The organism is Paraburkholderia lebeckiae (assembly GCF_050436225.1).
GTDB lineage: Bacteria > Pseudomonadota > Gammaproteobacteria > Burkholderiales > Burkholderiaceae > Paraburkholderia > Paraburkholderia tuberum.
Map to the genome: position 1 here is coordinate 233,186 of NZ_JBNDLU010000001.1, position 115,343 is coordinate 348,528.

The 115,343-nt window shown below is 62.6% G+C and carries 106 protein-coding genes and 7 pseudogenes (1 of these 113 cut by a window edge); 75 read left to right on the forward strand and 38 right to left on the reverse strand.

All coding sequences use genetic code 11. From position 1 onward, the window contains the following. The 5 genes from hflK to OKW45_RS01055 all read right to left on the reverse strand — a co-directional run. A protein-coding gene (gene hflK, locus OKW45_RS01035; RefSeq protein ID WP_429465326.1) for a protease modulator HflK crosses the window boundary here: on the reverse strand, positions 1-320 show its start. It extends 1,594 nt beyond the left edge of the window; 320 of the gene's 1,914 nt are visible here — the first part of the coding sequence; the start codon lies at positions 318-320; the stop codon falls past the left edge of the window. Positions 321-714: 394 nt separating this feature from the next. Beyond that, positions 715-1,329 (reverse strand): metal ABC transporter permease, encoded by a 615-nt coding sequence (locus tag OKW45_RS01040; RefSeq protein WP_429465328.1) that lies wholly within the window; start codon positions 1,327-1,329, stop codon positions 715-717. 2 nt (positions 1,330-1,331) lie between these two features. Further along, positions 1,332-2,243 (reverse strand): metal ABC transporter permease, encoded by a 912-nt coding sequence (locus tag OKW45_RS01045; protein WP_429465330.1) that lies wholly within the window; start codon positions 2,241-2,243, stop codon positions 1,332-1,334. A gap of 6 nt (positions 2,244-2,249) precedes the next feature. Continuing rightward, on the reverse strand, positions 2,250-3,071 hold the full coding sequence (locus OKW45_RS01050) for a metal ABC transporter ATP-binding protein (protein WP_429465332.1): 822 nt from the start codon (positions 3,069-3,071) through the stop codon (positions 2,250-2,252). A 5-nt stretch (positions 3,072-3,076) separates the two neighbouring features. Further along, entirely contained in the window at positions 3,077-4,093 is a 1,017-nt protein-coding gene (locus OKW45_RS01055) for a metal ABC transporter solute-binding protein, Zn/Mn family (protein WP_429465334.1), read from the reverse strand. 229 nt (positions 4,094-4,322) lie between these two features. Between OKW45_RS01055 and OKW45_RS01060 the strand changes: the two genes are divergently transcribed. The 5 genes and pseudogenes from OKW45_RS01060 to OKW45_RS01080 all read left to right on the forward strand — a co-directional run. Beyond that, complete coding sequence (locus OKW45_RS01060; RefSeq protein ID WP_429465338.1) at positions 4,323-5,330, forward strand: CobW family GTP-binding protein; 1,008 nt, start codon at positions 4,323-4,325, stop codon at positions 5,328-5,330. Positions 5,331-5,435: 105 nt separating this feature from the next. Continuing rightward, complete coding sequence (gene zigA, locus OKW45_RS01065; RefSeq protein ID WP_429465340.1) at positions 5,436-6,626, forward strand: zinc metallochaperone GTPase ZigA; 1,191 nt, start codon at positions 5,436-5,438, stop codon at positions 6,624-6,626. 113 nt (positions 6,627-6,739) lie between these two features. Then, the gene (locus tag OKW45_RS01070) at positions 6,740-7,078 is read left to right on the forward strand and encodes a hypothetical protein (protein WP_018424459.1); all 339 of its coding nucleotides are present in this window, start codon (positions 6,740-6,742) and stop codon (positions 7,076-7,078) included. Between the two features lie 940 nt (positions 7,079-8,018). After that, positions 8,019-10,166, forward strand: coding sequence for a molybdopterin-containing oxidoreductase family protein (locus OKW45_RS01075; protein ID WP_429465342.1), 2,148 nt, complete (start codon positions 8,019-8,021; stop codon positions 10,164-10,166). 140 nt (positions 10,167-10,306) lie between these two features. Then, a pseudogene (locus OKW45_RS01080) lies at positions 10,307-10,552 on the forward strand (LysR family transcriptional regulator); the annotation flags it as partial. A gap of 206 nt (positions 10,553-10,758) precedes the next feature. On the opposite strand, the gene OKW45_RS01085 reads toward OKW45_RS01080, so the two are convergent. Next, positions 10,759-11,451: a TetR/AcrR family transcriptional regulator gene (locus tag OKW45_RS01085; protein WP_429465344.1), complete on the reverse strand. Its 693-nt coding sequence runs from the start codon at positions 11,449-11,451 to the stop codon at positions 10,759-10,761. 409 nt (positions 11,452-11,860) lie between these two features. On the opposite strand from OKW45_RS01085, the gene OKW45_RS01090 reads away from it, so the two are divergent. From OKW45_RS01090 to hydA, 5 genes are all read left to right on the forward strand, one after another. After that, positions 11,861-13,138: a Zn-dependent hydrolase gene (locus tag OKW45_RS01090; protein ID WP_429465345.1), complete on the forward strand. Its 1,278-nt coding sequence runs from the start codon at positions 11,861-11,863 to the stop codon at positions 13,136-13,138. A gap of 115 nt (positions 13,139-13,253) precedes the next feature. Next, positions 13,254-14,603 (forward strand): NAD(P)-dependent oxidoreductase, encoded by a 1,350-nt coding sequence (locus tag OKW45_RS01095; RefSeq protein ID WP_429465347.1) that lies wholly within the window; start codon positions 13,254-13,256, stop codon positions 14,601-14,603. A gap of 70 nt (positions 14,604-14,673) precedes the next feature. Continuing rightward, the gene (preA, locus tag OKW45_RS01100; RefSeq protein ID WP_429465349.1) at positions 14,674-15,984 is read left to right on the forward strand and encodes an NAD-dependent dihydropyrimidine dehydrogenase subunit PreA; all 1,311 of its coding nucleotides are present in this window, start codon (positions 14,674-14,676) and stop codon (positions 15,982-15,984) included. Between the two features lie 48 nt (positions 15,985-16,032). Further along, positions 16,033-17,544 carry an NCS1 family nucleobase:cation symporter-1 gene (locus OKW45_RS01105; RefSeq protein WP_429465351.1) on the forward strand — a complete coding sequence of 504 codons (1,512 nt, stop codon included), beginning with the start codon at positions 16,033-16,035 and terminating at the stop codon, positions 17,542-17,544. Positions 17,545-17,573: 29 nt separating this feature from the next. Next, positions 17,574-19,025, forward strand: a complete 1,452-nt coding sequence (gene hydA, locus OKW45_RS01110; protein WP_018424468.1) for a dihydropyrimidinase — start codon at positions 17,574-17,576, stop codon at positions 19,023-19,025. Between the two features lie 115 nt (positions 19,026-19,140). On the opposite strand, the gene OKW45_RS01115 is transcribed toward hydA, so the two are convergent. Beyond that, positions 19,141-19,800: a TetR/AcrR family transcriptional regulator gene (locus OKW45_RS01115; protein ID WP_018424469.1), complete on the reverse strand. Its 660-nt coding sequence runs from the start codon at positions 19,798-19,800 to the stop codon at positions 19,141-19,143. 537 nt (positions 19,801-20,337) lie between these two features. Here OKW45_RS01115 and OKW45_RS01120 point away from each other — a divergent pair. Further along, a complete protein-coding gene (locus OKW45_RS01120; protein ID WP_084754480.1) occupies positions 20,338-20,577 on the forward strand; it encodes a hypothetical protein in 240 nt (79 codons plus the stop codon). 444 nt (positions 20,578-21,021) lie between these two features. Here the strand turns inward: OKW45_RS01120 and OKW45_RS01125 are convergent, their stop codons facing one another. Continuing rightward, the gene (locus tag OKW45_RS01125; protein ID WP_429465353.1) at positions 21,022-21,198 is read right to left on the reverse strand and encodes a hypothetical protein; all 177 of its coding nucleotides are present in this window, start codon (positions 21,196-21,198) and stop codon (positions 21,022-21,024) included. 229 nt (positions 21,199-21,427) lie between these two features. Here OKW45_RS01125 and OKW45_RS01130 point away from each other — a divergent pair, with 229 nt between their 5' ends. Beyond that, the gene (locus OKW45_RS01130; RefSeq protein WP_429465355.1) at positions 21,428-21,877 is read left to right on the forward strand and encodes a hypothetical protein; all 450 of its coding nucleotides are present in this window, start codon (positions 21,428-21,430) and stop codon (positions 21,875-21,877) included. Positions 21,878-22,249: 372 nt separating this feature from the next. Here the strand turns inward: OKW45_RS01130 and OKW45_RS01135 are convergent. Further along, a pseudogene (locus tag OKW45_RS01135) lies at positions 22,250-22,330 on the reverse strand (IS6 family transposase); the annotation flags it as partial. A gap of 653 nt (positions 22,331-22,983) precedes the next feature. Here OKW45_RS01135 and OKW45_RS01140 point away from each other — a divergent pair. From OKW45_RS01140 to OKW45_RS01150, 3 genes are all read left to right on the forward strand, one after another. After that, entirely contained in the window at positions 22,984-23,724 is a 741-nt protein-coding gene (locus OKW45_RS01140; protein ID WP_429465357.1) for an ATP-binding cassette domain-containing protein, read from the forward strand. 56 nt (positions 23,725-23,780) lie between these two features. Continuing rightward, complete coding sequence (locus OKW45_RS01145) at positions 23,781-24,776, forward strand: ABC transporter permease (RefSeq protein ID WP_018424474.1); 996 nt, start codon at positions 23,781-23,783, stop codon at positions 24,774-24,776. A 213-nt stretch (positions 24,777-24,989) separates the two neighbouring features. Next, positions 24,990-25,982, forward strand: a complete 993-nt coding sequence (locus OKW45_RS01150; protein WP_026226533.1) for a sugar-binding protein — start codon at positions 24,990-24,992, stop codon at positions 25,980-25,982. A 203-nt stretch (positions 25,983-26,185) separates the two neighbouring features. On the opposite strand, the gene OKW45_RS01155 is transcribed toward OKW45_RS01150, so the two are convergent. Next, positions 26,186-26,926, reverse strand: coding sequence for a FadR/GntR family transcriptional regulator (locus OKW45_RS01155; RefSeq protein WP_018424476.1), 741 nt, complete (start codon positions 26,924-26,926; stop codon positions 26,186-26,188). Between the two features lie 233 nt (positions 26,927-27,159). Between OKW45_RS01155 and OKW45_RS01160 the strand changes: the two genes are divergently transcribed. The 8 genes from OKW45_RS01160 (at position 27,160) to OKW45_RS01195 (ending at position 35,349) form a co-directional block, all read left to right on the forward strand. After that, the gene (locus OKW45_RS01160) at positions 27,160-28,716 is read left to right on the forward strand and encodes a sugar ABC transporter ATP-binding protein (RefSeq protein ID WP_429465359.1); all 1,557 of its coding nucleotides are present in this window, start codon (positions 27,160-27,162) and stop codon (positions 28,714-28,716) included. Beyond that, positions 28,709-29,737, forward strand: a complete 1,029-nt coding sequence (locus OKW45_RS01165) for an ABC transporter permease (RefSeq protein ID WP_429465361.1) — start codon at positions 28,709-28,711, stop codon at positions 29,735-29,737. Before OKW45_RS01160 ends, OKW45_RS01165 begins: the two co-directional genes overlap by 8 nt. A 67-nt stretch (positions 29,738-29,804) precedes the next feature. Then, the gene (locus OKW45_RS01170; RefSeq protein WP_429465363.1) at positions 29,805-30,749 is read left to right on the forward strand and encodes an ABC transporter substrate-binding protein; all 945 of its coding nucleotides are present in this window, start codon (positions 29,805-29,807) and stop codon (positions 30,747-30,749) included. A gap of 114 nt (positions 30,750-30,863) precedes the next feature. Beyond that, entirely contained in the window at positions 30,864-31,880 is a 1,017-nt protein-coding gene (locus OKW45_RS01175) for an aldo/keto reductase (RefSeq protein WP_429465365.1), read from the forward strand. Further along, positions 31,877-32,725: an amidohydrolase family protein gene (locus OKW45_RS01180; RefSeq protein ID WP_429465367.1), complete on the forward strand. Its 849-nt coding sequence runs from the start codon at positions 31,877-31,879 to the stop codon at positions 32,723-32,725. Before OKW45_RS01175 ends, OKW45_RS01180 begins: the two co-directional genes overlap by 4 nt. A gap of 25 nt (positions 32,726-32,750) precedes the next feature. Further along, positions 32,751-33,065 (forward strand): L-rhamnose mutarotase, encoded by a 315-nt coding sequence (locus OKW45_RS01185; RefSeq protein WP_018424482.1) that lies wholly within the window; start codon positions 32,751-32,753, stop codon positions 33,063-33,065. Between the two features lie 114 nt (positions 33,066-33,179). Continuing rightward, positions 33,180-34,190, forward strand: a complete 1,011-nt coding sequence (locus OKW45_RS01190) for a zinc-binding alcohol dehydrogenase family protein (RefSeq protein ID WP_429465369.1) — start codon at positions 33,180-33,182, stop codon at positions 34,188-34,190. A gap of 25 nt (positions 34,191-34,215) precedes the next feature. Continuing rightward, complete coding sequence (locus tag OKW45_RS01195) at positions 34,216-35,349, forward strand: mannitol dehydrogenase family protein (RefSeq protein ID WP_429465371.1); 1,134 nt, start codon at positions 34,216-34,218, stop codon at positions 35,347-35,349. An 88-nt stretch (positions 35,350-35,437) separates the two neighbouring features. Here OKW45_RS01195 and OKW45_RS01200 read toward each other — a convergent pair. Beyond that, positions 35,438-35,683: pseudogene (locus tag OKW45_RS01200) on the reverse strand (DDE-type integrase/transposase/recombinase); the annotation flags it as partial. A gap of 319 nt (positions 35,684-36,002) precedes the next feature. Between OKW45_RS01200 and OKW45_RS01205 the strand changes: the two are divergent. The 7 genes and pseudogenes from OKW45_RS01205 to OKW45_RS01235 all read left to right on the forward strand — a co-directional run bounded on the left by OKW45_RS01205 (position 36,003) and on the right by OKW45_RS01235 (position 39,792). After that, a complete protein-coding gene (locus OKW45_RS01205) occupies positions 36,003-36,206 on the forward strand; it encodes a cold-shock protein (protein WP_018424486.1) in 204 nt (67 codons plus the stop codon). Positions 36,207-36,482: 276 nt separating this feature from the next. Continuing rightward, the gene (locus OKW45_RS01210) at positions 36,483-36,707 is read left to right on the forward strand and encodes a hypothetical protein (protein WP_018424487.1); all 225 of its coding nucleotides are present in this window, start codon (positions 36,483-36,485) and stop codon (positions 36,705-36,707) included. Positions 36,708-36,905: 198 nt separating this feature from the next. Then, a pseudogene (infA, locus tag OKW45_RS01215) lies at positions 36,906-37,173 on the forward strand (translation initiation factor IF-1). Positions 37,174-37,281: 108 nt separating this feature from the next. Beyond that, positions 37,282-37,494: a 30S ribosomal protein S21 gene (rpsU, locus tag OKW45_RS01220; RefSeq protein ID WP_429469186.1), complete on the forward strand. Its 213-nt coding sequence runs from the start codon at positions 37,282-37,284 to the stop codon at positions 37,492-37,494. A gap of 426 nt (positions 37,495-37,920) precedes the next feature. Beyond that, positions 37,921-38,775, forward strand: coding sequence for a PA4780 family RIO1-like protein kinase (locus OKW45_RS01225; protein ID WP_018424490.1), 855 nt, complete (start codon positions 37,921-37,923; stop codon positions 38,773-38,775). Between the two features lie 311 nt (positions 38,776-39,086). After that, positions 39,087-39,290 carry a cold-shock protein gene (locus tag OKW45_RS01230; protein WP_012428559.1) on the forward strand — a complete coding sequence of 68 codons (204 nt, stop codon included), beginning with the start codon at positions 39,087-39,089 and terminating at the stop codon, positions 39,288-39,290. A gap of 277 nt (positions 39,291-39,567) precedes the next feature. Further along, complete coding sequence (locus tag OKW45_RS01235) at positions 39,568-39,792, forward strand: hypothetical protein (protein ID WP_018424491.1); 225 nt, start codon at positions 39,568-39,570, stop codon at positions 39,790-39,792. A 488-nt stretch (positions 39,793-40,280) separates the two neighbouring features. Here the strand turns inward: OKW45_RS01235 and OKW45_RS01240 are convergent, their stop codons facing one another. Next, complete coding sequence (locus OKW45_RS01240; RefSeq protein ID WP_018424492.1) at positions 40,281-40,565, reverse strand: hypothetical protein; 285 nt, start codon at positions 40,563-40,565, stop codon at positions 40,281-40,283. Positions 40,566-41,095: 530 nt separating this feature from the next. Between OKW45_RS01240 and OKW45_RS01245 the strand changes: the two genes are divergently transcribed. The 3 genes from OKW45_RS01245 to OKW45_RS01255 all read left to right on the forward strand — a co-directional run bounded on the left by OKW45_RS01245 (position 41,096) and on the right by OKW45_RS01255 (position 43,037). Beyond that, positions 41,096-41,383, forward strand: a complete 288-nt coding sequence (locus OKW45_RS01245; RefSeq protein WP_084754409.1) for a hypothetical protein — start codon at positions 41,096-41,098, stop codon at positions 41,381-41,383. A gap of 956 nt (positions 41,384-42,339) precedes the next feature. Then, positions 42,340-42,759: a hypothetical protein gene (locus OKW45_RS01250; RefSeq protein ID WP_429465372.1), complete on the forward strand. Its 420-nt coding sequence runs from the start codon at positions 42,340-42,342 to the stop codon at positions 42,757-42,759. 62 nt (positions 42,760-42,821) lie between these two features. Beyond that, positions 42,822-43,037, forward strand: coding sequence for a hypothetical protein (locus OKW45_RS01255; protein ID WP_429465374.1), 216 nt, complete (start codon positions 42,822-42,824; stop codon positions 43,035-43,037). A gap of 64 nt (positions 43,038-43,101) precedes the next feature. Here OKW45_RS01255 and OKW45_RS01260 read toward each other — a convergent pair. After that, a pseudogene (locus OKW45_RS01260) lies at positions 43,102-43,317 on the reverse strand (sensor histidine kinase); the annotation flags it as partial. A gap of 400 nt (positions 43,318-43,717) precedes the next feature. Between OKW45_RS01260 and OKW45_RS01265 the strand changes: the two are divergent. From OKW45_RS01265 to OKW45_RS01280, 4 genes are all read left to right on the forward strand, one after another. Next, on the forward strand, positions 43,718-44,068 hold the full coding sequence (locus OKW45_RS01265; protein ID WP_429465376.1) for a hypothetical protein: 351 nt from the start codon (positions 43,718-43,720) through the stop codon (positions 44,066-44,068). Between the two features lie 277 nt (positions 44,069-44,345). Then, positions 44,346-44,831 carry an autotransporter outer membrane beta-barrel domain-containing protein gene (locus tag OKW45_RS01270; RefSeq protein ID WP_429465378.1) on the forward strand — a complete coding sequence of 162 codons (486 nt, stop codon included), beginning with the start codon at positions 44,346-44,348 and terminating at the stop codon, positions 44,829-44,831. 301 nt (positions 44,832-45,132) lie between these two features. Further along, positions 45,133-46,635: a Na+/H+ antiporter NhaC family protein gene (locus OKW45_RS01275; RefSeq protein WP_429465380.1), complete on the forward strand. Its 1,503-nt coding sequence runs from the start codon at positions 45,133-45,135 to the stop codon at positions 46,633-46,635. 131 nt (positions 46,636-46,766) lie between these two features. Next, positions 46,767-47,240 carry a carboxypeptidase regulatory-like domain-containing protein gene (locus OKW45_RS01280; protein WP_429465382.1) on the forward strand — a complete coding sequence of 158 codons (474 nt, stop codon included), beginning with the start codon at positions 46,767-46,769 and terminating at the stop codon, positions 47,238-47,240. A 124-nt stretch (positions 47,241-47,364) separates the two neighbouring features. Here the strand turns inward: OKW45_RS01280 and OKW45_RS01285 are convergent, their stop codons facing one another. The 6 genes from OKW45_RS01285 to ptsP all read right to left on the reverse strand — a co-directional run bounded on the left by OKW45_RS01285 (position 47,365) and on the right by ptsP (position 57,672). Next, positions 47,365-49,665, reverse strand: coding sequence for a xanthine dehydrogenase family protein molybdopterin-binding subunit (locus tag OKW45_RS01285; protein ID WP_429465384.1), 2,301 nt, complete (start codon positions 49,663-49,665; stop codon positions 47,365-47,367). Then, positions 49,662-50,144, reverse strand: coding sequence for a (2Fe-2S)-binding protein (locus OKW45_RS01290; protein ID WP_429465386.1), 483 nt, complete (start codon positions 50,142-50,144; stop codon positions 49,662-49,664). The genes OKW45_RS01285 and OKW45_RS01290 overlap by 4 nt, the downstream gene beginning before the upstream one ends. After that, positions 50,141-51,448, reverse strand: coding sequence for a c-type cytochrome (locus OKW45_RS01295; RefSeq protein ID WP_429465388.1), 1,308 nt, complete (start codon positions 51,446-51,448; stop codon positions 50,141-50,143). Before OKW45_RS01295 ends, OKW45_RS01290 begins: the two co-directional genes overlap by 4 nt. Positions 51,449-51,633: 185 nt before the next feature. Further along, a complete protein-coding gene (locus tag OKW45_RS01300; protein WP_018424502.1) occupies positions 51,634-53,223 on the reverse strand; it encodes an aspartate:alanine exchanger family transporter in 1,590 nt (529 codons plus the stop codon). Between the two features lie 98 nt (positions 53,224-53,321). After that, a complete protein-coding gene (gene ptsG / locus OKW45_RS01305) occupies positions 53,322-55,103 on the reverse strand; it encodes a PTS glucose transporter subunit IIBC (RefSeq protein ID WP_429465390.1) in 1,782 nt (593 codons plus the stop codon). A gap of 22 nt (positions 55,104-55,125) precedes the next feature. Beyond that, on the reverse strand, positions 55,126-57,672 hold the full coding sequence (gene ptsP, locus OKW45_RS01310; RefSeq protein ID WP_429465392.1) for a phosphoenolpyruvate--protein phosphotransferase: 2,547 nt from the start codon (positions 57,670-57,672) through the stop codon (positions 55,126-55,128). An 820-nt stretch (positions 57,673-58,492) separates the two neighbouring features. Here ptsP and OKW45_RS01315 point away from each other — a divergent pair. After that, positions 58,493-59,731, forward strand: a complete 1,239-nt coding sequence (locus OKW45_RS01315) for an MFS transporter (RefSeq protein WP_429465394.1) — start codon at positions 58,493-58,495, stop codon at positions 59,729-59,731. A 79-nt stretch (positions 59,732-59,810) separates the two neighbouring features. Here OKW45_RS01315 and OKW45_RS01320 read toward each other — a convergent pair whose 3' ends face one another. The 4 genes from OKW45_RS01320 to OKW45_RS01335 all read right to left on the reverse strand — a co-directional run bounded on the left by OKW45_RS01320 (position 59,811) and on the right by OKW45_RS01335 (position 61,700). Continuing rightward, the gene (locus OKW45_RS01320; protein ID WP_018424506.1) at positions 59,811-60,149 is read right to left on the reverse strand and encodes a ribbon-helix-helix domain-containing protein; all 339 of its coding nucleotides are present in this window, start codon (positions 60,147-60,149) and stop codon (positions 59,811-59,813) included. A gap of 131 nt (positions 60,150-60,280) precedes the next feature. Then, positions 60,281-60,859, reverse strand: a complete 579-nt coding sequence (locus tag OKW45_RS01325) for a DJ-1/PfpI family protein (RefSeq protein WP_429445560.1) — start codon at positions 60,857-60,859, stop codon at positions 60,281-60,283. Positions 60,860-60,998: 139 nt separating this feature from the next. After that, positions 60,999-61,214: a hypothetical protein gene (locus OKW45_RS01330; protein ID WP_162634098.1), complete on the reverse strand. Its 216-nt coding sequence runs from the start codon at positions 61,212-61,214 to the stop codon at positions 60,999-61,001. Then, a complete protein-coding gene (locus tag OKW45_RS01335) occupies positions 61,215-61,700 on the reverse strand; it encodes a MarR family winged helix-turn-helix transcriptional regulator (RefSeq protein WP_184006860.1) in 486 nt (161 codons plus the stop codon). 222 nt (positions 61,701-61,922) lie between these two features. Here OKW45_RS01335 and mhpT point away from each other — a divergent pair, with 222 nt between their 5' ends. Beyond that, a complete protein-coding gene (gene mhpT, locus OKW45_RS01340) occupies positions 61,923-63,152 on the forward strand; it encodes a 3-(3-hydroxy-phenyl)propionate transporter MhpT (protein ID WP_429465397.1) in 1,230 nt (409 codons plus the stop codon). A gap of 51 nt (positions 63,153-63,203) precedes the next feature. Here mhpT and OKW45_RS01345 read toward each other — a convergent pair whose 3' ends face one another. Beyond that, positions 63,204-64,109 (reverse strand): amidohydrolase family protein, encoded by a 906-nt coding sequence (locus tag OKW45_RS01345; RefSeq protein WP_429465399.1) that lies wholly within the window; start codon positions 64,107-64,109, stop codon positions 63,204-63,206. Between the two features lie 33 nt (positions 64,110-64,142). Continuing rightward, a complete protein-coding gene (locus OKW45_RS01350; protein ID WP_239499253.1) occupies positions 64,143-64,556 on the reverse strand; it encodes a MarR family winged helix-turn-helix transcriptional regulator in 414 nt (137 codons plus the stop codon). Positions 64,557-64,761: 205 nt separating this feature from the next. On the opposite strand from OKW45_RS01350, the gene OKW45_RS01355 reads away from it, so the two are divergent. The 4 genes from OKW45_RS01355 to OKW45_RS01370 all read left to right on the forward strand — a co-directional run bounded on the left by OKW45_RS01355 (position 64,762) and on the right by OKW45_RS01370 (position 70,834). After that, positions 64,762-65,589, forward strand: coding sequence for a p-hydroxycinnamoyl CoA hydratase/lyase (locus OKW45_RS01355; protein ID WP_090810398.1), 828 nt, complete (start codon positions 64,762-64,764; stop codon positions 65,587-65,589). Positions 65,590-65,627: 38 nt separating this feature from the next. After that, complete coding sequence (locus OKW45_RS01360) at positions 65,628-67,079, forward strand: aldehyde dehydrogenase (protein ID WP_429465401.1); 1,452 nt, start codon at positions 65,628-65,630, stop codon at positions 67,077-67,079. Between the two features lie 72 nt (positions 67,080-67,151). After that, positions 67,152-69,032, forward strand: coding sequence for a feruloyl-CoA synthase (locus OKW45_RS01365; RefSeq protein ID WP_429465403.1), 1,881 nt, complete (start codon positions 67,152-67,154; stop codon positions 69,030-69,032). 17 nt (positions 69,033-69,049) lie between these two features. Then, a complete protein-coding gene (locus tag OKW45_RS01370; protein ID WP_429465405.1) occupies positions 69,050-70,834 on the forward strand; it encodes an acyl-CoA dehydrogenase family protein in 1,785 nt (594 codons plus the stop codon). 27 nt (positions 70,835-70,861) lie between these two features. Here OKW45_RS01370 and ppk2 read toward each other — a convergent pair whose 3' ends face one another. Then, positions 70,862-71,677 (reverse strand): polyphosphate kinase 2, encoded by an 816-nt coding sequence (gene ppk2, locus OKW45_RS01375; RefSeq protein ID WP_429465407.1) that lies wholly within the window; start codon positions 71,675-71,677, stop codon positions 70,862-70,864. 230 nt (positions 71,678-71,907) lie between these two features. On the opposite strand from ppk2, the gene OKW45_RS01380 reads away from it, so the two are divergent. From OKW45_RS01380 to OKW45_RS01390, 3 genes and pseudogenes are all read left to right on the forward strand, one after another. Further along, positions 71,908-72,588 (forward strand): hypothetical protein, encoded by a 681-nt coding sequence (locus tag OKW45_RS01380; protein WP_429465409.1) that lies wholly within the window; start codon positions 71,908-71,910, stop codon positions 72,586-72,588. A gap of 283 nt (positions 72,589-72,871) precedes the next feature. Then, positions 72,872-73,459 carry a BPSL1445 family SYLF domain-containing lipoprotein gene (locus tag OKW45_RS01385; RefSeq protein ID WP_035471809.1) on the forward strand — a complete coding sequence of 196 codons (588 nt, stop codon included), beginning with the start codon at positions 72,872-72,874 and terminating at the stop codon, positions 73,457-73,459. A 257-nt stretch (positions 73,460-73,716) separates the two neighbouring features. Then, positions 73,717-73,965, forward strand: a pseudogene (locus OKW45_RS01390) (transposase); the annotation flags it as partial. Here OKW45_RS01390 and OKW45_RS01395 read toward each other — a convergent pair. Next, positions 73,938-74,600 carry a hypothetical protein gene (locus tag OKW45_RS01395; RefSeq protein WP_429465411.1) on the reverse strand — a complete coding sequence of 221 codons (663 nt, stop codon included), beginning with the start codon at positions 74,598-74,600 and terminating at the stop codon, positions 73,938-73,940. The pseudogene OKW45_RS01390 and the gene OKW45_RS01395 overlap by 28 nt on opposite strands. Positions 74,601-74,907: 307 nt before the next feature. On the opposite strand from OKW45_RS01395, the pseudogene OKW45_RS01400 reads away from it, so the two are divergent. The 3 genes and pseudogenes from OKW45_RS01400 to OKW45_RS01410 form a co-directional block, all read left to right on the forward strand. After that, positions 74,908-75,996: pseudogene (locus OKW45_RS01400) on the forward strand (type VI secretion system Vgr family protein); the annotation flags it as partial. A gap of 23 nt (positions 75,997-76,019) precedes the next feature. Then, complete coding sequence (locus OKW45_RS01405; protein WP_429465413.1) at positions 76,020-76,142, forward strand: N-acetylmuramidase domain-containing protein; 123 nt, start codon at positions 76,020-76,022, stop codon at positions 76,140-76,142. Next, positions 76,108-76,743 (forward strand): hypothetical protein, encoded by a 636-nt coding sequence (locus tag OKW45_RS01410; protein ID WP_429465415.1) that lies wholly within the window; start codon positions 76,108-76,110, stop codon positions 76,741-76,743. Before OKW45_RS01405 ends, OKW45_RS01410 begins: the two co-directional genes overlap by 35 nt. Before the next feature lie 57 nt (positions 76,744-76,800). Here the strand turns inward: OKW45_RS01410 and OKW45_RS01415 are convergent, their stop codons facing one another. After that, positions 76,801-77,028, reverse strand: coding sequence for a DNA methyltransferase (locus OKW45_RS01415; protein ID WP_429465417.1), 228 nt, complete (start codon positions 77,026-77,028; stop codon positions 76,801-76,803). Between the two features lie 150 nt (positions 77,029-77,178). Here OKW45_RS01415 and OKW45_RS01420 point away from each other — a divergent pair, with 150 nt between their 5' ends. Further along, positions 77,179-78,507, forward strand: a complete 1,329-nt coding sequence (locus OKW45_RS01420) for a LysM peptidoglycan-binding domain-containing protein (protein ID WP_429465418.1) — start codon at positions 77,179-77,181, stop codon at positions 78,505-78,507. Continuing rightward, positions 78,473-79,132, forward strand: a complete 660-nt coding sequence (locus OKW45_RS01425; RefSeq protein ID WP_429465420.1) for a hypothetical protein — start codon at positions 78,473-78,475, stop codon at positions 79,130-79,132. The genes OKW45_RS01420 and OKW45_RS01425 overlap by 35 nt, the downstream gene beginning before the upstream one ends. Before the next feature lie 57 nt (positions 79,133-79,189). Here the strand turns inward: OKW45_RS01425 and OKW45_RS01430 are convergent, their stop codons facing one another. The 3 genes from OKW45_RS01430 to OKW45_RS01440 all read right to left on the reverse strand — a co-directional run bounded on the left by OKW45_RS01430 (position 79,190) and on the right by OKW45_RS01440 (position 80,607). Further along, entirely contained in the window at positions 79,190-79,978 is a 789-nt protein-coding gene (locus tag OKW45_RS01430; RefSeq protein WP_429465422.1) for a DNA-methyltransferase, read from the reverse strand. Beyond that, on the reverse strand, positions 79,975-80,175 hold the full coding sequence (locus tag OKW45_RS01435) for a hypothetical protein (protein ID WP_429465424.1): 201 nt from the start codon (positions 80,173-80,175) through the stop codon (positions 79,975-79,977). The genes OKW45_RS01430 and OKW45_RS01435 overlap by 4 nt, the downstream gene beginning before the upstream one ends. A gap of 240 nt (positions 80,176-80,415) precedes the next feature. Next, on the reverse strand, positions 80,416-80,607 hold the full coding sequence (locus tag OKW45_RS01440) for a hypothetical protein (protein WP_429465426.1): 192 nt from the start codon (positions 80,605-80,607) through the stop codon (positions 80,416-80,418). A gap of 795 nt (positions 80,608-81,402) precedes the next feature. Between OKW45_RS01440 and OKW45_RS01445 the strand changes: the two genes are divergently transcribed. From OKW45_RS01445 to OKW45_RS01520, 16 genes are all read left to right on the forward strand, one after another. Next, positions 81,403-82,863 carry a PAS domain-containing sensor histidine kinase gene (locus OKW45_RS01445; RefSeq protein WP_429465428.1) on the forward strand — a complete coding sequence of 487 codons (1,461 nt, stop codon included), beginning with the start codon at positions 81,403-81,405 and terminating at the stop codon, positions 82,861-82,863. After that, positions 82,860-83,483, forward strand: a complete 624-nt coding sequence (locus OKW45_RS01450) for a response regulator transcription factor (RefSeq protein ID WP_429465430.1) — start codon at positions 82,860-82,862, stop codon at positions 83,481-83,483. Before OKW45_RS01445 ends, OKW45_RS01450 begins: the two co-directional genes overlap by 4 nt. Before the next feature lie 162 nt (positions 83,484-83,645). Next, positions 83,646-84,032 (forward strand): response regulator transcription factor, encoded by a 387-nt coding sequence (locus OKW45_RS01455; RefSeq protein WP_018424533.1) that lies wholly within the window; start codon positions 83,646-83,648, stop codon positions 84,030-84,032. Positions 84,033-84,248: 216 nt separating this feature from the next. Beyond that, the gene (locus tag OKW45_RS01460) at positions 84,249-84,641 is read left to right on the forward strand and encodes a hypothetical protein (RefSeq protein ID WP_429465432.1); all 393 of its coding nucleotides are present in this window, start codon (positions 84,249-84,251) and stop codon (positions 84,639-84,641) included. 16 nt (positions 84,642-84,657) lie between these two features. Further along, entirely contained in the window at positions 84,658-85,905 is a 1,248-nt protein-coding gene (locus OKW45_RS01465; RefSeq protein WP_429465434.1) for an efflux RND transporter periplasmic adaptor subunit, read from the forward strand. A 13-nt stretch (positions 85,906-85,918) separates the two neighbouring features. Then, positions 85,919-89,152 (forward strand): efflux RND transporter permease subunit, encoded by a 3,234-nt coding sequence (locus OKW45_RS01470; protein ID WP_429465436.1) that lies wholly within the window; start codon positions 85,919-85,921, stop codon positions 89,150-89,152. A gap of 1 nt (position 89,153) precedes the next feature. Continuing rightward, positions 89,154-90,668: an efflux transporter outer membrane subunit gene (locus tag OKW45_RS01475; RefSeq protein WP_429465438.1), complete on the forward strand. Its 1,515-nt coding sequence runs from the start codon at positions 89,154-89,156 to the stop codon at positions 90,666-90,668. After that, positions 90,665-91,945 (forward strand): paraquat-inducible protein A, encoded by a 1,281-nt coding sequence (locus OKW45_RS01480; protein ID WP_429465440.1) that lies wholly within the window; start codon positions 90,665-90,667, stop codon positions 91,943-91,945. The genes OKW45_RS01475 and OKW45_RS01480 overlap by 4 nt, the downstream gene beginning before the upstream one ends. Then, positions 91,929-93,542 carry a PqiB family protein gene (locus tag OKW45_RS01485; RefSeq protein WP_429465442.1) on the forward strand — a complete coding sequence of 538 codons (1,614 nt, stop codon included), beginning with the start codon at positions 91,929-91,931 and terminating at the stop codon, positions 93,540-93,542. Before OKW45_RS01480 ends, OKW45_RS01485 begins: the two co-directional genes overlap by 17 nt. Beyond that, positions 93,539-94,138, forward strand: a complete 600-nt coding sequence (locus OKW45_RS01490) for a PqiC family protein (RefSeq protein WP_429465444.1) — start codon at positions 93,539-93,541, stop codon at positions 94,136-94,138. Before OKW45_RS01485 ends, OKW45_RS01490 begins: the two co-directional genes overlap by 4 nt. Before the next feature lie 178 nt (positions 94,139-94,316). Beyond that, entirely contained in the window at positions 94,317-96,653 is a 2,337-nt protein-coding gene (locus tag OKW45_RS01495) for a DUF3141 domain-containing protein (protein ID WP_429465446.1), read from the forward strand. A 79-nt stretch (positions 96,654-96,732) separates the two neighbouring features. Then, on the forward strand, positions 96,733-97,722 hold the full coding sequence (locus OKW45_RS01500; RefSeq protein ID WP_429465448.1) for a phosphate acetyltransferase: 990 nt from the start codon (positions 96,733-96,735) through the stop codon (positions 97,720-97,722). A 4-nt stretch (positions 97,723-97,726) separates the two neighbouring features. Continuing rightward, positions 97,727-98,902: an acetate/propionate family kinase gene (locus OKW45_RS01505; protein ID WP_429465450.1), complete on the forward strand. Its 1,176-nt coding sequence runs from the start codon at positions 97,727-97,729 to the stop codon at positions 98,900-98,902. A 12-nt stretch (positions 98,903-98,914) separates the two neighbouring features. Next, positions 98,915-99,703, forward strand: coding sequence for an enoyl-ACP reductase FabI (fabI, locus tag OKW45_RS01510; protein WP_018424544.1), 789 nt, complete (start codon positions 98,915-98,917; stop codon positions 99,701-99,703). A gap of 20 nt (positions 99,704-99,723) precedes the next feature. After that, positions 99,724-99,981, forward strand: a complete 258-nt coding sequence (locus OKW45_RS01515; protein WP_184006824.1) for an RNA-binding protein — start codon at positions 99,724-99,726, stop codon at positions 99,979-99,981. 19 nt (positions 99,982-100,000) lie between these two features. Further along, positions 100,001-101,020 carry a hypothetical protein gene (locus OKW45_RS01520; RefSeq protein ID WP_429465452.1) on the forward strand — a complete coding sequence of 340 codons (1,020 nt, stop codon included), beginning with the start codon at positions 100,001-100,003 and terminating at the stop codon, positions 101,018-101,020. 15 nt (positions 101,021-101,035) lie between these two features. Here OKW45_RS01520 and OKW45_RS01525 read toward each other — a convergent pair whose 3' ends face one another. Together OKW45_RS01525 and OKW45_RS01530 are read right to left on the reverse strand one after the other, a co-directional pair. Continuing rightward, positions 101,036-101,623 carry a hypothetical protein gene (locus tag OKW45_RS01525; RefSeq protein WP_429465454.1) on the reverse strand — a complete coding sequence of 196 codons (588 nt, stop codon included), beginning with the start codon at positions 101,621-101,623 and terminating at the stop codon, positions 101,036-101,038. An 18-nt stretch (positions 101,624-101,641) separates the two neighbouring features. Then, complete coding sequence (locus tag OKW45_RS01530) at positions 101,642-102,115, reverse strand: glycine zipper family protein (protein ID WP_018424548.1); 474 nt, start codon at positions 102,113-102,115, stop codon at positions 101,642-101,644. Between the two features lie 330 nt (positions 102,116-102,445). Here OKW45_RS01530 and OKW45_RS01535 point away from each other — a divergent pair, with 330 nt between their 5' ends. The 8 genes from OKW45_RS01535 (at position 102,446) to OKW45_RS01570 (ending at position 111,540) form a co-directional block, all read left to right on the forward strand. Then, positions 102,446-103,966, forward strand: coding sequence for a DUF3300 domain-containing protein (locus OKW45_RS01535; protein ID WP_429465456.1), 1,521 nt, complete (start codon positions 102,446-102,448; stop codon positions 103,964-103,966). A gap of 9 nt (positions 103,967-103,975) precedes the next feature. After that, positions 103,976-104,935 (forward strand): DUF2950 domain-containing protein, encoded by a 960-nt coding sequence (locus tag OKW45_RS01540; RefSeq protein ID WP_429465458.1) that lies wholly within the window; start codon positions 103,976-103,978, stop codon positions 104,933-104,935. A gap of 82 nt (positions 104,936-105,017) precedes the next feature. Then, entirely contained in the window at positions 105,018-106,769 is a 1,752-nt protein-coding gene (locus OKW45_RS01545; protein WP_429465460.1) for a SulP family inorganic anion transporter, read from the forward strand. A 16-nt stretch (positions 106,770-106,785) separates the two neighbouring features. Next, positions 106,786-107,214, forward strand: coding sequence for an RT0821/Lpp0805 family surface protein (locus OKW45_RS01550; protein WP_429465462.1), 429 nt, complete (start codon positions 106,786-106,788; stop codon positions 107,212-107,214). Between the two features lie 135 nt (positions 107,215-107,349). Beyond that, entirely contained in the window at positions 107,350-108,222 is an 873-nt protein-coding gene (locus tag OKW45_RS01555) for a VOC family protein (protein WP_429465464.1), read from the forward strand. 289 nt (positions 108,223-108,511) lie between these two features. After that, the gene (locus OKW45_RS01560; protein WP_429465466.1) at positions 108,512-110,245 is read left to right on the forward strand and encodes a pyrroloquinoline quinone-dependent dehydrogenase; all 1,734 of its coding nucleotides are present in this window, start codon (positions 108,512-108,514) and stop codon (positions 110,243-110,245) included. Then, positions 110,242-110,862, forward strand: coding sequence for a c-type cytochrome (locus tag OKW45_RS01565; protein ID WP_429465468.1), 621 nt, complete (start codon positions 110,242-110,244; stop codon positions 110,860-110,862). Before OKW45_RS01560 ends, OKW45_RS01565 begins: the two co-directional genes overlap by 4 nt. Before the next feature lie 15 nt (positions 110,863-110,877). Further along, positions 110,878-111,540, forward strand: a complete 663-nt coding sequence (locus tag OKW45_RS01570) for an ankyrin repeat domain-containing protein (RefSeq protein WP_429465470.1) — start codon at positions 110,878-110,880, stop codon at positions 111,538-111,540. Positions 111,541-111,549: 9 nt separating this feature from the next. On the opposite strand, the gene gph is transcribed toward OKW45_RS01570, so the two are convergent. From gph to OKW45_RS01595, 5 genes are all read right to left on the reverse strand, one after another. Continuing rightward, complete coding sequence (gph, locus tag OKW45_RS01575; RefSeq protein ID WP_429465472.1) at positions 111,550-112,242, reverse strand: phosphoglycolate phosphatase; 693 nt, start codon at positions 112,240-112,242, stop codon at positions 111,550-111,552. Continuing rightward, positions 112,233-113,054, reverse strand: coding sequence for an HAD family hydrolase (locus OKW45_RS01580; RefSeq protein WP_018424564.1), 822 nt, complete (start codon positions 113,052-113,054; stop codon positions 112,233-112,235). The genes gph and OKW45_RS01580 overlap by 10 nt, the downstream gene beginning before the upstream one ends. A 146-nt stretch (positions 113,055-113,200) precedes the next feature. Continuing rightward, positions 113,201-113,623, reverse strand: coding sequence for an ExbD/TolR family protein (locus OKW45_RS01585; RefSeq protein ID WP_429465474.1), 423 nt, complete (start codon positions 113,621-113,623; stop codon positions 113,201-113,203). Then, positions 113,614-114,381 carry a MotA/TolQ/ExbB proton channel family protein gene (locus OKW45_RS01590; protein WP_429465476.1) on the reverse strand — a complete coding sequence of 256 codons (768 nt, stop codon included), beginning with the start codon at positions 114,379-114,381 and terminating at the stop codon, positions 113,614-113,616. Before OKW45_RS01590 ends, OKW45_RS01585 begins: the two co-directional genes overlap by 10 nt. Positions 114,382-114,439: 58 nt before the next feature. Continuing rightward, positions 114,440-115,192: an energy transducer TonB gene (locus OKW45_RS01595; protein WP_429465478.1), complete on the reverse strand. Its 753-nt coding sequence runs from the start codon at positions 115,190-115,192 to the stop codon at positions 114,440-114,442. Positions 115,193-115,343: the final 151 nt, after the last annotated feature.

Consider the following 115,343-nt stretch of genomic DNA (forward strand, 5'->3'; position numbering starts at 1 on the left):
TTGCCGAGGTCCGGCTTTCCGGCGTCGCGCGAGACGACTTGCTTCACGAAACTTACGCCGCGCTTCCAGATCGATTCCTTCTCCGGACATGCCGGTGCGCGCGCTGCCGACGAACGCCAGAGCGCAACGATAAGCACGTTCAGGCATGCGCTCGCCATCACCGCGCTCCAGCGCAAATCGATGGGCACGCTCTTCGACAGGCTCAAAACGCCCAGCACCCCTGCCAATGCCGCAGCCACCCATCCGGGCAGCAAGGCATCGTTACGTCCGGCCGACCGCTCACGCGCGTCACTTTCTTCCCGCCTCTCCCGCGTCGACATCAGCGATCCTTACCAATCAATTACAAACTGTGTGAGGAACAACGTCCCCGAAGGCAGTTGCCATGATCTGCGAGGCGCAATTTAACGCGACAGGTGGGGAAACTCAAGGTTGTCCGTCGACAGGAATCAACGGCCATAAAGGGAGCAGACTCTGGAGGTTGTCGCGACGCCATCAGGCGCGCTCATTCTGCATGAACCTAGGTTCGCGAAACACCTGCCAGCGACCAGGCTCGTGCCCGGGTCCATACCTGCCCCACTCCGTAACAGGCGGCCCCAAGGATGCCAACGAAGAAACCGACTGGCCAGTTGGAGACATAGGAGAGGGCGATCGATGTCCACACCGTGACGAGCGAAATTCCAACCGACACGCATATCGCAAGGATCGGCCGGTCAGTCAGCGAGCGGGCCGCAGCCCGGGCCCAATCATCAGGCTGAACACCAGCAGCGCGCCTACTACGGGGAGCGCCATTGCCGTCGCAAGCGCCAGGATGCTCATGAACGCAAGTTCCATCGCGCGGCTCGATACGCCTCTCGCCTTCGCCAGAGCGGGCGATACCGAACTGAGCAGGAGTGGCCGGAAGAGCACAACCGTAACCGCAATCGAGAACCCGCTGATCGCGGCAACCGGCGCGAGATCGGTGTTGCTCACGCCCAATACTTCGCCGAAGAGAAGGGCATAGACCGCTTGTGAATACTCGCTCGTCATGCTCAGGAACAGCGCCCCGAGGCCTAGCAGCGTGACGAGGCACAGGGCGGTTGCGACTTGGTGACTTCCGCGCCGGCCCAGCCAACTGATTCCGATCACGCCGAGACCAGCGAAGACGATCAGGCCGAAGAGCGGATTGATACCGAGCAGGCTTGCCGCTGCAGCACCCGGAAAGGTGCCGAGCGGCAAGGCGTGCGCGGCGAACGAGGCGCCTCGAATCACCACGAAGAATCCGATGAATCCGGCGACCGCTGCTACGATGCTCGCCACGATCCATGTGTTGGTCATGAAGCTGGAGAACATGGTCAGGCCTCACCCGGTTCACGGGTGTTCAGGGCGATCCGCGCGCCCGTTGGGGGCTTTCGTACCGGTCCGGCGCGACCTGTGATGACATACAGGGCGAAGATGAGCGTCACCACGAAGAAGCTCACTGGCCAGCCGTGCCCGCGTGTCCAGTAGTAGCTGTCGTACGCGAGCAGGATGCCACCCCAGGTCGTGCCCAGGCCGATTAACGCGGACAGACCCGTGGCCCAGCCTGGCCGCTTTGCCAACCTCAAGGCGATCGCCGCCGGACCTATCAGGAGTGCGGTCGACAGGATGGCGCCGACGGTAATAGCTGATAGGGAAACGGCCAGCGCCAATACCAGCAGGTGCAGGAGTCCGACCGTCCGTACCCGCACGCCCATGACCGCGGCCAGCTCTGGGTCGACGGAGCTGAGCAGCAAGGGACGATAAAGCACGCCCGCGGCAATCAACGCCCCCGTACCCACCGCCAGCGCGAGCGGAATGATCGATGCCGGAATGGCGAACATTGATCCGAACATGACGGTGATAGCCGCTCCAGTCGTGCTTTTCGATGTCACGTCGAGGTAAAGAAACAGCGCGGCAAGACCAAGCCCCGCGCCCAGCACGACGCCGGTCACGAGATCGCGCTCACGGGCGCGGCGCACCCGCACCAGTTCCATGCCGCCCGCTGCCATGACCGCCATGATGAGAAATCCCAGCAACGGGTTGATGCCGAGCAGGAACGACGCAGCACCGCCCGCGCTGCTCACATCGGCCAGCGCGTGGCCGGCGAAGGACTGGCCCTTCATGACGGTGAATACGCCAATTACGCCGGACACGACTGCGGCGCCGCCGCCGACTACCATCGCGGTATGCACCGGTTCGCTGCTAAAGAAGCCCGGTTCAAAGATCAGGGTGAGCAGGGAATCCATCTTGAATCAGGGAACCTGCGCAATGTGGGCGGGGTCTCGCCGAACGGCGGCAAGCATTTCGGCCTCGGTGCCGGCGGCAATCACCAGCACGCGGCCGTGCACGCGGACGACATCGATGTGATAGCCGTACAGTCTGCTCAGGACCTCGGTACGCACCACTTCGTCCGTCGCCCCGCTCGCTGCGTGGCCATTGGCGAGGTAGACGATCCGGTCCATCACCGGCAACAAGGGATTCATGTCATGCGCCGAAAGCAGGACCGCAAGCCCGTGCTCGACGCTCAGGCGGCGCAACAGCGCGACAATTTCGGCGACGCTGCGCATGTCGAGGTTGGCCAGAGGTTCGTCCAGCAACAGCAGCCGGGGACGGCGAACCAGAGCGTGTGCGATCAGTACCCGCTGCTGCTGGCCTCCGGATAGTTCCCCGATGCGCTGGTCGGCGAAAGGCTCTGCATCCACGGCTTTGAGCATCCCGTCGACCGCCTCGCGGCGCTTGTTCGACGGTAACGGCAAGCCGAGCCTGTGGCCCTCGAGGCCGAGCGACACCAGATCCCGCGCACGCATCGGGAGGTAGGGGTCGAGCGCGATCTTCTGTGGGACGTAACCCACCGAGGTCAGGCTGCGCGCACCATTGATCCTGATGCTACCTGCACTCGCTACCTGGAAGCCGAGGATCGTACGCAGCAGCGTGGTCTTGCCCGAACCGTTCGAACCGATAAGGCCGCAGAACTCTCCCGCTTCCAGACTGAAACTCACCTCATGTAGCACGCTGTGCCCCGGGAAAGAGACGCTCACCCGGTCGACCGCAAGGACCTCGTTGCCATGGCACATGCGGCTCACTGCGCAGCCTGCAAGGTTTCGGTGGACACCTTGGAAGTCACAGCCTTTTCCAGGGCATTGACTTCCGCCAGCATCCACGACTGGTAAGTAAAGCCGGGGGTTGGCATGGTCTCGTAGACGCCGACCACCGGAATACCATTTTTCCTGGCCAGATTGAGGAACGACTGGGTGAGCGCATCCGTGACCTGCTGGTTGTAGACGAACACCTTGACCTTGCGGTCCGTGTACAGGCTGTTCTGTTTCGTCACGTCCTGCGGAGAGGGATCGGTGCCGTTCATGATCGCCGCCTGCAGGCTGAAGGGTGTGGCGATATCGGTGCCGACCGCTTCGAGCATGTAGTTGGCGACCGGCTCCGTCACCGCGACAGGCGTTTTCGCATAGTGCGCCTTGAACGATGCAATCGCAGCCAGCCAGGGCTTGAGTGATGCGTCGAACTTCTTCACGTTGGCTTGAAAGTAGGCTGCCTGCGCGGGGTTCAATGCGGAAAGGTCCGCCGCCACTGCCTTCGCAACCGACGGCATGGTTTTCGGGTCGTACCAGAGGTGCGGGTTCGGCGTGCTGTCGGGCAGGCCGAGCAGGTGTTGGGCGTCGATGACCTTGCGTTTGCTGTTGGGCGCTGCTGCGATGATCTTGTCGGCCCAGGCGTCGTATCCCACGCCGTTCTTGACGATCAGATCGGCGGAAGCAATCTGTGCTGCCACCTTCGGGTTGACCTCGAAGGCGTGTGGATCCGTATTGGGATCCGTTTCGATCGCGCTCACCTGAACGTACTTGCCGCCGATCTGGGCGATGACGTCGGCGTACTCGTTTTCCACACCGATGGCGTTGATTACGCCAGCCGCCGCTGATGCCGCCATGGCGCTTCCCTGATGCGCGGCAAGCAGTACCAATGCAGCCAAAAGGCTACCGATGGACTTTCGTGCGGCGCGCCAAACAAACCGGTTTGGCTGTCCTGAACTCCAGGATAAGCGGTGCTGAACGGAGTTGTGAAGCGTGGCGGCGATTTTTTTCATTGGCGTTTCTGGTCACGAAAAATAGAATTCCGATAGGATTAGATACGTTATAACATAACAAATGTGGTGTCCAACGTTTCCACCGGACAGACGGGCCGTCCCGGACCGTGGCATCAGCGAGGCGGGCTGTCACCGCATTGGGGGCACCTCGACCGTAACCATTTGCTCAGCGCCCAGGCACCTCGGTGGGCGAACATGATTGAGCGCGTGCCGCTCACAGGAGAATGCAATGCAAGATGCAACCGGCTTCCAGCGTATCCCGACAACCATCCTGACCGGCTTCCTCGGTGCCGGAAAAACGACCCTGCTGAACCGCATCCTGACCGAGCATCACGGCGGACGCGTTGCGGTCATCGAAAACGAGTTCGGCGAAGCGGGCATCGACAACGAATTGCTGGTGCAGGACGGTAACGAGCAGATTGTCGAAATGAACAATGGCTGTATCTGTTGCACGGTGCGTGGCGACCTGGTGCGTATTCTTTCGACGCTCGCCGCGCGACGGGAGTCAGGAGAACTCGCGTTCGAGCGGGTCATCATCGAGACAACGGGACTTGCCGATCCGGCGCCCGTCGCGCAAACGTTCTTTGTTGACGATGTCGTGCAGGAGAAATACCTGCTCGACGCCATCGTGACGGTGGTCGACGCGCGGCATGGCGGCGAGCAGCTCGACGAACATCACGAAGCGCAGGAGCAGGTCGGATTCGCGGACCGTATCCTCGTATCCAAGGTGGACCTCGTTGGCGAAGAGCAGGCGCAGCAACTGATGCGCCGGTTGCGGCAGATGAACCCGCGCGCGACGATCAGGCCAGCACATTTTGGCGAGACGGACCTGAAGCAACTGCTCGACATCCGCAGCTTCAGTCTGGATGCCATCGTCGACATCGAGCCGGATTTCCTTGAAGACGTTTCGCACGAGCATGACGACGATGTGACGTCCTTCGTCTACCGCACTACTGCGCCTCTGGATCGGGACAAGCTCGAGGCGTTCTTCAGCGCCACGGTTGCGATCCATGGTGCCGCGATGCTGCGCTACAAGGGCGTGCTGAACCTGGCCGGTGTCGACCGCCGCGCAGTGTTCCAGGGCGTACACATGATTTTTGGCGCGGATATCGGTAAGTCCTGGGGCGCGAATGAAACGCGCGAAACCCGGATTGTTTTCATCGGTAAACAGTTGCCACATGATCTTTTCAAGGCGGGCCTCGACAACTGTATGGTTGGCGAAGTCCTGCAGAACTGACACGAAGGATCGCAAGCCTGCTTGCCGCGCACACGCCTCGGCCAGCAGGCTGGCCATGTCGATTCGTGCGATCTTCTTCACCACGTTTGAGGCTCCACTTTTTCCATGCACAAGCTCCCCGTCACCGTACTGTCCGGCTTTCTCGGCGCGGGCAAGACTACGCTCCTGAACCACGTCCTGAATAACCGCGAAGGCAAGCGGGTGGCCGTAATCGTGAACGATATGTCGGAAGTCAACATCGACGCTCAGCTGATTCGCGACGGCGGCAGCCAGCTCTCGCATATCGACGAAAAGCTCGTCGAAATGAGCAACGGTTGCATTTGCTGCACATTGCGCGAGGACCTGCTGATCGAGATCCAGCGGCTCGCGCGGGAGAAGCGCTTCGACTATCTGCTGATCGAATCCACGGGCATATCCGAGCCCTTGCCGGTGGCGGAAACCTTCACGTTCCGCGACGAACAAGGTCACAGCCTCTCGGATATCTCTCGCCTGGACACGATGGTGACGGTCGTCGACGCCTATAACTTTGTGCGCGACTACGGTTCCCACGACTTCCTGGCGGATCGCGGCGAAACGATGGGCGGGGAAGACCGCCGCACCGTGGTCGATCTGCTGACCGAGCAAATCGAGTTCTGCGACGTGATCGTGCTGAACAAGACGGACCTTGTGAGCGCAAGCGATTTGGAGTTGGTCAAAGGCGTGCTGCGGGTGCTGAACGCCCGCGCGAAGATCGTCGAAAGCCGCTTTGGCCAGGTGCCGATCGGGCAGGTTCTCGATACCGGCCTGTTCGACTTCGAAGCCGCTGCGCAAGCGCCTGGGTGGCTCAAGGAGATGCGCGGCGAACACATTCCCGAAAGCGAACAATATGGCATCACCAGCTTCGTCTACCGCGCGCGCCGTCCGTTTCATCCGCAGCGTTTCTTCGACTGGATTCAGTGCGAATGGCCGGGCGTCGTGCGCTCGAAGGGGTACTTCTGGCTAGCCTCGCGCAACCATGCGGTCGGCGAATGGTCGCAAGCCGGCGCGATCTCGCGTCACGGACGCGCCGGGACCTGGTGGGCGGCCGTGCCCAGGCACGCCTGGCCGCAGGAGCCCGAAGCACAGGCGATGATCCGAAGCCGCTGGCATGAGCGTTTCGGGGATCGTCAACAGGAACTGGTCCTGATCGGCACCGGAATGGACGAGGCAGCCCTGCGTGCGTCCTTTGATGCCTGCCTGCTAAGCGAGGACGAACTGGCCCGTGATGAAGTCGCGTGGCACAAATTTGCCGACCCGTTCCCTGAGTGGACGCAGTAAGGTGTGTCCACCCAGGCAGTAACCTGGCACCAGGCATACTCAATCGCATTGAGGTCCTTCGCCTGCCTGGTGCGGGGCACTCAGGCGAGTTCAACCGGGCCGTGGTCGTCGCAATGATCGCCGTGCGGATGGTGCAGGTGGCCGTTGACCAGGTAGTCGACGTGATCGCCATGCGGTACCGCATCGTGGCCGCATCCCGGCCCGTGGACATGTCCCGGCTCATGACCGCCGCAGTTGGAAGTACATTGATCCGGATTTTTTGCGCTCACCTCCACCCGGTGTTCGTCCACGTGATCGCCATGGGGATGGTGCAGGTGACCATCATGCAGATAGTCAATGTGATCGCCATGCCTTATCGCAGTGTGTCCGCAGTTCGGACCGTGCTGATGGTCATGATGGGCATGATGCGGTTCGTTGCAGGTGCTCATAGCGATGCTCCTCGACTCACGTGATAGTGAACGCATGACGTGGGCTTCGCGGCGTGCCAGCAACCGGCAACGGTTAATCCGGCCAGATGTTAAGCGATCCTCCTCACGCACGGTGAAGCCAACGCCCCTTAGTTTCCCTCTAAATGATGCCATACCCCCAATAAAGTAAACGCGTCCGTGCTTTAATTAACTGGCGCGGCGGGTTCGATAGTCGGAAAACATCGGGCTTGCCTTGCAGGTCAGCGGCAAAACGCGTCATTCCTCCTTCGGTGGCTCATCAAATTCAAGACGGCGGATGCTCCACACACGTGTTCAGCCATGTCGCTGATGACACGCTTTACGTGCTCGTCAGCTGCTACATAGAAAATCTGTTTCCGCCGATCGGCGCGCAGCAGCCGGGTTGCTCGCAAAAACCGCAGGTGATGAAAGAGTCACGTCGCCAATAGATGACGCACCGCCGCATGCACGGAAATACTGCGGTTGCCCGCCTCCTGCTAGGGCTAGGGATATCGACTTCGACCGATGGTTCTCGACACATTAACGGTGGCCGGCACCGATGTCACGAATCGCTTTGCCACAAAGCTTTGCCCAGTTCGACCGACGTCGAATGGCTGGGTCCCAGGCTCGAACGTGTACGAAGGGTCGAATTGAGCGATTAGCTATCCGCAACCGAGCGATTGCGGCTGCACCTTCAAGGTGGGGCCGTCGCGAGGCCTGATGTCCGTGCCGGGGCGCGGCGTGCCGGACTTGTGGCCAGCCGCGCTCGCAACAGGTCGTCGGGCTATTTGCCAAAATGTGAACGTCGTTTATGATAGCGAATGGACGGCCGCAGTCTGGCGCCGATCTAACGCTAGTCGTATGCGGGTGCTCTGTCATCTCGCAGATATCCGGCTCGGCTTTGACCTTTACGCCGAAAGTTGTTGGTAGTTATGAGGCGTGGGCCACACTACAGGAGGAGCTCGCCGTGCCACGCGAAGCCGTCACCGCCTGCCGCATCTGCGCCGGCAACTGTTCACTGCGCTTGACCCTGGACGACGCCGGACGCGTCGTTGCTGCGCGCGGCGACCGCGACAATCCGCTCACGCGCGGCTACGCCTGCATCAAGGGCGCGTATCTGCATGAGGCGCATAACAGCGCCGAGCGGCTCCTGCACCCGCTCAAACGGCAGCCCGATGGCAGTTTCGTGCAGATGCCGCTTGATGTAATGCTGGCCGAGATCGCGGCGCAACTCCAGGCATTGATCGAGCGCCACGGCGCCGATGCGGTCGCAGCCTTTCGCGGCACCATGAACTACTCTAACCTCGCCGCCAATCATATGTTGCCCGCCTTCCTCGCGGCGCTGGGTTCGAATTCGTTTTTCTCTACAATGACCATCGACCAGTCGGCCAAATGGGTGGCATTTGAGCGACTGGGCGGCTGGGCTGCCGGCAAAGATCCGTACGCGCTCGCCGACGCGCTATTGTTTGTCGGCACCAATCCGCTGGTGTCGCTATCCACGTTCAACTTTGCATTGCAGAATCCGGTCAAGCAACTCCACGAAGCGAAGGAGCGCGGCCTGAAGCTGGTGGTGATCGATCCACGAGAGACAGAGACCGCCCGCCATGCCGATGTCTTCCTGCAGGTGCTGCCGGGCGAGGACCCGACCGTCCTGGCTGGCCTGCTGCGCATCATTCTGTGTCGCGGCTGGCACGATGCTGAATTCTGCGCGCGCTACGTCAAGGACCTGCGACGACTGGCGCGCGCGGTCGAGCCGTTCACGCCCGAATACGTCGCCCAGCGCGCCGGCGTAAGCATTGAAGGGCTCGAAGCCGCCGCTGCGGCCTTCGCGGAACCCGTCCGGGAGGCCGGCGGCCTGCGCCGCAAGCGCGGCTCGGCCGCGTCGGGAACCGGGCCCAACATGGCGCCGCACTCCAATCTGGCCGAGCATCTGGTCGAATGCCTCAACGTTGTTTGTGGCCGCTTCGCTCGCCCCGGCGACCCTGTACCGAATCCCGGCGTGGTCGCCCCACGCTACCAGCGCCGCGCCGGGGTGATTCCTCCACGCCGTTCCTGGGAATCCGGCTGGAAGAGCCGTGTCGGCGGCTATGGCATGCTGTTCGGCCAGAAGATGAGCGGTACGCTGGCCCAGGAAATCACTACGCCTGGCGCCGGCCAGATCCGCGCGCTGTTGGTCGACGGCGGCAATCCAGTCGATGCCGTGCCCGACCAGCGCCGCATCGCCGATGCGCTGCGCCAACTGCAACTGCTGGTATGCATCGAGCCATTCATGACTAACACTGCGCGGCTCGCGCACTATGTGATTCCACCGAAGCTGATGTTTGAGCGCGCCGACCTGCATTCGCGCGACTACGAGTCCTACATCATGTTCCAGCCTTACGCACAATACTCGGCCGCCGTGGCGACGCCGCCGGAGGGATCCGAAGTCGTGGACGACTGGTTCGTATTCTGGGATCTGGCGCGGCGCCTGGGCAAGACCATCATATTCGACGACGTTCCGCTCGATATGCGCGCAGCTCCGACCACCGACGAGCTGCTTGCGATCCTGGTTCGCCACGGTTCTATCTCATTCGACGAACTGAAGCTGTACCCACAAGGGAAAATCTACGAGATCGAACCGATGATCGTGCATCCCGGCGAGCCAGCGAATACCGCGCGCTTCGACGTGATGCCCGACGATGTCGAATGCGAACTGGCGGGCGTACTGAACCAAGCGGGGGCGCCGGCGGGGTTCACGCATCGCCTGGCGGTGCGGCGCGTGCGCGACGTGCAGAACACCATGTACCACCACCTGCCCGCGGTCCGCCGACGCATGCCGTTCAATCCGGCCTTCGTGCATCCCGATGACCTGGCTGCTCAAGGACTGACCGAAGGCCAGTGCGTGGCCATTGTTTCGCCGCACGGCCGCATTCGAGCTATCGTCAAAGCGGACCCGGCACTGCGCCGAGGCGTCGTATCCATTCCGCACGGCTGGGGACCGATGCCCGACGAGGAGCCCGAAACCTACGTCGGCGCCAATCCAAACCAGTTGCTCAGCACTACGGTTGGCCTTGATCCGATCAACGCCATGCCGGTAATGAGCGCGGTGCCTGTACGCATCGAAGCTGTAGACTGAATCGCAAGAGAGAACCCCCGGTTCGAATCGAACGGTTTGTTTTCGAGCACGACGATGCAGTTACCCGGCCGTCCTGCCTTGCCCGAAATCTGGCGAGCGAACGAAAGACACGACGCCACCACAACGTCCAGCAGCTCTGCGTGACGCTCGCGCATCCGATCGTCGCGCGCGACTACGCGGGGCCGGATATCGCGATTCGTCCGTTCGTGCCGGCCACGCGCTTTCAGACTTATTTGCCGTTCCCGCCGCATAGGCCGCGCGAGCGGCTTGCGTCGGCGTTCGTCGACGTCTTGCGCGGCTTACACGACGAACTGCTCGCCCAGGTACTGCCGCCGGCGCGCAATGCGGCTCCTCGCGGGCGGTTGAAGCAGCGGCCAAGGGCTTGAGACGATTACCCCAATATCGCGCGTATTAGATCAGCTCGACCACGCGGGCTTCGGCCACCGTTGCGCAGAGGTTTCCCGAGATGCAGTTGACCGAATATCAGCAGTCGAAAAGGCCGGTAGCCCGGCAGGCGACGGAACCTGATTGTCGAGCGCCGGTGGACGATTCGGATGAGCGGGCGGGGGCGTACAGCAGGCCCAACGGCTTGCTAGTTCTTCGAAGATGCAGACCGCGCTCCGCACGCGCGAATCACGAGTTGCACGACGTGTTCGGTGGCTGCATGGAAGGCCTTTTGCGATAGTGCCCGCTTGCCGCTGAGCGCGCGTATCTGCGCATCGAAATCCGCGTAGTGCTGCGTCGTGGCCCAGATCATGTACATCAGCGTTTGCGCATCCACGTTCGCGAGCAGGCCGCGCGCAACCCAGTCGTCGATGACGGTCACGCGCGTGTCGAGCCACGGCTTCACGCGTTGCGTGAGGATGTCCTGCATGTGTTCGGCGCCGTGAATGATTTCGTTTGCCCATACCTTCGATCCAAGCGGCCGCCGTCGGGACAACTCCATTTTCGCGCGCACATAGCCGCCGATCGCTTCGACAGGGTCGTCGCTCCCTTCGAACGTGTTTGCCGCGCGATGCCAGTCTTCGAACAGGTCTTCGAGCACGCGACGATAGAGCGCGAGCTTCGTCGGGAAGTAGTAATGGACGTTGGCTTTCGGTAAGCCCGCGCGTTCGGCGATCATCGCCGTGCTCGCGCCATCGAAGCCGCGCTCCGCAAACACGGCCTCCGCGCACGCCAGAAGGTGCGCTTCGTTGCTCTCGCGAATCTGGGCCTTGCGTCGCCGCAAAGGTGGTTCTGAATCGTCGTTATCCGTTTCGCTCAACATTGTGTCGTCGTGTTTCATCGTGGGCCTCGGTGCCGCGTCGCGCTTTATTCTAGCCGCTTGCGTCAGCGTCGACATAGCTGTTCGTGCCGCCTTGTCATGCGAGCAAAAAGACATGCTGCATCACAATGGCATGCTTCTCGCTCTCATCGGGAACTGTGTCGGCTCGCACAAAAGACGTTGATTTGATGATTTTAATCGGCTACAACCTGTCCAACCGGACAGGATTCGCAGCAGGCTTCATGGTCAGGGTTTACCAAGACTGTGATCCGACGTTGCAGGCATTTGCGCAACGCACGCCGCGGGTGCATCGATGCCCCAAAGCGAATCCCGATCGTGTAGCCGATGCACCAGTTTCACTTCGTCGCGAGGCAATGCAAGGCGTCTCGCGGTTGAACTGCAAGCGTGTTGATCGAGAGGAGCAAGACGAATGAATGCGGTATCCGAAGGGTTGAAACAGGGACTCGATACGTCGATCGCGGTCAACGGCAAACGGCTGTGGGATAGCCTCATGACGATGGCAAAGATCGGCGCGACGAAGAAGGGCGGCGTCTGCCGTCTCGCGCTCACCGATCTCGACAAGGAAGGGCGTGACCTCATCGTCAGTTGGGCGAAGGAGGCGCGCTGCACGGTGAGCGTCGATCAGATGGGCAATGTGTTCATGCGGCGCGCGGGCTCGAACCCGAATGCGCTGCCTGTGCTGACGGGCTCGCATGCGGACTCGCAACCGACGGGCGGCCGCTTCGACGGCATCTACGGCGTGCTCGGCGGGCTCGAAGTGATTCGCAGCCTCAACGACCGCAACATCGAAACCGAGCATCCGATCGAAGTCGTGATCTGGACCAACGAAGAAGGTTCGCGCTTTGCGCCCGCGATGGTGGCATCGGGCGTGTTCGCCGGTGTCTTTACGCTCGACTATGGGCTCTCGCGCAAGGACGTCGACGGCAAGACGATCGGCGAAGAGCTGGAGCGTATCGGCTATGCGGGCGACGTGCCGTGCGGCGGCCATCCACTGCACGCGGCGTTCGAATTGCATATCGAGCAGGGTCCGATACTCGAAGCCGAGCACAAGACGATTGGGGTCGTCACCGATGCGCAAGGTCAGCGCTGGTACGAAATCACGCTGACGGGCCAGGAAGCGCATGCGGGCCCGACGCCGATGCCGCGCCGCAAGGACGCATTGCTGGGCGCGGCGCGTGTCGTCGATCTCGTGAACCGTATTGGCCTGGAGCACGCGCCGCTTGCATGCGCGACGGTCGGCATGATGCAGGTCCACCCGAACTCGCGCAACGTGATTCCGGGCCGCGTGTTCTTCACGGTCGATTTCCGTCATCCGGACGATGCCGTGCTCGCGAAGATGGATGCCGCGTTGCGCGAGGGGGTCTCGAAGATTGCGGGCGGCATCGGCCTCGAAACACAGTTCGATCAGATCTTCTACTACGAGCCCGTCAAGTTCGACGCGGCATGTGTGAAGTCCGTGCGCGTCGCTGCCGAACGCTTCGGTTATTCACATCGCGACATGGTGTCGGGCGCGGGCCACGACGCCTGCTATCTCGCGCAAGTCGCGCCGACATCGATGGTGTTCGTGCCCTGTGTCGATGGGATCAGTCACAACGAAGTCGAAGACGCGACGCCCGAATGGATCGAAGCGGGCGCGAACGTATTGCTGCACGCGATGCTGGAGCGCGCTTGCGAGAGCGACTCTTAGGCGCGCGATGATGCTGTAGCGTTGCAACGCTTCACCCTTGAAACACGCCGTCCCGGCTTCGTTCGCACAAAGCCGGCGGGTACCGCTACGTCCTCATTTTGATGAAGGAACGTGTATGGCCATCAAGCAAACCGGCGACATCGCGGCGCACCGTCTGTCGTCCGAACAGCTTTCTTGCGAATTCGACGATATTGCGCCGCTGCTCGACCCGACGGCCGCCGCGGCGGCTGCGAGCCGCTGTCACTACTGCTACGACGCGCCATGTGTGCAGGCCTGTCCGACGCAGATCGACATTCCAGGCTTTATCCGCAAGATCGGCAATGGAAACCTGAAGGGCGCCGCCACCGATATTCTTTCCGCGAATCCATTGGGCGGCATGTGCTCGCGTGTGTGCCCGACGGAGATCCTTTGCGAAGGCGCCTGCGTGCGCAATCATCAGGACGCGCAGCCCGTGGCGATCGGCGCGTTGCAACGGCATGCGACGGACTGGGCGATGGGGCGCGAGGCTGTGCAGTTCGAACGCTCAACGGATAGCGGGCGTCACGTGGCCGTCGTCGGCGCGGGGCCGGCGGGGCTTGCGTGCGCGCATCGTCTGGCGGTGGCGGGTCATCGCGTGACGATCTACGACGCCCGCGATAAAGGCGGCGGCCTCAACGAATACGGAATCGCGGCATACAAGACCGTCGACGACTTCGCGCAACGGGAAGTGCAATGGCTGTTGTCAGTAGGCGGAATCGAGTTGAACACTGGCGTCGCACTCGGCCGCGATATCACGCTCGATACGTTGAGGCAGCAACACGATGCAGTGTTTCTTGCGGTCGGACTTGCTGGTGCGCGCGTCCTGGAACTCGAAGGCGAGTCGCTGGACGGCGTCATGAACGCCATCGATTTCATCGCGCAGGTGCGTCAGGCGAGAGACGTGTCGACCGTGCCCGTGGGACGCCGCGTGATTGTGATCGGCGGCGGCAATACGGCTGTCGATGCAGCCGTGCAAAGCCGCAAGCTCGGCGCCACGAGCGTGACCATGGTGTACCGGCGCGGCGTCGAATCGATGAGCGCGACATGGGCTGAGCGCGAGTTCGCGCAGAAGCAAGGCGTGACGCTCGTCACGCATGCAAAGCCGGTGCGATTGATCGGCAGCGATGGATCCGTGACAGGCGTCGAATTCGAACGCGCTGCAAATGGCCGCGGCACGGAGCGCTTCACAGTGGAGGCCGACATGGTGCTCAAAGCAATCGGTCAGACGCTGGTATCGATCGGACTCGATCACGAACTGTTGACGTTCGATCAAAGCCGCATTGCAGTCGATGCGGACATGCGTACGTCGTTGGACAAAGTTTGGGCAGGCGGCGATTGCGCGGCATCGGGCGGCCTTGATCTGACGGTGCAGGCCGTTCAGGACGGCAAGCTCGCGGCGGCATCGATCGATGCGGTTTTCGCGCTCGCCTCCGTGAAGGCGGCCTGAAAGCGCGAGATCGAAAGCAAACGCCAACGCACGCAACGCCACACGAAAACCGAACTCCACGGAGCCGAACATGGCCGATCTACGCTGCACGATTGCCGGCATCACATCGCCGAACCCCTTCTGGCTCGCTTCCGCGCCCCCGACCGACAAAGCCTATAACGTGAACCGTGCATTCGAAGCGGGCTGGGGCGGTGTCGTGTGGAAGACGCTCGGGCTCGATCCCCATGTGGTGAACGTCAGTTCGCGTTACGGCGCGGTGCAATGGAACGGCCAGCGCATCGCGGGTCTTAACAACATCGAACTGATCACCGACCGTCCGCTCGATGTCAATCTGCGCGAAATCAGGCAGGTCAAGCGCGACTGGCCCGAGCGCGCGTTGATCGTCTCGCTGATGGTGCCTTGCAATGAGCGCGACTGGAAATGGATTCTGCCGCTCGTCGAGGATACCGGCGCCGACGCTGTCGAACTGAACTTCGGTTGTCCTCATGGAATGAGCGAGCGCGGCATGGGTTCGGCTGTCGGCCAGGTTCCCGAGTATGTCGAGATGGTCACCCGCTGGGTGAAGGAAGGCACGAAGCTGCCGTGTCTGGTGAAGCTCACGCCGAACATCAGCGACATCCGCATCGGCTCGCGTGCCGCCTACAAGGGCGGCGCGGACGGTGTGTCGCTGATCAATACGATCAACTCGATCGTCGCGGTCGACCTCGACCAGATGGCGCCGATGCCGACCGTCGACGGAAAGGGCACGCACGGCGGCTATTGCGGCCCCGCCGTCAAGCCGATTGCGCTGAACATGGTCGCTGAAATCGCACGCGATCCGCAAACGCCGAATCTCCCGATATCGGGCATAGGCGGCATTTCGTCGTGGCGCGATGCGGCCGAGTTCATGGTGCTGGGCGCCGGTAGTGTGCAGGTGTGCACGGCAGCGATGCACTACGGCTTTCGCATCGTGTCCGATCTCGCGGACGGTCTGTCGAACTGGATGGACGAAAAAGGCTACGCGACGCTCGACGATATTCGCGGCCGCGCAGTGCCGAACGTCACCGAGTGGAAGTATCTGAACCTCAAGTACGACAGCAAGGCGCGCATCGATCAGGACAAGTGCATCCAGTGCGGCCTCTGTCATATCGCCTGCGAGGACACGTCGCACCAGGCGATCACGCGCGAGAAAGAGGGCAAGCGCCATTTCGAAGTGATCGATGCGGACTGCGTCGGGTGCAATCTTTGCATGCATGTGTGTCCGGTCGAGCAATGCATCACGATGGAGCGTGTCGATAGCGGCGAGTACGCGAACTGGACCACGCATCCGAACAATCCGGTGCATGTCGTCGCAGACGCACCAAAAACGGCTGATGCACAGCAAGCGGCCACGGCAGCCTGAAAAGCGGCAGCACCCACAGTCAACGAACGACCAAGTGGAGATCCATCGATGAATCAGACAGCGCAATCCACCGGCGCGTCCGATGCGACCGGCGCGCACGGCGGCAGTCTTTATAACGACGACCTCGCGCCCACGGGCCCGGCGCAACGCACATGGAGGTGGTATCACTTCGCCGCGCTGTGGGTTGGCATGGTGATGAACATCGCGTCGTACATGCTCGCGGCGGGCTTGACGGAGGCGGGCATGTCGCCGTGGCAGGCGGTGTTGACCGTGTTGCTCGGCAATTTGATCGTGCTGGCGCCGATGCTTCTGATCGGACACGCGGGCGCCAGGCACGGCATTCCGTACGCGGTGCTCGTGCGCTCGTCGTTCGGCACGCAGGGCGCGAAGCTGCCCGCGATGCTGCGCGCGATCGTCGCGTGCGGCTGGTATGGCATCCAGACGTGGCTCGGCGGCAGCGCGATCTATACGCTGCTCAATATCCTCACGGGTAATGCGCTGCATGGCGCGGCGCTGCCGTTCCTCGATATCTCGGTCGGACAGCTCGCGTGCTTCCTCGCGTTCTGGGCGTTGCAGATCTACTTCATCGTGCATGGCACCGATTCGATTCGCCGGCTCGAAAGCTGGTCCGCGCCGATCAAGGTCGTGATGTGCATTGCGCTGGTCTGGTGGGCGACGTCGAAAGCGGGCGGCTTCGGCTCGATGCTGTCAGCGCCCTCGCAGTTTGTACCGGGCGGCAAGAAGGAAGGGCTTTTCTGGGTGACGTTCTGGCCAAGCCTGACCGCGATGGTCGGCTTCTGGGCGACGCTCGCGCTGAATATCCCTGATTTCACGCGCTTTGCGAAGACGCAGCGCGATCAGATGGTCGGCCAGACGATCGGATTGCCCGTACCGATGGCGCTGCTTTCGGTGATCTCGGTCGTCGTTACGTCGGCCACCGTCGTGATCTATGGCAAGGCGATCTGGGACCCGATCGATCTGGCGAGCCGTATGACGGGTATCGGCGTCGGCGTCGCGCTCATCATCCTCACGCTCGACACGATGTGCTGCAATCTCGCCGCGAATCTCGTCGGCCCTGCATACGACTTTTCGAGTCTGTGGCCGAAGGGCATTTCGTATCGCACGGGCGGCTTCATGACGGCGAGCATTGCGATCGTGATGATGCCGTGGAAGATTCTCGCGACCACTCAGGGCTACATCTTCACCTGGCTCGTCGGCTATTCGGCGCTGCTTGGTCCTGTCGCCGGCATCCTGATGGTCGACTACTTCTTCATTCGCGGCACGCGGCTCGACCCGCGCGAACTGTTCGACGAGAACGGCGAATACAGCTATTCGGGCGGCTGGAACATGGCTGCCGTCGTCGCGCTAGTGATCGGCGTGCTGCCTAATTTGCCGGGCTTTTTGCACACGGCGTTCCCCGCATCGTTTCCGAACGTGCCAGGGTTTCTCAATACGCTCTACACGTATGCATGGTTCGTGGGACTGGCGCTTGCATCGATCGTCTACGGCACATGGATGAAGCTGCGCCGCAGTCAGGGCGCGAGCATGGCGAACGCGTGAACTTCGTGATCTGAAGGAGGAGGCAACAGATGACAACCCTGATTCGCGGCGGCACGGTGATCGATTCCGACCGCACGCACAGAGCCGATGTGTTGATCGCGGACCCGCAGGACGGCGGCACGATCCTGCAGATCGATCGCACGATCGAGCCGCCCGAGGGCGCGCAGGTCGTCGATGCGCACGACCAGTACGTCATGCCAGGCGGCATCGATCCGCACACGCACATGGAGCTGCCGTTCATGGGCACAACGGCTAGCGACGACTTCTATTCGGGCACGGCCGCGGGCCTGTCGGGTGGCACGACGAGCATTATCGACTTTGTGATCCCGAGCCCGAAGCAGCCGCTGATGGATGCGTTCAGGCAATGGCGTGGCTGGGCGGAAAAGGCATCGTCGGATTACGGCTTTCATGTGGCCGTGACGTGGTGGGACGACTCGGTCTATCGCGACATGGGCACGCTCGTGCACGAACATGGCGTGTCGAGCTTCAAGCACTTCATGGCCTACAAGAACGCGATCATGGCCGATGACGAAGTACTCGTGAACAGCTTCTCGCGATCGCTCGAACTCGGGGCGCTGCCAACGGTGCATGCGGAGAATGGCGAGCTCGTGTTCCAGTTGCAAAAGCAGCTATTGGCGAAGGGTTTCAAGGGGCCGGAAGCGCATCCGCTGTCGCGTCCGCCCGAAGTGGAAGGCGAGGCGGCCAATCGCGCGATTCGCATTGCGCAGGTGCTCGGCGTGCCCGTGTACATCGTGCACGTTTCGGCAAAAGAAGCCGTCGAAGCGATTTCGCGCGCGCGCAATGAAGGGCAGCGCGTGTTCGGCGAGGTGCTGCCGGGGCATCTGGTGATCGATGAATCTGTGTATCGCGACCCTGACTGGACGCGCGCTGCCGCGCATGTGATGAGCCCGCCGTTTCGCACGAGCGAGCATCGCGAGGCGCTGTGGCGCGGCCTGCAATCAGGTCAGTTGCATACGACAGCCACCGACCACTGCGTGTTCTGCGCATCGCAAAAGGCGATGGGACGCGAGGACTTCACGAAGATCCCGAACGGCTGCGGCGGCGTCGAAGACCGGATGTCGGTGCTATGGCACGAGGGGGTGAATCGCGGACGCATCACGCCGAATGAGTTTGTGCGCATCACGTCGACGAATGCCGCGCAGATCTTCAATCTGTATCCGCGCAAAGGGGCCGTGCAGGTGGGCGCGGACGCGGATCTCGTCGTTTGGGATCCGGCTGCGACGAAGACGATCTCGGTGAAAACGCATCATCAGAAGGTCGACTTCAACGTCTTCGAAGGGATGAAGGTGCAGGGCGTCGCGATGCACACGTTCACGCGCGGCGCGCATGCGTGGGCGGACGGTGATCTGCGCGCGCAGCGTGGCGCAGGGCAATACCTGAAGCGGCCGCCGAACGCTGCCTACTACGACGCGGTGCGTGTCGCGAACAAGCTGAAGGAGCCGCATCCCGTCGAACGCTGAGGTACTGCGGCTTTTGTTCGCGACGCTGCGCTTTCGTTGGTTTCTTGCCTGACCGGCGACGTTCGCCGGTCCGACGACTTGAGCAGGTGTTTCGAACAGTCGAAGTTGAGCGCGCTTATTGAGGCGCTTTACTCAGCGCTTTCCAAACGACTTTTGCGGCGGTCCGAAATGCGTCCAGATCAGGCGCGTTATCTCCGGCTCGACGGATAAAAACGACCAGGCCTTGCAAGTGCGAGACGAGCAAAGCACCTCGGAGCGCGCATTCCCCAGACGTCAGCGCCGGGTTTATTTTCGCAACAAGACCCGCAAAGATTTCCTGGAATTCTCCCGTGATTTCCGCCGTCAAATCGCGCGCAAAATCCTCATGCTCGGCCAAACTCCACGATTCGAGGGCGAAGGCGCTCGTGCTGGTGCCAGGCCGCGTTAGTGCAGCAAACGCCTCGTCGATGATCGCATCGAGGCGGGCTTCCGGCGATCGAAGCTTATCCCTGGCGAGCGTTCGATAAAGCTCGAGGTAGCGGTTGGCCATCGCTCTCAACGTGGCTCGCAACAGGTCTTCCCGGGTACCGAAATAGTGCTGCAAGGTGCTCAGGCGAATACCCGCATCGCTCGCCACACGGCGTTGGGTGAACCCTGCGTTACCTTCGGTAGCGAAAACGCTGATCGCGACCTGGAGGATCTCCGGCACGCGCGTTGTTCTGTTGCCTCGCCGCTTGGGCTCGGCTGGCGCGCTCGAGCCTAGCATTTCCGCCGATGTGATCGTCATTTCTTTCATCTGCGCCCAACTCCTCAGTGACGGGTTATCTCCGCAGGACAGTTCGTTCCGGCCGCCGAAATGGCGCGCCAGACTCGGCTCGCGCCTGGCTCAAGAGGTGATTCCTCAGTCAGTGTCTCCGTGCCGCCGGGCGGCCGAAGCAGCCATCCCTTTTTGTCATCCGACCTATGTATGGTAGGTCAAGAAACCAATTAAACACAGTTAACATACTCCCAATCACGGGCTTAACGATCAATTGCTTGGGTCTCACCCATCGAGCGGTCGCTAAATCCTCGTACTTATTGGTATTTCTCCCCGCCTTACCGGTCTTGATTATTGGTCTATCGACCACTAGTATTTGGTCATAAGACCTATTTCAGCGGGTCTGTTGCTGAATGCGTCGAGGCAAGTTCGCGACCTGATCTATCAGCACGAAGCGCGCGCCGGCGACGAATCCGCGGCCGACTTGCACACCGAGTTCCCCGAGGACGGGGCGGCGTGACGGCGCACGGCAAGGGGCGCGGCCGATCAACGGCCATGGGGTTGAAGGAGCAGCAGATGAACACCGATCAGAAGTCCTTGCGATGGTTGATTGACAAATGGCTGGCGCCCACGCCGGCTATGCCGGTCCGCCTGACGCGATACGGTCGTGCAAACTCGAGCCAGAGACGCTGCGTGCGCGTGGAGTCGTTGCGAACGAGCGGCTCGCTGGCCATTTTCTTCTTCCGGCACGATGACGGATCGTGGCGCGTGTTCCCGCCCGCGTCCAGACGGCCAGTGATGCATGCCTACCCATGAACAGGATAGACAGACCTGGCACGTCAGCACGGGAAATCTGGCCCGCCTGGCCGGCCGTGTGATAACACGGCCGGGCTCGCATTTTTAGTACAAGCCGCGGTTTCGCGTTACCGATGTCTGGAATCGCCCGGCCTTAAATGCTGCCTGGTGCTCGCCATACTGTGCGGATGGCGAGCGCCAAGGAGATCCTGCCTCGGAGGGGACTGCGATGAAACGGCGTGCGGGAGGTGTTGAAGTAGTGGGCGCGCGGTGGGCGTTGTGAGGGTCCTGGCTGTCGCATGGCGAGCTTGGGACCTGTCCAATGAGCAGGTATTCAAAGCGCACTGCGCTTATCACGCATGGAACTGCATGTTTATCGTCCCGTTCCGGGCTGGGCACTTCCCTATGTTCCCAGGAGCTCATCGAGACGGTCTTGCTGGATGCCGGGAGGTCCGCGATGCGCGCTTACCGGCTTGCGGCGTGAGCGACGGGTCGATAGTCGGGCGATCTGAGGAGAACGCAATGAACATCCTGGAACTGGCGGGGAATGCCGGAATGCTGGTCGTACTTGATGGCAGGATCGGTTGCACCGACTACCGAAGCGTCCATGGAACCCTGGATGCGTTTCAGCGTTTTGTTCATGCGTTGGAGTCGGCATTGGCGAATGGTGAGGAACCCGATTGGTCTCGGTGTCCGCGAGGAGGCCCGTGCGCCGAGTCTTCGTCATCTTGAAGACATGGTGCCGGAGTGCCACCAGGGAGGCCCTCACGCTGACCTGGAATGCGCTTATGAGCGCTGGCCATGAAACCGGAGCGGGTGCAGGACATGCCGGTCCCGGACCGTGAGCAAGCTCGATTGAGTGGAGTGACTGATGAAGGTTTCCGCAATCTACATCTGGGTAACGGTGCTTCCTGCAATCGCCGCGGGGTTCCCTTCGGGCTCGTCCTACGCCCACGCGCTCGATTCGCAACTCGACTGTAGTTCGAACGCACACGCGTTCATCGCCCCGCTGCTAAAGAGCCGGTATATCGATCCGAATCCGATGCGCGTCGAAGCAAACTCGGTCAACGCCTTTCGACCGGCGCACGGCAGCAAGTTGACGGCATTTGGCTTTCCCGTCTACGCCGTCCTCGGGTATGAACACGACGATGCACTGTTCAAACGCGGAGATGGCCGGCCCGTCACGGACTCAGCCTATGGCGTGGTAGTAATCGGCCCCACCGAGTCAGTAGAAGCGCACGCGCGCCAGACCGGCAGCGGCGCTGTCATTCATCAAGTTGTCCCCCTCTTGCTAACGGCCATTTTCTGCAGCGGACCGTGACGCGCTCAGCGGTGCCGTCATGCATGCAGTGGTTGGCGTTGTTACATGAGTGTTTGCGTCGCAGTCGCGCGATCAACGGGTCTTTCGGCGTTGTCAACTTGACGTGGACCGTGTGAGTTCTGCCGGTAACCTATGGCATCCTCATTAACGTTCACGGTTGGCGGCTTCGACAATTGTCCGCCGCTGCCAGGCGGTGAGTCGCGCCTCAAGTTCGTTGCGATGGCACGATGCTTCTGACGGATCGGTCCGAACGCAACGCCTGCGTGCGCTGCGGGATGCGGAATCCTTTCATGCGTGTGAAACAGGGATTTTGCTTTGTTCATCCAGACATTTTTCCCGAGCGCCTTCTCAACCTGACAGCGACGTCTCGGCAGCACCACTCTTGTCGATGGTTACGGCTTCGGGCGCGCCATTCTGATCGATGGCCTTCTCGAAGTACCGTCGGGCGGCGACTGGCTTCTGGGGAGCGCATGCATGTTCGCTCGGGTTGATCCCGCGGGACAACTGCGAAGAAGTTGTGGACGCGAGGGACCTTGATCCAGACGGGGTTTGCCTGGACCGCGTGCAACTGCATCGGGCCGGTTACGCATGCATAGCATTCCATTCGACCGGACCGCCTATCGCGTCCGGTCAACTGCACGTTGGATCCCGCGAATACGGAGCGCATGAACCAAGGTGGGAACATCTGTTTTGCACTCCGGCAAGATCATTGAGTGTTACGTCGCGCGCAGAATGAGCGGTAATGGAAGAGGTCGTGGCGTAACCAGCCTGGACGAGGTTTTTTCGACTACCGCGCGCAGCGCGAGACATCAGGGTTAGCAGGATCGCCGGGGACGCTCTGATATCGTGCGATGTTTCTCGGGCGTCGTACAAACACAAGGAACCGAGCCGCCATGAATCGCATTGTATTTGTCTTTTTCTGCCTCGAACAACATCGTCGCGCGATTGAGTCGTCTTTCCAACGGGCAGACGGCGCAATGCACCCCGTCATAAAGAGGCTTGCTAAAAACCGCATCGTGCACTAAAAAACATCTACTTGCTTCGCATGTCTACTGGCCGCCCGGCCAATGTAATGGGCGCCTCCACCCCAGCGAGCGCGACAGTCCATGAGTCTTCTTGAGCTCAGAGGCGTTTCCAGACATTTCGGCGCCATTCAGGCCCTGATCGACGTAACGCTCAGTCTGGAGCCAGGTCAGGTGGTCGGGCTCATGGGCGATAACGGGGCTGGGAAATCGACGTTGGTGAAGGTCGTCGCCGGCAACTTTCCGCCTTCGCACGGCGAAATCCTCATCGATGGAAGGCCCGCGCATTTCAACAAGCCGGTCGACGCGCGCGCTCGCGGCATCGAGGTCGTCTATCAGGATCTCGCGCTTTGCGACAACCTGACAGCGGCCGCCAATGTCTTTCTTGGCCGCGAACTGCGGGTCGGGTTCGGGCCCATCCGCGTGCTCGATCACGCGACCATGTATCGGCGCGCCGGTGAACTGTTCAAGGCACTGAAGTCCGAGACGCGCCCGCGCGACCTCGTCCGGCAAATGTCCGGGGGGCAGCGGCAAGCCGTGGCCATCGCCCGCACGCGCCTCTCGGAAGCGCGGCTCGTCCTCATGGACGAGCCGACCGCCTCGATCAGTGTCCGCCAGGTCGCCGAGGTGCTCGATCTCATCAAACGCCTGTCCGAACACGGTATTGCGGTCATCCTCATCAGCCACCGCATGCCTGACGTATTCGCCGTCGCCCACCGCGTGGTCGTCATGCGGCGCGGGCGCAAGGTCGCGGACAAGAAGACCGAAGAGTCCTCCCCGGAAGAAGTGACCGGTCTCATCACTGGAGCCATCGCCGCCGCCTGAACCTGCCTCGCACGGGAGACCCAATGTTGAAGGACGCACCGCGAAGGCCCCCTCCAATGCCAACATTGCTCGATGATCCGCAGTCCGCGAGGACGCATACCCGCTGGTCGGGACTGCTTGCAAGCCAGGTGTTCTGGGTCGTGCTGGCAACGACCGTCGCCTGCCTCGTCCTTTCTTTTGCGACCTCGACCTTCGCGACCTCCGAGAACCTTTTCAATGTCACGCGAAACTTTGCGTTCGTCGCCATCGTCGCGCTCGGCATGATGGCGGTAATCGTCACGGGCGGCATCGATATTTCGGTCGGCTCGACGATTGGCATCAGCGGCATCGTGCTCTCGGTCGTCATGAACGCGGGCTACCCGATCTGGGCCGGCATCGGCATGGGGCTCCTGACCGCGGGGCTCGTCGGTCTCGTCAACGGCGTGCTCATCGCGTATCTCGGCATGCAGCCTTTCGTCGTGACGCTCGCCATGCTGAGCGTCGGCCGCAGCCTCGCGCTCGTGATTTCCCGCAGCCGGACCATTTTCGATTTCGGTCCCGATGGCAGCAAGCTCCTTGCGCTCGGCGGCGGCGCGACGCTCGGTGTCGCCAACCCGGTGTGGTTCCTGATCCTGCTTGCGCTGCTGTTCTGGTTCGCGTTCGGCTGGACGCGCTGGGGCCGCTACGTCTTCGCGATCGGCGGCAACCGCCATGCGGCGAATCTGACCGGAGTGCCGGTGCGCCGCATCGTCTGCTCCGTCTATATGCTTTGCGGCCTCATGGCGGGCGTCGCGGCGATTCTCGAAGTCGGCTGGCTAGGCGCGGTGACGACAGGCCTCGGCACCGGCGATGAACTGCGCGTGATCGCTGCCACCGTGGTCGGCGGAACCAATCTGGCCGGCGGGGTAGGCAGTGCCTTCGGAACTGTCGTCGGCGCGGCGCTCATCGAAGTCATCCGCAACAGCCTGATCCTGCTCGGCGTCGACGCGTTCTGGCAGGGCACGGTGGTCGGCACCTTTATCATTGTCGCGGTGCTCTTTAACCGGCTCGGCGGCGAGCGGCAAGGAGATTGAAATGTCTTCGGATGCACCGGCCGCATCGCGGCAGGTGCCGCAGGAGGCGGGCGCGGCCGGATCAGACGCGGAACTGGCGGACGCACGGATTCACAAGACCGCAAGATTCCGCTCAAAGGCCGAAGCCCGATTCCGGGCCTGCCGTGGGAAACGTTGTGAAACTGGGTGGGCAGACATGGGCACCGTAGAGCCGGCGCCGAACAGGAGGAAACCATGAAGAATCTATGGATGTGTCTTGCTGTGGCTGGAGGACTCGCAATGCTGGCGTCTCCAGGCTTCGCGGCGGACAAAACCCTCGCGCTGGTGGTCAAGGGTCTCGACAACCCGTACTTCGACCTCATGCATCAGGGATGCGAACGGGCGAACAAGGAACTCAACAAGCAAGGCTACAACTGTTACTACACCGGCCCCGCGACCGCTGCGGACGAGAGCGCGCAGGTGCAGATCATCGACGATCTGCTGACCAAGGGCGTCGCGAGCATGGCAATCTCGCCTGCGAACGCGCCGGCCGTGGGGGAGGTGTTGCGCCGCCGCGGCGGATCGATCCCCGTCATCACAGCGGATGCCGATCTGTTGCCGAAGGATGCCTCGCTGCGCAAGGCCTACGTCGGCACCGACAACTACGAGCTGGGCGCCAAGCTCGGCGAGCAGTTGAAGATGCTGATGCCGAAGGGCGGCAATGTCTGCCTCGTGATGGGCAATCCGGCGGCGGAGAACATCAACCAGCGGGCCCAGGGCGCGCGCGACGTGCTCTCCGGGAAGAAGGGCATCTCGAAGCTCGCTGGCGAGAACGGCTGGCATGAGATCAGTGGCTGCCCGCTCTACGTGAACGACGACGCCGCCAAGGCGAACCAGATGATGCAGGACACGCTGACCGCCAACCCCACGGGTCTCGACGCCTTTCTGCTGGCGGGCGGCTGGCCGCTCTTTGCGCCGCAGGCCTTTTCGCAGGTCGTCGCGCCGATCATGGACAAGATCAAGAACGGCAAGTTCGTGATTGTCTCGGCGGATACGCTCGGGCCCGAATTGCAGGCGCTCAAGGAACGTAAGGTGAATGTGCTCGTCGGCCAGCGGCCCGAAGAAATGGGCTACCGCGCCGCGATGGTCATGCGTGACCTCGCGCAAGGCAAGTCGGTGCCTCCGGTCATCCACACAGGACTCGACGTCTGCACATGGAAGAACGCCGACACTTGCCTGAAGCATTGAAGGTCCGGCGTCCCACGTGATCACGATGACGCGCCACCGCGAAACTCGCTAAGAGCGTCGTGTGCGTCCGGGCGTTACGCCGCTCCCCGCCGGGTGCGCCGGGGACTGCCCGGCGGCATGGGCGCCACCCGTCATCGGCGCAATTGACGATGCGTGGCGACGCTTCTCGCGACATGCCCGCTCAAAGTGGTTCGATTCGCAACTCAACCTAGTCGCGCGCGGGTAACTTTACCGTCCGCATCGGTGGGCGCGACCTTCCTGATGTCACTCCCGACCCAGCGCACTTCAGAAGATTTCAGATGCGATCGCATCGCCGCTTCTGCAGCAATAGGGTCACCTGCTTCCAGCGCATGCAGGACTTTTTCGTGCTCCTCGACCGCAGCCATCCATGTGGCCGTATTTTCCGCGAGTTCGCTAATCCTCGCCCCGATCGGATCACGCCTCGCGTCAAACAGATCGGCCACATATCGGCTCAACACCGTATTGCCGGCCGCTTCCGCGATGATCAGGTGGAACTGCCGGTCCGGTTCCAGAGGAGATTTGCCGGCGGAGGCGAGGCGATGCATCGCCTCCACGCTGCGCCGCAACCGGTCCAGAAAGCCGGCTGTGAGCCGCGTGCTGGCGAGCACGACGAGGCTGCCTTCGATCACGGCCCGCGCCTGCATGATTTCCGTCGGACTTTCGCCTAGCACAGCCAGTGACCCTTCACTTTCGTTTGCGGTTTCGCGCACATAGACGCCCGAACCCATACGGGTCTCGACGCTGCCGCCGATTTCCAGGGCGATCAACGCCTCGCGCAGAGATGGGCGCGAAACACCCAGTTGCTGCGACAACTCGCGCTCGGCCGGCAGTCTCGAACCCGGAGGGAAATCGCCTCCGTGGATGAGGCCGCGAATCTGGTCGGCGACTAATTGGTAAAGCCGCTTTGGCTCAGTCTGTTTCATTTTGCTGCCGGAAGGAAAAAATGGCCCGGTCATCCCTCGACCGGCGATCAAGTCTACCATGCAAGCCCGGCAAGGCTTTGCGCACATTCGGTAGGAACGATACGGGTTTGTACCTGGTAAGGCCAATATCGACAGAATACAAATTGGCTTGACCAAGCGCGCGATTTATTTTCTAATCTGCGTCAGATTGGCCTGACCAACAATAGCGCCGTAGATCAAAGAAGGAGACACGCGTGACAGATCTGAGCGCCGAACTTGCCCCGAGCGCCGTGAAGGGCTTCGCTCCGAAGGAACCCCCGGAGCTACTGAAACTGAGCGGGCTGGGCAAGCGGTTTCCGGGTGTCGTTGCACTGGAGGACGTGCACTTCGAATTGCGCCGCGGCGAAGTGCACGCGATTTGCGGCGAAAACGGCGCCGGCAAGTCGACCCTGATGAAAATCGTCAGCGGCCAATACCAGCCCGATGCCGGCACGATCGTTTTTCGCGGTATGGAAAGGCGGTTCGCATCCTCACTCGAGGCACAGGAAGCAGGCATTGCGATCATTCACCAGGAACTGAATCTGGTGCCCCACCTCTCGATTGCGGAAAACATCTACCTGGCACGCGAGCCCAAACGCGGACCGTTCATCGATCGCGCACGACTGAATGGGAACGCCCAGCGCGCGCTCGCCCGCATTGGATTGTCGTTGCCGCCCACCAGGCTGGTGGGGACGCTGTCGATCGCCCAGCAACAGATGGTCGAAATCGCCAAGGCTCTCTCGCTCGACGCCCAGGTGCTGATCATGGACGAACCCACTTCGTCGCTCACCCAATCCGAAACCATGCACCTGTTCCGGATCATCAAGGAGTTGCGCGAGAACGGGGTCGGCATTGTCTACATCTCTCATCGTCTCGACGAAATGAAGCAGATCGTCGACCGCGTGACGGTGCTGCGCGACGGACACCACATTTCAACGGACGATTTCGCGGCGACCAGCATGGATGAGATCGTTGCGCGGATGGTCGGCCGGGCGCTGAATGACGCGTACCCGCCGCGCCGCTCGGTCGTGACGCAGGAGGTGCTGCTGCGTGTCGACAATCTGTCGCGCGCACCGGCATTTGGGCCGGTTTCGTTCGAACTGAGGCGAGGCGAGATTCTGGGCTTCGCCGGTTTGATGGGCGCAGGGCGGACCGAAGTGGCACGGGCGATTTTCGGCGCTGACCAGCCGGACGGAGGCGAGATTCATATCGGGAGCGAACGCGTCTCGATCCGCTCGCCTATCGACGCGATTCGCCACGGCATCGCGTATCTGTCGGAAGACCGCAAGAGCGACGGCCTCGCGCTGAAGATGCCGGTCGCGACCAACATCACGCTGGCCAATATCGAGGCGGTGTCGGGTCGCGCCGGCTTCATCCGCTTCGCCGAAGAAGCGAGCATCGCCCAGCGTTACGTTGAAACGCTCGGAATCCGCACGCCGACGGTCCATCAACTCACGCGCAACCTGTCCGGCGGCAATCAGCAGAAGGTTGTCATCGGCAAATGGCTGTTTCGCGAATCGAAGATTCTGTTTTTCGACGAGCCCACGCGCGGCATCGATGTCGGCGCGAAATACGCGATCTACACGCTGATGGATCAGCTCGCGGCGCAGGGCATCGGCGTCGTGCTGATCAGCTCGGAATTGCCCGAGATCCTCGGTATGTCCGATCGCATCGCGGTATTCCACGAAGGCCGGATCGCCACGATCCTGGAGACGCGCCACACCAATCAGGAAGAAATCATGCACTTCGCATCGGGACGAAATCATGCTTGAAATAACATCCGAACAGACCACTACTGTCGACACCAGCGCGAAGCTCCGGCGTCGCGACCTGATTCAGAAATTCGCCGCGCTCGGCAGTCTGATCATGCTGGTGGTCGTCTTTTCATCGACCAGTTCCGCGTTCTTCTCGCTCGAAAACGGCATGACGGTCGCCTTGCAGGTGACGTCGATTGCCTATCTCGGCGTGGCGGCAACCTGCGTGATCATTACGGGTGGAATCGACCTGTCCGTGGGTTCCGTCCTTGCGCTGTCAGGTGTGGTTGCCGCGTTGCTCGTCAAGGCCGGCGTGCCGATTCCTCTCGGCATGTTCGGCGGCGTCGTGGTGGGCGGCCTGTGCGGGCTCGTCAATGGCCTGTGCGTCACGCGTTTGGGTCTGCCGCCCTTTATCGCCACCCTCGGCATGATGCTGGTCGCGCGCGGTCTCGCGCTTCAGATCACGGGTGCGCGCCCGGTTTCCGGACTCGGCGACGCTTTCGGCGAACTCGGAAATGGCGCGTTGTTCCGCATCTCGCATGTCGGAGCGGACGGATTCCCCGATACGGTATTTCCGGGGATTCCTTATCCCGTGATCATCATGGTCGTGCTGGCGGTGGCTGTATCGATCATGCTGACGCGCACCTCGCTCGGCCGGCACATCTACGCGGTCGGATCGAATGCCGAAGCCGCGCGGCTCTCCGGCGTCAATGTCCGACGCGTCACCTTATTTACCTATGTGCTGTCCGGCGTACTCGCCGGTCTGACGGGGTGCGTGCTGATGTCGCGCCTCGTCACGGCGCAACCAAACGAAGGCGTCATGTACGAGCTCGATGCGATCGCGAGCGCCGTGATTGGCGGGACGTCGCTGATGGGCGGCGTCGGCACGATTTCGGGCACGGCCATCGGTGCGTTCGTCATCGGCGTACTGCGCAATGGCCTGAACATGAACGGCGTATCGAGCTTCGTCCAGCAAATCATCATCGGACTGGTCATTCTCGGCACGGTCTGGATCGACCAGGTCAGAAACCGTCGATAAAGCACATCGAATGATGCCATTCGAGAAGTCCAACAAAGCAGTGCAATCACCAACCAAGGAGTGAGACATGAGAAAGATGTATCTGGCATTGGCCGCCGCACTTTTGACCGCAGTGACGGCCCACGCGAATGCGGCGAGCGGAGAAATCGCCGTGATCGTCAAGACGGCCAACTCGAATTACTGGCAGAACGTGCAAAAGGGTGCAACGGAGGGCATGAAAGGGCTGAACGGCTACACGATGACGTTCCAGGGACCGGCGACCGAGTCAGCCGTGGCGGACGAAGTCAATATGGTCGAGAACGCGGTGAACCGGCATGTCGCGGCGATCGTGCTCGCGCCGTCCGATCCCGATGCGCTGGTCCCGGCAATGAAGAAGGCCTGGGAGGCAAAGATTCCGGTCGTCCTGATCGATTCGCTCGTGTCCGATTCCGGCAAGCAGTATTACCAGTCGTTTCTCTCGACCGATAACGACAAGGCCGGTGAATTGTGCGCGAAAGCAATGATTGACCGCGTCGGACAGACAGGAAAAATCGCTGTGATGTCGTACGTGGCCGGCGCAGGTTCTGAGATCGGCCGCGTGGGCGGTTTCCGGAAGTATCTCGCGCAGCACTCGAAGCTCCAGATCGTCGGACCGTTCTACTCGCAGTCGCAGATGGCAACCGCGCTCAATCAGACGACCGACGTGCTGTCGGCCAATCCGGATCTGAAGGGCATCTTCGGTGCGAACGAACCGACCGCCGTGGGTATGGGGCGTGCGTTGGCGCAGTCCGGCAAAGCCGGCAAGGTGGTCGCGATCGGTTTTGACGGCAACCAGGACCTCCAGGGCTTCGTCAAGGACGGCACCATCCAGGCCATCGCTGTTCAGGGCTCGTATCAGATGGGCTACAAAGGTGTCAAAACAGCGGTGGAGGTCATCGAACGCAAGCCGGTTACGAAGCAGCTGGATACCGGTGTCGTGATGGTCGACAAGAACAATATCGATCAACCGGCCGCGAAGAACGTGTTGTATTGAAGCGCGGCGCGGACGACGCCTGACGGCGTTGTCCGCCCTTGAGGACTGCGCCGTTCAAGACACGCTGTAAGGCGTTGGACATCCGGCAACGACTCCCTGGAAACGGAATTCCTGATGAAAGCAAGTGATCTGCGTGATCTGTCGCGTGGGGCCGTGCAACTGAGCGCACTCGGTATGGGCTGTTCGCAACTTGGCGGCTTGTATCGCACGATGCCGCCGGAACAGGCGCGCGCGCTGATGGACGAAGCATGGTCGCTCGGTCTGCGCTATTTCGACACTGCGCCATTCTACGGGTACACGCTTTCGGAGCGCCGCGTGGGCGACGCACTGTCAGCACGGCCACGCAACGAGTTCGTGCTGAGTACGAAAGTCGGCAGGCTTCTTCGGCCGGATCCGACTGTTCAATGCGGCGATGACGGCTGGGCTGAGCCGCTTCCTTTCCGGCCGCACTACGACTACAGCTTCGACGGCATCATGCGGTCTTTCGAAGACAGCCAGCAGCGTCTCGGTATTCCGCAGATCGATCTGCTGTATGTGCATGACATCGGTCGAATGACACATGGGGATGCAAACGTCGAGTTCTGGAAACAGCTGACCGAGGGAGGGGGCTTCCGCGCACTCGACACGCTGCGTAGTGCAGGGCAGGTCAAAGCCATCGGTCTTGGAGTGAATGAATGGCAAGTTGTGCATGAAGCCATGCAGGAGATACAGCTCGATGTGACGTTACTCGCGGGCCGTTATACGCTCCTCGAGCAGGATTGTCTGTCGCCATTTCTCGACGATTGTGTAAGGCATGGCAATTCGATCGTGGCCGGCGGTGTGTTCAATTCCGGCGTGCTGGCAGGTAATGGCAAGTTCAATTACGGGGACGCCCCCGCCGGTGTCGTGTCGCGCGTCCACCGGCTGGCTGAGGTTTGCCGCGAATTCGAGGTTCCGTTACCCGCTGCGGCACTGCAGTTTCCCCTTGCGCATCCCGCGGTTGTGTCGTGCGTGGTCGGCGCGCGCAGTGTCGAACAACTCCGGCAGAACGTCGCGTGGTTTGAGCAGGCGCTGCCAGCCGGATTGTGGCAGGAGCTGAAGTCGGACGGTCTGATTGCGGAAACCGCACCTGTGCCCGAGGTGGTCCAGTGAGCCTGCGTATCGACGCACATCACCATTTCTGGCACCTCGCGGCGCGTGTGGGGCATTGGCCACCTGCTCGCCTCGAAGCGATCTATCGAGACTTTGGGCCGGCCGATTTTGAACCGCTGCTTGAACAATGCGGTATCGACGGAACCGTCCTGGTCCAGTCCTTACCGGACAGCAAAGACACCGGGTTCCTGCTCGAATTGGCGACCGGTCACTCTTTTATCCGTGGTGCGGTGGGATGGGCCGATCTGAAAGCACCGGACGCGCCGCAAACGATCGATGCTTTGGCCTGCCACCCGAAGCTGAAAGCGCTGCGGCCGATGCTGCAGGATCTTGCCGACGACAACTGGATCGACGACCCGGCATTGCGACCGGCGATCACGGCGATGCTCGCGAATGACCTTGCATTTGATGCACTGGTCGTCCCGCGTCAACTCCCCGGACTGGTCGCATTCGCGAGGCGATATCCCGGTCTGCGGATTGTTATAGATCATGCAGCCAAACCACTGATCGCTATCAGGCAACTGGAGCCGTGGCGAAGCGCCATGGACGATCTGGCCAAACTCGAAAACGTACATTGCAAGCTGTCTGGCTTATGGACGGAAGCGCCGCCGCACACGGACGCTGCTGCTTTCGATCCCTACGTGGAAACGCTATTCCGATTGTTCGGTACCCGCCGTCTGCTGTGGGGGAGTGACTGGCCTGTCCTGCGGCTCGCATCAGGCTTCGGCGACTACGCCGGGTGGCTTGCCGCCTGTGAAACGTACTGTGAGCGGTTTGCCCGTGGTGAGGATAAAGACGCCGTGTTCGGCGGCAACGCTTATCGCTTCTACCGGCTCGAAGAATAGGGAGAGTGTGATGCAACGAATGGGAATGGTCATCGGCATCGATCCGCAGCGCGTCGACGAATACAAACGCCTGCACGCGCAGGTATGGCCGACGGTGCTCGATCGCCTGAAGCGCTCGAATATCACCCGCTATTCGATTTTCCTGCGGGAACCCGAGAACCTGTTGTTCGGTTACTGGGAATACGTCGGAACTGACTATGAAAGCGATATGGCGGAGATTGCGAGCGACCCCGAAACACAACGTTGGTGGAGCCTGTGCGGTCCGTGCCAGAAACCGCTGCCGAGTCGTGCGCCGTCGGAACACTGGGCCCGGATGGAAGAGGTCTTTTACCTCGAATAAGTGTCGTCGCAACATCGCACTCGTTTGATCTCGCCGTAAAGAGACAAATTAGCCGAGCCCGCATCGAAACCGGATCATGGCTTCGCGGGTCCTGTACTTGAAAGAGGAAACCTCATGCTCACCGTTATTTGTGAAACTCCCGGCGTACTGCGCTCCGAGACGCGCTCAATGCCATCGCGAGACAGCGGCGAGGTGTTGCTACGAGTGCGACGCGTCGGCGTATGCGGCACTGACCTGCACATCTTTACCGGCAATCAGCCATTTCTAGCGTACCCCCGCGTGATGGGACATGAACTGTCGGGGACGGTCGAAGAGGCCGATGCGGATTCCGGCCTGGCCGTCGGCGACCCGGTCTACGTGATGCCCTACCTGTCATGCGGTCGGTGCATTGCTTGCAGGAACGGCAAAACGAACTGCTGCGTGAACATTCAGGTATTGGGCGTCCACCGTGATGGCGCATTGACGGAGTATCTAAGTCTGCCGCGTCAGTTCGTTCACAAGGCTGAAGGGATCACGCTCGATCAGGCGGCAATGATCGAGTTTCTCGCCATTGGCGCGCACGCGGTTCGTCGCGCAGACGTTCAGGCGGGACAGCGCGTGCTGGTAGTCGGTGCAGGTCCGATCGGTATGGCCGCGATGATCTTTTCACGTCTGCGCGGGGCCACGGTGACGGCGCTTGATACACGGCTCGATCGTCTCAACTTCTGCGCGGAGAAAATTGAAGTGGCGGCTACCGTGCAGTTCGGCGATACCGACATCGACGAACTGACGAAACTCACCGAAGGCGAATTCTTCGACGTGGTCTTCGATGCGACGGGTAATCCGGCTGCCATGGAGCGCGGCTTCGAGTTTATTGCGCACGGCGGAAAATATGTGCTGATTTCCGTGGTGAGAGACCAGATCACTTTCTCCGATCCGGAGTTCCACAAGCGCGAAGCCACGCTGATCGGAAGCCGCAATGCGACAGCGGAAGATTTCGAAACTGTGCTCAGAGCCATGAGTGCTGGCCAGGTGCCCGATGCGGCACTCAATACACACCGGATGAAACTTGCCGAAGTTCCCGCGGAATTTCCGAAACTGCTCGAGCCGTCCGCAGGCGTAGTGAAAGCCATCATCGAATGCTGACGATCACGCATATCGGATATCAGCCATGAGCCAGCCAATTCTTCAGTTCGGGACCAGCCGCTTTCTTCAGGCGCATGTCGACCTGTTTGTTTCGCAAGCCATGGTGCGCGGTGCCGCGCTCGGCGGCATAACGGTCGTGCAGACCACCAGCAGCGAGGCAAGTCAGAAGCGCATTTCCGCGCTGGCAGGCGGCGGACGATATCCGGTACGGATTCGAGGTATGCGTCACGGAGCACAGGTGGACGAGATGCTGAGTGGCGACGCGGTACGCGCAGCCTGGCACGCCGAGACTCATTGGAAACAGGTGCGAGATGCCGTATCGGAACATGCCCAGGTGATTGTTTCGAATACGGGAGACAGGGGGTTCTGGCTTGATGACCGGGATACCGCAGCGCTTCTGAATCATCCGGAGCGCGTGCCACATAGCTTTCCGGCCAAGCTGTTGGTGTTGCTTCATGCTCGTTGGGAAAGACATCCTGATGCGCCGCTTTCTCTTTTTCCGTGCGAACTCGTGGTCAACAATGGCGATACGTTGCGCGAACTCGTCGTGACGCTGGCGACGACATGGCGCCTGCCGGAGTCCTTCACTACCTATCTTCGAACGCGTTGCATATGGGCCAATTCCCTCGTCGACCGCATCGTTTCGCAGGCAATTGAACCGGTAGGCGCCGTTGCCGAGCCGTATGCGCTCTGGGCAATTGAGCAGCAGCCGGGACTGGTTCTGCCCTGCACTCACGAAAACATCGTGTTGACTGACAATCTGCAGCACTTCGAGCGTCTGAAGCTGTTCATGCTCAATCTCGGTCACAGCTATCTGGCGCAGCGCTGGCTAGAGGACCGCAGGCCGGTTGACGAGACCGTATGTCAGGCAATGAACGACCCGATCCTGCGCGCCAGCCTGGAAACTGTCTGGGCGGAAGACGTGCTCCCGACGTTTGCGGCCCTGGGGCAGCGCGAGCGGGCTCTCGCGTATCTCGTCGAATTACGCGATCGTCTACTCAATCCGTTTCTCGAGCACCGGATAGCGGACATCGCGCAGAATCACACCGAGAAATTGCAGCGGCGTTTTTTGCCGCTCGTGCAACTTGCCGACAAGCTCGGTGTGAATCCTGGACCACTGCGAATACGAGCGATGCTTGAGCGCGTCGCATCGGCTTAGGAACTGCCTCGGGAGGGCTGTGCGTCTCATTGAAGAGGGCGCTCCTATTCTGAAGTACGGTCGGGTCATCGGTATTGCCACGCACGATGAACGGACTCTTGCGAATGCGATGCATCGATTCGATGCCTGAAATCGTGGTCACGGCATACCTGAATCGCTTGAAGCCGAGCATCGCGCTCGTTCTGGACTTGATGTTTCGATGGTCCTGCTCGATCAGATTGTTCAGGTACTTCGAGGACTGGATCTTCGTGTCCTCCGGCAGCTGGCCATCGGCCTTCATCTCACGCACCGCCCGGTGTTAGGCGGCATACCAACCGAGCGTGATCGTCTCCGGCGAGATCTCGATTCGTTCGCGCTTCAAGTTGAACTGGTTCGTCTGGAAATATGGCGTATCGTGTGAAGCAGGACAAGGGGGCGCAGCCAGGCAGGGCCGCATCGCTCCCTCTGCAGAACGGGCCGCCGAGTGAAACGGTTACAAGATAAGTATTGACGCAGGTCCGCCCGGCGGGTAATGTGCCGTTCGAAGTTCAAGAAGTTCGATTGCTGTTCATCAATTGCTCGCTCCTCAGCGGTATTCGTTGTCCTCTCCCTCCTTGAAGCTTCACACACTCTTTACTAGAGCAAATCTTCGTATTTTTCCTCAAGGATTCTTCATGGATACCGGCACCGTTAAGTGGTTCAACGACAGCAAAGGCTTCGGCTTCATCAGCCCGGATAAGGGCGGCGACGACCTGTTCGCTCACTTCTCCGAAATCAGGGGCGACGGCTTCAAGACACTGGCTGAAAATCAGAAGGTGAGCTTCGAAACGAAGCAAGGCCCGAAGGGACTGCAAGCGGCTAACATCAAGCCGATGTAATGTTGAAGGGCCCCGGCCTCCCGCGACGGACGCCGGGTTGCAGCGACATCCTTGCGGAGCGTTGTTTTCTAAAGTGGCGCGTTCGCTCCTGGCTGCATCGGTTTCGCCAGCACCTTGCCAAGCGCCATACGTCTCGTTGCGCTCACTTTCCCCTCTGGCATTCCCGCCACGTCTTCGCTTTCCGACTGCTTCAGATTCGGCCTGAGATGCCTTTGAATCGGCGTACCTGTGCACATTTCGCAAGGCACGCGCGCACTCGACATTATTAAAACTAAAATGCAGAACAGACAAGTTCAGCAATACAGCGGCTATGCCGTCCAATCGTCGGCGCATCGTTTGCCCGACGGTAGCTTCTCATCTAACCTGCTGCTCGAATGCATTGATAGTGCGCGAGCCGAAGGCCGCTACTCGTTCTATTCCCTCGATTATTTCAAGAGTGAAGAGCAGGCGTTGCAGCACTCGACCCAGTGGGCACGCAACTGGGTCGACACGCGCGGTTAAAGACGACGCCACGGTTCGAAACACCCAACGCATCTGAGGCGCCAGGGCGGGTACAACAAAACGCCCCCACATCACGCGGGATCCCGATTGCACATCGTCGGCACGCATGGCGGACACCCCCCTTCCTTCTGGCCCCGTCGATAGTGGCGGGGCAGATGGCGGCCTTTGGGTACAATGCAGGACTAGTTCGCTTCGCAAATGCCCAAAGAAGAACTGCTGGAACTCGACGGTATCGTTGAGGAAGTGCTGCCAGACAGCCGTTACCGCGTCACGCTCGACAATGGCGTGCTGGGAGGTGCGTATGCGTCCGGTCGTATTCGCGAGAATCACATTCGCATCCTTGCGGGCGATCGGATAACGCTGGAACTCTCGATGTACGACCTGACGAAAGGACGAATCAATTTTCGACATAAAGATGAACGGAGCGGTGGCGCAACGCAAAGAGCCCGCATTTCACCGTCGTTGATGGCGCGATACGCGACCGTCGGCTGTGACCCTTACCTGTGCCGCGACGCCGCGTGCACATCCACATCACCATTCGCCATTGCTGCCGGATCTCAACCAAGGAAAAAAATTGACTACCGTAATTCTGAAAGCCGACGAGCCCATGGAAGTTGCAATACGCCGTTTCCGTCGCGCGATCGAGCGCACCGGCTTGATTCCCGAGCTTCGTGCCCGGACAGCCTATGAAAAAGCTACCACAGAACGCAAGCGCAAAAAGGCTGCTGCAGTGGCGCGCCTGCGCAAGCAGATCAAACGGTCGTTGCCGCCGAAAAAGCGGTACTGATCCGGAACTGCAGAGCAGCCATGCAGAAGCGGCCGTCCAGTGCACAGCCGGATGTCTCGCGTAACCTTCGCATGGGGAACCGCTTCTGATCTTGGCCGAGTGACACCGGTTGAATCCGCTTTCGCATACCGGTCACTCGATTTTCTGCGATCGATAGACCGCTTCAGGTCGGGCGCCGCCCTTCGCGGCGGGTAGCCAGCGGCCAGGAGCGGCGGCAATACATCTACGCAGTCGCCAGGAGATTAGAGTCGCCTGCCCCTCGCCCCCTTTATAATCCGGCATGACTCCCTCCACTCCCCATGCAGCAATCCGACGACCGGAACCGCCCACGCGATTCATCGGTTTGCCGATTCCGCACACTTCAGCGGCCCATTCGCCTTCCACGCATTTCGAACGCTCGCGCCACGAGCCGCACGGGTCGGTCGTATGAAGATACCTAAACGGCTTGCACCGCTTCTCGACGAAGGACTCATCGACGAAGTGATCGGCCAGTTGATGAGCGGCAAGGAAGCAACAGTCTACCTCGTGCGCAGCGGCCACTCGATGCGCTGCGCAAAGGTCTACAAGGACGCGAAGCAGCGCAGTTTCCGGCAAGCCGCGTCGTATCGGGACGGTCGCAAGGTCAAGAATAGCCGGCAAGCGCGTGCGATGGAAAAAGGTACTCGCTATGGCCGCCAGATGCAGGAAGAGTTGTGGCAAAACGCCGAAGTCAACGCATTGTTCCGACTTGCCGACGCGGGCGTGCGCGTGCCGCAACCCTATATTTGTACCGATGGCGTGTTACTGATGGAACTGGTGGTCGACGCAGCGGGTGACGTCGCGCCACGCCTCAACGACGTCCATCTGACCGAAGCGCGCGCCCTTGAACTGCACGCCCTCCTGCTCAACGAGGTTGTCCGCATGCTCTGCGCGGGTGTGATTCACGGGGACCTATCCGAATACAACATCCTGCTGGCAGCTGATGGGCCGGTGATCATCGATCTGCCTCAGGCCGTCGACGCAGCTGCCAACAACGAAGCCGCTTCGATGCTCAAGCGTGACGTCGACAACCTGGCTGCGTACTTCGGACGGTTCGCACCGCAAATTCTCAGCGCGGATTACGGAACGGAGATCTGGGCGCTGTTCGAAGCAGGCGGGCTGCAAGTCGATGTCAAATTGACCGGACGCATCGAGCTCGACACGCGACCAGTTGACCTCGATAGCGTGCTGCAGGAACTCGAAGAGACACGTCTTTACGAAGACGCGCGAGTGCGGCGCCAGCAGGAACTGAGCGCAGACTGATAACCGTGCTCGATGTACCCCGGACGATTGCCCCGCGATAAGGTCTTCGTCGAATGTCGCACCAGCAACCGGTTGCGCACCGTCAGACAATTCGAGTTCGGCCAGAAAGGGCCCCGCCCGTGGAACAGTTACAAGATAAGTATTGACGCTGGTGCCACTCGGCGGTTAGGGTGTCGCATGAAGTTCAAGAAGTTCGATTGCTGTTCATCAATTGCTCGCTCCTCAGCGGTATTCGTTGTCCTTTCCCTCCTTGACGCTTCATACGCTCTTCAACGGAGCACATTTTCCCGTTTTTTTCTCAAGGATTCTTCATGGATACCGGTACCGTTAAGTGGTTCAACGATAGCAAAGGTTTTGGCTTCATCACCCCGGACAAGGGCGGTGACGATCTGTTCGCTCACTTCTCCGAAATCAGCGGCGACGGCTTCAAGACGTTGGCTGAAAATCAGAAGGTGAGCTTCGAAACGAAGCAAGGCCCGAAGGGTCTGCAGGCAGCTAACATCAAGCCGCTGTAAAGTTTGAAGGGCCCGGCGTCCCGCGACGGACGCCGGGTTGCAGCGACATCCTTGCGGAGCGTTGTTTTCTAAAGTGGCGCGTTCGCTCCCGGCTGCATCGGTTTCGCCAGCACCTTGCCAAGCGCCATACGTCTCGTTGCGCTCACTTTCCCCTCTGGCATTCCCGCCACGTCTTCGCTTTCCGACTGCTTCGGATTCGGCCTGAGATGCCTTTGAATCGGGCGTACCTGTGCACATTTCGCAAGGCACGCGCGCACTCGACATTATTAAAACTAAAATGCAGAACAGACAAATTCAACAATACAACGGCTATGCCGTCCAGCCCTCGGCGCATCGTTTGCCCGACGGCAGTTTTTCCTCCAACCTGCTGCTCGAACGCGCCGATAGCGAGCGCGCGGACGGCCGCTACCAGTTCTATTCGCTCGATTACTTCACGAGTGAGGAGCAGGCATTGCAGCACTCGACACGCTGGGCACGCAACTGGGTCGACACGCGCGGCTAACGGCGACGCCCCAGTTCTGCGCGCTCAACGCATCTTAGGCATCAGGACGCGTGCAATAAGGCGCGCGATCGATCGGTTACTTTCCGTTTTGAGCCGGGCGCTCAGTGCGAACTTCCGGATTTTCTCTATCGACGTCTTCGGCATTTTATACACGGCATCGAAGTCAACGACGCTCTTGAGCTTTCAGACCAGGTCGAAGTGTGAACGCAGGCGCGGGCGGACGGCAATCACTCATCGGTCACTATGTGGCCGAGATGGAATGGACAAGGCTTCCCTTCGGGCATGACGGTATCTATTTCGTGGTCGACGCCTGAGGAGGCGATGACCGGAACTGGCAGCAATGCGGTCGCATTGGCATAGCCTGCCGAGCATGTGGCGACTGACGATCAGAAGGTCAACTTCTTTATCATGCACATTGTTGATGGCGTGCCCCTGGCGCGCGCGAACACGGGTACCTTCTGCATAGACTCGGGTTCTGGCTTTAACACTCAGGGGGATTCCAGGATGGTGCGATCAAAGCCGTCAGTATCAATCAGCATTTCGGCGTAGGCCACCGACGCGCGCCTTGCGTCGCCGGCATTCACGAAGGGCCTTTTGCCGGGCACACGGAATAAGCGACTTCGCGGGTTGTCTGTCATGGAATCCGGGTCGCTGATGCGAATCGACGCATCGAATCCTTCCTCGTAGTTGTGACCATATCCCGGTTGAGTCGTGCGATGCGGATACACGAGTAGGGAAATATCGAGACCTCGATAATGGCGGACGGTTGTCATCAGGTCACTCCTTTTGGCCGCAGCAAGCAGCACGTTTTTGATCGTTGTGCAGGTTTGGCCGAGGGAGATACGCCCCCGAGCCACACCGACGAGGCGACCGGAACGAAGTTTCCTGGCTAGCTGTCCGGTACGCGGATACCCGAGCTTCGTGCTTAACATCCGCAAGCGTTCCCTAAACCGGCATTCCGCTCACGTTTGTCCGATCGGGCATCGCACTGTCCCGAACTCACGAAGTGGGTCGCTCCCGTATCCTTGGCCAGCCTCATCGCGCGTGGCAAGCAGACGCTGTTGATCTTGGTGTTCTTGGAGAGTTTCAACGTAAGCGTGGAGGTGGAACCAGGCAGACAGCCGTCGCCCCGGCCATCTAAGCAAACGCTATGGCAATCCGGGCACTGCCCCCTTTGCCGACCTTAACTTTCAAGGTACGCGCGACAGTACCATCGGTCAATACAATTCTGGTAACAGTCGCTGCGCCGCCCGATGTAACCCGTTCCAGCGTATAGTGAGTCATACCCTGCGGAGTGACCAACATGTCGACACACCCGTTTTTTCTCTACAAGGGGTACGAACTTCATCCCCTTGTCTTTCCCCGCACATTCAGTCGCTTTGACGGACATTCCCGTTACGCGGAAGGTTATGAAATTGCAGTACGGATATGTCGTCCGGCGGCGACAGCAATTCCCTCCGCAAGCCGGGTCTTCAGGCTGAACCAAACGCATACATTCTCTGACTTCGGTACGGCAAGGCGAGCCGCCCGGCAGCAGGGAAAGGACATCGTCGACGGAAAGGTGAGCGGCGCTTCGGTCATCGACATATGAAAACGCCGCTGACGGGCAGCATCTGTCGATGTGCTCGATCGTGCGACGAATTGCTGTCTACCTGATGGCCGATCTGATCGTCGCTCCCACATAAAAGGCGGCCAGCACCTCCAGCTTTTTGGCGACCGGTATGGCAGCATTCCGCTGCGCAACGGACCCTTTACCCGGCGGTGAGCGTACCTCATTGCCGGAATAGCGGGACAGGCTGCAATCGACGTACTGCTCAGGACGCTCGCCGGCGATCACCTTCCCGAACGATTCGCGATTTGGTCATCCCCGAAGATTCGATGTGACCGGTTGCAAAAACGTACCGCAGACCTGCAAGTCGAGCAGCAATTGGCGTCGCTGGCTCACGCCGTCTCGTCGCCCAATCGGGCCACGCGGTCCCAGCTGTTCCGCGTCGAACACGTACCCCCGAAATGAAGTCGGTCCGGATAGCCGTTGCATGTCGCGCTCGGCAATCGCGTGGTCGCGGATGCGTCCGCGTCGAGCCAGAGGCGCAAACATCGCGTCGGTCTCCTCGCGGGCGGTCGGGTAACGCTGGAACTCCTTATGACCTGACGAAAGGGTGAATCGATTTCTGCCAAAACGGGCGAACGGGGCTGCAATGCAGTTTCGCGCGCTTCGTTCCGCCGTCGTTGAATTGTTGACGTCGAGACTGCTTGCCGCGCATGTCGGAGGTGCACTCTGCGTCGCCACATGTTGAGCCTGAGAAGAGAGACAGTCCGATGTGGATCTTCGGATCGCCCGCCGCCTACCGGCGCTGCGGTATGTAAGTGCCGGGTTGACTTGCATGTTCCCTGTGCTTCTCTGACGGCGCCTGAAGCACGAGTTTTTCTGTACAAATCCATCAATGGGCGTAGCATGAAATCGTCACTCTACCTGCGACCGTTCCTCGCGTCCTTAAGCTGCGTGCCCGACGGAATCGTAGATACGCTTTCACCCAAAACCGAAACGTGGCCGACCTCCTGAAGGGCAGCGGACGCAGTGGCACACGTCGCTATGCTCCGTCTTTTCCGCTACACCATGAGACGGCCTCAAAGGCACCGATCACGACCGGTTCCCGTCTCTACCGCAGGCTCGAACTTCATCCGCTGATGGTTGACTCAGAGCCGTTGCAAACATTGGAGTTTGGTATGGAAAGAAATGACCTGCTGAAATGGATTCGGTGCAATGGTGATGACATCGTCGATCAGTTTCTGCCGCCCGGCGCGCGGGGCGAACTTGATAGCCTCATCCATGACCGCCGTCACGAGATCGATGCGGGCGCGTTTCTGATGTTCATGTCGATTCGTACGCTTCTATGCGAACGCGGCATGGCAAGCTGCGAATCGGATCGCGAGGCCGGACAAATCATGGCCATGCTGAGCACCTAGGTCGCGCTTTTCGACGCTCCTCTGAGACAGTCGCAATCGAGCGATAACCCCAAAGGAATACCATGCGCTTCAATTCCACCCTGATCGTTATCGACCCGACCCCCCGGCGGGCCGACGGCGAGTACATGGCCCACGCACGCATCAGCGGCAGCCGTGCCGACGGCACCGGGTACGAGATTCATTCGAGTGGCGATCTGGCAGGCTTCGACGCACGCGAGGACGCGATAGCCTACGCGAAGAACTGGGCGCAGGACTGGCTGCAAGCGCGTTTCGGGTGACAGACGTCTCACCTGGGGACGCGACGAGAGAGGGATTGGTGTGCAGGCCGGCCATTCGCCATCAGAGGAAGATGCAGCGGGATGCACGGTATTCTGCGGCCAGCTGGTTGATGTTGAAACGGCCTCGAGCGCGCAGAACCGCATGGGTTTGCGCGGCTGTCTCCGGCGCATCCGTCAGCCGGGGTGCTCGCCCCAAGGATTTTTCGTGCTGCGCTTCCCTGGTCTGCGAAGTCTGCAAATCCCTGGCTACTGCTTCCAGAATCTGCTGCGCGTCGTCTCTGCTCGTGGTTTTACACCTGCCGGGACGCGCCTATTCCATCGCCGGTCTTCACAGACCGACCACGACTGCATGAAGCAAATCCGCAGCATCGTCGCAACAGGAAGGGTGTGCGCCTCGATTATCCATTCGGCTCGTGCTGCTCCATCCGCGCGATCAGCCTCGACCATTAGAATCCGGTCAGATCTCTTCCAGAAAACGCGCTCGTGCACGCTTCGCCGTCGTATCAGACCAGGATGGAGTTGCACTATCGCGTCTCTCCCGAGTGTCTCTGCGCTCGGATGGCCCCTCGCACGTCATTGTGGGATTTGCGCGGGTCTTTCCAAACTGACGATTTAGTCCGCGGTTCGGGACGTCGCACTATCCACACTCGGCCGTAAAAGCTGAAGCGGGAAGAACCAAGGTGTCAGTCGCCGCCATGGGGCTCTCGCGTCGCCATTATTGTTTCATCGCGCCAGTTGCGTTCGAGTTTGACGCGCCTTTAGGCGACATCGCGTTCTCACGCTTCTGCATCAATGTGCCACTGGCGGGCTTGCTGGTGCCGGCGTCCGCAGCACGGCCCATGCTCTGGCCAGCGGCACCCGGCTGCGCGTTTTCAGTATCACGGTTTGCTGGCGCAGCTTTGCCAGTATTGGTCTGCGCAAATGCGCAAGCGCTAGCGATGATGGAAATTGCGCTGATTCCTGCCATTATCAACTTCATGATCGTCTCCGGTTCGGGAACTGCTTTTCTATGTCTGATTAGTGCAGCATGACGCATGCCCGGAGGAAGTGGCAAACAATAAGCGTGCGCTGTTGCCGCCTGCGAGAAGGTCGGAATGCGAAGCCACAGGAAGTTAATCGATTTGATAATTACTTGCCCGATTTACGTTCTGGTACGTGTTTTGTTGACGGCTTGGGTCATGTCAGCGATCACGGGAGTTCCTCGCCGCGAACGCGGATGCGCCGCCGTTCAAATTCGCGGGACGGCCGACTAACTCAATCAGGCCGATTTATGCCAAATGAATCGCGCCATCAAAACCGGCCACCCGGTTGCCCGTCTCCGGTTCGGGGTTCGCCACTTCGCTGAAAGCTGGCTATCCGTTCCCCTTGCCGCTTGGACCGGGCTTCGTGCTCGAACCTCAGATGCAGGTTATTTGGCAGCACGTCGGGTTGAACGAAGCCAATGACGGGCTGGGTCCGGTCGATCCCGGCTCCACGTCAGGCGTGACCGGGCGGCTCGGGCTGCGTGGTCAGTGGACCATCGAACGCGCCGGCGGAGACGTATGGCAGCCGTACGTGCGCACCAATCTCTGGCGGGACTGGGGGGCTCAGGCAGCGACGACATACTCCGGCGCCGAGCAGGTGCCACTCGGACAGCAGTTCACGCGTATGGACTTCGCCGCAGGCGTGACGGTGAAACTCAACACACGTATGAGCCTGTATGGACAGTTCGGCTATCAGTTCTCGATCAACGATTCGGTCAGTGCCAGCCAAAAGGGCGTCTGGGGCGACGTCGGTTTTCGCTACGCCTGGTGAGCAGCCGTTCACTGCAGGTCTCGCGCTGAGCGAGAGTAGATACGGCAGCCTGTAACCGCAGGCGGAATGTTCGGCACGAATCCTGCGATTCTTCACGCAGCAACGATTCTTTCCTATGCTTAAAGCAACGGGCGAGCCCGCCGGAGCTGCCATCGCCGCGTCGCAGGAGCGGGGGGCCGCGCGCCTGCGCGCGTGACATCGAATCAAAGCAGCCGTTCGCGCATGTTTCGATGATTCACCGGCTACCGGGCGGTCTGGATGGCAACGTTTGGACTACCCAGCAAACGAACGGAGCGTGGCGATGAAGCGGAGCGAGTCACCCCAGCCGGTCACGATGCTCGAAGCACTGATACCGATCGCTGGCCTCGTCTTGCTCGTCAGTCTGTCCTTCTACCTGTTCGGCGATGGTGGTGCGAATGGGCCGAACCAGGTGGCACTCGTCGTGGCGACCATGCTGGCCGTATTTGTCGGTTGGCGTCGCGGTCATTCGCTCGCTTCGCTGGGCGAGGCCGCGAATGCAAGTGTCAGTTCCGGTATTGGCGCGATTCTCATCCTGTTTGCAGTCGGCGCGCTGATCGGCACGTGGGCGCTCTGCGGCACGATCGTCGCCATGGTCTATTACGGGCTGAGATTGCTGAGCCCGGACTACTTTTACGTCACGGCGGCTGGAGTCTGCGCGGTGATCTCGTTTGCCATTGGGACCTCGTGGACTGTCGCGGGTACGATCGGAATCGGTCTGATGGGCATTGCGCACAGCATGGGCCTGAGCCCCGCCATAACGGCAGGTGCAGTGATTTCCGGCGCTTATTTCGGCGACAAGTCTTCACCGCTCTCGGACACCGCGAATCTTGCGGCCGCTGCCGCGGGTGTCGATCTGTATCAACACGTGCGCGAGACGCTGCTGACATCACTCGTCGCGATTGTCATCACGCTGGCCGTGTTTTATCTGCTTGGCCGCCCGGGCGCCTTCGATGCGAGCGCGGAGGTTGCTGCAATGCAGAGCGCATTCTACATATCGCCAGTGCTGTTCCTGCCGCTCGTTCTTGTCGTCGTGCTGACGCTGTTCCGGCTTCCGCCCTTTACCACCATCTTTCTTGGCGCATTGGCGGGTGGCGTGGTTGCCGTTTTCGTCGAGCCAGCGCGAGTGCTCGCATTTGCCGCCGCGCGAGAGGGCGTGCCGATCCCGATTGCGATGCTCAAAGGCGTATGGCTTGCGCTTGGGAGCGGCTACAAGTCCACGACTGGAAATCCAGTGCTTGATACGCTCCTCACTCGCGGCGGTATGGACAGCATGTTGAATACTATCTGGCTGATCATCACGGCACTGACATTCGGAGGGGTGGTCGAGAAGTGCGGTGCGATAGAACGCCTCATTGCCCCGGTAGTCGATTGGGCCAGGAGCGGTGGGGCGCTGGTCGGTTCCCTGGTCCTGGCGACCATCGCGACGAACATCGTTACGGCAGACCAGTTCATCGCAGCCGTGCTGCCGGCCCGGATGTTCAAGAGTGCATTCGCGGCACGCGGCTACGCGCCCATCGTGTTGTCGCGTTCCGTGGGTGATTCGGCCACGACCACAGGCGCACTGATCCCCTGGAACAGTTGCGGCGCGTTTATGGCAGTGACCCTTGGCGTGCCGACACTCAGCTATGCACCCTATGCCGTATTTTGCGTGGTAAGTCCGTTGCTGACGGTGGCGATCGCCTACGCGGGTATCCGCATGCCACGCGTCCCCGCTGCCCCAGCCGAGACCTCAACGGCAGGCGGCCGCGCAACTCCGGTCCATGAAGACACCAAACAGAATTGACGGGTATGCTTATTCGAGTCGTGAGGCACCCTCGCTCGTGGCCGATACCCGGCGCGCATTGCGTTTTCCAACCTATTGCAAGCGTTCTTCCGTCCGACGAACCGTCGGCAATACTGTAAGGAGCAGTCAAGATGAAAATGCAACGAAACGCTCCCCGGATCGCGTCCATGATGCTCGCCGCGGCGTTCACACTGGCTCAGGCAGGCGTCGCAGTGTCGCAGACGGCTGCTCCGCAGAGCGCCAGCGAGATCCATAGGACCGGCATGCCAGAGACGCAGCAGCAGGGCGACATATCGTTCGTGACTGGCGGAGTCGGTCGCGACGAGTCGACTGCGCTGCGGCAGGCACGAAGGCAGTGGCCGTTGTCTCTGCAGTTCACCGGTCCCGGGGCGAGCTATGTGGCCGACGTCCAGGTGAAGATTGCCAAGGCTGGCGGCGCGACCGTGCTCGAGGCCACGTCGAAGGGGCCGTACATGCTCGTGCGGCTGCCTCAAGGGCGCTATACGGTCAACGCCACTTACGGCAGCGTGACCAGAAGGGAGACCGTGAACGTCCGCGGCAATGGCAGCGCGCGTGCGACGTTCGCGTTTCCGTCCACCCACTGAGCGCGGTCCCGACGCCGCGCCGAAGGTCGCGCGCGTCGCGTTCGTTTGACGACGGGCCAGGACCCAGCCATAGGCTTATTTGGCTTTTACACGCCAGTATCTGGACTTTTGCGGAACGAAAGCCTCATGCCTTGAGCAGGTTCTTCCCCTTCGTCCCGAGCAACGGCAAGTCGCGGATCCGCACACCGGTCGCGTCGTCGATCGCATTCGCTAGCGCCGCGGCGGCCGGGCCTTGCGCCGCTTCTCCGACCCCGAGGAATGGCAGGCCCGGCCGGTCGATCAATAGCACGTCCACGCGTTTAGGTACGGACGAGAAGCGCATGATCGGATAAGTGCTCCAGTCATAGCTCGTGATGCGTTGCGGGTCGAAATGCGTTTCTTCATAAAGCGTCCAGCTCGTGGTTTGCAAAATGCCGCCTTCGATCTGATTGCGCACGCCGTCCGGATTCACGATCTGTCCGCAATCGACGGCTGCTACGACACGCTCGATGCTGAGCTCGCCGGTATCGCGCATGACCGTCACGTCCATTGCGACGGCAAGGTAGGCCATCAGGTTCTTGTATTGGGCAAACGCAAAGCCGGTACCTTGCGAGCGCGGGCTCGAGTCGCCCGTTCGCGCCCTGCGGGCTCGCCAGCCGAATTGATCGACTACGGCGCTAATGACGCCATGCGCGCGCGGATCATCGAGATGTTTGAGGCGAAACGCAACGGGGTCGGCGTGCGCGGCTCTGGCGAGCTCGTCGATGAAGCTCTCGATCGCGAACACGTTCATGTGCGCGCCGAGCGAGCGCATGGCAGAGACGCGTATCGGCATCGTGGGCACGAAGTGATGCTGCACGTGCAGGCCGGGCACGCGGTAAAGCGGAATGCTGTTGCGGTCGCCTCCGCCTTCCGGCATCGGAATCGGCTTCGGCGGCGCGGGGGTGAACGGTTGCGCAAGGAGCTGCGCGGGCAACAGGCGCCCCGCATTCTCGATGCGATTGTTATGCGTGTTGCTCCATAGCTCGTAACGCCAGTCGGCAATCGTGCCTGCCGAATCGAGCGTTGCATTCGCCTCGACTGTCATGGCCGGGCCGAACGGCTCCCACATGTGTTCCTGTTCGCGCATCAATTGCACGCGCACCGGGCGGCCAGGCAGCTCGCGTGCAACGAGGGCGGCGTCGGCCGCGACATCGTCCGCGCCGTTGTGTCCGTAGCAGCCCGAGCCTTCCACATGCACGCAGCGCACCTTGTCAGGTGGCATCGCGAGCATTTCGGCGATGCCCGCACGCAGCGGATAGACGCCTTGCGTGTGCGTCCACACGGTCATCACATCGTTGTCGAGCTGCGCGACAGCGCACGATGGCCCAATCGAGCCATGCGTCAGATACGGCCTCGAATAGCGCGCCCGCAGTGTCGCCACAGGCGCGGCCGCGCCCGTCGCTGCGCCCTGATCGGCCACCGCGATTTCCTGTGAAGGCAGACTCATCAGCAGCGCGTGAACGTTCGCGGGATCGGGCAGCGGCGGCCCGGCGTGCCATTGCGCGGCAAGCGCAAGCTCACGCATCGCGAGGATCGCGCGCCATTCGTCGTCGGCGACGACCGCGAGGTAGCTGCCGTTGCGCACGACCTTGATGACGCCGGGCAGCGCTTCGACGCGCCCGCTATCGACCGCGACGAGGCTCGCGCCATAAGACGGCGGCCGCACGACGCGGGCATGCAGCATGCCGTGCGGCCGCAGGTCCTGGACGTAGCTCGCGCCGCCCGTCACCTTGCCCGGTATATCCACGCGCGGCAGCATATGGCCAATCAGCGCGTAGGCCGATGGCGGCTTTTTCGGCGCGTCGGGCTGCGCGTTCTGATGGAGGTCCGCGTATTGCACGGCTTCGCCATAGCTCACGCGTCTTCCGTCGGCGGCAATGACGGCGCCGTCGCGCGTCGTCAGGGCCGCTGCGTCGACGCCCAGTCGCGACGCCGCGCTCGCGACCAGCAGCGCGCGCACCAGAGCGGCGGCGTTGAGGATCGCGGTGCCGCTGTCCGCCATCGTGTGACTGCCTGCGGTGTAGCCTTCGTTCGGCGTTGCGGCGGTGTCGGCGGTGATCAGCTCGATCGCATGAGGTGCGAGATCCAGCTCTTCCGCGGCGACCTGCAGCAGCGCGGTGCGAATGCCCGTGCCAAGCTCCGCCTTGCCCGTGAATACGCTCACCTGGCCGTCACGGCCGACCTTGATCCACGCATCGAGCAACGGCGTGCTCTTGAGACTGCCCGGCAGCTTCGGGGCGCTCGCGTTGAAGGTGCCCGCTTCGGTGGTGGTTTGCGCAAGCGCGGCCATGCCTGGCACGATCGCGAAGCTCACCATCAGCGAGCCGCCAACGAGGAAGCGGCGCCGCGCGGGGTCATCGGGGCCGATGCCGTGAGCGACGGAGGACGGGCGGCCGTCGCTCACGACTGCGCTCCCTCGTCCGTTCGCGGCGAAGCCGTCGCGACTTGCCGGATCGCCGCGAGAATGCGCATGTGCGTGCCGCAGCGGCACAGGTTCGGCTGCATGTAGCGGCGGATCTGTTCGTCGCCTGGGTGCGGGATTCGCTCCAGCAGCGTGTGCGCGCGCATGATCATGCCGGCGATGCAATAGCCGCATTGCGCGGCTTGCTCGTCAATGAAGGCTTGCTGAAGTGGTCCCGGATGTTCCGCGCTGCCAAGTCCTTCGACGGTTCGCACTGGCCGGTCGCCAACGGCCACGACCGGCATGAGGCACGAGAACACCGGTTCGCCGCCGACGCTGACCGTGCATGCGCCGCATTGACCGAGACCGCAGCCGAACTTCGCGCCATCGAGCTGCAACTGGTTGCGCAGCACGTAGAGCAGCGGCGTTGACGGGTCGACATCGACCGTATGACTGACACCGTTGACGTTGAGTGTGATCATCGTGGCAGGCCGTCCTTGCGAAAATGCGCGACCGCGCCGGCGTCGAGCGAGGGCCATGCGTCGCGTGCGGTGAAGCGCTCGCGCGTGTAGTTGGCGAGCTCCGCTATCTGCGCATCCGTGAATGTGTTGGCGAATGATGGCATGAAGGGCGCGCTATCGCTTTCGTGCCAGTCGATTCCATCGAGGATGATACGGATCATGTTGCGCGGGCTGTCGGCGTTGACGGCCGTGGAAAGGGACAGCGACGGTCGAGCGTCCCCGCTCGACATCGGCGCGCCTTCGGCATGGCACGATGCGCAGGCCGCGGAGAATAGATTCGCGCCGCCGCCGGGCGCGGTGGACACGGGCGCGGCGGAAGCGGAGGGCGAGGCGACCGGATGCTCCGGCACGCCTGGGCCCCCGGATGGCAACGCCAGCAGATACGCGGCAATCGCCTCTACGTCGGAGGCGGACGCGTCGGCGAGCATGCGCGTGACCGGGCGCATCGGACCCGCCGCCGCCCCATGGGCGCTCGCGAGGCCCGTGCGCAGATAGCTGACGAGCTGTGCCTGCGTCCAGGGCGTGGGGCGTGAAGCGAGGTCCGTCAGCGCGGGCGCATCCCATCCTTCGATCGTCCCGCCTTGCAGCGCGTGGTCGCGGCGCTCGGCACCGAGGCGGTTGAGCGGCGTGTGGCACGCACCGCAATGACCGAGGCTTTCGACCAGGTATCGTCCGCGTGCGACGTCCGGCGCTTCGGGCGGGGCCGGCGCTGGTTCGGTACCGGTATGCAGGTAAAAAAGATTCCACACGGCGATGAGGGGCCTGAAGCCGAGCGGGAAGATCAGCTCGTTGTGCGGTGCAGGCGCCTTGACGGGAGCGCGGCTCATCAGCCACGCATACAGCGAGCCCATATCGGCATCGCTGATGAGCGTGAAGTGCGGATAGGGGAACGCGGGATAGAGCAGGTGGCCGTCGCTGGATACGCCGCGCCGCATTGCGCGTGCGAACGCGTCGAGCGACCAGCCCCCGATACCCGTCTCGTTGTCCGGGGTGATGTTGGTCGAGTAAATGATGCCAAACGGTGTTTGCAGTGGCAGTCCGCCCGCGAGGGGCAGGCCGCCCGTCGCGGTGTGGCACGCGACACAATTGCCAACGGCCGCGAGCTTCGCGCCGCGCGCCGCGGCCGCCGTATCACTGCCGGTCGCGATGGGCGCGGTGACGGCATTCGGCGCGGGCTCCCGTGCATGCACGGTGGGTCCGCCGTATGCGGCCATGAGGGCAACCACGACAACGGCCACGCCTGCACTCGCCACCCGTCCTTTCATCTAGCCTCCATCGCCGAGCCGTCCGCATCATGGTTCCAGACTACGTCGCGCGGCTCTAGGTGGCGCAAGCGGCGTTCCTGATATTCAAGGAAGTCTGCGGCTGTCCGCCGCTCCGCGGTTCGCCGCTGTCTACGAGGACGGAAGCTCCAGGGGCGAACAGCGGCAGGTCGCGATAACGGTCTCGCCTAGCCGGCTGCGATCGCGATGGCGATCTGCACGAAAAGCACCTTGACGATGGTCATCGACGGAAAAATCATCGCGTACATGACGTCGGGCTGATCCGTCGGCGCGATGCGGTTGGCGAAGGCGAGAATCGCGGGATTGCCGGTCGCCCCGCAGATCACGCCGACCGATGTATCGAAAGACAGTCTGAAGACCCACAGGCAGCACCCAGCCGTGACGCCGACGAGCACCAGCAGCGTGATCACGCCATAAAGCAGCAGCAGCGGTCCGGCGGTGCCGACGGTCGCGACGAATTTCGGTCCGCAAGACAGGCCCACCTGCGCGAGAAAAATCGTCAGCCCGAGATTGCGCAGCACGAGATTTGCAGAGAGCGGCATCACCCACACGAACGGTCCGTTGCGGCGCGCCTTGCCGAGGCACAGCGCGACCAGTAGCAATGCCGCGAGACCGAGGCTGAACGCGCCGAGACCGGGCGCGCGCAGCGGGATCGCGCCGACCAGCAGCCCCGCTGCCGCGCCGATGCCCAGACAGATGAAACTGAGGTCGGCCGTGCCCTTGATCGAATCGCCGAAAAACGCGCGGACCCTCGCGCGATGCGCGCTACTGACGAGCAGGCCGACGCGGTCGCCAGCTTCGAGAATTAGCTCTGGCGTCGACAGTAGATCGGCGTCGCCGCGCCGCACGTGCGCGACCGCGCAGTTCACGCCATCCGGAAAGCGCAGATTGCCGAGCGCCGTGCCGACGACTGACGGACTCGACGCGAACACGCGCATATAGTCCAGGTCTTCCCGATGACTCGAGATACGCCCGGGCTGTAGCTCGCCGCAGAGCGCCGTTGCTTCGTCGAGCGGGCGGCGCTCGGTGGCGGTGGCAAGAAGGACGTCGTCGGCGCGCAGCGTGAAGTCGTCGCTGGGCAGCTGATTGTGATGCGCGCGTCGCACGGCCGCGATCACTACGCCGGCAGGCAGGCGAGTCGAGAGCTCCGACAGCTTGAGACCGAACAGACTGGCATTGCGCAGCGCGATTTCCGCGGTCTCCAGCACCTTCGCAGACGGTTTCGATATTTTGGCTTTCAGGACTGAGTTCAGCACATAGAGGAATAGGATCGGCCCGGCTACGCCGAACGGATAGGTGACGCTATAAGCCACGGCGGCATTGCTGCTTTTCATCGATGCGATGGCAACCTGCAGGCTCGCCGTGCTGGTGCCGCTGCCGGCGAACATGCCGAGCGCATCGGCGAGCGTGATGCCGAAATGGATGAAGGCGCACGCCACGAGACCCGAAGCGATCACGCCCAGACATGCGGCCGCGTTGGCCTTCACGCCTTCCCGGCTCGTGAGTCCGCGGAAGAACTGCGCGCCGTACTGAATGCCGATGCCATACAGAAACAGCAGCAGACCGAGCGTGCCCAGCAACGCCGGCGGCGCGGATTTCGGCGCGAACGCGCCGAGCGCCAGTCCAACGAACAGCACGGCCCCCGAGCCTAGAGCCACGCCCTTGATATTGATTTCGCCGACCAGGTAGCCGAGCGCGATGGTCAGAAAAAGCGCGAACAGCGGCTGAGTTTCGAGGAAAGTTCTGACTGCTTCCATGCCGCCCCCTATAGGTGGACAAAGCAACGCGACTGAGCGCTTCCACCGGGCAGGCCTCGCGTTCGACGCGCGGCAGTTGCTGACGATACTCGTTGCTGCTATCGCATTGCGCCTGCGAGGTTGCCCGAGCCGAGACCCACGATCAGATCGAGTGCGCCGTTCTTCAACGCTTGCGTCGTGACCACGCCCGCCGCTTTCAATGCGGCCGCGTCGATGCGCGACGCGTCCGATAGTTCGACACGCAACCGCGTGGCCGCCAGCGCGTCGAGCTTTCTGATGTTGGCCGCGCCGCCCAGCGCCGCACGAATCTTTTCCGCGCGCTCCGTTTCCTGCGGCGAGTTTTGCACCGAGGCGGCCACAGCCGCTGGAGCCGCCGCCGCGCCTTCCACACCAGGCACTCCGGCCGCCGGCAAATCCGCTTCGGCGCCCGCTGTCTTCAGATAGTCATGCATGTCGGTTTTCATGTTCTCCGACAACGGCCCGAAGATCGCCTGCACACCGTTGCCCACGCGCACCACACCCGCGGCACCGAGCGCCTTGAGCTTGTGTTCGTCGACGCGCGCCGGGTCCTTCACGGAGATGCGCAGCCGCGTGATGCAAGCGTCGAGACTCGTGATATTGGAGCGCCCGCCAAAGGCGAGCACGAGTTCGCGCGAACGTCCTCCCGCGCCGCTCGCGGCAACCGCCGCTGTTTCCGCCGCGTCGTCCTCGCGGCCCGGTGTCTTGAGGTTGAAGCGCGTGATGACGAAGCGGAACACGCCGTAATAGATCACCGCGTAAATTGGACCAAGGATGAAAACGTACCACGCGTGCGTGGCCTTCCCGCCGATCAGGTTGAACATCAGAAAATCGATGCCGCCTTGCGAAAACGTGAAGCCCATGCGCATGCCCAGTGTGTTCGCCACGAACTGCGCCGACGCCGCGAGGCATGCGTGAATCAGGTAAAGCACCGGCGCGACGAACAGGAACGCGAATTCGATCGGCTCGGTGATGCCGGTGAGGAAAGAAGTCAGCGCGGCCGAGACCATCATGCCGCCGACGGCCACCTTCTTCTCGGGCTTCGCGCAATGCCAGATCGCGATCGCCGCGGCCGGCAGGCCGAACATCTTGAACAGGAACGCGCCCGCCAGGATGCCTGCGGTCCGGTCGCCCGCGAAATAACGGGTGATGTCGCCGTGAACGGTCTTGCCGGTCGTCGGGTCGAGGTAGCTGCCCATTTCGAAGAAGAACGGCACGTTCCAGATGTGATGCAGGCCGAACGGAATCAGCAGACGTTCGACGAAACCGTAGACCGTCGCGGCGGTGCGCGGGTCGGAAACCGCCGCCCAATGCGAAAAAGCCTTGATTGCGCTGCCGATCGGCGGCCACACGAAAGACAGGATCGCGCCGAGCACGATCGAGCCGATCGCGGTCACGATCGGCACGAAGCGCTTGCCGGCGAAGAAGCCGAGATAGGCCGGCAACGTGATCCGGTAGTAGCGGTTGAACATCCACGCCGCAAGACCACCGGCGAGGATGCCGCCGAACACGCCGGTCTGGATCGACGGTATGCCCATGATCGTGTCGGTTTCGACGCCCTGGAGCTTGCCGATCACACCCAACGTAGCCGTCATCACCAGATATCCGATCGTTGCGGCGATGCCCGAGACGCCATCGTTCTCGGTGAAGCCGAGCGCGACGCCGATCGCGAAGATCAGCGGCAGGTTGCCGAAGATAACGTCGCCCGCGTTCTTCATCAGCGCGAGCACGACGACCGGCACGTAACCGTGAAAGTCGGTGGCGCCGAGGCCGAGCAGCAGGCCGGCCACCGGGAGCACGGCGACGGGCAGCATCAGCGATTTGCCGATCTTCTGCAAGACTCCGAAGGCATGCGAGAACATGGCTGATCTCCTGTTGATCCGCTCACTCGGCAAAGCGCGACAGATGCGCGCGGACTTCCGCGGCGGTGCCCAGACACAGCACCTCGGCGGCGAGCTTCCTGGCTTCTTCGGTCGTCACGCGTGCAAGCTGAGCCTTGATCGAACCGACCGCCGGAATGCTCACCGACAGCTCGTCGATGCCAAGGCCGACGAGCACCGGCACCGCCATCGCATCCGACGCGATGCCGCCGCAAATGCCGACCCATTTGCCATGCTTGTGCGCACCGTCGACCGTCATGCCGATCAGACGCAACACCGCCGGGTGCAGCGCGTCGGCCTGCTTCGCGAGTTGCGGATGGCCGCGGTCCATCGCGAGCGTGTATTGCGTGAGATCGTTCGTGCCGATCGAGAAGAAGTCGACTTCGCGTGCGAGCGGCTCGGCGATCAGCGCGGCCGCGGGGACTTCGATCATGACGCCGACTTTCACGCTCGCCGCGCGATCGCCGGCTTCTTCGAGCAGGATCTTGCGCGCTGCCCGCACCTCCTCGATCGCGGCGATCATCGGGAACATCACGTGCAGATGCCCAAGCGGCGCCGCGCGCAGGATCGCGCGCAGTTGCGTGCGGAAGATGTCGGGACGCTCCAGGCTCACGCGCACACCGCGCAGGCCGAGAAACGGGTTGTCTTCCTTCGGCAGCGGCAGATACGACAGCGGTTTGTCGCCGCCGACGTCGAGCGTGCGGACCACGAGCGGCCGCTCGCGGCCAAGCGCTTCGGCGACGGCGCAATATTCGGCGGCCTGTTCGTCTTCTGTGGGCGCGGTGTCTCGCGCGTCGAACAGGAACTCGGAGCGCAACAGGCCCACGCCTTCGGCGCCGGCCGCGACCGCATCGCGTGCTTCCTGCGCATTGCGGATGTTCGCGACGACCTCGACGCGGTGGCCGTCGGCCGTCATTGCGAGTTTGGTTGCCGCGAGCTTTTCGTCTTCGCGTTTGGCGGCCTGGCGGCTGATGCGTTCGCGCGCCTTCGCGAGTTCCTCGGCGCTCGGGTTGCGCCGCAAGCTGCCGCGCGAACCGTCGAGCACGACGGGCGTGCCGCCGGCGAGTTGCAGCGCGCGCGCGTCGATACCGCAGATCGCCGGAATGCCGAGCGAGCGCGCGAGGATCGCGACGTGGCTCGTCGCGCCGCCGCTCGTCGTGCAAAAGCCGAGCACCTTGCTGCGATCGAGCGAGGTGGTGTCGGACGGCGACAATTCCTCGGCAATCAGGATCGTTTCGTCCGGCACGTCGATCTGCGCCTGCTTCACGCCGGCGAGCAGCGCGAGTACACGGCGGCCGACGTCGCGGATATCGCCGGCGCGTTCGCGCAGCAGCGGATTGTCGAGCCTTTCGAGCGTGCTTGCCTGCTTCTGGAACGCATCGCGCCACGCGAACCCCGCGCCCTTTCCCGCGCTGATGCTGCTGATCGCGGTGTCGTTGAGGTCAGGATCGTCCAGCAGTTCGAGATGCGCGTCGAGAATCTGCGCTTTCGACGGATCGGTGAGCGTCGCCTTGAGCGCCTCGATCTGCTGACGCGCCTGATGCTGGGCCGCTTCGAGTTGCGCCCGTTCGCGTTGCGGCGACTCGCCCGCTTCGTTCACCTCGATGACCTGCTGACGGAACTGCACGATCCTGCCGACCGAAAGCCCTGGCGAAGCGGATACGCCGATGAATTCGTTGGTGTCGGCGGGAGCCGCTTCAGTCGGTGCTGGCACCGGCGCAGCCGGTGCGGTTGGCGCAGCCGCCGCGGGTGCCGGCGCATCGCCGGGCTTTTCGCCCGATCCGTCGGCAAGCAGACGCGCGACGGTGCTGGCCGCCTCCGCCGCGTCGGGACCGCGGGCCTCGACGCGCAGCTTGTCGCCGAACTTCGTTGCGAGCCCCATGATCGCGACGACGGACTTGGCATTTGCGCTGACATCGCCGCGCAGCAGCCGGATCTCGGACTTGAATTTCTTCGCCTCGACCGCGACGACCGCGGCGGGCCGTGCATGCAGGCCCGCTGGATTCGGCAGCGTGATCTCGTCGGAGAGGATCGCGCCGGTGGCGCTGGCCGTATCCTTGTCCTCCATGCTGCCGACCAGCTCGACGTACAGCGCGACGTCGGTGCCGGCGACGACGAGCCCTTTCGCGGGAACGTAGCGCGTGACGAGATCGCCATTGGCGATCACCATTTGCGTGAGCAGGCTGGTTGCTCTTGCGCCGACCACGATCGGGTCGAAGCGGATCAGCGGCGTGCCCATCGCGACGGCGTCGCCTTCCTTGACCAACGGCATGAAGCCCTCGCCGCGCAGCAACACGGTGTCGAGCCCGATGTGCAGCAGCACTTGCAGACCGTTGTCGCCGGTGATCGTCGTGGCGTGGCCAGAGCTATGGAGTTGCGTGACCTTGCCGGCAAGCGGCGACAGCAGTTCATCCGAGGTCGGATCGATCGACACGCCATCGCCGACCATCTTCTGGGCGAAGACCGGATCGGGCACGCTCTCGAGAGGAACCAGTATGCCCGACAGTGGCGCCATCAACCCGATGCGCACAGGACGCTGAGGAGCTTTCATCGCCAGGACTCCTTGTACATTGACGCTCGCCTGAGGTGGCTCGACTCGAGCCGCGTGAGCGCGACATTCACACGTGCGGTCGGCACCATTGCCGCTCACGCCGCTCACCCACTTGTGAGCGGCGCACGTTACAAAAGCGTCGGCGACAAAAACTCGGGAAGCCAAACAAGGTCGCGCACGTCGACCGGGATGAATGGAGAAACGTCAGGCGCGCTCCGATGGCGCTGTTTGCGTTTGCCGGGCCGCCTCGCACCCATGCACAACCCTTTGCACCGTGGTCCCGGAAAAAGGACCCGGAAAGCGCTCTGAAAAAGAGCATATGTTACTGAGCGCAGATTGCAAGACAAGACGATTTCGGACGGGAACGCCTGAAATTTGCAATATCCTGGCGGGAGATGGAGCGGTCTTTATTAATTGGCGTGTGACGCGTTCATTAAATCTGTGTTTTATCCGCTTAGCGAAAGGCGGCGGCCCGACAAGACGTTCACCCTTCCTGTTCAGAGTAGATCCGTGACGACATCCACCGTATCGAACTCGATGAGCAATTCCGCGCCCAACGAGGCGGCTACGGATGCAATCGGCATATTGGGGCGACTCTCTTTCCCGAAATATGATTTTTCTAGCGCATTGAGGGCGCGCTGATAATCAGGGGACTGGAAGAGCCGTACGCGGTCGTTTCGCGGGACTAGCTGACTCATAGCGAGATATCGCCGCAGAGGCATTGTTCAGCCACACCTTCTAGTCTTTTCATCGGACGACTCTTTTTCTGACATGAGACCCAGCCTAAAGTACGAGACTTCAATCTGGCATCAAGGTCGTCATGCAAATCGATACACCTGCAATCCCGGCATCGTTGGAAGGACATTCAACCTCCGCGGGTCAATGGCTCTCCGTCATAGCGGTAGCGGTAAGCGCATTCGCTTTCGTCACTGCCGAGTTTTTGCCTGTCGGGCTGTTGCCACAAATCGCACACGACCTCGGCGTGTCGACCGGTGTCGCGGGGCTCATGATCACCATGCCCGGCGTGACGGCCGCGATATTGGCGCCGACGCTGATAGTCAGCGCGGGTCGCATGGACCGCCGGTACGTTTTCCTGCTCCTCACTGCGGTACTGTTGATCGCGAACGTCGTGTGTGCGATCGCACCGAACCTCGCGATCATGCTCGTAGGACGGGCTCTGCTTGGCGGCGCGCTGGGTGGCTTCTGGACTCTGGCGACGGCGGCGGCTCCTCGACTCGTGCAAGCAAAGGATGCCGCCAAAGCGACCGCGACCATTCTGACCGGCGTGACCTGCGCAACCGTGATCGGCGTGCCGCTCGGGACGTTCATCGCGTCGTTTGCATCGTGGCGCATGGCGTTCGCCGCCACCGCGGGCCTCGTGTCGCTCGCCTTGGTGGCGCAGGCGTTCCTCGTGCCTTCGTTGCCGTCGGCATCGGCGTTGCGGATCGCCGATTTCAAAACCCTGCTTGGCCGGCCTCATACGAGGTTGAGCATGGTGATGGTCGCGCTCGTCTTCGGCGCGCATTTCTCGACCTACACGTATATTGCGCCGCTGCTCGAACACGACTTCTCGTTGAGCGCCATCACGCTGTTGCTGTTCGGATTCGGTCTGATCGGCTTCTTCTCCAATGCGTTGACATCGATGGTGATTTCGGACCATCTAAAGAAATCCGTCGCCGCGATGGTTCTGCTGCTATTGGGCGCGATGTCGTCGATGTTGCTGCTCGAACATTCGCCGATCGGCGAGACCGCGGGGATGCTGCTGTGGGGAATCGCGTTCGGAGCGCTTCCGCTTTGCTTCAGCGTGTGGATTCAGCGCGGCACGACAGACCTGCCCGAAGCGGGGTCGGCCATGTTTGTCAGCATCATCCAGGTGGCGATTGCGGTGGGCTCGGCAGTGGGGGGCACCATTGTCGATCGTGCGGGCGTTCACGCCGACTTCACGCTGGGACTTGGACTCGCGCTACTGGGCCTCGTGGCACTGCAACGGCTTGCTGTATTGGAACGGCCGGCCACGGCGGCTACTCTTGATTGCGCCTGCGATGCGTCGGTTGACTGACGCGTCGAGACAGTACGTCGCGTGACCGGACCGCACCGCGCTAGCCAGCCGCGTGGCGACCGCCAGGCGACCGAATCCGTCAAACAGCCGTCTTCACGACTCTGGGTTGAAACGGGGCGTTGAGCGGCACGTCGCCAGCGGCCTCGTTGCGGGCGGCGCTCGTCGATAGATAGCGCAAACAGCACACGCGCAAAAAAGACGCGAAATTCAACGGCTCTTCGCCGCGCAAGGCGACCAGTTCGTCGTGAAGCTTCACGACGAACTGGGTCGTCGTCACGTTCTCGCGGTTGGCGATTTCCCGAAGCACGTCCCAGAAGAGATTTTCGAGCCTCACCGTGGTCACGACGCCATGAATGCGCAGCGCGCGCGTACGCGACTCATAGAGGATCGGATCAGCGTTGACATAGACGTTGCACATACGTTCAGCCTTTCTCGCGAATGATGACGTCGCAGGCCGCGAAGCGCGCGGCGCGGGCGCTCATGCCGTCGTGATCGAGCGTAACACGGTTGGTCGCCCGCGATGCCGCGCCTCGGTCGAGGCGCGCTCCTTCAATGCGCGATGCGCGTGCCGAGCAGCGCAAGGAACTGCGCGAGCCAGTTGACGTGCGAGGTCCATGCGGGCGCGGTGACGAAGTTCTCGTCCGTGATCGCGTCAGGCCAGTCGAGCGCCACGTACTCCGCGCCCGCGAGCTTCACTTCGGGCGCGCAGGCCGGATACGCCGAGATGCGCCGGCCTTCGATCACACCCGCCGCAGCCAGCAGTTGCGCGCCGTGGCAGACCGCGGCAATCGGCTTCTTCGCTTCGGCGAATTGGCGCACCCAGCCGATCACCTCGTCGTTGAGCCGCAGATATTCGGGGGCGCGGCCGCCGGGCACGAGCAGCGCGTCATATTGCGCGGGGTTCACCGACGCGAAATCGGCGTTCAGCGTGAAGTTATGGCCACGCTTTTCGGTGTAGGTCTGATCGCCTTCGAAGTCGTGGATTGCGGTGCGAATCGCGTCGCCAGCGCGCTTGTCGGGCGCGACGACGTCCACCGAATGCCCGACTGCCGCCAGTGCCTGAAACGGCACCATCAGCTCATAATCTTCGACGAAATCGCCGGCGATGATAAGAATGCGCTTTGACATGCTTCGTCTCCTCTCGAATGGGGTGGGAAATGGCGAGGCGGACGCGCGATCGCGGTATGAAGGCGGCGGCCGTTGAGAAGCAATATAGCGATCGACGCAGTGGGCCAGGTAATACGCGGCTAAATGCCGACCAGGGATTTCACTGAGCTGAACGGAACTCAGCCCGAATGCGGCAGACGATCGCGGTAGGTGGAGCGATCGGTGTCGCCATGATCTGGCCGAACAGCCTCGGCATCGCGGTTTTCACGGTGGTTGCGGCGCGGGCGGTCACTGAGTTTTTCCTGCTTCCATCAGGCAAAAGAAAAAGAGTCGCGCTCCATTCGAGTGCGACTCTTTTGTCATTGGGAACGTCCATTCAACCGCGCAGATTCGACACACATCGCTGCAGCACCTTGCGCAGCGTATCGACCGGGATTTCCGTTACTCCGTCCAGCATGGACGCTTCGAGCGCGTCGATCGCCGAATCGCATTCCCGCAGTACCCGACGCCCTTCGTCGGTCAGAAACAGATGAATCAGTCGACCGTGGGTAGGATGCCCCACGCGTCCGACCCAACCGTTGGCTTCCATCGTCTTGACAACTTCGTTGGCCGACTGCGGCGTGATGAACGAGCGTTCGGCGAGTTTCGCGTTGGTCATCGCGCCGCTGGCGCTGATCACGGAGAGCGCGGTGAACTGAGGCAAGGTCAACCCGAATTCACCCAGTACATCGATCAAACTGCGTTTGAGCAGACGGTCGAGTTGGCCGACCACATAGGAAACGCGGGCAGGTGGCGCACCGGTTTTCGTTGAACCGGCCTGTTTGGCAAGGGGCGTTCGCCGCTTCTCCATTGTCTTGATCATTATCAGGTTGTCTTAGGTGTTTCTACCAGGCATATCATATTCTACTTTCAATATCAGGACACCTGAGACTAGACTCATCATCAATTCCAGGGGCGCTGTGGGAAGGATTCTGATAAGTGACGCAAGATCATTGCCAGAAATCTTCTCCTTCCCATGGCCGCTTCGTCGAAGAACGAAGCGTGGCTCGCCTCTGGCAATTCAATCAAACGTGAAGGAGACGTCATGTCAAGTGTTGCTAATCGGTCGAGTGCGGTGGGCTCCAGTACTGCACTAACGTTGGCATTGTGCTTTCTCGTCGCGGTGCTGGAGGGTATCGACCTGCAGTCCACTGGCGTTGCGGCGCCTCGAATGGCGCACGAGTTCGGCTTGTCGGTCAGCCAGTTGGGGCTCGCTTTCAGCGCCGGCATGTTGGGGCTTTTGCCGGGCGCGATGATCGGCGGCAGACTCGCCGACCGGATCGGCCGCAAGCGCGTTCTGATGATCTCGATGGCGATTTTCGGCATCTTCTCGATCGCGACCGCGCAAGTCTGGAGTTTCGAAAGTCTGCTGATCGCTCGCGTGCTGACGGGCATCGGGCTCGGCGGCGCGATGCCGAACCTGATCGCGTTGTCGTCCGAGGCGGTCGATGCGCGTCACCGCAACACGGCGGTTAGCGTGATGTATTGCGGTATGCCGCTCGGCGGCGCGCTTGCCGCATTGATCGCCGTACTGAGCGCGGGTCCTACCGCATGGCGTCATATCTTCTACGTGGGCGGAGCCGGACCGCTGATCATCATTCCGCTGCTGATAGCATTGCTGCCTGAGTCGCGCGAATTCGCCACCGAATCGCGCGAATTCACGACGGCGGACAAGCCGCTCCTTTCGACGCGTGAAGTCCTGTTCGGCGAGGGGCGCGCCGCCGCGACGATCGGTATCTGGATCAGCTTCTTCTGCACGCTGATCGTTCTTTACTTCCTGCTGAACTGGCTGCCTTCGTTGACCGTGGGGCGCGGCATGAGCCGTTCGCAGGCCGGGATTGCCCAGATCTTTTTCAACGTCGGCAGTGTGATCGGCGTACTGGGCATCGGTCTGCTGATGGACCGCTTCAGACAAGGCCTGTCAGTCACGGCAATCTATGCGTGCATCGTCGGTGCATTGGTCGCGCTTTCGCAAGTCGCCAGCATCGAGACGCTGTCCGTTGCCGTGCTGTTTGCCGGAATGGGCGTCGTCGGTGCGCAGTCGATGCTGTATTCGCTGTCCGCCGCCAGCTATCCGACCAGCGTGCGTGGTACGGGAGTCGGCGCCGCGGTCGCGGTGGGACGCGTCGGATCGATTGTCGGCCCCGTAGCCGCCGGGCAATTGCTTGCGATGGGAAAGAGTTCGGCGCTCGTCATCGGCGCGAGCGTGCCGGTGACGATCATCGCGGCGATTACGGCATTGCTCGTCATTCGCTCCAACGCCGCGAAACGCTAACTCTTCGTTGATGGACACAGCTGGCCCGGCGTTTTCGCGCCGGGCCATTTTTCATGCGTCATTCGTGATTCGTCGTGCCTCGGCCCGCAGATCAAGCAACCTGACGGCGTTCTCCTTCAGAACGAGCGGCTTTACTTCGGGCTTGATGTCGAGCGTATCGAAGTCTTCGAGCCAGCGGTCCGGGCGGATCAGTGGGAAGTCGGACGCGAACAGCACCTTGTTGCGCAACAGCGTGTTCGCATACTTGACCAGCTCGGGCGAAAAGTACTTCGGCGACCAGCCCGACAGATCGATATACACGTTCGGCTTGTGCAGCGCGATCGACAGCGCCTGCTCCTGCCATGGCCAGGAGGGATGCGCGATCACGATCTTCATGTCGGGGAAGTCGGCGGCGACATCGTCGAGGTAGATCGGCTCCGAATACTTGAGGCGCAAACCGCCGCCGCCGCGCATGCCCGAGCCCATGCCCGAGTGTCCACTGTGAAAAACCGCCGGCAGCCGGTACTCGGCAATCACTTCGTAGAGCGGGTATGCCATGCGGTCGTTGGCGAAAAAACCCTGCATCGTGGGGTGAAATTTGAAACCGCGCACGCCGTGCTCCTCGATGAGCCGCCGCGCTTCGCGCGCGCCGAACTTGCCTTTGTGCGGATCGATGCTGGCGAACGCGATCATGATGTCGGAGTTTTTCTGCGCGAACTCCGCGACCTCTTCGTTCGAAATGCGACGGCGACCGATGTTCGCTTCGCAGTCGACGGTAAACATCACGAAGCCGATATTGCGCTCCCGATAGTGCTCGATCGTTTCGGGAATGGTCGGGCGACGCCCCTGTTTGAGCACGGTGCCGAAGTATTTGTCGGCGGCTTCGTCGAATTCTTTTGCAAACAGGTCAGGTGGTTGGCAGCACGACACCTCGGCATGCACGTGGGTGTCGATGGCCTTCAGTTGATCGATGTTCAATGGGGTCTCCTATGTGTAATTAAAGCTGATGCGTCAGGCTGCGCGAAGATTGCGCACGCACGTCAACAGCAGGTTCTTCAGCATCTGTGAACCGTGTTCATCGATTTCGCCGAGCATCGATTGCTCGACCCTGTCAGCGGCACGGTCGCACTGAGACAGCAATGTTTCGCCGGCCTTCGTCAGCGACAGCAGCCCGACGCGACGGTTGAGCGGACCGGCCACGCGCGTCACCCATCCATTCGCTTCCATCGATTTGACGACCGCGCTGGCCGCTTGCGGCGTGATCAACGAGCGCTGCGCGAGCTGTGCGTTCGACGAACGTGCGCGCGCCCGCAGCACCGACAGCGCGGTGTATTGCGGCAACGTCAGACCATGCGAGGCAAGCGCTTCGGAAAGCTGCCGCGTGAGAATCTTGTCGAGCTGCCCGGCCAGGTAGCTCAGACGCACCGGAGCGGCAGCGTGCCTTCGATCGCGCAGGTTGCGCCGCGCCGCGGCGCGCGCTGTCGTTTCGGACCCTGACGGCTTTCTCGTGATCGTCGGCATAGGCGGTTAGGGGTTTGTACCAAGACTTCTATATTGTACTTTACTTATCAGGTCACCTGATATTAAATTGAGTTCAGGCCGCGAGGGCGGCATTGATACGGAGAAGCAGATGAGTTACGAAGGACGCTGGAAAACGGTCAAGGTCGCGGTGGAAGGCGGAATCGCCTGGGTCACGTTCAATCGTCCGGATAAGCGCAACGCGATGAGCCCGACGCTGAACAAGGAAATGATCGACGTTCTCGAGACGCTCGAACTCGACGCCGAAGCCCAGGTTCTCGTGTTGACCGGCGAAGGCAGTGCATGGACGGCCGGCATGGACCTGAAGGAATATTTCCGCGAAGTGGACGCGGGCCCGGACGTGCTGCAGGAGCGGATTCGCCGCGACGCGAGCCGCTGGCAATGGCAATTGCTGCGCATGTACTCGAAGCCGACGATCGCCATGGTCAACGGCTGGTGCTTCGGCGGTGGCTTCTCTCCGCTCGTCGCCTGCGATCTCGCGATCGCCGCGGACGAAGCCGTGTTCGGCCTGTCCGAAATCAACTGGGGTATTCCGCCGGGCAACCTCGTGAGCAAGGCGATGGCCGATACCGTCGGTCATCGTGAAGCGCTGTACTACATCATGACGGGCGACACCTTCACGGGTCCGCAAGCCGCGAAGATGGGTCTGGTGAACAAAAGCGTGCCGCTCGCGCAACTGCGCGACGAAACGATCGCTCTCGCGGCGAAGCTGCTGAACAAGAACCCGGTCGTGCTGCGCAACGCGAAGCATGGCTTCAAGCGTTCACGCGAACTCACGTGGGAGCAGAACGAAGACTACCTGTACGCGAAGCTCGACCAGGCGAACTATCGCGATCCGGAAGGCGGCCGCGAACAGGGCCTCAAGCAGTTCCTCGACGACAAGAGCATCAAGCCGGGCTTGCAGACCTACAAGCGCTAAGCGGCGCACTTCAGCGGGACGACCGAGGAGACGAACACATGCATCAAACGAACCTTCTGATTGGCGGCGCGAAACGTGCCGCGTCGAACGGCAAAACCTTCGAGCGCATCAATCCCGCGACGGGCGCGGTGGCCACCCGCGCCGCGGCGGCCACCGTCGAGGATGCCGATGCGGCCGTCGCCGCCGCAGCGCGCGCGTTCCCGGCATGGGCGGCGCTCACGCCTACCGAGCGCCGCAAACGCCTGCTCGCCGCCGCCGACCGCATGGACGCGCGCACGGCCGAGTTCATCGAGATCGGCGCGGCTGAAACGGGTGCGATGGCGAACTGGTACGGCTTTAACGTCATGCTCGCGGCCAACATGCTGCGCGAAGCCGCGGCGATGACGACGCAGATCGACGGCGCGGTGATTCCGTCCGACGTGCCGGGCAGCCTCGCAATGGCGGTGCGCCAGCCGTGCGGCGTCGTGCTTGGCATGGCGCCGTGGAACGCGCCCGTGATCCTCGCGACGCGCGCGCTCGCCATGCCGCTCGCGTGCGGCAACACGGTCGTGCTGAAGGCATCGGAAGGTTGTCCCGGCGTGCATGCGCTGATCGGCGAAGCGCTGAACGACGCGGGTCTCGGCGAAGGCGTCGTCAACGTGCTCACGCATGCGCCGGAAGACGCGCCCGCGATCGTCGAGCGTCTGGTCGCCAATCCTGCCGTGAGGCGTGTGAATTTCACCGGTTCGACGCGTGTCGGCCGCATCGTCGCCGAGCTGTCCGCGCGCAATCTGAAACCCGCGCTGCTCGAACTGGGCGGCAAGGCGCCGGTGCTCGTGCTCGACGACGCGGACCTCGACGCTGCCGTCGAGGGCATCGCGTTCGGCGCGTTCTTCAATCAAGGGCAGATCTGCATGTCGACGGAACGCGTGATCGTCGATCGCAAGGTTGCCGATGCGTTCGTCGAGAAGCTCGTCGCGAAAGCACGCACGCTGAAGGCAGGCGATCCGACACAGCCGGGCTCGATCCTCGGCACGCTCGAGAGCGAAGCCGCCGCGCGGCGCATTCGCGCGCTGGTCGAAGACGCCCGCGAAAAGGGTGCGAAGTTGCCGCTCGGTTGCGAGGTGAAAGGCGCGATCATGCAGCCGGTGATCGTCGAGAACGTGACGCGCGAGATGAAGCTTTATGCCGATGAATCGTTCGGCCCTGTGGTGACGGTGCAGCGCGTGGACGGCGACGAAGAGGCGCTGACGGTCGCCAACGATAGCGAGTACGGCTTGTCGGCCGCCGTGTTCAGCCGCGATATCGCGCGCGCGATGAACGTCGCGAAACGCATCGAGTCGGGCATCTGCCACATCAACGGCCCGACCGTGCACGATGAGGCGCAGATGCCGTTCGGCGGCGTGAAGGCCAGTGGTTATGGGCGCTTCGGCAGCAAGGCGTCGATTCCCGAGTTCACCGAGTTGCGCTGGATCACGGTGCAGACGAGTCCGCGTCATTATCCGATCTAGGCGTCGGCTCCCGGCCGCAACGATTGCGGCCACCCCATCCTTGCATGGAATGGCACAACTAGGAGACAGGTTTTGGAATCGGAGCACAGCCACGCAAGCTCTCTGGCGACCGGATACCGGAGCGTCGCCATCGGAGCGCCTTCAGCGCGGATCGAGAAACGCGGCGACTGCTGGTACCTCGAGACACTTGAACCTCTGGGTCCGTTTCCGGAGCGCTTTACGGACCGTCTGCTGAGCGGCGCGCGCGCGCATCCCGACCGGCTGCTCGTCGCACGACGCGATGCCGCAGGCGCGTGGCAGGGCATCACGTATGCGCAGATGCTCGAGCGCGCACGTGCGATCGGGCAGGCGCTGCTCGATCGCGATCTCAGCGCGGAACGCCCGTTGGTGATCCTGTCGGGCAACAGCGTCGAACATATGCAGCTCGCGCTCGGCGCGATGTGGGCGGGTATCGCTTATGCACCCGTTTCGCCGGCCTATTCGTTGATGTCGGGCGATTACGGAAAGCTGCGCCATGTCCTCGAACTGCTCAAACCGGGTCTGGTCTACGCGGACGATATCGGCGCATACACAGCGGCGCTCGATGCCGCGCTGGGAAGCGACGTCGAACGTGTCAGCGCGGTGCCCGCGCCAAACGCGTCGAGAGTGACGCGCTTCGACGCATTGCTCGACACGGCCCCGCGCGACGTCGACGCTGCCAACGCGCGCGTGAACGGCGACACGATCGCGAAGTTCCTGTTCACGTCCGGCTCGACGAACCTGCCGAAAGCCGTGCCGACGACGCATCGCATGCTGGGCGCGAACCAGCAGATGCTGCTCGAAACCTTTCCGCAGTTCGGCATCGAGCCGCCGGTCCTCGTCGACTGGCTGCCGTGGAATCACACGTTCGGCGGCAGCCACAACGTCGGCATCGTGCTGTACAACGGCGGCACGCTCTATATCGACGACGGCAAACCTGTGGCCGGCAAATTCGACGAGACGCTGCGCAATCTGCGTGATGTCGCGCCGACCATCTACTTCAACGTGCCCAAGGGTTGGGAAGAACTGACTATCGCGCTGGAAAAGGATGCGGCGCTGCGCGAGCGGTTTTTCTCGCGCGTGAAGATGTATTTCTTCGCGGGCGCTGGTCTGTCGCAGGCGGCGTGGGAGCGTCTCGAGCGCATAACGCTCGAACATTGCGGAGAACGCATCCGCATCATGGCCGGTCTCGGCATGACCGAGACCGCGCCGTCGTGTCTGTTCACGACGGGACCGGTATCGTGCGCCGGCTATATCGGCTTGCCGCCGCCGGGGTGCCAGGCCAAGGTCGCGCCCGTCGATGGCAAATTCGAAGCGCGCTTTCGCGGCCCTCACGTGATGGGCGGTTACTGGCGAGCATCGCCGGCGCTTCAGAGCAGCGTGTTCGACGATGAAGGCTACTACCGCACAGGAGACGCCGTACGTTTCGTCGACCCGCAACGTCCCGAACTGGGCCTGATGTTCGATGGCCGCATTGCGGAGGACTTCAAGCTTGCGTCGGGAACGTTCGTCAGCGTCGGGCCGATGCGCGCGCGCATCATCAGCGAAGGGGCACCCTACGTTCAGGATGCCGTCATTACGGGGATGAATCGCGACGAAGTGGGCGCGATGATTTTTCCGCGCCTCGACGCGTGTCGCTCGTTGGCGGGGTCGCCCGCGGATGCGAGCGCCGAGGACGTGCTCAACACGGCCGCCGTGCGCGCTTTCTTCAGCGAACTCCTCGCGCGGCTGAATCGGAGTGCGACGGGCAGTGCCTCGTTCATTGCCCGCATGCACCTGCTGAGCGTGCCGCCGTCGCTCGACCTCGGCGAGATCACCGACAAAGGCTCGATCAATCAGCGCGCCGTGCTCCAGCACCGGGCCGCACTCGTGGAAGCAATGCACGAAGCCGACGCCGACGACGCGACGGTGATCCATGCGCGCAGAGGCAGCTAGTCCAGGGACAGGAAGAAATGACGTTGACTTATAAGGCGCCGCTACGCGACATGCGCTTCGTAATGGACGAGTGGCTCGACGCCACTTCGTGGTGGCGCGACGTGCCCGACTGGCAAGACCTCGACTCGCAGACCGCGCAGCAGGTGCTGGAGGAAGCGGCGCGTTTCGTCGAGGAGCGCATCGCGCCGCTCAACGCGAGCGCCGATCTCGAAGGATGTCGTTTCGACGCGGGCAAGGTGACGACGCCCGCGGGCTTTCGCGAGTCGTACGCGGAATTCGTCGAAGCGGGTTGGCCGACATTATCGCTCGACACCGGGCACGGTGGACAGGGCCTGCCGCAGCTTCTCGACGTCGCACTTCAGGAAATGCTCGCGGGCGCCAACCATGCATGGTTGATGTCGCCCGGGCTCACGCACGGCGCGACGGCATGCTTGCAGACGTATGGCAGCGAACGCGTGAAAAAGGCATTGCTGCCGAAAGTCGCGAGTGGTGAGTGGCTGACGACAATGTGTCTGACCGAGCCCCAGGCCGGCAGCGATGTCGGCCTGATCCGTTCGCGCGCGACTGAAGCACCGGGCACCGAGGGGTATTTCATCGACGGCAGCAAGATCTTTATCAGCGGCGGCGCGCATGATCTGACGGAGAACATCGTTCATCTGGTGCTCGCCCGAGTGCCCGATGCGCCGCCCGGTACGAAAGGGTTGTCGCTGTTCGTCGTGCCGGAATGGCTCGAAGACGGCGACGGTGGGCGCTCGTGCAATGGTGTCTATTGCGAAGGCATCGAAAAGAAAATGGGCCTGAAAGGCAGCCCGACCTGCACGATGCGCTTCGAACGCGCATTCGGCTGGCTCGTCGGTGAAGCGCATCGCGGTCTCGCGTGCCTGTTCGTGATGATGAACGCGGCGCGGCTGCAGGTTGCGATGCAGGGCCTCGGGCATGCGCACACCGCGTGGCAACGCGCGCACGCTTACGCGCAGGAACGCGTGCAGATGCGTGCAGTGAGCGTGCCGTCCGGTGCGAACGTCGCACCGGGCAGGGCTGCGCCGATTGCGTTTCATCCGGCCATGCGGCGGGTTCTGATGGAGCTGCGCGCGATCGTCGAAGGCGAGCGCGCGATCGGTTACTGGACCGCGCATTGGCTCGACATCGCCGCACGTCATGCCGATGCCGCCGAACGGGAACAGGCGGCGCAGCTCGCATCGCTGTTGACTCCGATTGCAAAGGCGTTTTTTACGGCCAACGGTTTTGGCGCTGCGTCGAACGCGCTGCAGGTGTTCGGCGGCTACGGCTACATCCACGAGTACGGCATTGAACAGACGTTGCGCGATAGTCGCGTGTCGATGCTGTATGAAGGCACCAACGAAATTCACGCGATCGATCTGCTGATTCGGAAGGTGCTGCCCGATGGGGCGGTGGCGTTCGATGTGCTGCTTCGCCACGTGCGCGCGGAAGCGCGGCTGTGCCAGCAGTCCGATCCGCCGGTTCGTGCCGCCGGCGCGAAGCTCGCAGAGCTGGCACAGACAGTGGAGAGCACGACACGGTCGATCAAGGCACGCCACGCGCAAGACCCGGAGACGGCATACCGGGTCGCGGACGACTATCTCGCGATGCTTGGCTGGATGCTGCTGGCGTTCGCATGGGCGCGCACGCTGCGAATTGCGACGCCGCAATGCGAGGCGGAAACGTTCTATGTGGAGAAGCGGGAGACGGGCCGCTTCTTCTTCGACTACCCGCTCGCGGCCTTCGCTTATCGCCGCAGCCTCGTTGAAGCCGGGTGCGAGGCAACGCTGCCGTACGTTTGAAAGTCAGCTTGAGCAACACCTGCCAGATCAATACCGCTCGGCCACGTATTTAAACGGATAGTCTGGTTCCTTATAACCGTCGGGCTTTTGCCGTTTCGGCAGCGAGACCTTTTTGCGGGCAGGCTGCTTATACGGAATTCTCTGAAGCATGTCGCTGATGATGTTTAGTCGCGCGCGCCGCTTGTCGTTTGAATTCGCTATGAACCACGAAGCATGGTCGGTGTCCGACGCCGCGAGCATCTCGTCGCGGGCACGCGAGTAGTCATACCATCGGCTATAGGATTTCAGGTCCATCTCGGTCAGTTTCCAGACCTTGCGACCGTCGTGGATGCGTGCCTCGAGACGTCGGGTCTGTTCCTCGGGGCTGACCTCGAGCCAGTACTTGAGCAGGATGACCCCGGATTCGACGATCGCCCGCTCGACGAGCGGCACGGCCTTGAAGAACGTCTGCACGTCCGCCTCGGAGCAGAAACCCATCACGCGCTCAACGCCTGCGCGGTTGTACCAGCTGCGGTCGAAAATGACGACCTCGCCCGCGGCCGGCAAGTGCGGCACGTAGCGCTGCACATACATCTGGCTTTTTTCACGTTCACTGGGCGCGGGCAATGCAACGACGCGGAAGACGCGCGGACTGACGCGCTCGGTCATCGCCTTGATCGTGCCGCCTTTGCCCGCGCCGTCACGTCCCTCGAAGACGACGCAGACCTTGCTTCCCGTTTGCACGACCCATTCCTGCAGCTTGACGAGCTCGACATGCAGATCGAAAAGCGCCTTGCGATATTCCTTGTACGACAGCGCCCTGTCTTGCTCGGGCTGCTCGTTTTCCGACTTCGTTTTGGCCATTATCTTCTCCCCAGCGCGGACTGTTCCAGCGTACTACGCAATGATCCATTCCCACGGTAGAGCGCGACGCGAAGCAGGGCCATACGACCTTGGTCCAATATCGCCGGTACAGGGCGCGCAGTATGATGCGGGCGTCTGCTCGCGCCTGCCGATCCGACTGTCCTCGTCGCACCTCATCCGTATGCCGGCAAAGGGCGGGCTCGGTTCACGTCATCGCCACGGGAGGCCTCATGGATGCCACGGGTCACACGGAGCAGGAAAACGTCGGCGATAGGGAGCCGGTTCTCGATGTCGTCGATCGAGTGTGCGAGTCATGTTTCGGCCTCTTCATGGCGCTGACGTTCGTCGGCACCGTCTCGGCCGTCGGCGCGGGTGCCGACGCCGGGCACAAGATGTTCTACACCGCGCTCGGCTGCAATCTCGCATGGGGCCTCGCGGACGCGGTGATGTTCCTCGTGCGTACGCTGGTGGCTCGCGGCAGGCGTGTGACGCTTGCGCATTCCGTGCGAGGCCAGCCGAATGCGGCCGCGGGCGTTCGGACGCTTCGCGACGCAATGGCCGCGTGGCTCAGACCGTTGATCGGCGATACGGAGCTCGAGTCCATCCGCAGGCGTGTTGCGGCGCGGCCGGATCTGCCGCAGCGAGCAGTATTCGTGCGCGACGATTTCATCGCCGCCGCGGCTATCTTTGTGCTCGTAGTAGCCGCAACATTCCCGGTCGCGTTGCCCTTCGTGCTGTTCGCGAACGTTCCGACGGCGTTGATCGCCTCCCGTGTCTTGACCATCGCGATGTTATTCGGCAGCGGCATGGCGCTGGGGCATTACGCGGGATTTCGCGGCTGGCAGGCCGGCCTTGCGATGGCGGCGGTCGGCGTCCTGCTCACCGTGGCGATCATCGCGCTCGGCGGATGATCGAGGTCGGCCCCGCCAATCAGCTTCGCTGGCTTCGCGTTTCATTCATCATCGACACCGCGCTTCCTGTAAGACCAAGGTCCGATTCCGCAGCGGTTTCAGCGTGACATCATGTATCTGCAAGCGTTGTAGTCGTCGCATCCGGATACCAAAGAAAATCGACGGGCGGCGATGGCATTGATGGTTCCTTGGGCGGCTATGCCGCTTCACGGCGGAGAAAAAAGATCGAGGCTTCCAGCCATCAGGACTGGCGACTCGGATCGTAACCAGAACGGAGTCGATAGTGAACAGACGGAACTTTGTGCACACGCTCGCGCTTACATCCATGGCCGCGAGTCTGGCTTTGGCGGGTTGCACGACGACCGGAGGCAGTGGCCAGAGCGCCACTACCGACGCCGCCAAACGGCAGGAGATCGATGCGGCCGTGAACGGTGCGCTGTCGAAATTGTTCGATACGGTTCAAGGCTCGCACGAACTGGTATCGAAGGCGCAGGGCGTGCTGGTGTTTCCTTCGGTGAGGAAGGCGGCGTTCATCGTCGGTGGCGAGTACGGTGAAGGCGCATTGCGCGTCGGGGGAGCGACGGTCGGCTATTTCAGTACCGCCGCGGCATCGTTCGGATTGCAGGCCGGCGCGCAGTCGACCGCCGTGTTCTTCCTGTTCATGACGAAAGATTCGCTCGAGAAATTCCGCAACGCGAAGGGCTGGTCGGTGGGCGCCGATGCTTCGGTTTCACTGCTGAAAGTCGGCGCTACCGGCGCGATCGATACCACGTCGGCGACCGCCGATGTCGTCGCGATGGTCTTGACCAATACGGGCCTAATGGCAGACCTGTCGCTGGCCGGCACCAAGGTTACGCGCATGAATCTGTAACAGGGCGCGGCCAGCAGCGGCATTCGATCGAATCGTCATGGCGCTGTCACACGGCGGCGCGGCTATCGCGTGTTACACGGTTTCGTTACAGCGAGGCCGCGCGACACGCTACGCGTGCCTTGGCACGGCGACGCGAAGCGGATAGTTTTTGGCGGGGTCACCCCACGTAGCAGGTTGCTGAAGTACCGCTGAAACACGTCATCGCGCAGAGTTCGTGAAGCGTTGATAGATGGACTACCACTTGCCGCATCGAGATCATGCGCGGCGCCGACACGTTCACCGAGGGTTTGTTTTCCATGCGCAAGCTGGACGACTTCGTCCCGAAGTCGCATCCGTTGCGTTCGATCCGTGTGATGGCGAACGAAGCACTGGCGAAGATGGATCGGTTGTTTGCCGGGATGTACGAGGCCGACATCAAGGGCGGGCGGCCGAGCATCGCACCGGAGAAGTTGCTGCGAGCCATGCTGATCCAGATCCTCTACAGCCCCCGCTCGCCGCGGAAGTTGCCCTGATGAATGCTGTCGATACGGATGAAGCCGGGACGGTTCTCCGGTGTGGGGGCACGCCGTACGGCAATCGCTGCACCTTTGGGATCGCTGCGTGTCTTCGTGTGCACGGTATGGCGGGCACGGTACGAAGCTGATCTGCGCAGGTTGTACAGGTGCGACGAGGACAGGCATTGCAACCGGACAAAACGTTCATCGCCGTAGATCTGATACATGCGTCGCAGTACAGCTACCGTGGCCGGCCCCGAGAGCTGGCCGTACTCGTGTTCGACCTCCGCCAGAGTGTCCAGATCGGCTTCCGTATAGCGCCGCGCAAAAGCGTTGGGCGGCGCCTTGCGTTTGGGAATGGTCAGGTCGCTGCCGTCGAGCCAGCGCAGCACGAGCCTCGTGATGTGGGCGCGGCTGAATCCGCCAAATCGGCGCAGGTAGCGCAATAGCAACCCGCGATCGACTCGCCTGAGTTGACCGTAGCGAAACCGATTGAGGACCGACGCAATCCACTCGCAGCGGGCGTGGGCGTCAGCCGCAGCAGAAAATTCCAAAGCTTGAGTTCCATCGTGCACCGCGCGCACCTGTTCCAGTGTTCTTATCTGGGTTTCGCTCAAGTGAATGACCATCGGGAGATGATCAACCATCGGGCACGTCCGCCACCCATTGGCAAAGTCTCCACGTCCGTCTTCGCTTGGCTCAGGCTCATGTTCCGTTGGGAATGCGTCCTGGATCAGCTCCAAAACCACCGCCCAGGCTCATGAGCCGGTGGACAGCGCTAAATGTCAATCATTGATAAATCGAATCAATACACATGATCTGTGACTATTTTTGGCATTTGTCTGATTGTATTTCGAGGGAAATCGGGGAAGGATTGCGCGCTAGGCATGGTGTATCCGCGCCCTTTGATATAGCCGTCTAACCCGCGCCGCTGGCGCTTTAAAGGACCACCGCATGGCAGAGTTTGACCCACTGCGCCAGGGCATTACCGGCCGTCAGGCACATTTCCTTGAGATCCCCGGCACGGCCAGCGCAGCGGCGCTCTCGGTCGTGTCGTTCGAGGCCACCGAGAAGATGGGCGCACCGAACGAGGTTCATATCGAGTTGACCCATCCGCAGCAGCTTGCGCGCGCCGACTATCTGAACCGTGATGCGGTTTTCAGCATTGTGGCCGACGATGGGACCGTGCGGAAGTTCTCGGGCTATATCGAGCGCTTCTCGACCATTCAGACAGCGAAGGATTTTACGAAGTATGCGATCACGCTGAGGTCGCACTTCGGGCGGCTCGCCGCCGTCACGACCACCCAGCCTTACCAGCACCTCACGACACCGCAGATTATCCAGGCCGTCCTGGGCCGGCACGGTATCCCGGCTCACCTGATGGCGTTCCGCCTGCGCCGCCAGTATCCGGTTCACGCGTGGCGTTTCCAGTACCAGGTGAATGATCTGGCCTATGTCCAGATGTTGATGCAGAAGGCCGGCATCTACAGCTATATCGTGGAAACGGAACATGGCGACATGACCGTTTTTGCCGATGACATCGACCACTAGCTCTACGACGAGCCGCAACGGATCGTGCCGTACCGCGAGGCGGCGGGACTCGAAGTGGACGGGGTGGAAGCCGTCACGGTCATCAGGACCCATACCGTGACGGTGCCGCAATCGTTCATCGTGGCAGACTACAACCCGGAAGGCGCCTGGGAGCGTTTGCGCGACACGGCGAATGTCGCGCCTGCCGATCCGACCACCTACGGCCAGCCGTACCTCTATGGCACGAACCACCTGGACCAGGCCGGGGCCAAGTGGGAGGCGCAGCTCCGCCACGAGGCGGCCATTGCCCGCCAGATCGTGTATGAGGGCGAGAGCAACGTGCTCGCATTGCAGTGCGCGAGCGTACTCGAAACGGATATCGTGCTGCCCGATGCGCCCAAAGGTCAGGTCGTGATCGAGGTCACGCACAGCGGCGCGCGCGACGCATCCTACACCAACAGCTACAAGGCGATCCCTGCCGACCGGCGTTTCCGGCTGGAACTGAAGCCCGAGACGGTACACTGAGGAACGCCCTTATGGAAAAAAACTGGGCAAGTGCCGCGTGGCTATACAACGGTCCGGATTACAAAAAGAATGATTACGCCAACAAACTCAAGGACGCATATGAAGGCATCAAGGCTGGCACTCTGCATATTTAATTTGTTATGGTTTTTTTTCTGCAGTATTGCAAGCGCGCAAACGCCATCGCTTAAGCTTTATGGTGATGTGCTTGACTACAAGAGACTGCAACAGGCTACAGGGCTCCCTTGGGATGAGTTTCATATAATCCAAACCCAGTCCTTCCGAGCAACTTTGGGCAATGGCGGTAACTACTTTCTTGTGTCGGGCACAACCTATGAACCCGATCCCAATTTCAGCGGTCACGGCTATCCGGGAGGGCGAGGTTATTGTGAGTTCGATTTTTTCGATCAGAGCTACAAGCGCGTAGATGGGATCCGCGTGAATATCAGAGACCATAGCGACACCAACGTCTGTAACTGGATCGAGGGCGTTTCTGCCGTGACGTACAAAGGCCAACCCGCATTGCTCACGACGGTTCAATACCATCGCGGCATCGACCTGGCCAAGTCGATAGCCGAGATCGGGAACAACTATCACCGTTTCACTGCGCTGCTTGTGCTGACCCCTCACCCGGACGGCTCACTCTCGATCCGCCAGGACGATAGTTGCCTGGGTCCGGGGAATCAGATTGGCGAGCTTGCTACCGCACGAAAGCGCATCACCGAATGTAGCCAGTAGCAGTCGCAAGCGTCCTCCTTGTGAGGCGTCCAGGATGCCCCGCTTCGGCGGGGCTTTTCAATCGAGCGTCAGCCGCGCCTGTTCCTGCTCCGTGTCGGCATGCTCGAATAGCGCGCCTTGCCGGTGCGCATCATTGATGCGCTCACACGCGTTATCGAAATGCACCGGGTCCAGTTCGATACCGACGAAGCGCCGCCCGGTCTGTAACGCCGCTGCGCCGCTTGAGCCCGAGCGCATGAACGGGTCGAGTACGCAGCCGCCGACCGGCACCACCAAGACAGGCACCCAACAGGATTCCGGCCTGCTGGACGAAGCGGGCACCGGTCCGCGCTTCTTCAGCCGGAAAGCCACGGATGCACAGGTATGGGTTGGCACGACGGGATGGCATGCAGAAGAGGCAACGCTAAGAGACAACGGGGATGAGGAGGAAACCGTATGAGTTCCAATCCGATGACGGATACGCCGGAAATCTATGTCGTCCAGCCTGGCGACACGCTAGGCGGGATTGCACGGACCTATGGCACGACAACTCACGTGCTTGCAAAGATGAACAGGCTTCAGAATCCCGACCGGCTAGCCGTTGGTCAACGGCTGGTGGTCAGCGAAAAGAAGGTATGTGCGGTCGTGCCACTGTTCATTGATCGGGACCGCAATCCTATGAAGGGACTACGCTACCGTATCGAAAGCAGGCGTGCATCGGCGTTTGAAGGGGTGAGCCAGCTCAATGGGCTTGGTGAGCGGTTCATTACAAAGGCCGAAGGCGACGTTGTTCGTATTCTGGTGCGCAAACTCGATGGCACGTGGAAGCTCATACACGAAACCCCGGCGAGGGTTGGCGAGAAGCTTGTCACGCTGAAGAGCGGCAAGATTCGCCTGCCCCTCAGGATGGAGCCGCATCCGCAGACGCCGGACGGCTTGCCGGTCAGCGATCCACCATCGGCCCCGAAGCCCAAGCCTGTTCCGATTGGTACGCCGCACCAGGCCCGCGGTGACATGCATCATCCAGCAGCGCACGGCGCGGACAAGGGCATGAAGGGGCAGCAGACCAGGACCCCGCAGGGCGCGACCGATACGCGTTACAGCAAGGACCGGCCCGACCTGCAAAAATATTTCGCGCTATACACGGGTGAGAAAATTACAGATGCGGATTGGCAAGAGGCTGCCACAAGGATTAGTTGTGAAGTGGCAGTTATCCAGGCGTTCGCCCATGTCGAATCGGGAAGGGCACCCTTTGACCGCTATCATCGCCCAACGATTCAGTATGAGCGGCATAAGTTCGCCAAGCATACAGGCCACAAGTACGATGCCGCGAATGCTGATATTTCTGGCAAAGCCTACACCAATAAGAAATTTGATAAAAACGGGAATCCCATTGCGGCGAATGACCGTTATGTCGCGGATGCCTACGAGCGCTTTGAACGTGCGTTCGGTCTGGACGAAGATGCGGCCATTATGGCCTGCTCGTGGGGCAAGTTTCAGGTACTTGGCGAAAACTATCGGGGGTTGGAATTTCCGACAGTACAGAAATTTCTGGAAGCAGCCTGTAAATCGGAGCAGGAACACCTTCTCAAGCTTTTTCTGCCCTTTGCAATGACGATGCGAGACACGAAATATGGACACGGGACGTTGAGGAATGCATTAATCGAGAAAGATTGGGCCAACGCCGCATGGCTCTACAATGGTCCGGACTATCGCAAATATGATTACGACAACCAACTCAAAGCCGCTTATGAAAAAATTAAAAGTGGTGCTCTGCGCGTTTAGCCTGTTCGCAGGAATGTGCAGCCAAGAAGCTCTTTCTGAAACAATCTCCCTTGAAAGTAATAAAGGGGCTATTGACTATGACAGGCTGGAGGCGGCAGTGCAGCAGCGGGCGAAGGCTTCCGATTGGAATGGAGCCCGACCTCCTGATTGGAACGGAGTCCAGTCTTTCTTGGCGCGATTCGAAAACGGGGGCACCTACTTTCTTGCATCAAGTGTGGTAATTCGGCTCAACCCGAATTTCAGTGGCAAGGGCTACCCTGGTGGGCGCGGCTGGTGCGAATTCGATTTCTTTGACCAGAATTACAGGTACGTGAATGGCCTCCGCGTCAGCATCCGAGATCACGACGACACCAACGTCTGTAACTGGATCGAAGGCGTTTCTGCCGTGACGTATAAGGGCCAACCCGCATTACTCACGACGGTTCAATACCATCGCGGCATCGACCCGGCCAAGTCGATAGCCGAGATCGGGAATAACTATCACCGTTTCACTGCGCTGCTTGTGCTGACCCCTCACCCGGACGGCTCACTCTCGATCCGCCAGGACGATAGTTGCCTGGGTCCGGGGAATCAGATTGGCGAGCTTGCTACCGCACGCAAGCGCATCACCGAATGTAGCCAGTAGCAGTCGCAAGCGTCCTCCTTGTGAGGCGTCCAGGATGCCCCGCTTCGGCGGGGCTTTTCAATCGAGCGTCAGCCGCGCCTGTTCCTGCTCCGTGTCGGCATGCTCGAATAGCGCGCCTTGCCGGTGCGCATCATTGATGCGCTCACACGCGTTATCGAAATGCACCGGGTCCGGTTCTATACCGACGAAGCGCCGCCCGGTCTGTAACGCCGCTGCGCCGCTTGAGCCCGAGCGCATGAACGGGTCGAGTACGCAGCCGCCGACCGGCACCACGCGCAGCAGTTCACGCAGTAGCTCGACGGGCTTCTGCGTGACGTGGACGCGATTGCGCGGCGCGATGCACTCGAAAAAGCCGGGTATGCGTCCTGCCGTTTCATCGGCACAGACCGCGCCCGCCGTGCCCCAGATCACATACTCAAACTGCGCCGTAAAGCGGCCCAGTTGCGGGCGCGCATCGGGCTTGCACCATGGCACGATGCCACGCCATACCCAGCCGCGCGCCTGCATGTAATCCGTTGATGCGGGGAGTTGCCGCCAGTCCGTAAAGAACATGCCGACCGCGCCTCGCCTGCACGCCTGCAACGCAGCAGCCGCCCATCGCGCCGCCCAGTATGCGAACGCGCGCTGGTCGCGATTGTCGCCGCTGAAATCCGGTAGTGCCTGGCTGGACGAACTGGTCGGCACATACTTTGCGCGCGTGTCCTGCACGCGGTCGGAGCGGAACTGTCCACCGCTCGAATATGATGGAGCGCAGAGCAACGCATTGAGCCCGGATAACTGCGGCAGGATCGCCAGCGCATCCGCGTTGTAGAGCGTCGCCAGGCCTATCGTCACGGGTTCAATCATGCACGCCGCCAGGCGCGATTTTCGGCGGCGATTTCCAGCGCGATCATTCCGCCCCGATGGTCGCCGGAAAGAAAATGAGCGCCGATTTTTTGAGGTTCGATCGTGACGATTTCGGCGGGCGTGCGCCGCTCGCCTTCAAACATGGCGATTGCGATAACGAAGACGATGTCGCCCGGTTTCAGATCGGCGCGACTCATGGCGTTTCCTCTGCATGTTCGTGTATCCATTTGAGCGCGGCGCGGTGAGCATCGAGATATGCGTGCGTCGGATGCGTGCCCGTTTCAAAGCCGTGACGATACGTGCGGCCGATCCACGCGCGCAGATCATTGGGCAATGCACGCCAGTGTTCGCGGCACCCCCACCTGTCAAGCGGAACCATACGCGTGCAATTCGGCCAGACGCAAGAGTGCGCGTATTCGTGAATCGTTGCCATAGCGTTAATCTCCGCAGAAACAGTCAATTAGCGGCTCTTCGTCCGTGTCTTCGAGCGCGAGCGGAATCTGCCGCGCGTAGAAAAGCGCCTCGCGTTTCAGGTCGCGATACGGCGGCCGGTCATTGCGAAACGTCGCGCCGTGTTCCGCGCTGTCCTGTTCGATCCACCATTCGGCGCGCCACGGTTTCGGCAACAAGAGCACGCACGATCTTGTGACGCGCCTTGAGAAAGCAGCAATCGCAATTGCGGAAATCGCCTGGCGTGACCGCGTGTCCGGTCATGCAGGGGCAAGTCCACAGCGACGCTGCCTGTAATCTGCACTGACCGTCCTGTTTATTCAATACCGGTAGAAAAGACGAAGCCGAAACACGCGTTCTCGCCGCGGCGCTGCGTTTAGTCATCTGCCGGGCATAGTTTTATTTTTTGTGATCGATGAATGCAAATGATTCGCACTGGAATGGCGGGCGATAAAAGCGTTGACTTGCGTCAAGAAATATCGCCGGCAAATTAATTAAATTGGAGAATTAGCGTTGGCTATACCCGCTGACTCTGTGATTCGCGATGCATGAAAGCTTTACGGAAGTTTCCATCTGAAAGCGCTATCTCGCCGGGCTTCACGGGCTAGTGCAAATCCGTCACGGCGCAGGGGAACATTGCGGCTCTACGGCGACCTTGCCAGTTTGCTAACCTTCCTGTACGTGCAAACGGACGCCACGGACACTGCCTCGCCCGGCAATAATTAACTGCCTAACAAACTCTGTCGCCATTTTCCGATTGATGGCGGACAACGCAGAACATTATTGAGTAGTTTCCCGAGTAAGCGGCATAAATTAAGGTAACCCTTCGGTAAGTGATTCTGGATAGCCTATACTGACTTCCAGCCACTAGGCGTGCGAAGTACCGATTGTGAAGTCAATTATGTGGTTCGAAGCCCAAAGATAAAGACGTCGCAGTTGTACGGAATCCGTTCGCACTGGACCCGGAGGTGCCAATGATTAATCTGATCGTGCACGGCAGACAACTGGCGATCGGGGTAGCGGGAATTCTCACGGCGCTGCACGCGCAACCGCGCCACATGGGTCAAAGCGGCCCGTCACAGATCGACAATGCGCGCAACGACGGTGCTCCGCTATCCGGACACGACCGTTCCAGACAGTTGTCACCCAGGCATCACCGGTTTCAGCACGCTCGCAGCATCCCCGGCGTGTCGAGCCGACAGAGTACCCGCGATACCCACGAGCCGCCGTACGCGTTGCCGGCATGGCGGCGCTATGTCGCCGCTTGCGCGTCGTGGCTGCGAGGCGAAGGCGATAGCAGCACGCGGCGCATGCTCGACACGAGAATGCCGCTGTGCGAGACGCTCGAAATGTTGCCGGTTCCGATCGTCACGGTCGATCAGCGGGACCAGATCATCTTCGCGAACGCGCGGGCGGCGCAACTGTTCGGCTACACGAGGGAAGAGCTGATCGGCGCGCCGGCCGCCAAGCTGTTTCCGATCGATGGCATCAATGCCGATCGGTCGGGCCCAGGCAATCGTGGCGCGAAGATACAAATCCGCGGCGTCACGACCACGCAGGTTTTGATCGCGCGGCGGCGCGATGGCGGAGGCTTTCACGCAGAGGCGGAAACCACGCGATGCTGCGTGCACAATCAGGAATTGCGGATCACCGCGATATCGGAATGCAGTGCGTGCGGCGAAGTCGATGGAAATACAAGGGATCTCGCGCATCTCGCGCGCGTTTCTTCATTGGGCGAACTCGCCGGATCGCTCGCGCACGAGTTGAAGCAGCCGCTTACCGCGATCCTGTTCAACGCGCAAGCCGCACGCAAATTCATGGATGCGGAGACGACCAACGTAGTGGAGCTGCGCGAAGCGCTCGAAGACATCGTGGCCGACAATTGCCGCGCGAACGAGGTGCTGCAAAGGATTCGCGGATTGGTGCGCAAAGGCGATGTCGAGTTGCAGTTGCTGGACGTCGGCAACGTCGTGCGCGACATCGCGATGCTCGTGCACAGCGATGCGTTGACGCGCGGCGTGCGCACGAGCTTCGACATTCCGGAGAATCTGGCGCTGATTTGCGGCGACAAGGTTCAGCTTCAGCAGGTGATCCTGAACCTGCTGCTCAACGCTTTCGACGCGGTCAAGGATTGCCCTGCCGCGGACCGCCTCGTCGAAACGACGGCGCGTGTGGAATCGGACGGACTGGTACGGATAACGGTAAAAGATCGCGGCCAGGGCCTCGACGTCGACAGCATGGAAAGGATTTTCCGGCCATTTTTCACCACCAAACCGCAGGGGCTGGGACTGGGTCTTTCGATCAGCCGCACGATCGTCACGGCGCACCGCGGCCGGCTATGGGCGGAAAACAACGAGGGCAAAGGGGCATCGTTTCACGTCACGCTTCCCGTCGCGACCGATATCCGACAGAGACTCGTGCCCGGATCATCATGAACCAGACCAACACTCGCGTCTTCATCGTCGACGACGACGACAGCGTGCGCAGCGCGCTCGCCCGCTTGCTGCGCGCCTCCGGCTACCAGGTCGAATGCTTCGACAGTCCTGAGGACTTTCTCGAACGAGCCGATTTGACGAGCATGCCAGCCTGCCTCGTTCTCGATCTGCAGATGCCGGGCATGACGGGACTCGAAGTGCAGCGCAAGCTCGATCAGCTGCTGCCGATCGTATTCCTGACCGGGCACGGCGACATCGGCTCGAGCGTCGACGCGATGAAAGGCGGAGCGGTCGACTTTCTGCCCAAGCCGGTGCGCGACTCGCTGTTGCTCGCCGCGGTGGATCGCGCGCTCGCGCGCGCGTGTGTGGAAAGCCGGCGGCGCCACGAACGCGAGGAAATAGAAGAGCGGATGCGGCATCTGACCCGCCGCGAACGCGAAGTCATGGAACTCGTCGTGACTGGCCGCCTGAACAAACAGGTTGCGAGTGATCTGGGCGCGGCCGAAAAAACGATCAAGATTCATCGGGCCCGCGTGATGGAGAAGATGAAGGCCCGCTCGATCGTCGACCTCGTTCATCTGGTGCGAAAGGGCGGCGTCTGTACGGCCGACGAAGAATAATCGCGCGAACCAGGCGCCGACTCCCGCGTCGGGCCGCCACTTCCAGCGGTGCTGGCCGACACCGCTAGTGGACCAAAGTCTTATATCTCATCGGGGTTTCAACCAGTACGCTAAGGCATCAGTGGTCCACTTTCCGGAGCGACTGCGCGTTCGCGCTGTCATATGGTCAACCCTAACCAATTCGTTGCGGTGGTCGACGATGACGAGTCGGTGTGCCGAGCCATCAAGCGTTTGCTGCATTCCGAAGGTATCAGGTCGGAGACGTTTTGCAGCGGTGACGAGTTCTTGAATGCGCTTGCGGCAATTCCGTCGTATCGGCCTGCCTGCGTGATTCTGGATGTCCAGATGCCGGGAACCAACGGCCTGGAAGTCCAGCGTCAGCTCGCGCAAATGGGCGTGCCGGTCATCGTGATTACCGCCTATGACGATCTCTCCGTCCGCCAGACCGCGCTCGCGGCCGGCGCGGCCGCGTATCTGCGCAAGCCTTTCACCAGCGCGATTCTGTTCAAGGCGGTCGAGGTGGCCATCGGCGGTCCGCCGACACCCTGAACGCGCGTCTTCGCGCCGGATGATATGAGACCAAGGTCCGATTGTCGCCGTTTCTTCGGACCACCAAACTGAACTCAGTCAACGCGTCGAACCGAACGCCGGCTGCGCCGCACCGAACTCGAAACCGGACAGGTTGTGGCGCATGCGTGCCTTTGCGCGTGCGATGCGCCGCGCGGAATGCGGCAGCGTTCAAGGATAAAAGCGGGAGCGCACGTGATGAAATCAATTTCGGTTTGTCTCGCGATTCTTCTCGGTACCGCTGCGATGCAGGTGGGCGCGGCGGACTTCGACGGCAGCAAACGGCTGATCTGCGCGACGATCGACGCGCACGCCTGCGATCCGGGCATCGCCTGCACGCGCGCGTTGCCCGGGGATCTCGGTCTGCCGAAATTCCTGACTCTCGACTTCGACAAACGCGCGGTCGTCGGTCCCGCGCGCACGACGCCGATGCTCTCGGTCAGCAAGGAGGGGGATCAGCTCCTGATCCTTGGCAATGAGATGGGCTTTGGCTGGACGCTGGTCGTCGATTCGACGGACGGCGAGATGACGCTGACGATTGCCAACAGAAATGATGCCTTCGTGCTGTTCGGCAATTGCACGCCTTTGTGATCAGACGGAGTGCGCGATGAAAACCGTACCCGTGTCCCTGGCCTCGCCGCGGCCACATTCTCGCGGCGCTCTCCCATTGCTCGCCATCATCGCGGCGCTGACGCTGCTCACGTGGCTCGCGTCGTGCAAGAAGGCACCACCGCCGCCGGTCGTCGCCGCGCCGGAAGTGACCGTGATGACGGTGACGCAGCAGGACACGCCGGTCGACTTCGAATTTACCGCGCAAACGCAGAGTTCGCGTGAAGTCGAGATCCGCTCGCGGGTGGACGGCTTCCTCGACAAGCGCATGTATACCGAAGGCGCGTTGGTCAAGACGGGACAAACGATGTTCCAGATGGACCGCAAGCCGTTCGAGGCCGCGCTGCGGACCGCGAAAGGGCAACTGGCCCAGCAGGAGGCGCGTCTCGAAGTCGCCAAGGCCAATCTCGCGCGCGTGCAGCCGCTGGCGGCGCAGAACGCCTTGAGCAAGAAGGATCTCGACGACGCGGTCGGCAACGAGAAGCAGAGCGCCGCCGCGGTGATCGCCGCCCAGGGCGAAGTCGACACCGCACTGCTGAACCTCGGCTACACGACGATCAAGTCTCCGCTGAACGGCCTGTCGAGCTTCGCGCGTCTGCAGGATGGCAGCTACGTGACGGCCACCTCGAACGGCTTGCTGACCTACGTGTACCAGCTCGATCCGATGTGGGTGAACTTCAGCATCTCCGAGAACGAGATGCTGAAGTACCGGGATGACATTGCGGCAGGCTATCTGCGATTTCCCGCGCACAACGATTTCTCCGTGCGTCTGGTTCTCGCCGATGGCTCGCCCTATGCCGAGCAAGGCCAGATCGACTTCGCGAACCCGGCGTTCAGCACCGAAACGGGAACCTTCCTCGTGCGCGCGACCTTCGGAAACCCGAAGGGCACGTTGCGCCCCGGCCAGTTCGTGCGGGCCCGCGTTTCCGGCGCGATCCGGCCCAATGCGACGCTCGTGCCGCAGCGCGCGGTGTTGCAGGGCGCGAAGAGCCACTTTGTGTGGGTCGTCGGTAGCGACTCGAAGGCGCATCAGCGCGTCGTCGAAGTCGGCGACTGGCAGGGCGATAACTGGTTTGTTTCGGACGGACTCAAGGCGGGCGAGCGCATCGTCGTGGACGGCGCGCAGCGCGTTACCGCGGATTCGCAGCTGAAGATCATCAAAACCCTGGCGGCCGGCGGGAAAAGCCCGGCGGCGGTGGCGACGGCTGCGTCGCAAGGCGCCGCGGCAGCGCCCGCCGCCGAGTGACGGGGCAGCCGCCATGAACATTTCGCGCTACTGCATCGATCGGCCGATTTTCGCGTCAGTCATTTCGATCGTCATCACGCTCGGCGGCGCATTGGCGATGTTCTCGCTGCCGATCGCGCAATACCCCGACATCACGCCGCCGCAAATCACGGTGTCCGCCACCTATCCGGGCGCCAGCGCCGAGGTCGTCGCGAACAACGTCGCCGCACCGATCGAGCAGCAGGTCAATGGCGCGGACAACATGATCTACATGAACTCGTCGAGTTCGTCGACCGGCAGTATGACGCTCAACGTGTACTTCCAGATCGGCACGAACCCCGAACTGGCCCAGGTCGACGTGCAGAACCGCGTGAATCTCGCGCTGCCGCAACTGCCGCAATCGGTCCAGGCGCAGGGCATTCAGGTACAGAAAAAGTCGCAGGCGTTCATGATGGTGATCGCGATCTATTCGCCCACCAACCGCTACGATGCGACGTATATCGCGAACTTTACGAACATCTACGTGCTTGACGCGATCAAGCGGATTCCGGGCGCGAACCAGTCGAGTATCTTCGGCACGCCAGACTACGCGATGCGGATCTGGCTGAAGCCCGACCGGATGGCGCAGCTGGGCGTGACGGCCGCCGACGTGCAACGGGTCGTCGCGAACCAGAACCAGCAGTTCGCGGTGGGTAGTATCGGACAGTCGCCGACCAGCGGAGCGGTCCAGCAATCGTTCGCGGTCACGACCACGGGGCGCCTCGCCGAGCCTTCGCAGTTCGACAACATCATCGTGCGCGCCGCGAGCGGCGGCGCGGCGATCGTGCGGCTCAAGGACATCGGCCGCGCCGAGCTCGGCCAGAAAGACTACTCGATTCGCAGCCGCTTCCAGGGCAAGCCGGCCACCGTGCTCGCCGTGTATCAGCAGCCGGGCGCCAATGCGCTCGACGTGGCGAAGCAGGTGCGCGCGGCACTCGCGGAGCTGAAGAAGTCGTTTCCGGAAGGCATGAGCTACGAAATCGCGATGGACACGACCGAGTTCACGCGAGCGTCGATCTCGGACGTGATCCATACGTTCTTCGAAGCGCTAGTGCTCGTCGTGATCGTCGTGTTCGTATTCCTGCAAAGCCTTCGCGCGACGTTGATTCCGATCATCGCGGTGCCGGTGTCGATCGTCGGCACCTGCATGTTCATGCTGCCGCTGGGCTTTTCGATCAACATGCTGACCTTGTTCGGCATGGTGCTCGCGATCGGTATCGTCGTCGACGATGCGATCGTCGTGATCGAGAATGTTGAACGCAACATAACGGTGCACAAGCTCTCGCCGAAAGAGGCCTCGAAACGGGCGATGGACGAAGTCGCCGGGCCAGTCGTGGCGATCGTGCTGGTGTTGTGCGCGGTGTTCGTGCCGGTTGCGTTTCTCGGCGGCATCACCGGTCAGATGTACAAGCAGTTCGCGATCACGATTGCGATTTCGGTGGTGCTGTCCGGCATCGTCGCACTGACCTTGTCACCGGCGCTCGCCGCATTGCTGCTGAAAAGCGCGCACCACGAGAAGAAGGGTTTTTTCCGCTGGTTCGACGATCAGTTCGGCCGCATGACGTCGGGCTATTCACGCGCGGTCAAGCTCATCATCAAGCGCTTTGTCATGGGGCTCGTGTTCTTCGCGGCGATGATCGTGCTGGCGGTGCTGATGATGCGCTCGATTCCGTCGGCGTTCCTGCCGCCTGAAGACCAGGGTTATCTGCTCGGCGCGGTCATCATGCCGGATGCGGCTAGCCTCGACCGCACCGGCCAGGTGTCGCAAGTCATCACTGACTATTTCATGAAACAGGAGGCGGTCGGCAGCATCACCACGGTCGATGGTTTCAGCCTGCTCGACAGCCAGAACAAGAACAATGCCGGCACCTTCTTCGTCGGTCTGAAGAGCTTCGACGAACGCTATACGCGCGCCAACCGCGCGACGCAGAACGCGCGCCAGGTGCTGCTCGACGCGTATCGCCACTTCGCGAACGTCCAGGAGGGCATTATAGTGCCGGTCAACCCGCCGTCGATTCCGGGGCTCGGCACGACAGGCGGCACGGAGGTGTGGATTCAGAGCAAGGGGGACGCTTCCATCGCACAGCTCGCGGGCGTGGCCGACCAGTTCGTGCAGAAAGCGCGGGCGCGCAAGGAGCTGACCGGCGTCACGATGACCTTCAATGCGGCGTCGCGGCAACTGCTGGTCGACGTGGATCGCGACAAGTCGGAGACGCTCGGCGTGCCGGTCGAAGACGTCTATAGCTCGATGCAGACGATGTTCGGCTCGCTGTACGTATCGCAGTTCAACCGCTCGAGCCGGCTGTGGCAGGTGATCCTGCAGGCGGACCCGCGGTATCGCCTGAAGCCTACTGATCTCGATCAGATCTTCGTGCGCAGCACGAACGGCACGATGGTGCCGATCAAGTCGGTGGCAAGCTACCGCTTTACGACGGGCCCGGACCTCGTCACGCGATTCAATAATTTCCCGGCCATCAAGGTCACGGCGAATGCCGCGCCGGGCTACAGCTCCGGACAGGTGATCTCGACGCTGGAACAGATCGCCGCGCAGATGCCGGAAGGCTACGACGTGGCATGGAGCGGCGAGGCGTTCGAGGAACGGCAGTCGGGCGGCACGTCCGGGCTCGTCTTCGTGTTCGGTCTCGTGATGGTGTTCCTGATCCTCGCCGCGCAGTACGAGAAGTGGACGCTGCCGTTCGGCGTGCTGATGGCGGTGCCGTTCGCGCTGTTCGGCGCGTTGCTCGCGATCATGCTGCGCGGCCTGTCCAACGACGTCTACTTCCAGATCGGGCTGACGATGCTGGTCGCGCTCGCCGCGAAGAACGCGATCCTGATCTTCGAATTCGCGGTGCTGAATCGCGAGACCGGCGCCTCGGTGTTCGACGCGACGATGACCGCGGCGGAAGAACGGCTGCGCCCGATCGTGATGACCTCGCTCGCGTTCATTCTCGGCTGCGTGCCGCTCGCGATCGCGACGGGCGCGTCGGCCAACAGCCGTCATTCGATCGGCACCGGTGTGATCGGCGGCATGTTGGGCGCGACGGCGATCGCCGTATTCTTCATCCCGATGTTCTATTACCTGCTCGAAACCATGTCGTCGCGCTCGAAAGGAGGCAAAAAGCCGACGCCGGGCGTGGAGCCCAGCGGCGGCGCAGGACGCGAACCCTCGGCGGTGCCGGGGCCCGGTGCGTCGAGCGAGGCGCCGTCCGCGCCGCGGGCAGGTGAATGACATGCACGGCACGGCACCGGCGCGTTTGCTCGCATCCGTCATGCTGCTCGCGCTGAGCGGATGCCTGCTAGGCCCCAACTACCAGCGCCCGGCGGTCGACGTGCCGGCCACTTATCGTTTCGCCCAGGGCGAGGCCGCGGGCATCGCCAACGCCGTGTGGTGGGAGCAGTTTCAGGACCCGGTGCTCGATCAGCTGATCGCCGCCGCGCTGCAGGACAATCGCGACGTGAAGATCGCGGCCGCGCGGGTCGACGAGTTTCGCGGGCAGTTCGTGACGACGCGCTCCGGGCTGTTCCCGCAGCTTTCGGCAGGCGCCGACGCGTCGCGTCAACGGGTCTCGCAGGACCAAGGCGTGCCGGTGCCGAAGGGCGTGAGCCCCATCTACAACCAGTTCGACGCGACGCTGGCGGTGTCCTGGGAACTCGATCTGTTCGGCAAGGTGCGCCGGGAAACCGAGGCTGCACGCGCGAATCTGCTCGCAAGCGAAGAGGGTCGCCACGCCACGATTCTGACGCTGGTGAGTTCGGTCGCGTCGGCCTACATCAATCTGCGCAGTCTGGACCGGCAGCTAGAGATCGCGAAGGAGACCGTGCAAAGCCGCGCGGAATCGGTGCGCGTGTTCGAGGCGCGCTTCCGCTACGGCGAGGTCTCGCAGATGGAACTCGCGCAAAGCCAGTCGGAGTATCAAGCCGCGCAAGTCACGATTCCGCAGCTCGAAGCGCAGATCGCCCAGCAGGAAGACGCGTTGTCGGTGTTGATCGGCAGGAATCCCGGCGCGATACTGCGCGGCCGTGAGCTATCGCAGATGGGCACGCCGCCGATTCCCGAGGGGCTGCCGTCCGATCTGCTCGAACGCCGTCCCGACCTGCTGGAGGCCGAGCAGACGCTGGTCGCGCAAAACGCGCTGATCGGGGCGGCGCGCGCGCTGTACTTCCCGTCGATTTCGCTGACCGGGCTGTTCGGTTCGGTCAGCGCGCAGTTCTCGAATCTGTTCACCGGCCCGGCGCGCGTGTGGTCGTTTGCCGGCAGCGTCACGCAGCCGATCTTCACGGCGGGCAACATCACCGGCCAGGTGCACCAGGCCGAAGCGCGCCAGCAGGAATCGCTGTACTCGTACGAAAAGGCGATCCAGGTAGCGTTCCAGGAGGTCGAGGACGCGCTCATCTCCGTGCAGAAGACGCATCAGGCACTCGATGCGCAAAACCTCCAGGTCGAGGCGCTGCACACCTATGCGCACCTCGCGCGGCAGCGCTACGAAGGCGGCTATACGAGCTACATCGAAGTGCTCGATGCGGAGCGCAGCCTGTTCAACGCGCAACTGAGCTATGCGCAAACTCAAGGCGCGGTGCTGACCTCGTACGTCACGCTCTACAAGGCGACGGGCGGTGGCTGGCTGGCCGAGGCGGAAAAACTGACGGCGCCGCCGCCCGCGCAGCAAAACTCGCCGGCGATGGCGCCGGTCTCGCAGAACGCGCCCGCGCCGGCTGGAACGTCGGGTGCAGTGGAGGCGAGATGACGGGCAACGAGCTGATTGCGTGCGAAGAGTGCGACCTGCTTCAGCTCGGCGCGCCGCCCGCCGCCGGCAATGCGTTGCGCTGCCAGCGTTGCCGCGCGGAGCTCAGGCGCGGACGCTCGAACGGGCCGGAGTATGCGCTCGCATTCTCGTGCGCGTCCGCGGTGCTGCTCGTGATCTCGAACGTGTTTCCGATCGTCGGTCTGTCGCTGAACGGCCATGTCGTACAGACGACGCTCGCGGGTTCGGTGCGCATGCTGTACAGCCACGGCTCGTGGCCGCTCGCCTTGCTGGTCGCCCTCACGACGATCGTCACGCCGGTGCTGCAAACCGCGGCGATGCTGTGGCTGCTGCTGCCGCTGCGCTTCGGGCGCGTGCCGTGGCGGCCGGCCGAATGCTTTCGTCTGTTTCAGCTCGCGCGGCCGTGGGGCATGACCGAGGTGCTGATCCTCGGCTTGCTGGTCGCGCTGGTCAAGCTTGCGCATATCGCCAAGGTGGTGCCGGGCACTGCGCTGTGGTCGTTCATCGCGCTGATGCTGCTGCTCGCGGCCGCGGCGGCGACCTTCGATCCGCATGAGGTGTGGGCGCGCATCACGGCAGCGCGTGGCGCGCAGGCGTGGCAGTTGCCGCCGATCCGCGTGCGCCGCAACGCGATCACGGCGTCTGCCTACGGGCTCGTGCTGTGCGAAGAATGCGGCCTGCTGCTCAAGCGGCCCAGCGGCGCGCTCAAGCACGTCTGTCCGCGCTGCAAGGCGCCGTTGCACCAGCGCAAGCCCGCGAGCCTGTCGCGAACGTGGGCGTATCTGGTGGCCGCGATGGTGCTCTACATTCCGGCCAATGTGCTCCCCGTGATGGACACGAGTTCGCTGTTCGGCACGCAGAAGGACACGATCATGAGCGGCGTGGTCTATCTGTGGGTATCGGGCTCCTGGCCGCTTGCACTGCTCGTGTTCATCGCGAGCATCGTCGTGCCGATGCTGAAGATTCTCGGCATCGGGTATCTCGCGTTATCGACGCAGTTGCGTTGGCAATGGCTGCCCGGGCAGCGCACGCGGATCTATCGCCTGATCGAGCTGATCGGTCGCTGGTCGATGCTCGACATCTACGTGATCACGATGCTGGTCGCGCTGGTGCAATTCCAGGCGCTGGCGACGATCAAGGCGGGGCCGGCGGCGATCGCGTTCGGCGCGGTCGTCGTGCTGACCTTGCTCGCCTCGATGGCTTTCGATCCGCGCCTGATGTGGGACGCTTTGGAGACCGAACGTGTCCACTCCGACTGAAGAGCCCGAGCTGCCCGCCGCGGAGCCGGTGCCGCGCTCGCGCTGGCGGATGCAACTGGTCTGGCTCGTGCCGATCGTGGCGATCCTGATCGGCGGTTGGCTGGCGGTGAAGGCGGTGATGGAGCGCGGCGAGCAGATCAGCATCAGCTTCAAGACCGGCGACGGTCTCGAAGCGGGCAAGACGAAGCTCAAGTTCAAGGACGTCGATATCGGCGTGGTCGAAGCGGTCTCGCTGACGCCGGACCACAAGCGCGTGGTGGCCAAGGCCGAGGTGACGCGCGACGTGTCGGACCTGCTCGTCGACAACACGCGCTTCTGGGTCGTGCGTCCGCGCATTTCGGGTGGCACGGTGTCGGGGCTCGGCACGCTGCTGTCGGGCTCGTATATCGACGTCGACGTCGGCAATTCGCCAAAAGCGCGCCGCAGTTTCGTCGGCCTCGAGGAGCCCCCCGTGATCGCGAGCGACGTGCCGGGGCACGAGTACACGTTGCACGGCACGGGACTTGGCTCGCTCGACGTGGGTACGCCCGTGTTTTTCCGCAGAATTCAGGTGGGCCAGGTCGCGTCGTACCAGTTGGACCCGGACGGCCACGGCGTCACGGTGAAGGTGTTCGTCAATGCGCCCTACGACCGCTTCGTCAGAACCGACACGCGCTTCTGGCACGCCAGCGGTGTCGATATGGCGTTCGACAGCAGCGGCTTGCGCGTCGAAACGCAGTCGATCGTATCGATCATCATCGGCGGGATCGCGTTCGAATCGCCGCCCGATTCGCAGGTAGAGACGAGCGCCGATAGCAGCACCGGGTTCGAGCTGTACACCACGCGCGCCGACGCGATGAAGAAGCACGATCGCATCGTCGTCAAATACGTGGTGAACTTCACGGATTCGGTGCGCGGTCTGACGGTTGGCGCGCCGGTCGATTTCCGCGGCGTCGATATCGGCGAAGTGACGGCGCTCTACACGCGCTTCGATCCGGACACCCGCCGCTTCAGCAGTCCGGTCGAGATCAATCTCTATCCGGAGCGGTTCACGTCCCGCTATCAGAACGACGGCGCCGGCGGACACCTCACCGACGACCCGCGCGGTCTCGCGAACTATCTGGTCGAGCACGGCTTCCGCTTCCAGTTGAGAAGCGGCAATCTGCTGACCGGCCAGCAGTATCTCGCGCTGGACTATTTCCCCGACGCGCCGAAGGCGTCGATTGACTGGAGCAAGACGCCGCCCGAAATGCCCGCGATTGCGCGCACGCTGCAATCGCTGCAGGAATCGGTCACGCGACTGCTCGCCAAGATCAACAACATACCGTTCGACGATATCGGCAAAGACGCGCGCTCGACGCTGCGCACCACCAACGCGATGCTCGGGCAACTGCACACGCAGGTCGTGCCGAAAGCGTTCGACACGCTGCTGTCCGCGCAATCCACGCTCGATTCCGCGAATGCCGCGCTGCAGCCGGACTCGTCGCTGCAGCAATCGACGGAGGACGCAATGCGTGAACTGACCCGCACCGCGGCCTCGCTGCGCACGCTGGCCGACTATCTGGCGCAGCATCCGGAATCGCTCGTGCGCGGCAAGTCCGAGGACAAGAAGCCATGACAGATGCGATGGGCCGCTTCGCGGCCGGCCTGATGCTCGCGCTCGCCGGCGCTCTGCTCGGCGCCTGCAAGTCGCCGGCGACGAACTTCTACACGCTGAGCCCCGACGAGTCGTTGAGCAGCACCGGCGCGAGCCGGCCGATCGCGGCGGTGATCGGTCCGGTCACGATACCCGAGATCGTGGACCGGCCGCAGATCGTCACGCGGATCGCTAACAACGAGGTCGCGGTCAACGAATTCGACCGCTGGGCGCAGCCGCTCGGTGGCGACATCGGCCGCGTAATCGCGGCCGATCTCGGCGCGCTGCTGAACTCGCAGCAGATTTCGGTATTCGATGCGGTACGTGATCCGTCCGTCGTCTGGCGCGTGCGGATCGACGTGATGCGCTTCGAGTCCGTGCCGGGGCGCGACGTCACCGTCGATGTGCTGTGGACCGTGCGGCCGCCCGGCAAGATCCGCGCCGTCACCGGCCGCTCGGTCGCGCGCGAGAGCGTGTCCGGTCCCGGATTCGAGCCGATCATCGCCGCCCACGATCGCGCGCTCGCCTCGGTGAGTCGCGATATCGCCGCGGCGGTGCAGGCAAAGCCTGTTCAATGAGACGTCGCGCTGCGTCACGTCCACACGCGCCGCGCCCGAAGCCGTGCGCTGCACCGGGTCGCGCGCATAATAAGACCTTGGTCCGATTGCTAGAGCTCTGGGCCAACTCCACGATTCAATCAATGCACGGCGCGTGCCTCGGCACCGATCGTGACACGCACCTTTCAGGAGTCTCCCGATGGACGCTGAAACGCTATTGTCACAAAGCCAGGACATTGCCTCGAAAATCACCCACGTGCTGCAGAAGCGCACGCAAATCGCCCAGCGGCATCTGAGTGAACGGGTCACCGAAACGCTGGGGCTCGATCACGATGGCGCCCCGACCGCAAGCGCGATGCCCGCGCCATTCGATCCGCTCGGTGCGTGGCAATACACGGTGGACGCCGCGCAGCGCTCGCTGCTGTTCTGGGACACGCTGTACCGGCGCGGCAACGAGTTCGTCGAACGCAGCGTCAGCGGTCCCACGCCGGTGCTGCATTTCGAGTACGACATGGTGCTGGACGGCCGCACGTTCGAGCGGCCGGTCAACTATGCGCTGCTGCAACTTCGTCCGCTCGAAGGCGTGGGCGTGGACGTGCGCAAACGCCCGTATCTGATCATCGATCCGCGCGCGGGGCACGGCCCCGGCATCGGCGGCTTCAAGGACGATTCGCAGGCGGGCATCGCGCTGCGCGCGGCCTATCCCGTCTACTTCGTGGTGTTCTTTCGCGACCCCGAGCCCGGTCAGACCCTGCTCGACGTGTGCAACGCCGAGCAGCTATTCGTTCGCAAGGTGCGCGCGCTGCATCCCGACAGTCCGAAGCCCGCGATCATCGGCAATTGCCAGGGCGGCTGGGCGGCGATGATGCTCGCCAGCTCCGACCCCGAGGAGACCGGCCCGATCGTCATCAACGGTGCGCCGATGTCGTACTGGAGCGCGGCCTGGAGCGAAGGCGAGGGCGACAACCCGATGCGTTACGCGGGCGGCATGCTGGGCGGCGCGTGGCTCGCGTCGTACGCGGCGGATCTTGGCAACGGCAAGTTCGACGGCGCGTATCTGGTGGAGAACTTCGAGAACCTGAATCCCGCCAACACGTTCTGGGACAAGTACTACCACCTGTTCTCGAACGTCGATACCGAGCCGCCGCGCTTTCTGGAATTCGAGCGCTGGTGGGGCAGCTACTACCTGATGAATCGCGAAGAGATCGAATGGATCACGCGCAACCTGTTCGTCGGCAACAAGCTGTGGTCGGGCGGAGTGACGAACAGCAGCGGTCAGGCTTTCGATCTGCGTGAGATCCGCTCGCCGATCATCCTGTTCGCGTCGATGGGCGACAACATCACGCCGCCTCAACAGGCGTTCAACTGGGTGGCGGACCTGTACGGCAGCACCGAGGAGATCAAGGCGCGCGGCCAGGTGATCGTCGGTCTGATGCACGAAAACGTCGGGCATCTGGGCATCTTCGTGTCCGGGAAAGTCGCGAAGAAGGAGCACAAGCAGATCATGTCCGTGCTCGAGACCATCGAAACGTTTCCGCCGGGCCTTTATGGCATGACCATCAGCGAGGCCAGCAACGCGGCCGGGGAGATCGAATACGCAGTCGAATTTCATGAGCGGCGGCTCGAGGAGATAGCCGCGCGTCTGAACCGCTTCGCCCGCATCGACGAAAAGCCGTTCGAAGCAGTCGCCGCGGTGTCCAATCTGAATCAGCGCATGTATGAACTGCTCGCGCAGCCGTTCGTGCAGGCAATGTCGAACGAAACGAGCGCCCGCCTGCTGCGCCAGTTTCATCCGCTGCGCTGGCAGCGCTGGGCCGTTTCCGCGATGAACCCGTGGCTTGGCTGGCTGCCGGCGGCCGCGCAGTCGGTTCGTGAGAATCGCCAGCGGGCCGCCGCCGATAACCCGTGGAGCAAGCTCGAACACAACGGCTCGCAAATGATCAGCGCGTCGCTGGACTATTACCGCGCGATGCGCGACGCGGGGACCGAGGCCAGCTTCTTCAGCGTGTACGCGAATCTGTATGCGACGTATCTGAGCAAGCCGGCCGCCGATGGCGTGGCCGCGCAAGCCGGCGCGATCGATCCGCGCGAGCTGCCGTTCGTGCGCACGGCGTTGGAGGCGATCGGCGACGGCGGCTACACGGAGGCGCTCGCGCGCGCGGCCTTTCTGTTGTCGCGCAAGGGCGGGTCGTTGCCGCTCGCGCGCCTGGAGATGCGCAAGGAGATCGCCGAAAGTTACGCGGAGTACCTGCCCGACATCAGCCGCGATCACTGGCGGCGGATCCGGGGCGAGCAGGAAATCATCGTCAGCTTCGAACCGGACGAGGCGATAGCCACGCTGCCGAAGCTGCTTTCCCACAGCGAGGACCGCGAGCGCTTTCTACAACTGCTCGACAAGCTGGCGAGCGACGAGCGCGTGTTGAACACCGCGCCCGACGCCGCGCAAAAGGAGGCGTTCGAACGCATCCACGCGGTGCTGGGTTCGCGCGTGAGCCGCAAGCGCAACGCACGTTTGCCTGACTCCGCTCGCACGTGAGCAACCGGCGCGATGCGCGGCACGACGCAAGTGTGGCGGGACCGTATGCACGGCGCCCGTCTGCGCCGCGCCCGTCAGCATGGCGTGCCACGCGTCACGAATCCAACGCACCGTACACACGAGGAACACGCAGATGGAAAAGCACGCGAAGTATCAGCGTCTGATCGATTTCTGCCGGACGCTGCCGGCGATGCCGACAGCGGTCGCGCATCCGTGCGACCAGAGTTCGCTCAATGGCGCGGTCGAAGCAGCCGGGATGGGACTGATCGCGCCGCTGCTGGTCGGGCCGCGCGCGCGCATCGAAGCGATTGCCGCCGAATACGGCATCGACATTTCGAACTTCACGATCGTCGATGCGCCGCATAGCCATGCCGCCGCGGCAGCAGCCGTGCAACTGGTGCGCAAAGGCAAGGCAGAGGCCCTGATGAAAGGCAGCCTGCATACGGACGAGCTGATGGCCGAGGTGATTCGCCGTGACACCGGCCTGCGCACCGAGCGGCGCATCAGCCATTGCTTCGTGATGGACGTGCCCGGGTACGAGAACGCGCTGATCATCACCGACGCCGCGATCAACATCTTGCCGACGCTCGAAGAGAAGGTCGACATCCTGCAGAACGCGATCGATCTCGGGCACGCGCTGAAACTTGACGAAGTCCGCGTGGCGATCCTGTCCGCGACCGAGAGCGTCAATCCGAAAATTCCATCGACGGTGGAAGCGGCGGCGCTGTGCAAGATGGTGGACCGCGGGCAGATCACCGGGGGGCTCGTCGACGGTCCGCTCGCACTCGACAACGCGATCAGCATTGAAGCCATGCGCATCAAGCAGATCGAGTCGCGGGTGGCCGGTCGCGCCAATGTATTGATGGTGCCGGACCTCGAGGCGGGCAACATGCTCGCGAAAAGCCTCTCGTTTCTCGCCGGCGCGGACGCGGCGGGCATCGTGCTCGGCGCGCGCGTACCGATCATTCTGACGAGCCGCGCGGATTTTCTGTCGACGCGTCTCGCGTCGTGCGCGGTCGCCGCGCTGGTGGCCAAGGCACGGCGCGAGGCCGGCAAAGTGGTCGGGTGACGTCATGGCGGATGTGATTCTCGTATTGAACGCAGGTTCGTCGAGCCTCAAGTTCAGCGCCTTCGACGCGCAACAAGCGCAACTCGAGCTCATTTTGCGCGGTCAGATCGAAGCGCTCTACACGAGCCCGCGTTTTCGCGTGACGGACCGCGACGGTAATGCCAGCTCGCACGAATGGGGCGATGGCCATCGGCTCGGCCATCAGGGCGCGATCGAATATCTGGGCGGTTTTTTGCGCGACCACGGCGGCGGCAATCAACTGAAGGCGGTCGGACATCGCGTCGTACACGGCGGGCAGCGCTTTGCCGGCCCCGTCCTCGCGACCTCCGAGGTGATCGACCAACTGGACAGCCTGAGCCCGCTCGCGCCGCTGCATCAGCCGCATAACCTGACCCCGATCCGCATCCTCGCGCAACTGCGTCCCGACCTTCCACAGGTCGCGTGCTTCGACACCACGTTTCATCGCACGCAGACCGAGACCGCGCAGGCCTATGCGCTGCCCCCCTCGATTACCGACCACGGCGTGCGGCGCTACGGTTTTCACGGGCTCTCATACGAATACATCGCGAGCGTGCTGCCGGAGATCGCGCCGGCCGCGGCGGCGGGGCGCACCGTCGTCGCGCATCTGGGCAACGGCGCGAGCATGTGCGCGATGGTCGCGGGCAAGAGCGTGGCGAGCACGATGGGCTTCACGGCGGTGGAAGGCCTGCCGATGGGCACGCGTTGCGGCAGCCTCGACCCCGGCGTGATGCTCTATCTGCTCGACGAGCTGAAGATGGATACGCAGTCGATCGCGGACCTCATTTACAAGGGCTCGGGGCTGCTCGGCATGTCGGGCATCTCAGGCGACATGCGCGTGCTGCTCGACAGCGACGACCCGCGTGCCCGCTTTGCGATCGACGTCTACGCCTACCGGATCGGGCGCGAACTCGGCAGTCTCGCCGCGGCGATGCAAGGTCTCGACGCACTGGTGCTGACGGCCGGCATCGGCGAGCACGCCGTCGCGATCCGCGAGCGCATCGTGCACGATGCCGCGTGGCTCGGCGCCGAACTCGACGAAGCGGCCAATCGGGCGGGCGGCCCGCTGATCACCCGCGCCTCGAGCAGGCTACCGGTCTGGGTCGTCCCCACCAACGAGGAACTGATGATCGCCCGCCATACGCGCGCTATCGCCCCATAGAGGAGTTTCACCATGTCTGTCGCTGTCGAGCAACCGAGTTTGATTCTGCGAGGAGCGAAGGCCCTCGTGACCGGCGTCGCCAACGAGCATTCGATCGCGTACGGATGCGCGAAGGCGTTTCACGACCTCGGCGCGAGCGTTGCGCTCACCTATGCCAACGCCAAGGCGGCTCCTTATGTGGAACCGATCGCCAAAGCACTCGATGCCGAGATCTTCATGCCGCTCGACGTAACGGGCGAGGACGAAATGGAGGCCGTGTTCGACCGCATCGAGAAGACTTGGGGAAGCCTCGATATTCTCGTTCACGCCGTTGCATGGGCGCCGAAAGCGGATCTGCAGGGCGGCTTGCTGCAATCGTCGCGCGAGGGCTTCCTGAGCGCGATGGACATCTCCTGCCATTCGTTCGTGCGGATGGCGCGCCTCGCCGCGCCGCTGATGAAAGACGGCGGCACCATGCTGACGATGAGCTACTACGGCGCGAACAAGGTCGTGCCGAACTACAACCTGATGGGCCCCGTCAAGGCGGCGCTCGAAGCCTGCGCGCGCTATCTGGCGTTCGAGCTGGGACCGAGGGGCATCCGCGTGCACGCGATTTCTCCCGGGCCGCTGCAGACCCGCGCCGCTTCGGGCCTGAAGGATTTCGAGCTGCTGCTCAACGAAGCGGTGCAGCGCGCGCCGCTCGGCGAACTCGTCGACATCATGGATGTCGGCTATACCTGTGCGTTTCTGGCCACGCCTTACGCGCGGCGGGTGTCCGGTTCCACCTTGTATATCGACGGCGGATTGAACATCGTGGCCTAGGGCCTGGAGGAGTAAGCATCATGGCTGAACTGTTTCTTGGAAACGTCGAGGAAAGCGTCTCCGACGAAGAGATCGGCGAGTTCCTGATTCGCTACGGGTTCCCGCGCTTCAGCTCGATCCAGCGGGTGCACGGCACGGGTTCGCGGCCCGGCGCGGTGGTCGTCTTCGACGACGTTCCCACGGATGGGCTGCGCATACTGCAAAACCGCGTCCATAACCTGTTCTGGAAGAACCACACGATCGTCGCGCAGCTGTTGCCGGAGCGCGACGAATCGTGACGGGCGACGGGAGCCGGACATGGGTCTGCTGTCGCGGTGGCTGAGCAGGCGCACCGCTTCCGAAGAGAGCGACGATCAGCAGACGAAGGAAATCGTCGAGCGGATCGTCAGGCTCTGTCCGTCGTTGCGGCTCGCGCGCAATTATGCGTCGCGCCTGCGGCCCGCCGTGCAACACACGACCGCCTATCTGCTCCGGCTCGCCGATGAAGTGCCGCCGGCGCGCGAAGCGAGCGCGGCGGCATGGGCGACGGACCCGTATATCCACGCCTTTTTCGCCACACCCGACGACGTCTGCCCGGTCTTCAACCGCTCACACGAGCTGAACACGTTCTTCAGCGACCATCCCGTTGCCGACCAGGTATTCGCGGTGCTCGGCATGGCCATGGATGAGCGGCGTATTTTCGGCGTCGGGCAATACGGCGAGACGACGCAAACCGATCTCGCGCAGACGACCATCAACTTCAGCGATCACCAGGTGCGCGTGTGCGGAGAATCCGAAGCCGCGTTGCGGCGCCAGATCATGTTGCGGATCGTCGATCAGCTCGTGCTCGAAGCCCTCGGCAAGATCGAGGCCGACACCTCGCGGCAGGACGAATTGCAACGCGAAAGGGCGCTGCTGAAAACGCGCCTGACGATTCTCGAACGGCAAGGGGCAGGCGTGCGCTCGCTGCTTGGTAGCGACGCGACGTCGAATTACGCGGAAGTGGCGAAGCTGCAGGCGCAGATCGAAGAGAACGATCAGGCTCTGGCGCAGTTGGGCCTGAAGACAGAGGCGCTGGAGCGGCATCTCGACGTGATGTGCGTTGTACTGGGGGCGCCGGATGCGCATTTCTACGTGCGCAGGAGCACGTACCGGCTCGACCGTATGAACGTCGTTCAGGAAGAGGGAGATACGCGGCCCGCGCACGAAATCGAGTTTCGCCTTGCGCGTCTGCCGGCGAGTCCCAATGCGATACGGGTTTTCTCGACGGTGCGTTTTCGACGCGCGGACTTTACGCCTCCCCTCAGCGGCCTCGCGCAAGCGCACCGCCTGATCTGACGCGAGCCATGCTCGCTATTTGCCGGCGACCGGCTCCACGGAGATGGCCACGGCCTCGGTATAGACCGCTTGCATCTGGTCGCCTTTTTTGATCCGCTTGAGCTGTTCGGGATCCTGCACGATCAGATCCACCGTATTGCCTTGCGGGCCTTTCAGCGTGACCATGCCGCTCTGGTGATTGACCGCGATGACGTTAGCCATGATCGTGACTTCGCGCGAGGCCGAGCCGCCGGGTTTCGCGCCCGCCGGTGTGCGAGCGAGCGTTTGCGTTTCGTTGGCGGTCAGCGGCGCGTTGCCTTTTTTCAGCATGATGGTCAGAGCCTGCGAATACTCGGCCTTGACCACGTCGCCGACCTTGATCTGATCGAAGTTGCGCGCTTCCTCTCCGACCACGACCTGCACGACCCTGCCCTTCGGGTCCTTGAGCAAGACGGTGCGCGTTGCCGGCTCGATGCCGACGACCGTCGCGGTCGTTTTGACCGTGCCCGACACGGTGACTTTGCCGGGCTCGCTCGTGACCGTGACTGGTGCCTCCGTCTGAGCGAACCCCGTATTCGCGAGACACACGAGCGCCGCCGCGATGATCAGTTTGCGGTTAATCATGCTGCTCTCCTTGCGCGATCAATTGACTGTGTAACCCCGCCCTGACATGCATGCGGCGAAAGCGCGATTGAACGTGTCCATCGAGCCCTGCGTTTGCGACTGCGATTGTGCCGCGGCCGCGCGCCGGTTCTGCCGCGCGCGCGACCCGCCTACCATCGTGCCGGTCGCCGCGCCGATCGCCGCGCCCTTGCCGGCGTCGCCCGCAATCGCGCCGATGATCGCGCCGCCGGCCGCGCCGCGCGCGGCGCCCTGCACGCGCTCGCCGCCTCCCACCGCGGGGCCGGAAGGCGGGGGCGGGGCATTGGCGACCATGGTCGGGTCGATGCCGGTATTGCTCTTCGCCCACGAATAGCAGGCGCCTTCGTCCTGCTGCTGTTGCTGCGGGCTTTGCCCTCTGGCCGGATAGGCAATCGGCCTCGATTGCGCCAGGCCTTCCAGCGATAGCGACGCGCTCAACGCGGCGATAACGGCATATTTCGTCGACTTATTCACGACAGCTCCTTGCGTGGGCCCACGCGGGTGCGAGTCGCCGGCTGCCTGTTTGCTCAGGCGTGAGGGCGCAACCGGCACCCGTGAATGGGAATTCTGGTGGGACCGGTTGCCGCGCGGTGGATGCGCAGCAATGACAGGTTCGCTTTCATCATGGTGTCGCGGGCCTGTCGCGCGCAATCGGACCAAGGTCGTATTTTCAATATCGTCCATGGTTTCCAAACTGTATTCATGCAATAGGTGCAGGTCGTTTCCATTGCTTCGGACAACTGTCTGTCAAAGATCATGGCCATTCAGCCCGGGGCCGCTGACGAAGCGCAAGGGGAAGCATCGATGGACCGCGATTCGCGTGCTCGTACACGCATCATCCCGTTTGCAACGGCGCTCGACAGGCGCCGGCGCATGCCGACGCTCGACGACGAGGCGAAGCGCGCGCGACGCATCAGCCATGTGCTGGGCGCCGCGCTTCTGGCGTGCTGCGGCGCGTTCTCCACTACGGTGTCGCTGGCGCAGGCGCCGGCCGCGAACGCCCCGGCGAACGCGGCACCGAGCGCACCCGTTTCCGCGGCGACGCTCGACAAGCTCGTCGGACCGATCGCGCTATATCCGGACGACCTGGTCGCGATCATTCTTCCTGCCTCCACCTATCCCGTGGAAGTCGTGCAGGCCGATCGCTTTCTCGACCAGTACAAAAACAACAAGTCGCTGAAGCTCAACGACGCGTGGCACGATCCGGTGAAGGCGCTGCTGAATTACCCCGACATCGTCAAGAACATGAGCACCGATCTCGACTGGACGATTAATCTCGGCGAGGCCGTCGTTGCCGATCAGGGCGCGGTGCTCGAAGCGATTCAGCGCTTCCGGCGGCAAACGCAGTCGGCTGGGCATCTGAAATCCGACGACAAGCAGGTCGTGGTCGTCGAGAAGGAAGTGATCAAGATCCAGCCGGCCGATCCGCAGGTGATCTACGTGCCGCAGTACAACCCGCAGACCATCGTGGTGGCCAGTGCGCCCGTGACCTACGCCTACGCGCCCACGCCTTATCCGGCCTACTACTATCCGTACGCGCCCGGCGCCGCGCTCGCGACGGGGCTGATCTGGGGCGCGGCGATTACCGCCGCCTGGAACGGCGGGCACTATCAAACGCATTACGGCGGCGGCGGCAACAACAACATCAACATCAACCGCGAAAGAAACGTCGAGCGCGGCGATAGAACTGTCGAGCGGGGCGATAGGAACGTCGAGCGCGGCAATATCAACACGGGCGACATCAACCGCGGTGGTGGTCGCGGGCAGGGAGGGGGCACCTCCGCGTGGACCTCGGACAAGAAGCCGGGCCAGGTCAGCGGTATCTCGGATCGCTCGGCGCGCACGCAACGGGTCGGCGATCCGCCGTCGCGCGGCGGCGGCGCGGGTGCAGGCGCGGGCGCGGGCGGTGGATTGGCGGGCGGCAACCGCGGCGGCGCGGGCGGCGGCGCGGGCGGCGGCGCAAACTTTGCAGGTGGCGGCGCGGGTGGCGGCGCCGGCGCAAACTTCGCAGGCGGCGGTGCTGGCGCGCAAGGGCGGCCGCAGCCGTCCCAGCGTCCGACGGCGTCGGCGGGCACACGCGACGTGAATCAGCGCGCGGCGCCTGCGGGCGGCGGCGATGCGTTCAGCGGCTACGGCTCGGCGCGCGACGCGCAAGCCAACAGCGCGCGCGGCGCGGCGAGCCGTCAATCGACGCGTGGCGGCGGTGGCGGCGGTGGCGGCGGTGGCGGCGGATTTTCCGGCGGTGGCGGCCGTGGCGGTGGCGGCGGCGGATTCTCGCCGCGGGCCGGTGGTGGCGGTGGCGGCCGCGGCGGCGGACGGCGATAAGGAGCAGCCATGAGCGGTCAAAGCATCACCGGAAAGCGCGCACGCGACGATTCGCGGCGACGTATGGCCACATCGCGCCGGCTGTGCGCGATGGTGCTCGCGCTGTGGGTTCCGATGGCCGCGCTCGCCGCGGGGCAGCGCACTTTCGCCACCCCGGAAGACGCGGTCGCCGCGCTGTCCAGCGCACTGAAGACCGACGACGAAGCGTCGCTCGTGGCGATCTTCGGCGAAGCGCACAAGAGCCTCGTGGTATCGCCGGATCAGGCGGAGAACGAGGCGAACTGGGCCAAGGCGAGCAAGGAGCTCGACGCCTATCACGTGCTCGACGACAGGGGACCGAACCGGCGGATTCTGCTGGTCGGCGACGAGGCGTGGCCGATGCCGATACCGATCGTCAAAGAGGACGGCACCTGGCGCTTCGCCACCGAGCAGGGCGAAGAAGAACTGATCAATCGACGGATCGGCGCCAACGAACTCGAAGCGATCAAGGTGCTGCACGCTTATATCGACGCGCAGCGTCAATACGCGTCGCGCGACCGGAACCACGACGGCCTGCTCGAATACGCGCAGAAGCTGGCCAGCACACCCGGCAAGCAGGACGGTCTCTACTGGCGCTCCGACGAAAACAGCGACGAAGAAGAGAGTCCGTTCGGCCCGCTCGTCGCCGCGAGTTCCGAATATCTGAAAGGCCACGCGGCGGGCGATCCTTACCGGGGCTACCATTTCAACATCCTGACGCGGCAGGGCAAGAACGCGCCGGGCGGCGCGTTCAGCTACGTGATCAACGGCCACATGATCGCGGGTTTCGCGATGGTCGCTTATCCGGCGCAGTACGGCACGAGCGGCGTGATGACCTTCGTGGTCAGCAACAACGGCGTCATCTACCAGAAGGACCGTGGCGCGCACGCGCCGCCTGTGACCGAGTTCAATCCGGATCACACGTGGCAGCGCATCAAGGATTCGCTCTGAGCCGCTTCGCGTTGGCTGAGGCGATAACCGTACAGCGCGCCCGTGCTTCCGTCAGGTCCGCTTCCGTACTCGAGGCGCTACGTTGAACCATCCACAGAGCGTCACCGGCCGCGCGTCTTCCACGCCACCCGCGCGCGGGTGGCGCTCCGCATTTCCTCCCGCGCAGTGGCTGCGAAGCTATCAGCCTCAATGGCTCGCGAAGGACGCGGTCGCCGGCGTGACGCTCGCGGCTTATGGCATTCCGGTATCGCTCGCCTATGCGTCGCTGGCCGGCTTGCCGCCGCAATACGGCATCTACGGCTATCTGGTCGGCGGCCTCTGTTATGCGCTGTTCGGTTCGTCGCGTCAGCTCGCGATCGGCCCGACCTCGGCGATCTCGATGCTCGTCGGCGTGACGCTCGTGCCGATGGCCGGGGGCGACCCGTCGCGCTGGGCTTCGATCGCGGCCCTCACGTCCGTGCTGATCGCGTGCATGTGCGTGATCGGCTGGCTGCTGCGCTTGAGTTCGCTCGTCAGCTTCATCAGCGAGACGATCCTGCTCGGCTTCAAGGCGGGCGCCGCGCTGACGATCGCGATGACCCAGCTGCCGAAGCTGTTCGGGGTGAAAGGCGGCGGCGAATTCTTCTTCGAACGGATCGCCGTGCTGTGGGGGCAGCTTCCGTTGACCAACCTCGGCGTGCTCGGTTTCGGCCTCGTTTGCATCGCGTTGCTGCTGCTCGGCGAAAGGTTTTTGCCGGGGCGTCCGGTGGCGCTCGCCGTCGTCGCTGCTTCGATTGTCGTGTTGTCGGTCACGCCGCTGGCCAGCCGCGGCTTCACGCTGGTGGGCGCGCTGCCGCAGGGCTTGCCTGAATTTCGTCTGCCAGGGCTGCGGCTGCGCGATGTCGACGGCATCGTTCCGCTGGCGTTCGCGTGCCTGTTGCTGGCATACGTCGAGAGCGTTTCGGCCGCGCGCGCGCTCGCGCAGGCACATGGTTACGAGATCGACGCCCGCCAGGAATTGCTGGGTCTTGGCGCAGCCAATCTGGCCGCGGGCTTGTTCCAGGCCTTCCCGGTTGCGGGAGGGCTTTCGCAATCGTCGGTGAACGACAAGGCCGGCGCGAAAAGCGCGCTTGCGCTGGTATTCGCGTCGCTCGCGATCGGCTTCTGTCTGATGTTCCTCACCGGACTGCTCGCGAATCTGCCCAACGTCGTGCTGGCGGCGATCGTGCTCGTGGCCGTGAAGGGCCTCGTCGACGTCGGCGAACTGCGTCATGTGTGGCGCGTGAGCCGCTTCGAATTCGCGATTTCGATGGTGGCGTTCGCGGCGGTGCTGTTGTTGGGCATCCTGAAGGGCGTGATCGTCGCGGTGCTCGTGTCGATGCTGCTGATCATCCACCGCGCCGCGCATCCGCACATCGCGATGCTCGGGCGTATTCCCGGCACGCGCTATTTCTCGGATCTCGAACGTCATGCCGAGAACGAGACGATTGCGCATGTGCTGGCGGTGCGTGTCGAGGCGTCGTTGCTGTACTTCAACGTCGAGCACGTGCGCGAGACGATCTGGCGCATGATCCACGCCGCACCCGAACCGGTCCGGCTCGTGATTTGCGATCTGTCCGCATCGGCGGTCGTCGATCTGGCGGGCGCGCGCATGCTCGAAGCGATGCACGGCGCGCTGAAGGCCGCGGGCGCGGCGATGAGGGTCGTCGGCGCGCATGCGGACGTGCGCGACATGCTGCGCGCCGAGGGGCTCGAAGTTCGTGTCGGCCACATCGGCCGACGCGGCTCGGTGGCCGACGTCGTCGACGCATTCCAGCAAAACGGCGATCTCGCGGACGACGCGGATCGCGGATGAACTCGAGGAGAAACCCATGTCACGTCAATTTCGTCCTGGCGCAGGCGCGCCCGCACTCGACGCCGCGTACGCCCACACGATCACGCAGTGGCTTGCGGCAGCGGCGCTGCTCGCCAGCCCCATGTTGTGTTACGCAGCGAACCTGAACTTTCTGAAAGACACGCCCATTACTTACATGCGCGAGGCCGACCGTAAAGCGCTCAACGACGCGGCGCAAAAGGCGCTCGATACAAAAAAGGATGGCGAATCGTACGCGTGGAGCAATGCGGGCACCGGCAATTCCGTTTCGATCAAGGGCACGGTGACGCCGCAGGACACGACGAAGGACGGTGATCGAACCTGCCGGACCGCGACGCTGACCGCGGTCGCGAAAGGACAGACCCAAACGTGGACGCCGATCGTCTGCAAAACCGGCAATGGGCCGTGGAAGATTCTGCGGCAATAAGCACATGCGTGTCGCTTCATACGCCTCTCGACATGGCGGCGCCGCCACGCCGTCCGAGTTGCACGAGCACGTACCACTTGCCCTGTTGATGCATAATTTGTCCAGCGTTTCGCGGCTCATGCACAAGGCAAACACATGGAACACTCTTACGCTAACGACGATACCGGCAATCTGATCCTGCTCGAACACGTCAACCTGAAAATCCCCAACCAGATTCTCGCGACCGCCTTCTACGTCACCGGCCTTGGGCTCACGCGCGATCCGTTCGTGATGACCGGGGTAGAGAATATGTGGATCAACATCGGCCGGTCGCAGATTCACTTGCCGCACGGGGCGGCGCAACGTCTGCGCGGCAGTGTCGGTCTCGTGGTCGGCGAGCTCGAAGCGCTGGTGAGGCGGCTGCGCTCGGTCGAACCGCTGCTCGCCGGCACCGCGTTCGGCTGGACGGAACGCGCAGGCAGTGTCGAAGTGACGTGTCCGTGGGGCAATCGCTACGAGTGCCTCGATCCTCTCAATCGATCCGCGTCGGCTCCGTGGTCGGACATCGATCTGGGCATCGCGTTCGTGAAGATGGATGTGCCGGTCGGCAGCGCGTTGCCTATCGCGCGCTTCTACCGCGATATGTTCGATGCGACCGTCGACATCGAAGAGAAGCATGGATTGCACCGCGCGGTGATCGATATCGGCACGCATCAGCAACTGCTGTACGCGGAAACGACCGCGCCCATTCCTGAATACGACGGACACCACATCGCGATTTACACCGCTGCTTTTTCGGGGCCGTTCACGCGGCTCGCGGAAAAAGGTCTGGCATATGGAGAAGAGCCGCATCAATACCGGTTTGCCGACCTGCTCGATCTGTCATCCGGAGAGCGTTGTTTCCGGCTCGAACACGAAGTACGGAGCCTGCATCACCCACTTTACGCGCGCCCGCTGGTGAACCGGAATCCGGAACAGACCAACCGGAACTATCAGCAGGGGGCCGATTGGCGCGGCGGCCGGTTCTGATCAGCTCGACGAGTGATGATCGCTCGCCACTCCTTAACGATTTAATCTAGAAAATCCACAACACATCGCCTACCCTTAATCGAGCCGGTTTTCCGCGGACCCGTGCATTGCTTCTCCCCACTCTGCGAAGCCGACCCGTCCTGACAAAGCTAACAACGATTCGAAGTCGTACGCTTTTGTTGTCTGCGAGGGTTGCGCCATCGTGCTCTTTCACGCTGTCGTCCGCGTGGATCCATGTCGCACTCCTGCGCTGCAATTCATAGGAACAATAAAAAGCTAGGAGACGCTCATGCCATTCAACCGTATTCAGGGAATTGTCGGCCTGCCACTGCTCGCCATCGCGTTCGGCTTGCCTGCGGCTCATGCCGCCGACGAAGTACAGAACAGCTCGACCACCACCGCCGCGCCGGTGCCATCGACGCTTCAGCCCGTGACGCAGGATCAGCTCGATCGCGCCGGCAGCATGACGGCGGTCTGGCTCCATTCGAACGGCTCGTACGCGCAGACGCGCTATTACCCCGGCTCGCAGATCAACCGGACGAACGTCGCGAAGCTCAGGCCGGCGTTCATCTTCCAGACGGCCGTCAACGAGTCGATGGAAACGGCGCCGATCGTCAAGGACGGCGTGATGTTCCTGACCACGTCGTTCAATCACGTATACGCGATCGATGCGACGACGGGCAAAGAGTTCTGGCATTACAAGCACAAGATGGGGCCGGTCACGACGTTCTGTTGCGGGCCGAACAATCGTGGCGTCGCGATTTCGGGTGACCGGCTCTATATGGGCACGCTCGACTCCAAGCTCGTCGCGCTCGACGCCAAAACCGGCAACATGCTGTGGCAAAGCCAGATCGCCAATCCCGACGAGGGCTACTCGGAAACGATGGCGCCGACGGTCGTCGACGGCAAGGTGCTGATCGGCACGAACGGCGGCGAGTACGGCATTCGCGGCTTCGTGAAGGCGTACGACGCGAATTCCGGCCAGTTGCTGTGGACCTTCTACACGATTCCGGAAACCGGCCAGGAAGGCGTGTGGGCCACCAAAGACGCGACCGGCCGCGACGAGAAGCGCGACATCGACGCGGAGAAGAAGCAGTTGGCCGACAAGGGCGGCGACTTCTACAAGACGCTCGGCGGCGGTGTGTGGATGACGCCGGCGGTCGACCGGAAAACGCACACGGTGTATTTCGTGGTCGGCAACCCGTCGCCGGACCTGTATGGCGCGATCCGGCCGGGAGACAACCTCTATACGGATTCGCTCGTCGCGATCGATCTCGACACCGGCAAGTACAAATGGCACTACCAGTACGTGCCGCACGACGTCTGGGATCTCGACGCAGTGAGCCCGCCGGTGCTGATCGACGTGCGCGACAACGACGGCAAGATGATCCCCGGCATCGTGCATGCGGGCAAGACCGGTCACGTGTACGTGCATGATCGTGCGACCGGCCGTCTGATCCGTTTCTCGCAGGCGATGATTCCGCAGGAAAACATGTGGACTCTGCCGACAGCAGCCGGCGCGCGCATGCTGCCGGGCGCGAACGGCGGCGTCGAGTGGTCGCCGATCGCGTTCGATCCGCAAACGCGCCTTGTCTACGCGGCCAACCTGAATCAGCCGATGACGTACCAGGTCGAGGACGCCGCCTATCCGGGCGGCAGCAAGCTGTGGCTCGGCGGCGCCTTCAAGGTGATTCCGTCCGAGGCGCAATGGGGCAAGCTGTCGGCCGTCAACGTCGACACCGGCAAGGTCGCGTGGGACTACAAGACCGACCAGCCGCTGATCGGCGGCGTACTTGCAACGGCGGGCGGGCTCGTGTTCAACGGCGAGGGCAACGGCCTGTTCCGCGCGTTCGATGCCGCCAGCGGCAAGAAGCTGTGGGAGTTCCAGTGCGGCGCGGGCGTCAACGCGCCGGCCGTGTCGTACACGGTCAACGGCAAGCAGTACATCGCGGTCGCGGCGGGCGGCAATACCCAGATCGACTTCAAGCGCGGCAACAGCGTTGTCGTGTTCGCGGTGCCATGAGGCGGCCGGCGCCGCGGGGAGCGCCGGGTGGGGCGCGCGCTGCATGGGTGGCGCTGCTGTGCGGCGGATTGATCGCCGCATGGCTGCCGTCGGGCGCGCGCGCCGACGCCGAGGCGGGCAAGGCGAAAGCGCAGGTGTGCGTGGCCTGTCATGGGCCGATGGGCAATTCGACCAGTCCGGACTATCCGATTCTGGCCGGGCAAACCGCGCGCTATCTGTATCTGGAGCTGAAGGACTTCAAGCAGGGACGGCGCAGCGATCCGCGCATGTCGCCGATGGCGGCGAACCTGTCGAGCGAGGACATGCAGGACCTCGCCGACTACTTCGCCGCGCAGAAGCCCGTATCGGTGCCGTTCAACGCGGATGGCGCGAGCATCGAGGCGGGCAGCAAGAAGGCCGCCGAGGTGTTGTGCACGATGTGCCACCTGGGTGGCTTTTCCGGGCAGAACGAGATTCCGCGGGTCGCCGGTCAGCACTATCAGTACATCGTCAAGCAGTTGCAGGACTTCCGCTCGCACACGCGCACCAACGATGCGGGCAACATGACCAGCGTGACGCGTAATCTGTCCGACGACGACATCCATCATCTGGCCGCCTATATCAACAATCTGCAGTAGCACGGGGAAGACACCATGACAGACATGTTCACTCGGCCGCTTGCGACCGCCGTTCTGCTCGCCACCGCATTCGGCGCGTGGGTGCCGGCGCTCGCGCAGGACCAGGGGGAAATCAACCGCCAACTGCTCGCGGCCGCGAAGGACGACGATCGGCAGTCGGTCGTCGCGGCGCTGCAGCGCGGCGCGTCGGTCGATGCGATGAACCGGATCGGCGACACCGCGCTCGTCACCGCGTGCAAGAAGGGCGATACGGCGATGGCGCGCACGCTGATCGAGCGCGGCGCGAACGTGCAGCATGCGAACGCGCCGGGCGATACACCGCTGATGGCCGCCGCCTACGGTGGCTTCGACGAGATCGTCGCGCTGCTGCTCGCGCATGGCGCCGATCCGCTCGCGACCGATCGCGTCGGCAAGACCGCGATGGAATACGCAGCCGGCCAGGGGCAAACGAAGGTCGTCGGTCAGTTGCTCGATGCGGGCGTCGACGTGAACCGGACCTACAAGAACGATCTGACCGCGCTGATGTGGGCGGCGGGATACGATCGCGCGGAGACCGCCCAACTGTTGCTCGCGCGCGGCGCGAACCGGTCGTTGAAGGACAACCGGGGGATGACGGCGAAAGATATCGCGGTGCAGACGAAGTCGGAGCGGGTCGCGGGATTGTTGTCGGCGGGTTAGCGGCTCGAATCACGCGCGCAATGCCGGTCGCGCTTGCGCCAGAATCGCCGGCAATGCCTCGAACGAATCGATCAGCGCGTCGCAGCGCGGCAGGTCGGCGCCGCTCGCGCTGCCATAGCCGTAGCTGACGATGAACACCGGAAGACCGGCCGCGCGCGCCGCCGCGACATCGACCGATGAATCGCCGACCAGCACGCAACGTTCGGGCTCGACATCGAGGAGCCGGCACGCGTGCCAAAGCGGCTCGGGCGACGGCTTCATGCTCGCCACGGTGTCGCCGCCGACCAGCCCATCCATATAAGCGGCAAGCCCCGTTTTGTCGAGCAGCGCCGCCGCCAGCGCCTGCGGTTTGTTGGTCACGCACGCGCGACGGTAGCCGTGCTGCTGCAACGCGCGCAGCCCGGCCATCACGCCAGGAAAAACCCGACCCAGTGCCGCGTTGGTCACCGCGTAGTGCCGCTCGAACACGGCCTGCGCGTGGTCCAGTTCGACGCGCTCGCCGAGGCCCGCCGCATCCAGCGAGCGTTGCACGAGCTTGCGCACGCCGTTGCCGATGAAGCCGGTCACCCTGTCGTACGGCAGCGGCGTGGCGCCGAAGTCCGTCAGCATCAGGCCGGCAGCCGCGACGATGTCCGGCGCGGTATCGACCATCGTACCGTCGAGATCGATCAGGACAGCGTGGTAGTCGCGGTTCATTGCCATGACGCGCTCGCGTTCGCCTGGTCCGCGTTCAGTGCGCCGTGCGCGGCCGAATCGGGACGACGCGTGGCGTCTCGATGCCAGCGGCGCAGTGTCGCCAGATCCACCCAGCGATGCCATTCGCCGCGCACCATCGGAACGATCGGCGCGTGCGGATCGCCGAGATGAGGCAGCACGGCCAGCGCGCCATCGAAGTCCTCGTGCGCGGTAAAAGCGCTCGGCGTGACGACGACGGGCACGCGCGCGGCGCGCGCCGCCAGCAGGCCGTTGCGCGAGTCCTCGAAGGCGAGACAGGCCGCGGGCTGCAAGCCGAGCTGTTCGAGCACGTGACGATAGACGTCGGGGGCGGGCTTTTTTGCCGGCGTGGTGCCGGCGTCGCCGATCGCCGCGAAGCGATGGCGCCAGCTGGCGCCGAAATGCGCCTGCAGCAGCGCGTCAAGGTTGGCGGGCGTCGTGGTCGTCGCGATCGCCACGCGTAGACCGGCCTCGTTCGCCTCGTCGATCAGACGAGCGATGCCGGGTCGTAGCGGCACGCCGCGCTCGCGCATGCGCTCGGTGTAGTGGCGCGTCTTCAGCGCGTGCAGCGCGTCGACGGCCTCTCGCGCTCGCGGGCCCCCGGCTTCCTCGCACTCGACCGTGCGCCAGTAATGCAGCAGACGCTCCTTGCCGCCCGCCACTTTCAGTAAGCTGGAATAGAGCGCTTCGTCCCAGAACCAGTCGAGGCCCGCTTCCGCGAACGCGGCGTTGAATGCGTGCAGATGTGCAGTCTCGGTGTCGGCGAGCGTGCCGTCGACGTCGAAGATGAGGGCTTGCATCGTGCGGTCCTCGCGAGGGTGGGGTGCCGTTCAGACACGCACCACGATAGCCGAGCCGTCCGCCGATTCAAATTCAGAGATTCTTTCGCCGCCGATAAGCGGGACTTTATGTGCCGGCACGCACCGAACACGCACGCCGCGCCGCGTCATTTGCCCAACTGCGGATCGGTCACGAAGCCCAGCTTCGTCAGCCCGCCGCGCTGCGCCGCCGACATCACGATCGCGACACGTTCGTACGGCACCTTGCGATCGGCGCGCAAATGCAGCTCCGGCTGCGGCGTCGCGAGGGCGGCTTGCGCGATGCGCGCGCGCAAGGCGTCGTCGGTCACGGGCTGACCGTCCCACAGCACCGTACCGTCCGCCTGCACCACGACGTCCACGTGCGCGGGCTTGACCGCTTCCGGCTGGCTGCTTGCGTGCGGCAGATCGACCCGGACCGCGTGTTGCAGCGCCGGGATAGTGACGAGAAAAATGATCAGCAGCACCAGCATCACGTCGACGAGCGGCGTCATGTTGATCTCGTTCATCAGACCTTGATCGTCGTCGTCGGAGAAAGGGCTCATTGCCATTCGAGGTCTCCGTCGCGGGTTGCGTTCGTCGCGCTGGTGCCGCGCGGCACCACACGCATCTGCGGCCCGGCGCTCGACGGCAACTGCGAGCCGGTCACGAAGTACGCGTGCAAGCCGTGCGCGAATCGCTTCAGGCGCGCGACGATCGAGCGGTTCGCGCGCGTCAGACCGTTGTAGCCGAGCACGGCTGGAATGGCGACGAAGAGCCCGAACGCCGTCATGATCAGCGACTCGCCGACCGGGCCGGCGACATGGTCGATCGAGGTCTGACCGGTCTCGCCGATCACGATCAGCGCATGGTAGATGCCCCATACGGTGCCGAACAGCCCGACGAAAGGCGCGGTGCTGCCGATCGACGCGAGAATCGCCAGGCCGCTTTGCAGGCGCGCGATCGTCTCGTCCATCGTGTCCTGCAGACGCCGGGTGATCCAGTCGGACACGTCGATGCGGTCGTGCAGATGCTGCTGCGTCTGCCGATGATGCGTCGCGGCTTCATGGCCCGCCAGCGCGAGCGCGAGCAGCGGGTTGTCGTGCGTGCCCGATTCCGGATGGCCGAGGCTGCGCAGCCCGTCGTCGAAGCGGTCCGCGCTCCAGAAGCGCGCGTCGCTCCGGGTTGCGCGCCTGAGGCGGATCAGCTGCCACAGCTTCACGATGATCACCGTCCACGACAGCACCGACATGATCACGAGCACGCTCAGAATGCCGCGCGTGACGATATCACCTGAATCCCAGACGTTTGCGAGTCCGTAGTGTTGCATGGCGAGTTCCTTCGTTTGGTGTCCCTGGTCTGTTTGGCGGTGCGCTCAACCTGTCGCGTCACTCGGTCAGTCCGAACACGAACGACTGCGAGTACGCGGCGCGCACCGGCGTGCCGTTTTCGGTGTACGGCTGGCAGGCGCCCGCATGGACGGCGGCGAGCGCCGCGTCGTCGAGCCGAGGGGAGCCGCTGCTGGCTTGCAACTGCACCGTTTCGATATGCCCGCTCAGCCCGACGACGAAACGCACGATCGCCGTGCCATGCTCGCCGCGGCGCTTCGCGATGTCGGGATAGTCGGGCTTCGGAATCGAGCAGTCGACGTGCGACACGTTGCGCGGCTCGGTCGACACGGGCACCGCCGGATGGGCGGCGGGAGCCGATGCCGCCGACGGCGCGGCGGTCGTTGGCACGGCGGGCATGGCGGCTTGCGCGGTGCTTTCACGCGACGCGGACGGCGTGGGTAGCGGCGTTTCCACCCTGCGCGGCACCTGCGCGCGCGGTTGCGGCGCAGGTTTGACGCGCACGGCGGGATGCGTGACGGGTGGCGTTGGCGCCGGCGGAACGACAGCGGCGGGCGGGGGCGGCGCGGGAGGTGAAACAACCGGAGCGGGAGGCTCGGGGCTCAGCAGCGACGCGGTGATCGTGCGCGGCTCGACCGGACGCTCGACGATCCGGTTACGCGAGCTCAACGCGATGGCGAGCAGCGCCAGATGCGCGACGATCACGGCGCCCAGCACGATGGCCGCGCGACGGTAAGCGGCCGTGGCATTCGTAGGACGTCCTGGGTTCACCATGGCAACTTGCAGCATCATCGCCACCTCCGCGCTCATTGTCCCCCGCCGACCCTGCTTTTCAAACCCGCAACGGCCGGCGCGAAGCAATTCGGGAAAATCTCCCGCCGATCCGCGTTGTCAAACAATCGCCCGGTGGGCTACCTTGAAACGATGACGCGAATCATCGCGG

Coding starts and splice junctions, on each gene's coding strand:
- OKW45_RS01360 (WP_429465401.1), top strand. CDS start 65,628: ATGCATCAAACGAACCTTCTGATTGGCGGCGCGAAACGTGCCGCGTCG.
- OKW45_RS01445 (WP_429465428.1), top strand. CDS start 81,403: ATGATTAATCTGATCGTGCACGGCAGACAACTGGCGATCGGGGTAGCG.
- OKW45_RS01335 (WP_184006860.1), bottom strand. CDS start 61,700: ATGATCAAGACAATGGAGAAGCGGCGAACGCCCCTTGCCAAACAGGCC.
- OKW45_RS01130 (WP_429465355.1), top strand. CDS start 21,428: ATGAAGGTTTCCGCAATCTACATCTGGGTAACGGTGCTTCCTGCAATC.
- OKW45_RS01245 (WP_084754409.1), top strand. CDS start 41,096: ATGTCGACACACCCGTTTTTTCTCTACAAGGGGTACGAACTTCATCCC.
- OKW45_RS01315 (WP_429465394.1), top strand. CDS start 58,493: ATGCAAATCGATACACCTGCAATCCCGGCATCGTTGGAAGGACATTCA.
- OKW45_RS01330 (WP_162634098.1), bottom strand. CDS start 61,214: ATGGACGTTCCCAATGACAAAAGAGTCGCACTCGAATGGAGCGCGACT.
- OKW45_RS01255 (WP_429465374.1), top strand. CDS start 42,822: ATGCGCTTCAATTCCACCCTGATCGTTATCGACCCGACCCCCCGGCGG.
- ppk2 (WP_429465407.1), bottom strand. CDS start 71,677: ATGGCCAAAACGAAGTCGGAAAACGAGCAGCCCGAGCAAGACAGGGCG.
- OKW45_RS01055 (WP_429465334.1), bottom strand. CDS start 4,093: ATGAAAAAAATCGCCGCCACGCTTCACAACTCCGTTCAGCACCGCTTA.
- OKW45_RS01425 (WP_429465420.1), top strand. CDS start 78,473: ATGAAAAAATTAAAAGTGGTGCTCTGCGCGTTTAGCCTGTTCGCAGGA.
- OKW45_RS01095 (WP_429465347.1), top strand. CDS start 13,254: ATGGCCATCAAGCAAACCGGCGACATCGCGGCGCACCGTCTGTCGTCC.
- OKW45_RS01070 (WP_018424459.1), top strand. CDS start 6,740: ATGATCGCCGTGCGGATGGTGCAGGTGGCCGTTGACCAGGTAGTCGAC.
- OKW45_RS01410 (WP_429465415.1), top strand. CDS start 76,108: ATGAAGGCATCAAGGCTGGCACTCTGCATATTTAATTTGTTATGGTTT.
- OKW45_RS01430 (WP_429465422.1), bottom strand. CDS start 79,978: ATGATTGAACCCGTGACGATAGGCCTGGCGACGCTCTACAACGCGGAT.
- OKW45_RS01580 (WP_018424564.1), bottom strand. CDS start 113,054: ATGCAAGCCCTCATCTTCGACGTCGACGGCACGCTCGCCGACACCGAG.
- OKW45_RS01290 (WP_429465386.1), bottom strand. CDS start 50,144: ATGATCACACTCAACGTCAACGGTGTCAGTCATACGGTCGATGTCGAC.
- hydA (WP_018424468.1), top strand. CDS start 17,574: ATGACAACCCTGATTCGCGGCGGCACGGTGATCGATTCCGACCGCACG.
- OKW45_RS01120 (WP_084754480.1), top strand. CDS start 20,338: ATGAACACCGATCAGAAGTCCTTGCGATGGTTGATTGACAAATGGCTG.
- mhpT (WP_429465397.1), top strand. CDS start 61,923: ATGTCAAGTGTTGCTAATCGGTCGAGTGCGGTGGGCTCCAGTACTGCA.
- ptsP (WP_429465392.1), bottom strand. CDS start 57,672: ATGAAAGCTCCTCAGCGTCCTGTGCGCATCGGGTTGATGGCGCCACTG.
- OKW45_RS01235 (WP_018424491.1), top strand. CDS start 39,568: ATGCAGAACAGACAAATTCAACAATACAACGGCTATGCCGTCCAGCCC.
- OKW45_RS01435 (WP_429465424.1), bottom strand. CDS start 80,175: ATGAGTCGCGCCGATCTGAAACCGGGCGACATCGTCTTCGTTATCGCA.
- OKW45_RS01195 (WP_429465371.1), top strand. CDS start 34,216: ATGAGCCAGCCAATTCTTCAGTTCGGGACCAGCCGCTTTCTTCAGGCG.
- OKW45_RS01585 (WP_429465474.1), bottom strand. CDS start 113,623: ATGGCAATGAGCCCTTTCTCCGACGACGACGATCAAGGTCTGATGAAC.
- OKW45_RS01205 (WP_018424486.1), top strand. CDS start 36,003: ATGGATACCGGCACCGTTAAGTGGTTCAACGACAGCAAAGGCTTCGGC.
- OKW45_RS01225 (WP_018424490.1), top strand. CDS start 37,921: ATGAAGATACCTAAACGGCTTGCACCGCTTCTCGACGAAGGACTCATC.
- OKW45_RS01540 (WP_429465458.1), top strand. CDS start 103,976: ATGAGCGGTCAAAGCATCACCGGAAAGCGCGCACGCGACGATTCGCGG.
- OKW45_RS01040 (WP_429465328.1), bottom strand. CDS start 1,329: ATGTTCTCCAGCTTCATGACCAACACATGGATCGTGGCGAGCATCGTA.
- OKW45_RS01050 (WP_429465332.1), bottom strand. CDS start 3,071: ATGTGCCATGGCAACGAGGTCCTTGCGGTCGACCGGGTGAGCGTCTCT.
- OKW45_RS01590 (WP_429465476.1), bottom strand. CDS start 114,381: ATGCAACACTACGGACTCGCAAACGTCTGGGATTCAGGTGATATCGTC.
- OKW45_RS01550 (WP_429465462.1), top strand. CDS start 106,786: ATGTCACGTCAATTTCGTCCTGGCGCAGGCGCGCCCGCACTCGACGCC.
- OKW45_RS01475 (WP_429465438.1), top strand. CDS start 89,154: ATGCACGGCACGGCACCGGCGCGTTTGCTCGCATCCGTCATGCTGCTC.
- OKW45_RS01495 (WP_429465446.1), top strand. CDS start 94,317: ATGGACGCTGAAACGCTATTGTCACAAAGCCAGGACATTGCCTCGAAA.
- fabI (WP_018424544.1), top strand. CDS start 98,915: ATGTCTGTCGCTGTCGAGCAACCGAGTTTGATTCTGCGAGGAGCGAAG.
- OKW45_RS01115 (WP_018424469.1), bottom strand. CDS start 19,800: ATGAAAGAAATGACGATCACATCGGCGGAAATGCTAGGCTCGAGCGCG.
- OKW45_RS01395 (WP_429465411.1), bottom strand. CDS start 74,600: ATGGTTGATCATCTCCCGATGGTCATTCACTTGAGCGAAACCCAGATA.
- OKW45_RS01470 (WP_429465436.1), top strand. CDS start 85,919: ATGAACATTTCGCGCTACTGCATCGATCGGCCGATTTTCGCGTCAGTC.
- preA (WP_429465349.1), top strand. CDS start 14,674: ATGGCCGATCTACGCTGCACGATTGCCGGCATCACATCGCCGAACCCC.
- OKW45_RS01405 (WP_429465413.1), top strand. CDS start 76,020: ATGGAAAAAAACTGGGCAAGTGCCGCGTGGCTATACAACGGTCCGGAT.
- OKW45_RS01355 (WP_090810398.1), top strand. CDS start 64,762: ATGAGTTACGAAGGACGCTGGAAAACGGTCAAGGTCGCGGTGGAAGGC.
- OKW45_RS01380 (WP_429465409.1), top strand. CDS start 71,908: ATGGATGCCACGGGTCACACGGAGCAGGAAAACGTCGGCGATAGGGAG.
- OKW45_RS01525 (WP_429465454.1), bottom strand. CDS start 101,623: ATGATTAACCGCAAACTGATCATCGCGGCGGCGCTCGTGTGTCTCGCG.
- OKW45_RS01465 (WP_429465434.1), top strand. CDS start 84,658: ATGAAAACCGTACCCGTGTCCCTGGCCTCGCCGCGGCCACATTCTCGC.
- OKW45_RS01450 (WP_429465430.1), top strand. CDS start 82,860: ATGAACCAGACCAACACTCGCGTCTTCATCGTCGACGACGACGACAGC.
- OKW45_RS01560 (WP_429465466.1), top strand. CDS start 108,512: ATGCCATTCAACCGTATTCAGGGAATTGTCGGCCTGCCACTGCTCGCC.
- OKW45_RS01170 (WP_429465363.1), top strand. CDS start 29,805: ATGAGAAAGATGTATCTGGCATTGGCCGCCGCACTTTTGACCGCAGTG.
- OKW45_RS01515 (WP_184006824.1), top strand. CDS start 99,724: ATGGCTGAACTGTTTCTTGGAAACGTCGAGGAAAGCGTCTCCGACGAA.
- OKW45_RS01300 (WP_018424502.1), bottom strand. CDS start 53,223: ATGGAAGCAGTCAGAACTTTCCTCGAAACTCAGCCGCTGTTCGCGCTT.
- OKW45_RS01570 (WP_429465470.1), top strand. CDS start 110,878: ATGACAGACATGTTCACTCGGCCGCTTGCGACCGCCGTTCTGCTCGCC.
- OKW45_RS01420 (WP_429465418.1), top strand. CDS start 77,179: ATGAGTTCCAATCCGATGACGGATACGCCGGAAATCTATGTCGTCCAG.
- OKW45_RS01150 (WP_026226533.1), top strand. CDS start 24,990: ATGAAGAATCTATGGATGTGTCTTGCTGTGGCTGGAGGACTCGCAATG.
- OKW45_RS01275 (WP_429465380.1), top strand. CDS start 45,133: ATGAAGCGGAGCGAGTCACCCCAGCCGGTCACGATGCTCGAAGCACTG.
- OKW45_RS01480 (WP_429465440.1), top strand. CDS start 90,665: ATGACGGGCAACGAGCTGATTGCGTGCGAAGAGTGCGACCTGCTTCAG.
- OKW45_RS01090 (WP_429465345.1), top strand. CDS start 11,861: ATGAATGCGGTATCCGAAGGGTTGAAACAGGGACTCGATACGTCGATC.
- OKW45_RS01490 (WP_429465444.1), top strand. CDS start 93,539: ATGACAGATGCGATGGGCCGCTTCGCGGCCGGCCTGATGCTCGCGCTC.
- OKW45_RS01140 (WP_429465357.1), top strand. CDS start 22,984: ATGAGTCTTCTTGAGCTCAGAGGCGTTTCCAGACATTTCGGCGCCATT.
- OKW45_RS01280 (WP_429465382.1), top strand. CDS start 46,767: ATGAAAATGCAACGAAACGCTCCCCGGATCGCGTCCATGATGCTCGCC.
- OKW45_RS01060 (WP_429465338.1), top strand. CDS start 4,323: ATGCAAGATGCAACCGGCTTCCAGCGTATCCCGACAACCATCCTGACC.
- OKW45_RS01210 (WP_018424487.1), top strand. CDS start 36,483: ATGCAGAACAGACAAGTTCAGCAATACAGCGGCTATGCCGTCCAATCG.
- OKW45_RS01105 (WP_429465351.1), top strand. CDS start 16,033: ATGAATCAGACAGCGCAATCCACCGGCGCGTCCGATGCGACCGGCGCG.
- OKW45_RS01190 (WP_429465369.1), top strand. CDS start 33,180: ATGCTCACCGTTATTTGTGAAACTCCCGGCGTACTGCGCTCCGAGACG.
- OKW45_RS01370 (WP_429465405.1), top strand. CDS start 69,050: ATGACGTTGACTTATAAGGCGCCGCTACGCGACATGCGCTTCGTAATG.
- OKW45_RS01595 (WP_429465478.1), bottom strand. CDS start 115,192: ATGATGCTGCAAGTTGCCATGGTGAACCCAGGACGTCCTACGAATGCC.
- OKW45_RS01185 (WP_018424482.1), top strand. CDS start 32,751: ATGGTCATCGGCATCGATCCGCAGCGCGTCGACGAATACAAACGCCTG.
- zigA (WP_429465340.1), top strand. CDS start 5,436: ATGCACAAGCTCCCCGTCACCGTACTGTCCGGCTTTCTCGGCGCGGGC.
- OKW45_RS01295 (WP_429465388.1), bottom strand. CDS start 51,448: ATGAAAGGACGGGTGGCGAGTGCAGGCGTGGCCGTTGTCGTGGTTGCC.
- OKW45_RS01145 (WP_018424474.1), top strand. CDS start 23,781: ATGCCAACATTGCTCGATGATCCGCAGTCCGCGAGGACGCATACCCGC.
- OKW45_RS01045 (WP_429465330.1), bottom strand. CDS start 2,243: ATGGATTCCCTGCTCACCCTGATCTTTGAACCGGGCTTCTTTAGCAGC.
- OKW45_RS01125 (WP_429465353.1), bottom strand. CDS start 21,198: ATGAACAAAACGCTGAAACGCATCCAGGGTTCCATGGACGCTTCGGTA.
- ptsG (WP_429465390.1), bottom strand. CDS start 55,103: ATGTTCTCGCATGCCTTCGGAGTCTTGCAGAAGATCGGCAAATCGCTG.
- gph (WP_429465472.1), bottom strand. CDS start 112,242: ATGGCAATGAACCGCGACTACCACGCTGTCCTGATCGATCTCGACGGT.
- OKW45_RS01165 (WP_429465361.1), top strand. CDS start 28,709: ATGCTTGAAATAACATCCGAACAGACCACTACTGTCGACACCAGCGCG.
- OKW45_RS01505 (WP_429465450.1), top strand. CDS start 97,727: ATGGCGGATGTGATTCTCGTATTGAACGCAGGTTCGTCGAGCCTCAAG.
- OKW45_RS01085 (WP_429465344.1), bottom strand. CDS start 11,451: ATGAAACACGACGACACAATGTTGAGCGAAACGGATAACGACGATTCA.
- OKW45_RS01230 (WP_012428559.1), top strand. CDS start 39,087: ATGGATACCGGTACCGTTAAGTGGTTCAACGATAGCAAAGGTTTTGGC.
- OKW45_RS01455 (WP_018424533.1), top strand. CDS start 83,646: ATGGTCAACCCTAACCAATTCGTTGCGGTGGTCGACGATGACGAGTCG.
- OKW45_RS01500 (WP_429465448.1), top strand. CDS start 96,733: ATGGCGTGCCACGCGTCACGAATCCAACGCACCGTACACACGAGGAAC.
- OKW45_RS01565 (WP_429465468.1), top strand. CDS start 110,242: ATGAGGCGGCCGGCGCCGCGGGGAGCGCCGGGTGGGGCGCGCGCTGCA.
- OKW45_RS01520 (WP_429465452.1), top strand. CDS start 100,001: ATGGGTCTGCTGTCGCGGTGGCTGAGCAGGCGCACCGCTTCCGAAGAG.
- OKW45_RS01555 (WP_429465464.1), top strand. CDS start 107,350: ATGGAACACTCTTACGCTAACGACGATACCGGCAATCTGATCCTGCTC.
- OKW45_RS01240 (WP_018424492.1), bottom strand. CDS start 40,565: ATGACAACCGTCCGCCATTATCGAGGTCTCGATATTTCCCTACTCGTG.
- OKW45_RS01155 (WP_018424476.1), bottom strand. CDS start 26,926: ATGAAACAGACTGAGCCAAAGCGGCTTTACCAATTAGTCGCCGACCAG.
- OKW45_RS01535 (WP_429465456.1), top strand. CDS start 102,446: ATGGACCGCGATTCGCGTGCTCGTACACGCATCATCCCGTTTGCAACG.
- OKW45_RS01320 (WP_018424506.1), bottom strand. CDS start 60,149: ATGTGCAACGTCTATGTCAACGCTGATCCGATCCTCTATGAGTCGCGT.
- OKW45_RS01460 (WP_429465432.1), top strand. CDS start 84,249: ATGAAATCAATTTCGGTTTGTCTCGCGATTCTTCTCGGTACCGCTGCG.
- OKW45_RS01325 (WP_429445560.1), bottom strand. CDS start 60,859: ATGTCAAAGCGCATTCTTATCATCGCCGGCGATTTCGTCGAAGATTAT.
- OKW45_RS01175 (WP_429465365.1), top strand. CDS start 30,864: ATGAAAGCAAGTGATCTGCGTGATCTGTCGCGTGGGGCCGTGCAACTG.